99 protein-coding genes, 1 other RNA gene and 1 pseudogene (2 of these 101 only partly in view) are annotated in these 115,343 nt (G+C 58.5%); 53 read left to right on the forward strand and 48 right to left on the reverse strand.

Features of this window, described 5'->3' with window-relative positions:
- From ACYZTW_RS23205 to ACYZTW_RS23230, 6 genes are all read left to right on the forward strand, one after another.
- Window positions 1-151, forward strand: partial view of a phage antirepressor KilAC domain-containing protein gene (locus ACYZTW_RS23205; protein WP_462001970.1) — the 3' portion only. Its footprint begins 134 nt before the window's first position; the window shows 151 of its 285 coding nt (coding positions 135-285); the start codon falls outside the window, past its left edge; it ends in the stop codon at window positions 149-151.
- A 158-nt stretch (window positions 152-309) separates the two neighbouring features.
- Window positions 310-630, forward strand: a complete 321-nt coding sequence (locus tag ACYZTW_RS23210; RefSeq protein WP_462001971.1) for a pyocin activator PrtN family protein — start codon at window positions 310-312, stop codon at window positions 628-630.
- 1 nt (window position 631) lies between these two features.
- A complete protein-coding gene (locus tag ACYZTW_RS23215; protein WP_462001972.1) occupies window positions 632-829 on the forward strand; it encodes a hypothetical protein in 198 nt (65 codons plus the stop codon).
- 55 nt (window positions 830-884) lie between these two features.
- The gene (locus ACYZTW_RS23220; protein WP_462001973.1) at window positions 885-1,304 is read left to right on the forward strand and encodes a hypothetical protein; all 420 of its coding nucleotides are present in this window, start codon (window positions 885-887) and stop codon (window positions 1,302-1,304) included.
- A 173-nt stretch (window positions 1,305-1,477) separates the two neighbouring features.
- A complete protein-coding gene (locus ACYZTW_RS23225) occupies window positions 1,478-1,774 on the forward strand; it encodes a hypothetical protein (protein ID WP_462001974.1) in 297 nt (98 codons plus the stop codon).
- A complete protein-coding gene (locus tag ACYZTW_RS23230) occupies window positions 1,771-2,052 on the forward strand; it encodes a pyocin activator PrtN family protein (RefSeq protein ID WP_462001976.1) in 282 nt (93 codons plus the stop codon). The genes ACYZTW_RS23225 and ACYZTW_RS23230 overlap by 4 nt, the downstream gene beginning before the upstream one ends.
- Window positions 2,053-2,090: 38 nt before the next feature.
- Here the strand turns inward: ACYZTW_RS23230 and ACYZTW_RS23235 are convergent, their stop codons facing one another.
- The 4 genes from ACYZTW_RS23235 to ACYZTW_RS23250 form a co-directional block, all read right to left on the reverse strand.
- Complete coding sequence (locus ACYZTW_RS23235; protein WP_462001977.1) at window positions 2,091-3,335, reverse strand: PP_RS20740 family protein; 1,245 nt, start codon at window positions 3,333-3,335, stop codon at window positions 2,091-2,093.
- Window positions 3,332-5,311 (reverse strand): ATP-binding protein, encoded by a 1,980-nt coding sequence (locus ACYZTW_RS23240; protein ID WP_462001978.1) that lies wholly within the window; start codon window positions 5,309-5,311, stop codon window positions 3,332-3,334. The genes ACYZTW_RS23235 and ACYZTW_RS23240 overlap by 4 nt, the downstream gene beginning before the upstream one ends.
- Window positions 5,312-5,323: 12 nt before the next feature.
- Window positions 5,324-6,376, reverse strand: coding sequence for a DNA cytosine methyltransferase (locus ACYZTW_RS23245; protein ID WP_462001979.1), 1,053 nt, complete (start codon window positions 6,374-6,376; stop codon window positions 5,324-5,326).
- Between the two features lie 86 nt (window positions 6,377-6,462).
- Complete coding sequence (locus ACYZTW_RS23250) at window positions 6,463-7,557, reverse strand: site-specific integrase (RefSeq protein WP_462001980.1); 1,095 nt, start codon at window positions 7,555-7,557, stop codon at window positions 6,463-6,465.
- A 102-nt stretch (window positions 7,558-7,659) separates the two neighbouring features.
- Between ACYZTW_RS23250 and dusA the strand changes: the two genes are divergently transcribed.
- Together dusA and tal are read left to right on the forward strand one after the other, a co-directional pair.
- Entirely contained in the window at window positions 7,660-8,679 is a 1,020-nt protein-coding gene (gene dusA / locus ACYZTW_RS23255) for a tRNA dihydrouridine(20/20a) synthase DusA (protein WP_462001981.1), read from the forward strand.
- A gap of 178 nt (window positions 8,680-8,857) precedes the next feature.
- Entirely contained in the window at window positions 8,858-9,784 is a 927-nt protein-coding gene (gene tal / locus ACYZTW_RS23260; RefSeq protein WP_348125981.1) for a transaldolase, read from the forward strand.
- Window positions 9,785-10,001: 217 nt separating this feature from the next.
- Here tal and rssC read toward each other — a convergent pair whose 3' ends face one another.
- The 3 genes from rssC to ACYZTW_RS23275 all read right to left on the reverse strand — a co-directional run bounded on the left by rssC (window position 10,002) and on the right by ACYZTW_RS23275 (window position 12,707).
- Window positions 10,002-10,484 carry an anti-sigma factor antagonist RssC gene (gene rssC, locus ACYZTW_RS23265; RefSeq protein ID WP_007935262.1) on the reverse strand — a complete coding sequence of 161 codons (483 nt, stop codon included), beginning with the start codon at window positions 10,482-10,484 and terminating at the stop codon, window positions 10,002-10,004.
- Complete coding sequence (gene rssB, locus ACYZTW_RS23270; RefSeq protein ID WP_010456296.1) at window positions 10,484-11,665, reverse strand: two-component system response regulator RssB; 1,182 nt, start codon at window positions 11,663-11,665, stop codon at window positions 10,484-10,486. The genes rssC and rssB overlap by 1 nt, the downstream gene beginning before the upstream one ends.
- A gap of 352 nt (window positions 11,666-12,017) precedes the next feature.
- Window positions 12,018-12,707 (reverse strand): MlaA family lipoprotein, encoded by a 690-nt coding sequence (locus ACYZTW_RS23275; RefSeq protein ID WP_462001982.1) that lies wholly within the window; start codon window positions 12,705-12,707, stop codon window positions 12,018-12,020.
- Window positions 12,708-12,898: 191 nt separating this feature from the next.
- Between ACYZTW_RS23275 and ACYZTW_RS23280 the strand changes: the two genes are divergently transcribed.
- The gene (locus ACYZTW_RS23280; protein WP_462001983.1) at window positions 12,899-13,519 is read left to right on the forward strand and encodes an HAD family phosphatase; all 621 of its coding nucleotides are present in this window, start codon (window positions 12,899-12,901) and stop codon (window positions 13,517-13,519) included.
- 110 nt (window positions 13,520-13,629) lie between these two features.
- A complete protein-coding gene (locus ACYZTW_RS23285) occupies window positions 13,630-13,893 on the forward strand; it encodes a DUF4404 family protein (protein WP_462001984.1) in 264 nt (87 codons plus the stop codon).
- Window positions 13,894-14,064: 171 nt separating this feature from the next.
- Here ACYZTW_RS23285 and queF read toward each other — a convergent pair whose 3' ends face one another.
- Together queF and copI are read right to left on the reverse strand one after the other, a co-directional pair.
- Window positions 14,065-14,895 carry an NADPH-dependent 7-cyano-7-deazaguanine reductase QueF gene (queF, locus tag ACYZTW_RS23290; RefSeq protein ID WP_462001985.1) on the reverse strand — a complete coding sequence of 277 codons (831 nt, stop codon included), beginning with the start codon at window positions 14,893-14,895 and terminating at the stop codon, window positions 14,065-14,067.
- Window positions 14,896-14,956: 61 nt separating this feature from the next.
- Complete coding sequence (copI, locus tag ACYZTW_RS23295) at window positions 14,957-15,478, reverse strand: copper-resistant cuproprotein CopI (RefSeq protein WP_462001986.1); 522 nt, start codon at window positions 15,476-15,478, stop codon at window positions 14,957-14,959.
- A gap of 155 nt (window positions 15,479-15,633) precedes the next feature.
- On the opposite strand from copI, the gene ACYZTW_RS23300 reads away from it, so the two are divergent.
- Together ACYZTW_RS23300 and ACYZTW_RS23305 are read left to right on the forward strand one after the other, a co-directional pair.
- Complete coding sequence (locus ACYZTW_RS23300; protein ID WP_008151374.1) at window positions 15,634-16,314, forward strand: heavy metal response regulator transcription factor; 681 nt, start codon at window positions 15,634-15,636, stop codon at window positions 16,312-16,314.
- Window positions 16,314-17,663, forward strand: a complete 1,350-nt coding sequence (locus ACYZTW_RS23305; protein WP_462001987.1) for a heavy metal sensor histidine kinase — start codon at window positions 16,314-16,316, stop codon at window positions 17,661-17,663. The genes ACYZTW_RS23300 and ACYZTW_RS23305 overlap by 1 nt, the downstream gene beginning before the upstream one ends.
- A gap of 125 nt (window positions 17,664-17,788) precedes the next feature.
- Here the strand turns inward: ACYZTW_RS23305 and ACYZTW_RS23310 are convergent, their stop codons facing one another.
- The 3 genes from ACYZTW_RS23310 to ACYZTW_RS23320 form a co-directional block, all read right to left on the reverse strand.
- Window positions 17,789-19,033, reverse strand: coding sequence for a lipoprotein-releasing ABC transporter permease subunit (locus tag ACYZTW_RS23310; protein WP_462001988.1), 1,245 nt, complete (start codon window positions 19,031-19,033; stop codon window positions 17,789-17,791).
- A 66-nt stretch (window positions 19,034-19,099) separates the two neighbouring features.
- Window positions 19,100-19,783, reverse strand: a complete 684-nt coding sequence (gene lolD / locus ACYZTW_RS23315) for a lipoprotein-releasing ABC transporter ATP-binding protein LolD (protein ID WP_462001989.1) — start codon at window positions 19,781-19,783, stop codon at window positions 19,100-19,102.
- Window positions 19,784-19,790: 7 nt separating this feature from the next.
- The gene (locus ACYZTW_RS23320; RefSeq protein ID WP_008151382.1) at window positions 19,791-21,041 is read right to left on the reverse strand and encodes a lipoprotein-releasing ABC transporter permease subunit; all 1,251 of its coding nucleotides are present in this window, start codon (window positions 21,039-21,041) and stop codon (window positions 19,791-19,793) included.
- A gap of 94 nt (window positions 21,042-21,135) precedes the next feature.
- On the opposite strand from ACYZTW_RS23320, the gene ACYZTW_RS23325 reads away from it, so the two are divergent.
- Entirely contained in the window at window positions 21,136-21,717 is a 582-nt protein-coding gene (locus tag ACYZTW_RS23325) for a PilZ domain-containing protein (RefSeq protein WP_462001990.1), read from the forward strand.
- A 14-nt stretch (window positions 21,718-21,731) separates the two neighbouring features.
- Entirely contained in the window at window positions 21,732-22,454 is a 723-nt protein-coding gene (locus tag ACYZTW_RS23330; protein WP_056744312.1) for a glycerophosphodiester phosphodiesterase, read from the forward strand.
- 42 nt (window positions 22,455-22,496) lie between these two features.
- Here ACYZTW_RS23330 and sthA read toward each other — a convergent pair whose 3' ends face one another.
- Window positions 22,497-23,891, reverse strand: coding sequence for a Si-specific NAD(P)(+) transhydrogenase (sthA, locus tag ACYZTW_RS23335; RefSeq protein ID WP_462001991.1), 1,395 nt, complete (start codon window positions 23,889-23,891; stop codon window positions 22,497-22,499).
- A 207-nt stretch (window positions 23,892-24,098) separates the two neighbouring features.
- Window positions 24,099-25,085 carry an FAD:protein FMN transferase gene (locus ACYZTW_RS23340; protein WP_462001992.1) on the reverse strand — a complete coding sequence of 329 codons (987 nt, stop codon included), beginning with the start codon at window positions 25,083-25,085 and terminating at the stop codon, window positions 24,099-24,101.
- A gap of 268 nt (window positions 25,086-25,353) precedes the next feature.
- Between ACYZTW_RS23340 and tcuC the strand changes: the two genes are divergently transcribed.
- Window positions 25,354-26,652, forward strand: a complete 1,299-nt coding sequence (tcuC, locus tag ACYZTW_RS23345) for a tricarballylate/proton symporter TcuC (protein WP_462001993.1) — start codon at window positions 25,354-25,356, stop codon at window positions 26,650-26,652.
- A gap of 177 nt (window positions 26,653-26,829) precedes the next feature.
- On the opposite strand, the gene ACYZTW_RS23350 is transcribed toward tcuC, so the two are convergent.
- Window positions 26,830-28,293 (reverse strand): glyceraldehyde-3-phosphate dehydrogenase, encoded by a 1,464-nt coding sequence (locus ACYZTW_RS23350; protein WP_033061910.1) that lies wholly within the window; start codon window positions 28,291-28,293, stop codon window positions 26,830-26,832.
- Window positions 28,294-28,655: 362 nt separating this feature from the next.
- On the opposite strand from ACYZTW_RS23350, the gene mfd reads away from it, so the two are divergent.
- The 3 genes from mfd to ACYZTW_RS23365 are packed head-to-tail and all read left to right on the forward strand — an operon-like array spanning window position 28,656 to window position 35,399.
- Window positions 28,656-32,105: a transcription-repair coupling factor gene (gene mfd, locus ACYZTW_RS23355; protein ID WP_462001994.1), complete on the forward strand. Its 3,450-nt coding sequence runs from the start codon at window positions 28,656-28,658 to the stop codon at window positions 32,103-32,105.
- A gap of 10 nt (window positions 32,106-32,115) precedes the next feature.
- A complete protein-coding gene (locus tag ACYZTW_RS23360; RefSeq protein ID WP_462001996.1) occupies window positions 32,116-32,694 on the forward strand; it encodes a CsiV family protein in 579 nt (192 codons plus the stop codon).
- An 11-nt stretch (window positions 32,695-32,705) separates the two neighbouring features.
- Window positions 32,706-35,399: a DEAD/DEAH box helicase gene (locus ACYZTW_RS23365; protein WP_462001998.1), complete on the forward strand. Its 2,694-nt coding sequence runs from the start codon at window positions 32,706-32,708 to the stop codon at window positions 35,397-35,399.
- 126 nt (window positions 35,400-35,525) lie between these two features.
- Here the strand turns inward: ACYZTW_RS23365 and ACYZTW_RS23370 are convergent, their stop codons facing one another.
- The 4 genes from ACYZTW_RS23370 to ACYZTW_RS23385 all read right to left on the reverse strand — a co-directional run bounded on the left by ACYZTW_RS23370 (window position 35,526) and on the right by ACYZTW_RS23385 (window position 41,504).
- Complete coding sequence (locus ACYZTW_RS23370) at window positions 35,526-38,831, reverse strand: DEAD/DEAH box helicase (protein WP_462001999.1); 3,306 nt, start codon at window positions 38,829-38,831, stop codon at window positions 35,526-35,528.
- Between the two features lie 46 nt (window positions 38,832-38,877).
- Window positions 38,878-39,615 carry an S-methyl-5'-thioinosine phosphorylase gene (locus ACYZTW_RS23375; protein ID WP_462002000.1) on the reverse strand — a complete coding sequence of 246 codons (738 nt, stop codon included), beginning with the start codon at window positions 39,613-39,615 and terminating at the stop codon, window positions 38,878-38,880.
- 12 nt (window positions 39,616-39,627) lie between these two features.
- On the reverse strand, window positions 39,628-40,626 hold the full coding sequence (nagZ, locus tag ACYZTW_RS23380) for a beta-N-acetylhexosaminidase (protein WP_462005827.1): 999 nt from the start codon (window positions 40,624-40,626) through the stop codon (window positions 39,628-39,630).
- 170 nt (window positions 40,627-40,796) lie between these two features.
- The gene (locus ACYZTW_RS23385) at window positions 40,797-41,504 is read right to left on the reverse strand and encodes a TetR/AcrR family transcriptional regulator (RefSeq protein ID WP_033061916.1); all 708 of its coding nucleotides are present in this window, start codon (window positions 41,502-41,504) and stop codon (window positions 40,797-40,799) included.
- A 229-nt stretch (window positions 41,505-41,733) separates the two neighbouring features.
- Between ACYZTW_RS23385 and lexA the strand changes: the two genes are divergently transcribed.
- Together lexA and sulA are read left to right on the forward strand one after the other, a co-directional pair.
- Window positions 41,734-42,342 carry a transcriptional repressor LexA gene (gene lexA, locus ACYZTW_RS23390; RefSeq protein ID WP_007933171.1) on the forward strand — a complete coding sequence of 203 codons (609 nt, stop codon included), beginning with the start codon at window positions 41,734-41,736 and terminating at the stop codon, window positions 42,340-42,342.
- Window positions 42,343-42,352: 10 nt separating this feature from the next.
- Window positions 42,353-42,826, forward strand: coding sequence for an SOS-induced cell division inhibitor SulA (gene sulA, locus ACYZTW_RS23395; protein ID WP_008151409.1), 474 nt, complete (start codon window positions 42,353-42,355; stop codon window positions 42,824-42,826).
- A gap of 94 nt (window positions 42,827-42,920) precedes the next feature.
- On the opposite strand, the gene ACYZTW_RS23400 is transcribed toward sulA, so the two are convergent.
- The 9 genes from ACYZTW_RS23400 to ACYZTW_RS23440 all read right to left on the reverse strand — a co-directional run bounded on the left by ACYZTW_RS23400 (window position 42,921) and on the right by ACYZTW_RS23440 (window position 53,030).
- Window positions 42,921-43,154 (reverse strand): hypothetical protein, encoded by a 234-nt coding sequence (locus ACYZTW_RS23400; protein WP_140893639.1) that lies wholly within the window; start codon window positions 43,152-43,154, stop codon window positions 42,921-42,923.
- Between the two features lie 146 nt (window positions 43,155-43,300).
- Window positions 43,301-43,858 (reverse strand): LemA family protein, encoded by a 558-nt coding sequence (locus ACYZTW_RS23405; RefSeq protein WP_462002001.1) that lies wholly within the window; start codon window positions 43,856-43,858, stop codon window positions 43,301-43,303.
- 3 nt (window positions 43,859-43,861) lie between these two features.
- Entirely contained in the window at window positions 43,862-44,896 is a 1,035-nt protein-coding gene (locus ACYZTW_RS23410; RefSeq protein ID WP_462002002.1) for a hypothetical protein, read from the reverse strand.
- 52 nt (window positions 44,897-44,948) lie between these two features.
- Window positions 44,949-45,473 carry a DUF6586 family protein gene (locus tag ACYZTW_RS23415; protein WP_462002004.1) on the reverse strand — a complete coding sequence of 175 codons (525 nt, stop codon included), beginning with the start codon at window positions 45,471-45,473 and terminating at the stop codon, window positions 44,949-44,951.
- Between the two features lie 141 nt (window positions 45,474-45,614).
- Window positions 45,615-48,248 carry a type I DNA topoisomerase gene (gene topA / locus ACYZTW_RS23420; protein WP_462002005.1) on the reverse strand — a complete coding sequence of 878 codons (2,634 nt, stop codon included), beginning with the start codon at window positions 48,246-48,248 and terminating at the stop codon, window positions 45,615-45,617.
- A 114-nt stretch (window positions 48,249-48,362) separates the two neighbouring features.
- On the reverse strand, window positions 48,363-48,599 hold the full coding sequence (locus ACYZTW_RS23425) for a DUF1653 domain-containing protein (protein ID WP_046047845.1): 237 nt from the start codon (window positions 48,597-48,599) through the stop codon (window positions 48,363-48,365).
- A gap of 99 nt (window positions 48,600-48,698) precedes the next feature.
- Window positions 48,699-49,874 (reverse strand): acetyl-CoA C-acyltransferase FadA, encoded by a 1,176-nt coding sequence (gene fadA, locus ACYZTW_RS23430; RefSeq protein WP_010456360.1) that lies wholly within the window; start codon window positions 49,872-49,874, stop codon window positions 48,699-48,701.
- 30 nt (window positions 49,875-49,904) lie between these two features.
- Window positions 49,905-52,052 (reverse strand): fatty acid oxidation complex subunit alpha FadB, encoded by a 2,148-nt coding sequence (gene fadB, locus ACYZTW_RS23435; protein ID WP_462002006.1) that lies wholly within the window; start codon window positions 52,050-52,052, stop codon window positions 49,905-49,907.
- A 540-nt stretch (window positions 52,053-52,592) separates the two neighbouring features.
- Window positions 52,593-53,030 (reverse strand): hypothetical protein, encoded by a 438-nt coding sequence (locus tag ACYZTW_RS23440; RefSeq protein WP_033061927.1) that lies wholly within the window; start codon window positions 53,028-53,030, stop codon window positions 52,593-52,595.
- Between the two features lie 104 nt (window positions 53,031-53,134).
- On the opposite strand from ACYZTW_RS23440, the gene ACYZTW_RS23445 reads away from it, so the two are divergent.
- On the forward strand, window positions 53,135-53,572 hold the full coding sequence (locus ACYZTW_RS23445) for a universal stress protein (RefSeq protein ID WP_008151425.1): 438 nt from the start codon (window positions 53,135-53,137) through the stop codon (window positions 53,570-53,572).
- A 204-nt stretch (window positions 53,573-53,776) separates the two neighbouring features.
- Here ACYZTW_RS23445 and ACYZTW_RS23450 read toward each other — a convergent pair whose 3' ends face one another.
- Entirely contained in the window at window positions 53,777-55,696 is a 1,920-nt protein-coding gene (locus ACYZTW_RS23450) for an ATP-binding cassette domain-containing protein (RefSeq protein ID WP_462002007.1), read from the reverse strand.
- 213 nt (window positions 55,697-55,909) lie between these two features.
- Here ACYZTW_RS23450 and ACYZTW_RS23455 point away from each other — a divergent pair, with 213 nt between their 5' ends.
- Window positions 55,910-57,838 (forward strand): transglycosylase SLT domain-containing protein, encoded by a 1,929-nt coding sequence (locus ACYZTW_RS23455; protein WP_462002008.1) that lies wholly within the window; start codon window positions 55,910-55,912, stop codon window positions 57,836-57,838.
- A gap of 70 nt (window positions 57,839-57,908) precedes the next feature.
- On the opposite strand, the gene ACYZTW_RS23460 is transcribed toward ACYZTW_RS23455, so the two are convergent.
- Window positions 57,909-58,979 carry a Fic family protein gene (locus tag ACYZTW_RS23460; protein ID WP_462005828.1) on the reverse strand — a complete coding sequence of 357 codons (1,071 nt, stop codon included), beginning with the start codon at window positions 58,977-58,979 and terminating at the stop codon, window positions 57,909-57,911.
- Between the two features lie 68 nt (window positions 58,980-59,047).
- Window positions 59,048-60,823, reverse strand: a complete 1,776-nt coding sequence (locus tag ACYZTW_RS23465; protein ID WP_462002009.1) for an ABC transporter transmembrane domain-containing protein — start codon at window positions 60,821-60,823, stop codon at window positions 59,048-59,050.
- Between the two features lie 260 nt (window positions 60,824-61,083).
- Between ACYZTW_RS23465 and ACYZTW_RS23470 the strand changes: the two genes are divergently transcribed.
- Entirely contained in the window at window positions 61,084-61,263 is a 180-nt protein-coding gene (locus ACYZTW_RS23470) for a PA1571 family protein (RefSeq protein WP_129442898.1), read from the forward strand.
- Window positions 61,264-61,450: 187 nt separating this feature from the next.
- Here the strand turns inward: ACYZTW_RS23470 and pdxB are convergent, their stop codons facing one another.
- Window positions 61,451-62,593 carry a 4-phosphoerythronate dehydrogenase PdxB gene (pdxB, locus tag ACYZTW_RS23475; RefSeq protein WP_462002010.1) on the reverse strand — a complete coding sequence of 381 codons (1,143 nt, stop codon included), beginning with the start codon at window positions 62,591-62,593 and terminating at the stop codon, window positions 61,451-61,453.
- Between the two features lie 330 nt (window positions 62,594-62,923).
- On the opposite strand from pdxB, the gene ACYZTW_RS23480 reads away from it, so the two are divergent.
- A complete protein-coding gene (locus ACYZTW_RS23480; RefSeq protein ID WP_462002011.1) occupies window positions 62,924-64,333 on the forward strand; it encodes an MATE family efflux transporter in 1,410 nt (469 codons plus the stop codon).
- On the opposite strand, the gene tusA is transcribed toward ACYZTW_RS23480, so the two are convergent.
- Window positions 64,330-64,581 carry a sulfurtransferase TusA gene (tusA, locus tag ACYZTW_RS23485; protein ID WP_462002012.1) on the reverse strand — a complete coding sequence of 84 codons (252 nt, stop codon included), beginning with the start codon at window positions 64,579-64,581 and terminating at the stop codon, window positions 64,330-64,332. The genes ACYZTW_RS23480 and tusA overlap by 4 nt on opposite strands.
- Before the next feature lie 203 nt (window positions 64,582-64,784).
- On the reverse strand, window positions 64,785-65,858 hold the full coding sequence (gene rlmM / locus ACYZTW_RS23490) for a 23S rRNA (cytidine(2498)-2'-O)-methyltransferase RlmM (RefSeq protein WP_129442892.1): 1,074 nt from the start codon (window positions 65,856-65,858) through the stop codon (window positions 64,785-64,787).
- 487 nt (window positions 65,859-66,345) lie between these two features.
- Between rlmM and acnA the strand changes: the two genes are divergently transcribed.
- The 3 genes from acnA to ACYZTW_RS23505 all read left to right on the forward strand — a co-directional run bounded on the left by acnA (window position 66,346) and on the right by ACYZTW_RS23505 (window position 71,745).
- Window positions 66,346-69,087, forward strand: a complete 2,742-nt coding sequence (gene acnA / locus ACYZTW_RS23495) for an aconitate hydratase AcnA (protein WP_462002013.1) — start codon at window positions 66,346-66,348, stop codon at window positions 69,085-69,087.
- A gap of 197 nt (window positions 69,088-69,284) precedes the next feature.
- Complete coding sequence (locus tag ACYZTW_RS23500) at window positions 69,285-70,076, forward strand: CPBP family glutamic-type intramembrane protease (RefSeq protein WP_462002014.1); 792 nt, start codon at window positions 69,285-69,287, stop codon at window positions 70,074-70,076.
- Between the two features lie 103 nt (window positions 70,077-70,179).
- Window positions 70,180-71,745, forward strand: coding sequence for a methyl-accepting chemotaxis protein (locus ACYZTW_RS23505; protein WP_462002015.1), 1,566 nt, complete (start codon window positions 70,180-70,182; stop codon window positions 71,743-71,745).
- 196 nt (window positions 71,746-71,941) lie between these two features.
- On the opposite strand, the pseudogene ACYZTW_RS23510 reads toward ACYZTW_RS23505, so the two are convergent.
- Window positions 71,942-72,057: pseudogene (locus ACYZTW_RS23510) on the reverse strand (alpha/beta family hydrolase); the annotation flags it as partial.
- A gap of 139 nt (window positions 72,058-72,196) precedes the next feature.
- Here ACYZTW_RS23510 and ACYZTW_RS23515 point away from each other — a divergent pair.
- Entirely contained in the window at window positions 72,197-72,655 is a 459-nt protein-coding gene (locus tag ACYZTW_RS23515; RefSeq protein ID WP_462002016.1) for a hypothetical protein, read from the forward strand.
- A gap of 62 nt (window positions 72,656-72,717) precedes the next feature.
- Here the strand turns inward: ACYZTW_RS23515 and ACYZTW_RS23520 are convergent, their stop codons facing one another.
- Window positions 72,718-73,407 carry an alpha/beta family hydrolase gene (locus ACYZTW_RS23520; RefSeq protein WP_462002017.1) on the reverse strand — a complete coding sequence of 230 codons (690 nt, stop codon included), beginning with the start codon at window positions 73,405-73,407 and terminating at the stop codon, window positions 72,718-72,720.
- A 96-nt stretch (window positions 73,408-73,503) separates the two neighbouring features.
- Here ACYZTW_RS23520 and ccoN (ACYZTW_RS23525) point away from each other — a divergent pair, with 96 nt between their 5' ends.
- The 18 genes from ccoN (ACYZTW_RS23525) to ACYZTW_RS23610 all read left to right on the forward strand — a co-directional run bounded on the left by ccoN (ACYZTW_RS23525) (window position 73,504) and on the right by ACYZTW_RS23610 (window position 90,026).
- Window positions 73,504-74,928, forward strand: a complete 1,425-nt coding sequence (gene ccoN, locus ACYZTW_RS23525) for a cytochrome-c oxidase, cbb3-type subunit I (RefSeq protein ID WP_462002018.1) — start codon at window positions 73,504-73,506, stop codon at window positions 74,926-74,928.
- A 10-nt stretch (window positions 74,929-74,938) separates the two neighbouring features.
- Window positions 74,939-75,547, forward strand: a complete 609-nt coding sequence (ccoO, locus tag ACYZTW_RS23530) for a cytochrome-c oxidase, cbb3-type subunit II (protein ID WP_008157297.1) — start codon at window positions 74,939-74,941, stop codon at window positions 75,545-75,547.
- A gap of 21 nt (window positions 75,548-75,568) precedes the next feature.
- Window positions 75,569-75,775, forward strand: coding sequence for a cbb3-type cytochrome oxidase subunit 3 (locus ACYZTW_RS23535; protein ID WP_462005829.1), 207 nt, complete (start codon window positions 75,569-75,571; stop codon window positions 75,773-75,775).
- On the forward strand, window positions 75,772-76,725 hold the full coding sequence (gene ccoP, locus ACYZTW_RS23540; RefSeq protein WP_462002019.1) for a cytochrome-c oxidase, cbb3-type subunit III: 954 nt from the start codon (window positions 75,772-75,774) through the stop codon (window positions 76,723-76,725). The genes ACYZTW_RS23535 and ccoP (ACYZTW_RS23540) overlap by 4 nt, the downstream gene beginning before the upstream one ends.
- A 483-nt stretch (window positions 76,726-77,208) precedes the next feature.
- Window positions 77,209-78,651, forward strand: coding sequence for a cytochrome-c oxidase, cbb3-type subunit I (ccoN, locus tag ACYZTW_RS23545; protein WP_056744267.1), 1,443 nt, complete (start codon window positions 77,209-77,211; stop codon window positions 78,649-78,651).
- Complete coding sequence (gene ccoO / locus ACYZTW_RS23550; protein WP_054593209.1) at window positions 78,651-79,259, forward strand: cytochrome-c oxidase, cbb3-type subunit II; 609 nt, start codon at window positions 78,651-78,653, stop codon at window positions 79,257-79,259. Before ccoN (ACYZTW_RS23545) ends, ccoO (ACYZTW_RS23550) begins: the two co-directional genes overlap by 1 nt.
- A gap of 5 nt (window positions 79,260-79,264) precedes the next feature.
- Complete coding sequence (locus tag ACYZTW_RS23555; protein ID WP_003175465.1) at window positions 79,265-79,450, forward strand: CcoQ/FixQ family Cbb3-type cytochrome c oxidase assembly chaperone; 186 nt, start codon at window positions 79,265-79,267, stop codon at window positions 79,448-79,450.
- The gene (gene ccoP, locus ACYZTW_RS23560) at window positions 79,447-80,430 is read left to right on the forward strand and encodes a cytochrome-c oxidase, cbb3-type subunit III (protein WP_462002020.1); all 984 of its coding nucleotides are present in this window, start codon (window positions 79,447-79,449) and stop codon (window positions 80,428-80,430) included. Before ACYZTW_RS23555 ends, ccoP (ACYZTW_RS23560) begins: the two co-directional genes overlap by 4 nt.
- A 185-nt stretch (window positions 80,431-80,615) precedes the next feature.
- Window positions 80,616-80,870: a type II toxin-antitoxin system Phd/YefM family antitoxin gene (locus tag ACYZTW_RS23565; RefSeq protein ID WP_033055887.1), complete on the forward strand. Its 255-nt coding sequence runs from the start codon at window positions 80,616-80,618 to the stop codon at window positions 80,868-80,870.
- Entirely contained in the window at window positions 80,870-81,280 is a 411-nt protein-coding gene (locus ACYZTW_RS23570; RefSeq protein WP_462002021.1) for a PIN domain-containing protein, read from the forward strand. Before ACYZTW_RS23565 ends, ACYZTW_RS23570 begins: the two co-directional genes overlap by 1 nt.
- A 205-nt stretch (window positions 81,281-81,485) precedes the next feature.
- Window positions 81,486-82,901, forward strand: a complete 1,416-nt coding sequence (gene ccoG / locus ACYZTW_RS23575) for a cytochrome c oxidase accessory protein CcoG (RefSeq protein ID WP_462005830.1) — start codon at window positions 81,486-81,488, stop codon at window positions 82,899-82,901.
- An 11-nt stretch (window positions 82,902-82,912) separates the two neighbouring features.
- Entirely contained in the window at window positions 82,913-83,452 is a 540-nt protein-coding gene (locus tag ACYZTW_RS23580; protein ID WP_462002022.1) for a FixH family protein, read from the forward strand.
- Window positions 83,453-83,592: 140 nt separating this feature from the next.
- Window positions 83,593-86,043: a heavy metal translocating P-type ATPase gene (locus ACYZTW_RS23585; RefSeq protein ID WP_462002023.1), complete on the forward strand. Its 2,451-nt coding sequence runs from the start codon at window positions 83,593-83,595 to the stop codon at window positions 86,041-86,043.
- A gap of 22 nt (window positions 86,044-86,065) precedes the next feature.
- Window positions 86,066-86,284 carry a cbb3-type cytochrome oxidase assembly protein CcoS gene (gene ccoS, locus ACYZTW_RS23590; protein WP_007905420.1) on the forward strand — a complete coding sequence of 73 codons (219 nt, stop codon included), beginning with the start codon at window positions 86,066-86,068 and terminating at the stop codon, window positions 86,282-86,284.
- The gene (locus ACYZTW_RS23595; protein WP_008146819.1) at window positions 86,277-86,960 is read left to right on the forward strand and encodes a sulfite exporter TauE/SafE family protein; all 684 of its coding nucleotides are present in this window, start codon (window positions 86,277-86,279) and stop codon (window positions 86,958-86,960) included. Before ccoS ends, ACYZTW_RS23595 begins: the two co-directional genes overlap by 8 nt.
- Window positions 86,961-87,152: 192 nt before the next feature.
- Window positions 87,153-88,535 carry an oxygen-independent coproporphyrinogen III oxidase gene (hemN, locus tag ACYZTW_RS23600; protein WP_462005831.1) on the forward strand — a complete coding sequence of 461 codons (1,383 nt, stop codon included), beginning with the start codon at window positions 87,153-87,155 and terminating at the stop codon, window positions 88,533-88,535.
- Between the two features lie 128 nt (window positions 88,536-88,663).
- Window positions 88,664-89,398 carry a fumarate/nitrate reduction transcriptional regulator Fnr gene (gene fnr, locus ACYZTW_RS23605; RefSeq protein ID WP_462002024.1) on the forward strand — a complete coding sequence of 245 codons (735 nt, stop codon included), beginning with the start codon at window positions 88,664-88,666 and terminating at the stop codon, window positions 89,396-89,398.
- A 79-nt stretch (window positions 89,399-89,477) separates the two neighbouring features.
- Window positions 89,478-90,026, forward strand: a complete 549-nt coding sequence (locus ACYZTW_RS23610; RefSeq protein ID WP_462002025.1) for an adenine phosphoribosyltransferase — start codon at window positions 89,478-89,480, stop codon at window positions 90,024-90,026.
- A gap of 137 nt (window positions 90,027-90,163) precedes the next feature.
- On the opposite strand, the gene ACYZTW_RS23615 is transcribed toward ACYZTW_RS23610, so the two are convergent.
- The 5 genes from ACYZTW_RS23615 to dnaX form a co-directional block, all read right to left on the reverse strand.
- Window positions 90,164-91,312 carry an acyl-CoA dehydrogenase family protein gene (locus ACYZTW_RS23615; RefSeq protein ID WP_462002026.1) on the reverse strand — a complete coding sequence of 383 codons (1,149 nt, stop codon included), beginning with the start codon at window positions 91,310-91,312 and terminating at the stop codon, window positions 90,164-90,166.
- Between the two features lie 183 nt (window positions 91,313-91,495).
- On the reverse strand, window positions 91,496-92,098 hold the full coding sequence (recR, locus tag ACYZTW_RS23620; RefSeq protein WP_033055661.1) for a recombination mediator RecR: 603 nt from the start codon (window positions 92,096-92,098) through the stop codon (window positions 91,496-91,498).
- A gap of 65 nt (window positions 92,099-92,163) precedes the next feature.
- Complete coding sequence (locus ACYZTW_RS23625; protein ID WP_462002027.1) at window positions 92,164-93,198, reverse strand: NADP-dependent oxidoreductase; 1,035 nt, start codon at window positions 93,196-93,198, stop codon at window positions 92,164-92,166.
- A gap of 179 nt (window positions 93,199-93,377) precedes the next feature.
- Complete coding sequence (locus tag ACYZTW_RS23630) at window positions 93,378-93,716, reverse strand: YbaB/EbfC family nucleoid-associated protein (RefSeq protein ID WP_008028561.1); 339 nt, start codon at window positions 93,714-93,716, stop codon at window positions 93,378-93,380.
- A gap of 67 nt (window positions 93,717-93,783) precedes the next feature.
- On the reverse strand, window positions 93,784-95,880 hold the full coding sequence (gene dnaX / locus ACYZTW_RS23635; protein WP_462002028.1) for a DNA polymerase III subunit gamma/tau: 2,097 nt from the start codon (window positions 95,878-95,880) through the stop codon (window positions 93,784-93,786).
- A 143-nt stretch (window positions 95,881-96,023) separates the two neighbouring features.
- Between dnaX and ACYZTW_RS23640 the strand changes: the two genes are divergently transcribed.
- A complete protein-coding gene (locus tag ACYZTW_RS23640) occupies window positions 96,024-96,773 on the forward strand; it encodes a substrate-binding periplasmic protein (protein WP_462002029.1) in 750 nt (249 codons plus the stop codon).
- Between the two features lie 143 nt (window positions 96,774-96,916).
- Here ACYZTW_RS23640 and ACYZTW_RS23645 read toward each other — a convergent pair whose 3' ends face one another.
- Window positions 96,917-98,617, reverse strand: coding sequence for a putative bifunctional diguanylate cyclase/phosphodiesterase (locus ACYZTW_RS23645; RefSeq protein WP_462002030.1), 1,701 nt, complete (start codon window positions 98,615-98,617; stop codon window positions 96,917-96,919).
- A gap of 283 nt (window positions 98,618-98,900) precedes the next feature.
- Between ACYZTW_RS23645 and ACYZTW_RS23650 the strand changes: the two genes are divergently transcribed.
- Together ACYZTW_RS23650 and ACYZTW_RS23655 are read left to right on the forward strand one after the other, a co-directional pair.
- A complete protein-coding gene (locus ACYZTW_RS23650) occupies window positions 98,901-99,215 on the forward strand; it encodes a helix-turn-helix domain-containing protein (protein ID WP_462002031.1) in 315 nt (104 codons plus the stop codon).
- 160 nt (window positions 99,216-99,375) lie between these two features.
- The gene (locus tag ACYZTW_RS23655) at window positions 99,376-100,281 is read left to right on the forward strand and encodes a DUF2167 domain-containing protein (protein WP_462002032.1); all 906 of its coding nucleotides are present in this window, start codon (window positions 99,376-99,378) and stop codon (window positions 100,279-100,281) included.
- 185 nt (window positions 100,282-100,466) lie between these two features.
- Here ACYZTW_RS23655 and ffs read toward each other — a convergent pair.
- The 6 genes from ffs to ACYZTW_RS23685 all read right to left on the reverse strand — a co-directional run bounded on the left by ffs (window position 100,467) and on the right by ACYZTW_RS23685 (window position 110,015).
- Window positions 100,467-100,563, reverse strand: an RNA gene (gene ffs, locus ACYZTW_RS23660) — signal recognition particle sRNA small type.
- A gap of 308 nt (window positions 100,564-100,871) precedes the next feature.
- The gene (locus tag ACYZTW_RS23665) at window positions 100,872-102,038 is read right to left on the reverse strand and encodes a zinc-binding metallopeptidase family protein (RefSeq protein WP_462002033.1); all 1,167 of its coding nucleotides are present in this window, start codon (window positions 102,036-102,038) and stop codon (window positions 100,872-100,874) included.
- A gap of 199 nt (window positions 102,039-102,237) precedes the next feature.
- Complete coding sequence (gene ligA, locus ACYZTW_RS23670; protein ID WP_462002034.1) at window positions 102,238-104,595, reverse strand: NAD-dependent DNA ligase LigA; 2,358 nt, start codon at window positions 104,593-104,595, stop codon at window positions 102,238-102,240.
- A gap of 156 nt (window positions 104,596-104,751) precedes the next feature.
- The gene (gene zipA / locus ACYZTW_RS23675; protein WP_111450622.1) at window positions 104,752-105,606 is read right to left on the reverse strand and encodes a cell division protein ZipA; all 855 of its coding nucleotides are present in this window, start codon (window positions 105,604-105,606) and stop codon (window positions 104,752-104,754) included.
- A 258-nt stretch (window positions 105,607-105,864) separates the two neighbouring features.
- A complete protein-coding gene (gene smc, locus ACYZTW_RS23680; protein ID WP_462002035.1) occupies window positions 105,865-109,353 on the reverse strand; it encodes a chromosome segregation protein SMC in 3,489 nt (1,162 codons plus the stop codon).
- Window positions 109,354-109,355: 2 nt separating this feature from the next.
- Complete coding sequence (locus ACYZTW_RS23685; RefSeq protein ID WP_462002036.1) at window positions 109,356-110,015, reverse strand: GntR family transcriptional regulator; 660 nt, start codon at window positions 110,013-110,015, stop codon at window positions 109,356-109,358.
- Window positions 110,016-110,281: 266 nt separating this feature from the next.
- Between ACYZTW_RS23685 and xdhA the strand changes: the two genes are divergently transcribed.
- The 4 genes from xdhA to guaD form a co-directional block, all read left to right on the forward strand.
- The gene (xdhA, locus tag ACYZTW_RS23690) at window positions 110,282-111,736 is read left to right on the forward strand and encodes a xanthine dehydrogenase small subunit (RefSeq protein WP_462002037.1); all 1,455 of its coding nucleotides are present in this window, start codon (window positions 110,282-110,284) and stop codon (window positions 111,734-111,736) included.
- On the forward strand, window positions 111,729-114,128 hold the full coding sequence (gene xdhB, locus ACYZTW_RS23695; protein WP_462002038.1) for a xanthine dehydrogenase molybdopterin binding subunit: 2,400 nt from the start codon (window positions 111,729-111,731) through the stop codon (window positions 114,126-114,128). Before xdhA ends, xdhB begins: the two co-directional genes overlap by 8 nt.
- A 117-nt stretch (window positions 114,129-114,245) precedes the next feature.
- Window positions 114,246-115,091 (forward strand): xanthine dehydrogenase accessory protein XdhC, encoded by an 846-nt coding sequence (xdhC, locus tag ACYZTW_RS23700; protein WP_462002039.1) that lies wholly within the window; start codon window positions 114,246-114,248, stop codon window positions 115,089-115,091.
- Between the two features lie 42 nt (window positions 115,092-115,133).
- On the forward strand, window positions 115,134-115,343 hold the beginning of the coding sequence (gene guaD / locus ACYZTW_RS23705) for a guanine deaminase (RefSeq protein ID WP_462002040.1). It continues 1,095 nt past the right edge of the window; 210 of the gene's 1,305 nt are visible here — the first part of the coding sequence; the start codon lies at window positions 115,134-115,136; the stop codon falls past the right edge of the window.

Genomic DNA, 115,343 nt, shown 5'->3' on the forward strand with positions numbered 1-115,343 from the left:
GGGAGTCAAAAACGGTAACTGGTATCACGAGAAGCTCGGCATGCAATACAGCCAGTCAACCCGGGTGAAGCAAGCCGGCATTCGTTGGCTCGCCGAGCAACTGGGACTAAACCTACCAGAAATCCCGGTAGACATCCGTGACGTGGCCTAGGGAGTACGCCCGCCAGATCGTCGCCATGCACACACGCGAGGAGCGCAATGCTGCGCTCCTTGAAGTGCCTGAGCATCTGCGGGAGTTAACCAAACGTCACTGCCTGAACGCCTGGAATCATCCATCACGACTTAAAAGCAAGGAGGCCGAGCAACCCCATGAATAACGCCAACCAAACACCACTACGACTACTTCCTGCACCAGATAGCTCCACCGTCGAGATGCTGCACCACCTCTTCGGCGACGTGCTCATCCCTCTCGAAAAGCTGCGCGTGCACTACTTCAAGAACCTCAACGAAAAGACCTTCACGGAGGCGATCAACAGCGGGCGGATTCAACTCCCGGTGACCACTATCGACGAAAGCGTTAAGGCATTGAGGTATGCCCATATCAGGCACGTTGCCGCGTTGATCGACATCAGCGCCTACAAGGCAGACGAAGACATGCCGCGACCGTCAACCGATAAAACGGAGGCGTGACATGTCACTTCTCAACAAATGCAGGCATTGCCGAACGTCCCTATCGGCCGAGGAAACACCCGACCGCCTTTGCGGTGAGTGCTGCTTTTTTGCAGTCGATTACCGGCGTTACGACGCATTGCGCGATGAAGGCCACATGCAGTACCAGGCCAAGCTGATGTGCGGACTGGCGGACCCACCCGATCCAGACGACGAATAACAACCACCTAACGGCTGCCACCACCAGCCAAGCGAAAATACTAGGAGCACACCACATGACCGCAATTCAAATCTGCGCACTGATCGTTCTGATCATACTTTTCGGCCTTACTTATTGGGCTGGTTATCGCGGCGGCCTTATCGATGGCCGCCTCGACGGAATCGACGAAGGCAAAGACATTCAGCAGTCTGATCACTCGGAGGCGATCCAAAACCTGGAGCTCTCGCTGGACCAGGCACGCGTTCAGCACAAGCAACTTTACTCCCACTACGAGCGTGCAGTAGCCGCCTCGAAACTGGGAGAACCAGCACGCCTAATACTGCTGGAAATTGCGGAAAAACTGAGAATCGCGGCCGAGACATTCAGCGCATTCCGTACAGGTAAGAAACTCGAACGCGACACCCTTGCACTACGCGACCAGGCACTGGCCATGGCAGGTCTCCTGGAGCCAGAAGCCCAGGAGCACGCAGCATGAATCACCTTATCCCAATGTTGCGCCTACCCCCTCGATCCGACCATTTGGGATTGCCTGTTCGGCATCGAACCTACGGCCGAAACAATCCGTCCATGGTCCGCCACCGAAGCACGGCTCACGTTTCACCAGCGCCTGATAGACCAACTCGCTATCGAACACCGGAGGAACGCGGCATGAAGATGGACCTGCATACCACCCGAACATCGACCGCTTTGCTCCGCACTGCCAACGGTGTCGACACGCTAGAAACAAACAGTCTCTGCTGCACAGCAGCAGGCATTATTGCCTTTCTCAGCGCCACTGCCGAGGCACTTATACCCCACGAAAAGCTGCGCGAGGCAACCACACCTGATGCAACGCTAATCGCTCAGAATAGCCCGCCCGCGCAGCCTGTTGTGGGGTATGCGCAGCTCTGCGAGTCAAAACGCTGGGTAAAGATATCGATGAATGAAAGCCAGGAGGTGGCATGAACACGCTATTTTTACTCATGGCGCAATACAACGGCAGAGCGATCATTCCCCTCAGCCAAGTTTGTGGTGACTACATGGGGTTGACCGTTGAGAAGCTAAAAAGCAAATGCCTTTCAGGGGAGATCGATCTTCCCATTGTAAGATTAGGTGCCGTCAGCCAAAAGGCAGCTCTCGGAGTTCATTTAGCAGATTTAGCTGATTACATAGATAAACAACGAGCGAAAGCGTCTGCAGAACACGAAAAATTAATGGGTAGAAAAACGATTGTACCAAGTTGACGACATGGGGGAGAGCATCTCTCCCCCATGAAAACCAATCAAGCAATCCCGCGACTAGCTAACCAGCTTTTCACTTTACCATGATCATCTCGAGCCCAATCAACGTAAGATGCAATGTCATATCTAGCCGACTTCATTAAACTCGTAGATGAATGAAGCATTTCTTCGAAAACATCGTCATCAGCCATATGCACGTCAACATTTATTAACTTCGAAACGGATTCGACAATGGTTAATCTGGCTCGGCTAACAGCAGCAGCGACATCCTCTGCATTTAGATTTGCCCCGGCCCCAGCCAATCCAAACGCGTCTACGGCTTTATTGGGAATATGTTTGCACCAGAAACCAAAAGACATCATATCGCAAGCATCACCTTCCCGCTGAACCACGTTGTAGCCGAAAAGCTGTAGCATTTTTGACTTATGGGCAGGTGGCCGCCCCGCTAATGCGCTCAAGACCCACTTACCGATTCCAGCGCTCACCAGATTATTATAAGAAGGGGCGTCAACTTTATTGACGTCTATACGTCGTTCAACGAGCACTTCCTTTCCAAATATCTCAAGCTCGTTACATTTATTATAAACAGCCTCATCCAAATCAAAAATCTGTTCTAAAGCCTCAACAAATTTTCTAAATGCCCCCTCATGAACCATATCTTGATTTGTTCGGGTGGTGACAAAAAATAGCCAATCTTCAGTTCGATTATCTGCTTGGTGCCTTAGCAGCTTAAAAAGGGCATCATAGTAATTGCTTTGCTTTTCCTGCGGTGGCGACTCAAGCATACTACGACACAAATCGATGTTTATAACATCATAACTAGAAGCTCGCTTAATGATATGTTCCTGTGCAATTGATTTATCTACACACAAACGTTCCAATTGATCTTCATAAACGTCAGACGACGGATCTATGTATTGCAATCCATGAAGCTCATTGATGGAAATCAATTGATCCATGGTAGCTTCTTTATCACCCGCGGTAATCTCATTCAAACCAATAAATTTCAGCCGAACTTCTTTAGCAGCACAAACAGTATAAAGCGAACGCACATCGAGTAAATCTGACCCAGGAAGACTTAAGTATTGAAGCGACCTACCCTTCTCCTTCAACCGAAGGTGATCAATCAAATTTGCTGCGGCAGTATTCCATTGTTTATTTCGAATATATTGCTTTCTAGGTTTATGCCAGGGCCAAAATTTTGTCTTGAGGGAAACCGAGCCATGGGCAACATCATCATAACCAAGACCTACATCCAAATCGTCTCCGCTATCCATGCTCATCATTTCTTGATATCCATAAGGAAAATTTTACCAATAGCACCTATGAGACGCTCGACCTCGACAGGACTCAAACTAGATAAAAGCCCGTAAGACTCTAGGATCTCAGCAACTGCTACAAGTTTATTTTCATGTAGCCCCAAGCGTGCCTTTTCAGTGGAGGTAGCACCTCGAGTGCTCGAAAGAACCGTCTCTCTATTAATAGAGATCGTTCCAGGTTCATCCAAGAGCGAAGGCTGATCGCCTTTCAAAGCAGAATAGAAGCGCACGGATCGGTTTTCAGTAAAATCAACCACCACTGAGTTAATATTTGATTTAACTTGCTCTATCTTTAACTTGTTTTGCAAAGTAGCAGTATCTTTGCTCAGCGCCTTGTGCTTGCTCATAAATTGGCGCAGAGCGTTATGCATCCACCGTTTCAGATATTGAAAGTGCGGATGTGCAATATTAAACGATTCCCTATCGATATTTAGTGCCGAGTCCAGTCCTTTGATTGCAAACACCTCACCAGACAATTGCCTCAATCGAGTTTGCTCTGAAATCTGGTAATCCAAAAAAGCGGAATCAAACAATGTACCATTAGCACCATTGATTCGAATCAAGCAGCCATTATGCTCAAGAGGAACCACCTTACTGTTCCAGAGCATATAATATTCAAACTCAAGCTCACCACCTCGATATGTTTCAGGCACGCTACTTAACGAAGGGCTAGCTCTACCAACGAACATTAATTGCCCTCTGGCCCTATCAGCTTCGCCTGCGATGGATATTGGCCGGCGCAGTTCAACCCCATCAATAGTAACCGAGAACGGAAGTTTACTTTCTTCATGCCTAGCCATTAATCCGAGCTTAGACTCTAGCGTCTCTTCACCTTGAAGTTCGACTTTCTCCGCGGCACTACCTCTACCCCCATTGCTTATCAAGTAAATCTCCACATTATCGGAGGCAGATACTTCATAGGGGTGTTTTTCGATATACTGAATAGGCACTGACAAACTGATTGACCATATCATTCTTAGATATGAATCAAGGGAGTTTAATAACTTAACATTTCCACGCTTCGAGTCCGCGACAAGCGAGCTCACCTGCGTAACTAATTTTCGAAATTTATCTACAGGTTCATCTGAAGGGAGCCACGGCAACTTTGACGTAGTGATCAAGACGTCTGGATTGTTTGGATCAATCTCACCAATATGAAAATCTGGCTCTCTAGGGAGATCCTTAAGCTCGTCCTCTAAATCAAACTCAACCTCTTCAACATCCCCACCTACAGCTTCCCGCTCAAACTGAATTGCATTCCACAATAGCTTCGACTGCAAGCTTTCTTGTACAAATGGCCGAACATTCAATAGTGTAATTTCTGTACCCGACGAGTCCAGATCTTCAGCAGGGACATATGTTATCTCTGCCTTCCCTGTAACATAATTATCTTCATCCGTCTCAGCTACAATATCGGCCTGCGGGCGTAACAAAATATCGCAGACCAGACGCTTATTATCCCCTTTAACCTTCGAGACGATAACAATATGATGAGTAATCTGTGAAACCGAAAAAAGCCCAATACCAAGCTTCCCGATCAATCGGCGCTTCATGGGACTGAGATTTCTATCCAGTTCACTAGTTACGTCATGATATTTGCCATCCTTGCTGCGCTTTAAACTGCCGCCGATATTGCAAATAATATGAGCTAGTGTATTTTCATCCAATCCATGCCCATTATCTCTAACAACGATTTTCGAGAAGCGAGGCGCATCGGTAAAAACCCGCACCTCAGTAGCATCGGCGTCATAGGAGTTTGCTATTAATTCACGAAGCGCCGAAGCTGGCTCCCTGTAGATCCCATCCGTTATTCGTGCAAATACACGCTGGTTGGTTTTCAACGTCGCCTGCACAGGAGCATCATAAAACTTCGACGCGGCTAACTGACGGCGCAATATTATTTCTTCATCAGAGAGTCCAACTTCACTGCTAATGTCATCCATAACCAGCTCACCTTATATAACTTGTGCCATTATCGATTCTGCTATCCTCTCCGCGACCGGAGGCGGCACAGCATTCGAAACTTGCTTGACCTGCTGACTCATATTCCCTTCAAGTACATATTTAAAAGGAAATCCTTGTAACTGCAAAGCTTCGTAGATACTCAAACGTCGCTTACCATTCGGATGAACATGTATTTCACGATTTCCATATGCTACCGTCCTACTCGGCTTCATCCAATCCAATTGAATAAATGAACGGCCACCGACAGGCATCACTCCCGTTTCAAAGCGCTTTGATTTTGGTCGGGAGGTCCAATGATTTTGATGAAATGGAATCGATTCTGCGACTAAATTGCTCGATAGATAAACGGGATCGGGCAAATCGCTAATGACATCACCGACGACCTTCTCTTTCAAAGGCGACGGCGCTGGAAATACAAACTCACCGACACCAGAGCTCTTACACACACCAACTATAAACAAACGTCGACGGGCTTGGGCAACCTGATAATTGCTGGCGTTCAGCTCTCGCTCATAAATATTAAAGTTTTGCGAAAGTTCTTTTCGCAACCCTTCTAGGAAACTTTTATTCTTCTGAGCCCGGATTTCTGGTACGTTCTCAAACACGAAAAACTTCAAACCAAATTTATGATAAAAAGAATTCACGATAGCTGCATACTTGAGCGCTAATTGATTTCGTGGATCTTCTGCGTGACGCCCTGTGTTGCCGCGAGAAAACCCCTGGCAAGGAGGTCCGCCAATGATTCCAGCAATTTCTGGATTTTCACCACACGTCTCAACGATAGAATCACACAACTGCTCTACAGTTGTGTCCAAGAGATCAACAACGCGCCCTAAATCCCCTGGATGATTTCTGTTGTATGTTTTTATTGCCGCGGCGTCATAATCTGCGGCGTAGCAAACTTCAAAACCAGCATTGGTAAACCCGAGATCAAGCCCACCCGCACCGCAAAATAAACTAACAACTTTATGTGAATCAGATGAGAGGCCGTTGCCTTCAGTCTTATTTTTTACTATAGCCATATTAGCGACTGAAGCTTCCATTAAAAAAACCTGCTCAAAAATTACAGCCTTATACCACATTCAACAGAGGCGCTCAATCCACTATATTGAGACCCATGCACCTAAAATCATGATTGAATTGTTGCTTTAAGCCACACCCAACCTTTGTAAATATCTCCCCGGCCGCGCAAATGCGTGTACCTCCGGAGCGAGTTCCAATCTCTGTGCCCCGACACGCTCGACACCCTCGGAATATCCCAATCCATCTCGAACAGCCGACTCACCCCTTCATGCCGCAGGTCATGAAAATGCAGGTCTTCAATCCCCAGCATCGGGCAGGCACGCGTAAAGGACGCCGACACCGACCTGGCGTTGTAGGGAAAGATTTCCTTCTCCGTTTTGGGCATGGACTGCAGAATTGCCCAGGCCTCATCCGGCAGATGGCACCACACGTTGTTGCCGATCTTCTGCCCGGGGTTTTTCATGTCCCGCACCAGGACGGCCTGCCGTGCGCAATCAAGATCATCCCAGCGAATCCGCGTGATCTCCTCCTGCCGACGCGTCGAGAAGACCGCGAAGGCGATCATCTTTGGCATGTTGATCTGGCTCTTTCGACGCGCCTGCATCTCGAAAAAGTGCTTCATCAGCTTGTCCAACTCATCCAGCGTTGGCCGACGGTTGCGCTCTTTGCTCTTACTGACCATGCCCAGTTTGCGCAACACCCTGCGTGCGTCGGACATGGCCAGCGGGTCGACTTCATAACCCCAGGCCGGCCGCGCCACGGACAGCACCGCGCCCAGGTGCGAAAGATCGTTGCCCACCGTCTGCGCCTGGACGCCACCGCCCTCCTTGCTCATCCGCCATTGCGCGAACTCCACCAGCTTCTGACTACTCAGTGCCGCGTCATCGAGCTCACCCAACCAGGTCTCCTTGATCGCATTCAGCGTGGCGCTCTTGGTCTTACCCAGCGGCCGGATCTTCTCGTACTCCTCCAGGTACTGCTCGATCATCTTCTTGATCGTCACCCCTTTGCGGTTTGCGCGCTCGATGGCACCCGGTTCGGCCAGCTCCGTCTCGCGACGCTTGATCCAGGCTTGGGCGACCTGCTTGCGGTCGAAGGTTTGGCTTTCCTGATAAACTGTCTTCCCGTCCCGATTGATCCGTATCTGAGCCGTGTAGGCCGTCGAGTTGTCCTTGCGCTTACGTGATGTGATCGTGCCCATTTCCAGTTGCTACATTGCCGAGTCAGCTTGCTACATTGTAGCAACCGACTTCGAAAAACAAGGAAAAATGGGTAAAAACCGCTGTATAAAAGACCAGTACCAATGAATTTCGAAAAACCTGAATCGCCCGTAATCACTAGCCCTACCCGTACTGAGCCCTCCCGCCGCTTCAGCGTGGCCCCGATGATGGATTGGACAGATCGCCACTGCCGTTTTTTCCTGCGCCTACTCTCCAAGCACGCGCTCCTCTACACAGAAATGGTCACCACCGGCGCGCTGCTCAACGGCGATCACGACCGCTTCCTGCGTCACAACGAGGCCGAACACCCACTCGCCCTGCAACTCGGCGGCAGTGTCCCGCTGGACCTGGCGATGTGCGCGCGCATGGCGCAGGAGCACGGTTACGACGAGGTGAATCTGAATGTCGGCTGCCCGAGTGATCGGGTGCAGAACAATATGATCGGTGCGTGCCTGATGGGGCATCCGCAGTTGGTGGCTGATTGTGTGAAGGCGATGCGTGATGCGGTGTCGATTCCGGTGACGGTGAAGCATCGGATCGGGATTAATGGGCGGGACAGTTACGAGGAGTTGTGTGATTTCGTCGGCACGGTTCGGGATGCCGGGTGCACGAGTTTTACGGTGCATGCGCGGATTGCGATTCTGGAGGGGTTGTCGCCGAAGGAGAACCGCGACATTCCGCCCCTGCGCTATGACGTGGCGGCGCAGTTGAAGACGGATTTTCCGGAGCTGGAGATTATTCTCAACGGCGGGATCAAGACGCTTGAAGCCTGTCATGAGCATTTGCAGACGTTCGACGGCGTGATGTTGGGTCGTGAGGCCTATCACAACCCTTATGTGATGGCTGAGGTGGATCAGCAACTGTTCGGCAGCACGGCGCCGGTGATCAGCCGCGCGGAGGCGCTGGCGCAGTTGCGGCCTTATATAGCGGCGCATATTGATGCGGGCGGCTCGATGCACCACATCACTCGGCATGTGCTGGGGCTGGGTACCGGGTTTCCGGGGGCGCGGAAGTTTCGGCAGTTGTTGTCGGTGGATATTCACAAGGCTAAAGAGCCTTTGGTGTTGCTGGATCAGGCGGCGGAGTTGCTTGAGGGGCGTTAACGGTCGCTTGGGTTGAACCTGTGGTCTGATTTGGCATCGTATTTATCGATACCGCGCCCCGCCTTTCAAACAGCTGTTTTCCGGTTGTTGCCGCTGAGGCCCTCGATACGTACACACACCCTTGAGTGGCTGACAGCGCTCGGGTAATGTCATTAGACCCATAGGACAGAGCACGCCCATGACTTCCAAGCTGGAACAACTCAAACAAATGACCACCGTGGTTGCCGACACCGGCGACTTCGAAGCTATCGCTCGCGTTAAACCCGTGGACGCTACCACCAACCCTTCCCTGCTGCTCAAAGCGGCGGCCATTCCCGGTTATGCCGAGTTGCTGAACGCATGCGTCAGCGACTGCAAAGGCGATGTGGGCCTGGCCAGTGACCGTTTTGGCGTTGCGGTAGGGCAAGAAATTCTGAAAGTGATCCCTGGCCGTATTTCCACCGAAGTGGATGCGCGCCTGTCGTTCGACACTGACGCCGTATTGAAGCGTGCGCACCGTCTGATCGAGCTGTACGACAAGGCCGGCATTGGCCGCGACCGCGTGCTGATCAAGATCGCTTCCACCTGGGAAGGCATCCGCGCTGCCGAAATTCTGGAAAAAGAAGGCATTCAGTGCAACCTGACACTGCTGTTCTCCTTCGCTCAAGCTGCGGCTTGTGCTGACGCAGGCGTATTCCTGATTTCGCCGTTCGTGGGCCGCATCTACGACTGGTACAAGAAAGCCAACGGCAACGACTACACCGGCGCGGATGATCCGGGCGTGCAGTCGGTGACGCGCATCTACAACTACTACAAAGCCAATGACTACAAGACTGTGGTCATGGGCGCGAGCTTCCGCAATCTGAATCAGATCGAGCAACTGGCGGGTTGTGACCGCCTGACCATCAGCCCGGATCTGATCGATAAGCTGGCGGCGGATACTGGAAAGCTGGAGCGAAAATTGGCGCCGGGTCATGCCGGTGAAGCTCGTTTGAGCCTGAATGAAGCGCAGTTCCGTTGGTTGTCCAACGAGGACGCGATGGCGACCGAGAAACTGGCTGAAGGTATTCGTCAGTTCGCTCGCGACCAGGAAAAGCTTGAGGCGTTGCTGCAAGCCAAGCTCTGATCTAGTTCAAGGCAATGCAAAAAGGGCGAACCTTAATGGGTTCGCCCTTTTTTATGCGTGGGTGGCGGGGACTGAGTTGGCTTCGCACTGGGTGATTTGGCGGCCGTTAGGACGCCATCGCGAGCAAGCTCAGCTCCTACGAGGGATTTGTGTTGAATCAGTGTGGGAGCCGGGCTTGCCCGCGATGGGGCCAGACCGATCCACACTCATTAGAAGATCAATGACGCTCGAGGGCGTTCACCAGATCATGAAACGCTTCACGATTGGAATCGTTGAGGCCCATGAGGATCTTGTGCGCTTCGAGCACTTTGATCCGCACCACTTCTTCGGACTGATCCTGGTCTGGCAGGTCGGTCAGGCACTCAGGGCACGGGATCGGGCGGTCAACGATGTTGAACACTTGCTCGAAGCCCATGGACTGCAGCAAACGGGTGATGTCTTCGTGGGTGGTGACGACGGTCGGCAGCAAGCCGACCTTTTGCCGCGACAGTATTGACAGCTTGGCCAAAAGGCCAAGGGTGGTGCTGTCGATGCTGCGGGTTTCGGTCAGGTCGATCACGATCGCATTGAAGTTCAACGCCGTGAAGATCCGCTCAATAGTCGCATCCAACGCCGAACACAGGGTCAGGCGAACTTCACCGACGAACTTCAGGACGAAGGTGCCATCCTGCTCGGCGAACTGGATTCTACCGGTACTCATTAAAGATTCCTGCTCAACACCAACAAGGCGATATCATCCGGCATCTCCCCTAGCGTGGCCAATCCAAAAACCTGCCGCAGACCATCCAGGCTGCCGCCCGCTGCCTTGACCCGTTGGGGCAAAGCCGCTTCTTTCTCTTTGAGTGTAGGTTCTGGCAAAAGGTCCAGAATGCCATCGGACATCAGCGTCAGGCTGAACGTCGGCGGCAGCTCCAGTACGTGATCTTCGTAGGTGGCTTCATTGAAGAGGCCCACCGGCAGACCACGCCCTTCCAGATAACGAACACTGTCTGGCGTGTACAACACAGGCAACGGCAAATGACCACCGATGCTATAGGTCAACAAACCTGTCTCCTCGTCGATGACTCCACCGACCATTGTGACGTGTTTACCCAGCTTACAACTGATCAGGCCTCGGTTGATATGACCAAGGACCTCTGAAGGCTTGAATTCCGGCAATGTACCGCTGCGCTTGGATTCGAACAGCAAGCGCGTGGTCATGAACTTCAGCAACACGGTAACGAAGGCTGAAGAGGCGCCATGACCGGAAACGTCCGCCAGGTAGAAGGCTACCCGACGCTCATCGACCCGAAAGTAGTCAACGAAATCACCCGACAGGTACAGCGACGGGATGATCTGGTGAGCAAACTGGAACTCGTCGATGGTCCAGGGGCTGACCGGCAGCATGTTCATCTGCACCTGGCGACCGGCGTTCTGGTCTTCCTGGAGCAGGTTCAGGCTGGCGGCGAGCTCGCGGTTGGCCTTTTCCAGCTTCTCGCGGTAGCGCTGGTTTTCCAGCAGCAGGCGCGCACGATCCAGGGCCCGGCGCACAGAGTGCTCGAGCACAGCCAGATCTTCGAGAGGCTTGATCAGGTAGTCCGCCGCGCCCAGGCGCAGGGCCTCGACCGCGTCGTTCATCACGCCGGCGCCCGAAACCACAATCACCGGGGTTTGTGGCGACAGCTCGGTGACCTGGCGAATGAGTTCGAGTCCGCCCATCTGCGGCATGCGCAGATCGCAGATGACCAAGTCGGGCTTGTCTTGCTCGAATACCTGAAGACCTTGCTGGCCATTGCTGGCCTGCAAGACGCTGAAACCACTGTCTTCCAAATAGGCGGCGAGGCTCGCGCGCACTACTTCGTCATCATCGATTATCAGCAGCGTGGCACTGGTTTTTGGCATGTGGGCAAACGGCGCCAGAATTAGGTTGGCGTAGCAGGCAGGGGCTTTGTCCCGGCTCTCACTACTGGATTCGCTTTCTAGCCTCTCTACTGCACTGTTTTCGAGCGTTTGCCCTACACACAGGTACACCAGAGGTGCCCTTCTAAGGCGCAGACGGTACTCCCATCCGCGGGGCGTTTCAAGCTCACGCCGATGGTCGCTTGACGTCTTTCCATTTCAAATCACCGGGAGTTATAAGAACAGGCAAAACCGTAACGTAATGGAAGGTTAAAACCCATGAGTCAAACCGGCCCCGGAAGCCAAACGAAAGAAGGCGGCCAACCGGCCGCCTTCATCGTTTTACTGGTCGAGATCAAAAATCATCTTCGACCTGGCCGTCTTTGACTTTGAATTCGCGGTTCTGCAAGTACGCATTGCGGATGAAGATGTACTTGTCGCCGGTGATCAGCTTCTCGCTCGACAGCAGATTGGCGCGGGTGTCGATGATGTTCAGGCCGAAGATCGAGTTACGCACGGGCACGTCGTTGATGTACGGGTACGGGCCGGTGTAGCCGTCGACATACTTGGAAGGCGCGTCACGCAGCGTGCTTGGCCCCAACAACGGCAACATCACGTAAGGACCGCTGCCTACACCCCAGTAGCCGAGGGTCTGACCGAAGTCTTCGTCATTGCGTTGCAGGCCCATCTTGGTGCCCACATCGAAGAAGCCCAGCAGGCCGAAAGTGGTGTTGAAGATCAAACGTGCGGTGTCGACGCCAGCAGCGGCCGGTTTGGCCTGCAAGATATCGTTGGCAAGGTTGGTGACATCGCCGACGTTGCGGAACATGTTGTGGATGCCGTCTTCAAGGAACTGCGGCGTCACGAACTGATAGCCCTGGGCCAAAGGCTTCAGCGCATAGGTGTCGAGCACATCGTTGAACTTGTAGATCGGGCGGTTGATGCTTTCCCAAGGGTCGTCTTCCGAGGCTGCCTGGGCAACGAACGGAACCAGCAATACGCTGGTAAACACACAAAACTGAGCTAGATGATTGCTCCAGCGCATAGAAAAACTCCTTGGATTGTACTGGCGCGGGCGCTTGGCCCAAGCGTTAAGCGGGCTAGTATAAGACGGAAAAGCCGCTTTAGGCAGCACCGTGCAAGGCAGCCTGCGGATCATTCGTGATCGATTCACATCAGTGTCACTCAACTGTCACCGTTGCACCCTAGCCTCGAGGCTATTTCAGGGACGTTGATATGCCGCACGCCGAAACCTTGCCCCACATTGCGCCCAGTCTGACCGCAGTACTGTTCGGCCTCAGTGGTTGCCTGGTGGATTTCGGTGCCCGCACCCGCACGCAGGACAGCCACTCTGCCGTGCATACCGAGGCCACGCCCGGTGCATTGGATAGCTTGCGCAGCTTGCAACATCAGCAGATTCCCTGCGCCTGGCTCGATGAACTCCCCCCTGCCCTCAGCCATTCCCTGGCCGCTGCATTGCCTTCATGGATCAAACCCTCGCAACACCTCGAAACAAACAATCCATGGCCGGCACCGCACGCCTGCTGGCAAGCCTTGATGACGTTGAATGTTCAACGACTGGAGGGTTGCGTGCTGGTCAGCGGCGAACCGCGATTGCTGCAAGCGGGGCTCAATGCCGGATTGTGGACAATCGGGCTGGCGTCCTGCGGCTCACTCTGCGGCCTGGCGCCCAACGAATGGCAGGCGCTGACTCAGCAGGAGCGGGAATTCAAACGCGGCAAGGCAACGGTGCAACTGTTCGGTCTGGGTGTGCATTCGGTGATCGATCACCTCGGTGAACTCGACACCTGCCTGGCCGACATCAGCCTGCGCCGGCTCAAGGGCGAAAAGCCCTGATCGAGATCATGCAGGTTGCCCGCGAGTGGATTAATCTAAAGGTCAAGCCATAGACCTTTGGCGTGCTGCTGCGGTCTATGCCAGTGCCTATCGATAAAAGGAAGAACGCCATGCCTGCCCGCGAACTGCAACAACAACTCAATACTCTGCGCGAGCAATTGGAACAGAATCCACCGCTGACCGAAACCGAGCGCGAAGACCTGCACGCGCTGATGCAACAGATCGAACTGGAACTTGAGCTTGAAACCAAAACCCAGGACTCCAGCCTCTCCGACAATGTGAACCTGGCCGTCGAGCGCTTCGAAATCGAACACCCAACCCTGGCCGGCACCTTGCGCAACATCGTGCAAGCGCTGGCCAATATGGGGATCTGAACCCGCCGAATACCAAAAAGCCCCGCTAGTGATAGCGGGGCTTTTTCATATCCGGGATTTGCAATGCAATCCCTTGTGGGAGCGAGCCTGCTCGCGAATGCGGGGTGTCAGTCACCATTGATGTGAATGTGCTGACCTCTTCGCGAGCAGGCTCGCTCCCACAGTGGTTCTTTATTGGCGGACCAGCCGGTGGTTCGGTAGCTGCACCTCTTCGGTACTGCGATACGGGTTGATGTCCAACCCACCGCGCCGCACATACCGCGCATACACCGTCAATTTCTCCGGTTTCAACAACCGTTGCAGGTCGAGGAAGATCCGCTCCACGCACTGTTCGTGGAAGTCGGAGTGCTGACGGAAGCTCACGATGTATTCCAGCAAACTCGCGTGATCCAGCGCCGCGCCACGGTATTCCACCGCCACGCTACCCCAGTCCGGCTGACTGGTGACCGGGCAGTTGGATTTGAGCAAATGACTGTGCACGCTCTCCTCCACGATGCGCGATTCATCACAACGCAGCAGTTCCGGACGCGGATGCTCATAATTGCTGACGCTGATGTCCAGATCATCAATGCACACGCCCGGCAACGCCACGACGCCTTCGGCCTCGACGTCCTTCAGGCTGCGAATCCGCACGCCAACCGATTTACCGGCAGCGGCCGACAGGTCTTTCGCCAACGTCGCTTCGAGGCTCGCGGTGTCGGCAAACGGTGTCTGGTTCAGGGAGTTCAAGTACAGCTTGAACGACTTCGATTCGATGATATTCGGCGAATCCGCCGGGATAGTGAACTCGCCAATCGCCACCACTGGCTTGCCGGACGGCAACAGCCACGACAGCTCGAAGCAATTCCAGAAATCCACGCCCTTGTATGGCAGGGTTTCAGCCGTCAGGCCCAGCTCGGCCCATTTCGCGGTGCGCGGGATCGGGAACAGCAACGACGGCGTGTAGGTGGCGATGTATTCGCTGGATTTGCCCAGCGGCGAGTGTTCGGCTGCGGGATGCATGGCGGAAACCTGACTGAATAATCAGCGGATTCTACCAGCCTTTGCTCCCGCCTTTGAGTGCTTACTGACTGACAGTCAACTTGCCGACCATGCCGGCCTGGTAATGACCGGGGATATTGCAGGCAAATTCCAGGTTGGTGGCCTTGGTGAAGGTCCAGGTCAGCTCGGCGGTTTTGCCCGGCTCGACGAGCACGCTATTGGGGTCGTCGTGTTTCATTGCATGCTCCATACCGGCCATGGCGCCGTGGTCCATATCCTTCATGCCTGTAGGCGTGAGCATGCCGCTCTGCTGCATCTTCATCATTTCCTGCTGATGCTTGGCATGCATTGCCGCGTCACCGAGGTTGAATTCGTGCAACAACTGCCCTTTATTCACCAACACAAAACGAACCGTCTCACCGGCCTTGATATCAATCGCTTTCGGTGTGAACGACATGTCGCCCATGACGACTTCAACGCTGCGAGTCGCCTTTGCCGCCGGGGCAGGCTGTCCGAAGTCGTAGGTATGCGCCGGGGCAGCCCAGGCCGGCGAGCTCAGCGCCAGCAAACACGCGACGCGCACCAGTGATTTGCGCAAAAACATAGTCGTACTCCAACAAGATAAGGTTCAGCCTGTGGAAAACTCTAAACTGCTGCGACTGCCCGCAACCTGACAGCCAGATTACAACTTTGTCAGGTTGACCTGTATTAACGCTGCCCACGGTATAAAGCGTTCGTTCCATTTGCCCCGAGTCGCCCATGAAACTGCTGATCGTCGAAGACCAACCGAAAACTGGCCATTACTTGCGCCAGGGCCTGACCGAGGCCGGCTTCAATACTGAACTGGTGGCGGACGGCAGCACCGGCCAGCAACTGGCACTGACCGGCGATTACGCCCTGTTGATTCTCGATGTGATGCTGCCCGGTCGCGATGGCTGGCAGATTTTGCAAGCGGTGCGCGGTGCCGGCCTCGACACGCCGGTACTGTTTCTGACAGCGCGAGACGCAGTGGAGGACAGGGTCCACGGCCTCGAACTGGGCGCCGACGACTACCTGGTAAAGCCTTTCGCCTTCTCCGAACTGTTGGCCCGGGTCCGCAGCCTGTTGCGCCGTGGTAACGCCACACCTCAGGAAACCAGCCTGCAACTGGCGGACTTGCGTCTGGACCTGATCCGCCGCCGGGTCGAACGCAGCGGTCAGCGCATCGACCTGACAGCCAAGGAATTCGCCCTGCTGGAAATGCTCCTGCGCAGGCAAGGCGAAGTCCTACCCAAGTCGTTGATCGCTTCCCAGGTCTGGGACATGAACTTCGACAGCGACACCAACGTCATCGAAGTGGCGATCCGTCGTTTGCGCCTGAAGATCGACGATGAATTCCCGAACAAGTTGATTCACACCGTGCGTGGCATGGGTTACGTCCTTGAAGAGCGCCCCGCCTGATGCGTCGACTTTCGTTAAGCAGCCGCCTGGCGCTGCTGTTTGCGGCGTGCACCGCCGTGGTGTCGCTGTTTGCCGGGGTGTTGTTCAGCCGGGCCAGTGAAGCGCATTTCATTGAACTCGATCAGCAGTTGCTGGACGGCAAGTTGATTGGTTTGCGTCGGGCACTTCATGACATTCAGTCGAGTGAAAGCGAAATCAAACTGGCCGATGAATTGAGCCGACAGGCTGATCTGTCGCTGCGGATCACCGGCAGCGATGGCAAGCGCTGGTATGACAGTTCAACGCGCCTGCCCCAGGAGCTGCCTACCCAGGCGGGTTTGTCCACGGTGAGCGACGACGGCGCCGACTACCGCGTCCTCAACGCTCCGTTGTACCTCGACAAACCCGACTCGCCGCAGTTGACCTTGCTGCTGGACATCACCCATCACCAGCACTTTCTGCAACGCATGCAGCACCTGATCTGGCTGACAGTCGGTTTATCAGCACTGGCTACTGCCCTGCTCGGTGCCTGGGTCGCGCGCAGTGGGTTGCGTCCGTTGCGGCGCATGAGTGCGGTTGCCAGCGGCGTTTCAGCGCAATCGCTCAATGCACGCCTGCCCGAAGAAAACATGCCGCCAGAACTCGCGGAAATGGCCCACAACTTCAACGCCATGCTCGGACGCCTCGACGACTCTTTTCAGCGGCTCTCGGCCTTCTCCGCCGACATCGCCCATGAATTGCGCACACCGTTGTCGAACTTGCTGACCCACACCCAGGTCACCCTCACCCGCCCACGCCCCATCGAGGATTACCGCGAAGCACTGCACAGCAATCTCGAAGAACTGCAATGGATGGCGCAACTGGTCAACGACATGTTGTACCTGGCCAAGGCTGACCACGGGTTGTTGATGCCCAAGCGCGAACCGCTGGAGCTGGCGGAAGAAGCAGATCTGCTGCTGGAGTTTTTTGCACCGTTGGCGGAGGACGCTCAGGTCAGGTTGAGTCGTGAAGGCAGTGCGCACATGGAGGGCGATCGCAGCATGTTGCGACGGGCGCTTTCCAATTTGCTGGACAATGCGTTGCGGTTTACGCCGGTCGAAGGCGAAGTTCGGGTGCGGATTGTTGATCAGCCCAAGGGGTTGAGCCTGACGGTCGAGAACAGCGGCGACGGAATTGACGGGGCGTTGCTGCCACGTTTATTTGATCGCTTCTACCGGGCTGACCCGGCACGCCAGGAAGGCAGTAGTGAACATGCGGGGCTGGGAATGGCGATCACTCAATCGATCATCCGCGCCCATGGCGGGCAGATTCGTTGCGAATCGGATAACGGGTGGACGCGGTTTGTGATTGAGTTGCCGAAGGGAGATTGAGGCCAGCAGGTCTGGCCCCTTCGCGAGCAGGCTCGCTCCCACATCAGATCTGAGTCGTTCACAAATGTGTGATTCAACTCGGTCACTTGTGGGAGCGAGCCTGCTCGCGAAGGCGGTGTAACGGCTTACGAATACCTCAACGCAGTAGCCGGCTCGATCTTCGCCGCACGCCATGCCGGGTAAACGGTGGCGAGGAAGCTCAGAATGAACCCGGCGGAGCAGATCAACAGCACATCCGCCCCCTGCAGTTCGGACGGCAAGTTACTGACGAAGTACACGTCTGAACTGAAGATGTGCTGCCCACTGACCCGCTCCATCCAGCCCACCAGCTCACTGACGTTCAGCGCCGCAATGACGCCGAGCACACCACCAATCAACGTACCGACAACCCCGATCACGGTGCCCTGCACCATGAAGATCGCCATGATCTGCCGCGGCGTGGCGCCGATGGTGCGCAGGATCGCGATGTCGGCGCCCTTGTCGTTCACCACCATGATCAGGGTTGCGATGATGTTGAACGCCGCCACGGCGACGATCATCAACAACAGCAGACCGATCATGGTTTTTTCCATCTTCATCGCACTGAACAGACTGCCCTGTGTGTGAGTCCAGTCATCAGCCTTGTAAGCGGTGCCCAGCCCGCCAGCAATATCGCTGGAAACCTTCGGCGCAGCGTACAAATCCTTCACCGCCAAGCGCACGCTCTGTACCTGATTCGGCGCCCAGTGCTGCATCTGCGCAGCATCGGCTACGTGGATCAGCGCCATGGAGCCATCCAGTTCGGCGCCGACCTTGAACACGCCGACCACGTTCAACCGCTGCATACGCGGGGTGATGCCGCCCGGTGCAGTGCTGACTTCCGGTACGATCAGGGTGATCTTGTCGCCGACGTTCAAGCGGAAGCGACGTGCCGTGATCTCGCCGATCACCACACCAAACTCACCCGGCTTCAAGGCATCGAGACGCCCCTGAACGATGTGCTGGGCAACGATCGACACCTTGCCTTCCAGCGCCGGATCGACGCCGCTGACCTGGATCGGTTGCATCGTCCCCTTGTAGGACAGCATGCCTTCCATCTCGGTGAACGGCACGGCGGCTGTCACTTCAGGATTCTTCATGGCCGCAGCGGCGACGGGCTGCCAATCGTCGATCGGATTGACGCCGACGATAGTCGCGTGAGGCACCATGCCGAGGATGCGCGAGCTCATTTCACGCTGGAAGCCGTTCATGACCGATAGCACCACAATCATCGCCAGCACGCCCAGGGCGAGGCCGATCATCGAGGTCATCGAGATGAAGGAAACAAAGCGATTGCGGCGCTTGGCGCGGGTATAGCGCGTGCCGATAAAGATCGATAACGGTCTGAACATTCGCTGGGGCACCGTATAAAAATAAAAGACCCGACGTACTTTTCAGTCACGCCGGGTTTCGGCCAATCAGATGGGTGTCAGGTAACCTTCCTGCAAATGCAGGACGCGATCCATCTGGCGAGCCAGGTTCATGTCGTGAGTCACCACCAGGAACGCCGTACGCATCGAGGTGCTGAGTTCCAGCATCAAATCCTGAATACCCTGGGCGGTGTGGGAATCGAGGTTGCCGGTCGGCTCGTCGAGCATCACCAGGCCTGGCGTGTTCACCAGGGCGCGGGCAATGGCGACACGCTGACGTTCACCACCGGACAATTCCGCCGGTTTGTGTTCCAAACGATGGCCCAGTCCTACCCGCTCCAGCAACGCCGTCGCACGCTGACGTGCTTCCGGAATCGCAGTTTTACCGATCAGCAACGGCATGCAGACGTTTTCCAGCGCGGTGAACTCAGGCAGCAAGTGGTGGAACTGGTAAACGAAACCCAGCGACCGATTGCGCAGCAAACCGCGAGCCTTTTCGTTCAGCGCCGACAGCTCTTCACCGGCCAGCCAGACGCTGCCCTTGGTCGGTGTATCGAGGCCGCCCAGCAGGTTGAGCAAGGTACTTTTGCCCGAACCCGAGGTGCCGACAATCGCCACGCGCTCACCCGGATGCAGTTCCAGTTGCAGACCGGCCAGAACTTCTACCGATTCCGGGCCTTCCTCGTAGGACTTGCCCAGGTTGCGGCAGCTCAAGATTGCTTTATCACTCATGCCCAACTCACTCATAACGTAGCGCCTCCGCAGGCTGGGTGCGCGCGGCACGCCAGGCTGGATACAGGGTGGCGAGGAAACTCAGGACCAACGCGGCGGCGCAGACCATCAACACATCCTGGCTCTGCACTTGCGACGGCAGGTAATCGATGAAGTACACGTCGGCGTTCAGGAACTTGTGCCCGATCAAGCCTTCGAGAGCCGAGATCGCGGCGCTGACGTTCAACGCGGCGAAGATCCCGACCACGGCGCCGATCAGCGTACCGACCACACCAATGACGGTGCCCTGCACCATGAAGATCGCCATGATCGAACCCGGCGTGGCGCCAAGGGTGCGCAGAATCGCGATGTCGCCCTTCTTGTCGTTCACCACCATCACCAGCGTGGAAATAATGTTGAACGCAGCCACGGCGACGATCAGCAGCAACAGCAAACCGATCATGGCTTTTTCCATGCGGATCGCTTGATACAGATTGCCGTGGGTGCGCGTCCAGTCGCGGGCATAGAAATGGTCTTCGCCGAGCTGCTGGGCGATGGTCCACGCGACGCGTGGCGCCTGGAACAGGTCATCGAACTTCAGGCGAATGCCCTGGACCTGATCCGGTTTCCAGCGATGCAGCTTGGCCAGATCCTGAAGATTGGTGATGCCCAAATAGCCATCCAGCTCGCCGGCGCCGACATGGAAGATGCCGACCACCGTGAAGCGTTTCATGCGCGGGAACATCCCGGCCGGGGTCACGGTGACTTCCGGCGCCACAAAGGTCAGCTTGTCACCGATCGCCGCGCCAAGCTTGGCCGCCGCCTTGTCACCGATGACGATGCCGAAACTGCCAGGCGCCAGGTCGTCGAGTTTGCCCTGCTGCATGAAGTTATCAATGATCGAGACCTGCCGTTCCAGCGCAGGGTCGATGGCATTGAGCAGCACTTTGGAGACCTTGCCGTTGTTGGTCAGCAAACCCTGCATCTGGGTAAACGGCGCCACGGCCGTCACCTGCGGGTTCTGCTTGACCTTGGCGGCCAGGCTTTGCCAGTCGCTGATCGGTTCACCGGACTCGATGGTCGCGTGGGGCACCATGCCCAGAACGCGGGTGCGCATCTCATGATCGAAGCCGTTCATGACCGACAGCACCACGATCATCACGACCACGCCAAGGGCGAGTCCGATCATCGAGGTCAGGGAAATGAATGACACAAAATGATTGCGACGCTTTGCACGGGTATAACGCGTGCCAATAAATACGAAGAGAGGTCTGAACATGTCGGGGCTTGTTCGGAGGGAAAAGGAACGTCCTTGTGGCGGGGGTCGATAACCAGCTTTACACTCAGACCACCGCCGCTACCATGGGTTCGCCATGTCGACATTAGATGAAGAAGATCGCCGCGAATACTACCGTATCGAGGACACGATCGCACTGGAAATTCGGCCCCTGTCCGCTCTCGAAGCCGCAGGCCAGGAAGTGTTGCAGGATGCTTCCCCTCTGTTCAACTTGCTCAGCGAACTGCACCTGAGCGAATTCGAGTCCCAGCACCTGTTGCGCCAGATCAGTGAGCGCGACCGCAACCTCGCCGCGTTCCTGAAATCCCAGAATAAACGCATCGATTTGCTCAGCCAGGTGATCGCAATCACCGTACTCGGGCAGATCGGCGAGCCGCAGCCGGTGATCATTTCCGAAGGCGGGATCGAATTTCAGCATCCGACGCCCATTGCCGAGGGCACACACCTGTCGGTCAAACTGGTGTTGATGCCGCAAGCCCTCGGACTCTTGTTGCGGGCTCGCGTCACGCATTGCGATCGCAAAGGCGACGGCTACGACGTCGGCACCGAGTTCGAATACCCGACCGATGCCCAACGCCAATTGCTGGCCCGCTACATTTTGCAGAAGCAGGCCCAGGAACGACGCCTGGCCCGCGAACAAAACGAATCAGGCATTTAATTTAAGGAAGAACCGTGACTCTCATCTACGGCCATCGCGGCGCCAAGGGCGAAGCACCGGAAAATACGCTGACCAGCTTCCAGCAATGCCTCAAGCACGGCGTGCGCCGTTGCGAACTGGACCTGCACCTGTCCATGGACGGCGAGTTGATGGTCATCCACGACCCGACGCTCAAGCGCACCACCGACCGTCGCGGCAAAGTCGTCGAGCACACGGCGGCCGAGCTGGTGACCTACGATGCACGCACTGGCGGCCCGGGCTGGATCAAGCCCTGCCCGATTCCAACACTGGAAGAACTGTTCGAGAAATGTGATTTCGAGCACTGGCAACTGGAAGTCAAAAGCGCTTCGCGCACTCGCGCGGCAACCACCGTGCTGGCGATTCGCGAAATGGCTCAGCGTTTCGGCCTGCTCGACAAGGTCACGATCACCTCGAGTTCGCGGGAAGTATTGAAAGCTGCGCTGGACTTCGTGCCAGATGTGTCCCGCGGACTGGTGGCCGAGTACGCCTGGCTCGACCCGTTGAAGGTCGCGCAAAGCTATGGCTGTGAGATTCTGGCGCTGAACTGGACCCTGTGTACGCCGGAACGCCTGCAGAAGGCGCAGCGTCAGGGGCTGCATGTGTCGGTATGGACAGTCAACGAGCCCGCGCTAATGCGCAGACTCGCCGACTTCGGCGTTGACAGCCTGATTACAGACTTTCCCGGTTTGGCCAGCGCCACGCTCGAGAATTGCTGAAATCGGTCTCCCCGGCCGGCTCAGGCCACCGGCCGGAGCCACTCAAAAAAGCCGGTTGAGGCCATCGTACGCCGCTACCCGATAGGCTTCGGCCATGGTCGGGTAGTTGAACGTCGTGTTGACGAAATACCTCAGCGTGTTCAGTTCGCCCGGCTGGTTCATGATCGCCTGACCAATGTGAACGATCTCCGACGCCTGATAACCGAAGCAGTGAACGCCCAGCACTTCCAGGGTTTCGCGGTGGAACAGAATCTTCAGCATTCCCTGAGGCTCGCCGGCGATCTGTGCACGCGCCATGCCCTTGAAGAACGCCTTGCCGACTTCGTACGGCACCTTGGCCTGAGTCAGCTCCTGCTCGTTCTTGCCGATCGAGCTGATCTCCGGAATGGTGTAGATGCCGGTCGGCACGTCGTTGACGAAGCGCCAGCTATTGTTGTCAACGATGCTGCCAGCGGCCGAACGACCCTGGTCGTGAGCAGCACTGGCCAGGCTCGGCCAGCCGATCACGTCACCGGCGCCGTAGATGTTCGGCTTGCAGGTACGGTAGGCCTCGTCGACTTCGATCTGGCCACGGCTGTTGACCTTCACGCCGACGTTTTCCAGACCCAGTTGATCGGTGTTGCCGGTACGACCGTTGCACCAGAGCAAGGCGTCGGCCTTGATCTTCTTGCCGGACTTGAGGTGCAGGATCACGCCGTTGTCCACGCCTTCGACGCGGTCGTAGTCTTCGTTGTGGCGGACCGTGATGTTGTTGTTGCTGAAGTGATAGCTCAGGGCCTGGGAAATTTCCGAGTCGAGGAAGCTCAGCAACTGACCGCGGTTATCCACCAGCTCAACCAATACACCCAGACCGCTGAAGATCGACGCGTACTCGCAACCGATCACGCCTGCGCCGTAAACGATGAGTTTGCGCGGGGTGTGGCCGAGGCTGAGGATGGTGTCGCTATCGTAGATACGCGGGTGGTGGAAATCGATGTCCGCCGGACGATACGGGCGCGAACCGGTGGCGATGATGATGTGCTTGGCCACCAGCTTTTCGACCACGCCGTTGGCGCAGACCACTTCAATGGTTTGCTCGTCGGCGAAACTGCCGGTGCCGAAGAACACGTCGACGCGGTTACGGGCGTAGTAGCCGGTGCGCGACGCGACTTGTTTGGAGATGACTTTTTCAGCGCTTTTCAGCACGTCCGGGAACGAGAACCAACGCGGCTCACCAATGGCCCGGAACATCGGGTTGGTGTTGAACTGCATGATCTGCCGGACCGAGTGACGCAGTGCCTTGGACGGGATGGTGCCCAGGTGGGTGCAGTTGCCGCCGACCTGGCGACGGCTATCGACCATCGCCACCTTGCGCCCTGCTTTGGCGGCGTTCATTGCCGCGCCTTCTCCCGCCGGGCCGGAACCCAGCACCACCACGTCGTAGTTGTAGACAGCCATGCGTACTCCTCAGAACAGGCCGCGGCGCCCTCGGCACCGGCGGCTAAATCACGCCGATCTGCGGCGTGAAGGAACAATTTGGGGCCAGTACAGAACCCGGACACAGTCTATATAAGCGTCAACGCCGCGCACATTAACCCTTGGTCGCGTCGTAGGCTAGTTTTGCCTGCACTACAACGCCAGTCTTTGCTGCTTGAATCGCCGTGATCACTCGGTTTTTCCGCCGCTCAGGCGTTCAAAAGCCTGCGTGGTTCGTGTGACGAATCCTGTATCGGCACGAATCACAAAAAATGCACCGATATCATGCGTTTCGGCATAGTCCCAACCCCTCTCGGGACCCAGAATCAGCAACAGCGTCGATAAGCCATCGGCCATCAACGCTGAAGGATGAATCACCGTGACTGACGTCAGGGTGTGTGAGACCGGCGCCCCGGTGCGGGCATCGAAGGTGTGGGAGTAACGCCGACCGTCCTGCTCGAAATAGTTGCGGTAGTCACCGGAAGTGGACACGCCATAGCCATCGACAGCGATGATGTGCTCGGCCACTTGCTGGTCGTCGCGGGGTTCTTCCAGGGCGACGCGCCACGGCGAGCCGTCGAGTTTTTTGCCGGCAGCCTTGAGTTCGCCGGTGGCTTCGGCGAGGTAGTTGTGGATGCCCATTGCTTCGAGTTTTGCGGCAATCGTATCGACCGCGTAACCGGCGGCGATGCTGTTGAAGTCGACCTCGACCGCGGCGTCCTTGCACAGCTGATCGCCGTCGATACGCAGGTGCTGGTAACCGACTCGCTGCCTGACTTCGGCCAGTGCTTGGGCGGCGGGGACTTTCTCATGACGAGCCTGCGGGCCGAAGCCCCAGAGGTTGAGCAGCGGCTCCACCGTCAGGTCGAAGGAACCTTCGCTTTGTTCCGACAGACGCTCACCGACACGCACCAGTTTGAGGATCGGCGCGGGCATTTTCTGACAGCGGTGGGCGGGTAGATCGTTGAAGCGCTCGATGTCCGAGTCGCTGCGGTAAGTCGACATTTGTTGATCGACTTCAGCAAGGATCTTTTCTACTTCGGCCTGCACCGCTTTCGGCCCGGGCGTGGAGGAATGCCTTACGTATTGAATGGAATAACGACTGCCCATGGTCGGGCCGTCGAAGCGTTCCAGACTGTCGCCGTTGCCACAACCGGACAAAACGCCGGCCAGCACCACAAGTCCACTCCACCGTCCAGTTAACAAATCTTCATCTCCCCTCAAAACCGCGCCCGCCATTATGGGCCTCAGAGCGCATGGGAGCGAGGTCTGCCAGTGCCCGCCAGTAAGACGCAAAACCTGTGGGAGCGAGACCGGCTTGCCGGCGATAGCGGTGTGCCAGCCAACATCAATGCTGATTGACCCCACGCCATTGCCGGCAAGCCGGTCTCGCTCCCACAGGTGCAGCGTTTCAAGCAAGATTTACCAGCGTGAGTACCTACAAATGTCTTCCAATACGAGCAAAGGCAAAGCGATTTTTCGCGTTGTCAGCGGCAACTTTCTCGAGATGTTCGACTTTATGGTCTACGGCTTTTACGCCACGGCCATTGCCAAAACCTTCTTCCCTGCCGATAGCGCTTTCGCCTCCCTGATGTTATCGCTGGCCACCTTTGGGGCCGGCTTCCTGATGCGCCCATTGGGGGCGATTTTCCTCGGTGCCTATATCGACCGTCATGGTCGACGCAAAGGGCTGATCATCACCCTCGCGATGATGGCTGCCGGCACGGTCCTGATTGCCTGCGTGCCGGGTTACGCCACGTTGGGCGTTGCAGCGCCGCTGATCGTGCTGTTCGGCCGTTTGCTGCAAGGCTTCTCGGCCGGTGTGGAATTGGGCGGTGTGTCGGTGTACCTCGCCGAGATTTCCACACCGGGTCGCAAAGGTTTTTTCGTCAGTTGGCAATCCGCCAGTCAGCAAGCGGCGGTCGTATTCGCCGGCCTGCTCGGCGTGGGTTTGAACCACTGGCTCAGCCCGGAACAAATGGGCGACTGGGGCTGGCGCGTGCCGTTCCTGATCGGGTGCATGATCGTGCCGGTGATCTTCGTGATCCGCCGTTCGCTGGAAGAAACCCCGGAATTCCAGGCGCGTAAACACCGCCCTACCCTGCGGGACGTCGTCCGCTCGATCAGTCAGAACTTTGGCATCGTCATCGCCGGCATGGCGTTGGTGGTAATGACCACGGTGTCGTTCTATCTGATCACCGCTTACACCCCGACCTTCGGCAAAGCCGAACTGCATTTGTCGGACCTGGACGCGTTGCTGGTGACGGTGTGCATTGGTCTGTCGAACTTCTTCTGGCTACCGGTCATGGGTTCTGTGTCCGACAGGATCGGACGCAAACCCTTGCTGCTGGCGGCGACGATTCTGGCGATCCTCACCGCCTACCCTGCCCTGTCATGGCTGGTAGCAAACCCGAGCTTCAGCCACTTGCTGATCGTCGAGTTGTGGCTGTCGTTCCTGTATGGCTCGTACAACGGCGCCATGGTCGTGGCGCTGACCGAGATCATGCCGGTGGAAGTTCGTACGACCGGGTTCTCTTTGGCCTACAGCCTGGCGACTGCGACCTTTGGCGGGTTTACACCGGCGGCGTGTACGTACCTGATCCACGTGCTGGATAACAAGGCTGCGCCAGGGATATGGCTCAGTGGTGCGGCGGTGTTAGGGTTGATTGCGACGCTGGTGTTGTTCCGTGGTAATCGTCATGAATTGCGGACGGTGCAGGCTGCTGTGGTCGGCGGCGCCTGACAGATCGCTTTCGCGAGCAGGCTCGCTCCCACATTGGATGCGTGTACGCCACAGATCTAATGTGGGAGCGAGCCTGCTCGCGAAGAGGCCGGCAAAAACAACACATATCCAACTGACAAACCGCACAAACAAAAACGCCCCGACCAAAGTCGGGGCGTTTTTATGTGTAGCTAACGCTTAGCGCGGGAATGCAGGCGGGTTTACACCGGCCATGTCTTCCATCACGCGAACCACCTGGCAGCTGTAACCGAATTCGTTGTCGTACCAAACGTACAGAACAACGCGGTTGTCTTGGCTGATGGTTGCTTCAGCGTCCACTACGCCTGCGTGGCGCGAGCCAACGAAGTCGGTGGACACCACTTCCTGCGAATTGACGTAATCGATTTGCTTATGCAGATCGGAGTGCAACGCCATGTAGCGCAAGTACTCGTTCATCTCTTCACGGGTGGCAGCTTTCTCAAGGTTCAGGTTGAGAATGGCCATCGACACGTTAGGCGTCGGAACGCGGATCGCGTTACCGGTCAGCTTGCCGGCCAGCTCAGGCAGCGCCTTGGCAGCAGCGGTGGCAGCACCGGTCTCGGTGATTACCATGTTCAACGCGGCGCTACGGCCACGGCGATCGCCTTTGTGGAAGTTGTCGATCAGGTTCTGGTCGTTGGTGTACGAGTGAACCGTTTCAACGTGACCGTTGATGATGCCGAACTTGTCGTTGACGGCTTTGAGTACCGGCACGATGGCGTTGGTGGTGCAGGAAGCCGCGGAAACGATCTTGTCATCCGCGGTGATTTCACCGTGGTTGATACCGTGAACGATGTTCTTCAGCTTGCCTTTGCCAGGCGCGGTCAGAACAACGCGATCGATACCCGGGCAAGCCAGGTGCTGGCCCAGACCGTCGGCGTCACGCCATACACCGGTGTTGTCCACCAGCAGCGCGTCTTTGATGCCGTACTGGGTGTAGTCCACTTCAGTCGGGTTTTTCGCGTAGATAACCTGGATCAGGTTGCCGTTGGCGGTGATGGTGTTGTTGGCTTCATCAATGGTGATGGTGCCATTGAACGAACCGTGTACCGAATCGCGGCGCAGCAGGCTGGCGCGTTTGACCAGATCGTTTTCGGCGCCCTTGCGGACAACGATGGCGCGCAGACGCAGGCCGTCGCCACCACCGGTTTTCTCGATCAGGATGCGCGCCAGCAGACGGCCGATACGACCGAAGCCGTACAGAACAACGTCGGTGCCTTTGCGGGCGGAAACATTTTGCTGACCAACGACGTCAGCCAGTTCTTCACGGACGAACTGCTCGGCAGTGCGGCCATTGCCTTCAGCCTTGAACTTGACTGCAAGCTTGCCCAGGTCTACCGAGGCAGCGCCGAGCTTGAGCTCGCTCATTGCCTTGAGCAGCGGGAATGTTTCGTGGACGGACAATTCGCTGTCATCGGACTGGCGATGGCGAGCAAAGCGGTGAGCTTTGAGAATCGCGATGACAGACTGGTTGATCAGACTGCGGCCATAGATCGAGCTCACCACGTTGTTATTGCGGTAGAGCTGACCGATAAGCGGAATCATCGCTTCTGCGAGTGCTTCACGGTCGATCCATTCACCAAGACACTGGTCGGGCTTCTGAGTCACGGGAACCTTCCACATGTAGGGGCAGAAAAAAGGGGCTACATTATGCCGCCGAGTGCCTCCCGTAGCAATGCGCGCCTGTCGCGCGGTCAGTAACAAAATCCTCTTCAAAAAAACCACGCACCGCTAAAGCCCAATAAAACCGGGGCCTGCAGCTCAGTCATTTTTTTGGAGACACCGCTGTCTTGTCCGTAACCCTCCGTAACACTCGGCCGTTTTGCCACTACATATTCAGTCATTTTTACTGAAAAACGGGCCGATTTTGTCTTTACCACTACATTTCGCCCAACCTGCGTAATAGACACATCTGCAACTGACAGGCGGCACCCGGGGCCGTTACAATTACCGACTTTGTCGCAACGCTTGGAGCTCAACCTTCCGTGCCCGTTCTGCGTCTACCGCTTCTCCCTGCCGCGGCAGGTAAACAGCACTGGGGCAACCTGCCCGGTGCCGCCCTGAGCCTGGCTATCGCCGAGGCCGCCAGCGCTGCCAAGCGCTTTACCCTGCTACTGACCGCCGACAGCCAAAGTGCCGAACGGCTGGAACAGGAGCTGAGTTTCTTCGCCCCGGATTTGCCGGTGCTGCATTTCCCGGACTGGGAAACCCTGCCCTACGATCTGTTTTCGCCGCACCAGGACATTATTTCCCAGCGAATCTCCGCGCTGTATCGATTGCCGGAGCTGAGTCACGGCGTTCTGGTGGTGCCGATCACCACAGCCCTGCATCGCCTGGCACCGACCAAATTCCTGCTCGGCAGCAGTCTGGTGCTGGACATCGGCCAGAAGCTCGATGTCGAGCAAATGCGCACCCGGCTTGAGGCCAGCGGCTATCGTTACGTCGATACGGTGTATGAGCACGGCGAATTTACCGTCCGCGGCTCGCTGATTGATCTGTTCCCGATGGGCAGCAAACTGCCTTTCCGCATCGACCTGTTCGACGACGAAATCGAGACCCTTCGTACATTCGATCCGGAAAACCAGCGCTCCATCGACAAAGTGGAAACGGTTCGCCTCCTGCCAGCGAGAGAGTTTCCGCTGCAAAAGGATGCGGTCACCCGCTTCAAGGCGCGCTTCCGTGAGCGTTTCGATGTCGACTTCCGTCGCTGCCCGATCTTCCAGGACTTGAGCAGCGGGATTACACCAGCCGGTATCGAGTACTACCTGCCGCTGTTCTTCGACGAAACCTCCACGCTGTTCGATTACCTGCCGCAGGACACGCAAGTGTTTTCCCTGCCCGGCATCGAGCAGGCGGCGGAAAATTTCTGGAACGATGTGCGCAATCGCTATGAAGAGCGCCGCGTCGATCCATCCCGCCCTTTATTGCCGCCGGCCGAACTGTTCCTGCCGGTGGAAGATTGCTTCGCTCGCCTGAAAAACTGGCCGCGCGTGGTCGCCAGTCAACAGGACGTGGAAACCGGCGTTGGCCGCGAGCGCTTCCCCGCTCGGGAGCTGCCGAACCTGGCCATCGAAGCCAAAGCCACCCAACCGTTGGCGGCGCTGGCGGGCTTCCTCGACGAGTTTCCCGGTCGCGTGCTGTTTACCGCCGAGTCCGCGGGCCGTCGTGAAGTGCTATTGGAGTTGCTGGAACGCCTGAAGCTGCGACCGAAAACCGTCGACAGCTGGCCGGACTTCGTCGCGAGCAAGGAGCGCCTGGCGATCACCATCGCGCCGCTCGACGAAGGCCTGGTGCTTGACGACCCGGCCTTGGCCCTGGTTGCCGAAAGCCCGTTGTTCGGTCAGCGCGTGATGCAGCGCCGTCGCCGCGAGAAACGCGCCGACGCCAACAACGATGCCGTCATCAAGAACCTCACCGAGTTGCGCGAAGGCGCGCCGGTGGTGCACATCGACCACGGTGTCGGGCGTTACCTTGGGCTGACGATTCTGGAAATCGACAGTCAGGCCGCCGAATTCCTGACCCTCGAATACGCCGAAAACGCCAAGCTTTACGTGCCGGTGGCCAACCTGCATCTGATCGCCCGATACACCGGCAGCGACGACGCCCTGGCCCCGCTGCACCGTCTCGGCTCCGAGACCTGGCAGAAAGCCAAACGCAAAGCTGCCGAACAGGTGCGCGACGTGGCGGCCGAGTTGCTCGACATCTATGCCCGCCGCGCCGCTCGCGAAGGTTATGCGTTCGCCGACCCGAAAGCCGATTACGCGACCTTCAGCGCCGGCTTCCCGTTCGAAGAAACCCCGGACCAGCAAACCACCATCGAAGCAGTGCGCACCGACATGCTCGCGCCAAAGCCGATGGACCGTCTGGTCTGCGGCGACGTCGGTTTCGGCAAGACCGAAGTGGCGATGCGTGCAGCGTTCATCGCAGTACACGGCGGTCGTCAGGTGGCGATTCTGGTGCCGACCACCCTGCTCGCCCAGCAGCACTACAACAGCTTCCGCGACCGCTTCGCCGATTGGCCGGTGAGCGTGGAAGTGATGAGCCGATTCAAGTCGACCAAGGAAGTGAACGCTGCGGTCGCGGATCTGGCCGAAGGCAAGATCGACATCGTCATCGGCACGCACAAGCTGCTGCAGGACGACGTAAAAATCAAAAACCTGGGGCTGGTGATCATCGACGAAGAGCACCGTTTCGGTGTCCGTCAGAAAGAACAGCTCAAGGCCCTGCGCAGTGAAGTCGACATCCTCACCCTGACCGCCACGCCAATTCCGCGCACGCTGAACATGGCGGTGTCGGGCATGCGTGACCTGTCGATCATCGCCACGCCGCCGGCCCGTCGCTTGTCGGTACGGACGTTCGTCATGGAGCAGAACAAGAGCACGGTCAAAGAGGCCTTGCTCCGTGAGCTGTTGCGTGGCGGTCAGGTCTATTACCTGCACAACGACGTGAAGACCATCGAGAAATGCGCCGCCGACCTCGCCGAACTGGTGCCGGAAGCACGGATCGGCATCGGCCACGGGCAGATGCGCGAACGCGATCTCGAACAAGTGATGAGCGACTTCTACCACAAGCGCTTCAACGTGCTGATCGCCTCGACCATCATCGAGACCGGCATCGACGTGCCGAGCGCCAACACCATCATCATCGAGCGTGCCGACAAGTTCGGCCTGGCGCAGCTGCACCAGTTGCGCGGCCGGGTCGGTCGCAGTCACCACCAGGCTTACGCTTATTTGCTGACGCCGCCGCGTCAGCAAATCACGCCTGATGCAGAAAAACGCCTGGAAGCGATCGCCAATACACAGGACCTCGGCGCGGGCTTCGTGCTTGCCACCAACGACCTGGAAATCCGTGGCGCCGGCGAATTACTCGGCGACGGGCAGAGCGGGCAAATCCAGGCCGTCGGTTTCACGCTGTACATGGAGATGCTCGAGCGCGCGGTGAAGTCGATCCGCAAAGGCGAACAACCGAACCTCGATCAGCCGCTCGGCGGTGGTCCGGAAGTCAATCTGCGGGTACCGGCGTTGATTCCCGAAGACTACCTGCCGGACGTACATGCCCGACTGATTCTCTACAAACGCATCGCCTCGGCTACCGACGAGGAAGGCCTCAAGGACTTGCAGGTGGAGATGATCGATCGTTTCGGTCTGCTGCCGGAACCGACCAAGAACCTGATGCGCATTACCGCGCTGAAATTGCAGGCCGAGCTACTGGGCATCAAGAAAGTCGATGGCGGCCCGCAAGGTGGCCGAATCGAGTTCGCGGCGCAAACCCCGGTTGACCCGCTGACGCTGATCAAGCTGATCCAGAGCCAGCCCAAACGTTACAAATTCGAAGGCGCCACGATGTTTAAATTCCAGGTGCCGATGGAGCGCTCGGAAGAGCGCTTTAATACTGTAGAGGCGCTGTTTGAGCACCTCATTCCGAAAACTGCTTGAAGGACGCCGCATGCGCCTGTTTCGCTTACTGACCTTGTTGACAATGTTAATAACAGCACTGGTCACCCCTACGGCATTTGCCGATGATTTGTATCAGATTGAAATGATTCTGGTCCGTCAAAATGCCGTGCCCGCCATCGTCAGCCGCGCCGCACCGGAAGACTGGAATGCCGGCGCCCAGCCAATCAGCCCCGACAGCCTGCGCACGCCAAGCCTGAATGGCGAAGTGGAAAAACTCACCGCCAGCAATGAATACACGGTGTTGCTGCACAAGGCCTGGCAACAGAACCTTGGTGAAGAAGCCAGCAAAGTGGCGATCAGCGAAGGCAAAGAACAGTTCGGCCAGTTCCCGATCGAGGGCACGCTGAGCATGAAACTGGGACGTTTCACCGATGTGGATGCAGACTTCTGGGTCAACCAGATCGACGCCAACGGCATGGTCACCGCCAGCGAACGCATGAAACAGGAAAGCCACACCAAAAACGGCCAGCTGAACTTCCTCGACAACGGCCACTTGGGCATGTTGATCAAGATCACCTCGCTCACCGCCCCTGCGCCTCGGCCAGTCCCCGATGAAATTCCGGACTGATTGAAGTCCTTATGCCCCCGACCCTGAGCAAACCCCTGGCACCTTCCTGGGTCAGCCGATTCAAGGAACAGAGCCTGGAGCGTGGCCGTCGCTACGCTTTGGAGAACCGTGTCAGGATCGTCGAGGCTGGCGACGCCACGATCATTGCCGCCTGCGAGGGCTCTGGCGGTAACGTTTACCGTCAGACCATTCGCCTGCGCGAGTCAGCCAAAGCCACCTTGCTGATGATTGACGCCACCTGCACCTGCCCGGTCCACAGCAACTGCAAGCACTGCGCGGCAGTGCTGCTGAAAGTGCAGGAAACTTTGGCCTACCCCGCTGCGGCGCAAGACGCCGAGCTGCTGGAAAAACTTCAGGCCGTACTGGAAAACCGTAGCCCGAAAGCGCCGCCTCAGGTGCTGGTGGATAACGTGCAACCGGTGCCGCGCCTGTGGCTGGCGAGCATTGAATTCAGCGCCTTCGAACCGCGCAACGGCAAGATGCAGCGTTATATTCAGCATCGCGCGGCGTTGTCTTTCAGCTATCTGGATGAATACGTTTCCGGGCAGAAGAACGCTGACATCCTGATTCGTCAGGAGACGCAAACGTTACGGATAAAACGCCACCCGGAAGTCGAACAGACCTACAGGGAGCAGCTACGAATCCTCGGCTTCAAGGTCGCCACCCGACAAAGCAAGGCCTTGCCGGAAAGTGCGGGCGAGCTTTTCGAGATGGTCAACGACAGCGCCTGGCTGACCTTCACCCTCAATGAATTGCCGAAGCTGCGTACCCAAGGCTGGGAGTTGCAGATCGACGAAGACTTCGGTTTCGACCTGACTGCCGTGGACGATTGGTACGCCACCGTCGAACAAGCGCCGGAGCGCGACTGGTTCGATCTGGAACTGGGAATCATCGTCAACGGCGAGCGGCTGAGTCTGCTGCCGATCCTGCTGAACCTGATGCGCTCTCACACCGAGATCCTCAACCCGGAGCGACTGGCCCGACGTCGCGACGACGAGTTGATCCTGGTGAACATTCCCAATCGCCCGAACTCCGAGTACGGCCCGCTGCAAGTCGCCCTGCCCTTCGGCCGCTTGAAACCGGTACTGGCGACCCTCGGCGAGTTTTACCTGCAAGGGCCTGGTGAAACCACGCTACGCCTTAGCAAGGCCGATGCCACGCGATTGAATCCGCTGGAAGACCTGCCGTTGCTCTGGGAGGGTGGCGAACAAATTCGCACCTTTGCCCAGCGACTGCGGGACATCAAGGACTTCACCGCGACCGCACCGGAAGGCTTGAACGCGACCTTGCGCCCCTATCAGCTGGAAGGCTTGAGCTGGATGCAGTCGTTGCGGCAACTGGAAGTCGGCGGGATCCTCGCGGACGACATGGGTCTGGGCAAAACCCTACAGACCCTGGCGCACATTCTCAGCGAAAAGAACGCCGGACGCCTCGATCGGCCGTGCATGGTGGTGATGCCCACCAGCCTGATCCCCAACTGGCTGGATGAAGCGGCGCACTTCACACCGCAACTCAACGTGCTGGCGCTGTACGGTGCCAGTCGCAAAAAGCATTTCGACACGCTGGCCGATTACGACCTGATCCTGACCACCTATGCGTTGCTGCCCAAGGACGTCGAACGTCTGGCCGCGCAGCCATTGCACGTGTTGGTTCTGGATGAGGCGCAGTACATCAAGAACCCCAACAGCAAGGCCGCCCACGCTGCCCGCGAATTGAAGGCTCGTCAGCGTCTGTGCCTGAGCGGCACGCCGCTGGAAAACCACCTGGGTGAGCTGTGGTCGCTGTTTCACTTCCTGCTGCCAGGCTGGCTGGGTGACGTGAAAAGCTTCAACCGCGATTACCGCGTGCCGATCGAAAAGCGCGCCAGCGAAGTAAGACTTCAGCACCTCAACGGTCGGATCAAACCGTTCCTGCTGCGTCGAACCAAGGAACAGGTGGCGACCGAGTTGCCGCCGAAAACCGAAATCATCCATTGGGTCGAGCTCAACGAAGCCCAGCGCGACGTGTACGAAACCATGCGCCTGGCGATGGACAAGAAAGTCCGCGACGAGATCACCCGCAAGGGCGTGGCGCGCAGCCAAATCATCATTCTTGAGGCGCTGCTGAAGCTGCGTCAGGTGTGCTGCGATTTGCGCCTGGTCAACGATGCCACCCTGCCCACTCGCGGCAGCACCTCAGGCAAGCTCGACAGCCTGATGGAAATGCTTGAAGAATTGTTCGATGAAGGTCGGCGGATCCTGCTGTTCTCGCAATTCACTTCAATGCTGTCGTTGATTGAAGATGAGCTGAAAAAGCGCGGAGTCGATTATGCGCTGTTGACCGGACAGACCCGCGACCGGCGCACTCCGGTAAAAGACTTCCAGAGCGGCAAGCGTCAGATCTTTCTGATCAGCCTGAAGGCGGGTGGCGTCGGGCTGAACCTGACCGAAGCCGACACGGTGATTCACTACGATCCATGGTGGAATCCGGCGACGGAAAATCAGGCGACTGACCGGGCGTATCGCATTGGTCAGGAGAAACCGGTGTTCGTCTACAAGATGATTGCCAGGGGCACGGTGGAAGAGAAGATTCAGCATCTGCAGAAGGAAAAATCCGACTTGGCGGCGGGCGTGCTGGATGGGCGCAAGACTGGGGACTGGAAGTTGCAGAGTGATGATATTGAAGCGTTGTTTGCGCCGCTGCCGGACAAGTTGGAAAAGTGCTGAGATCTACGCCGCTTGGCAGATTGCCATCTGCGGGCAAGCCACGCTCCCACAGGGTTAACATCAATCCTGTGGGAGCGTGGCTTGCCCGCGATGGGGCCACCTCGTATTGACTGAAGAAATCAGCTATCAGGACCTGGGATCAGGCAACGGCGCAAACAGCGCTTCAATGTCACTCTGATCAAGCTTCCATCCCCCGGTCCTTCCGCCTTCAAGTACCGCTCCGGCCAGCGCTGCCTTCTCCTGTTGCAGTGCCTGTATTTTCTCCTCCACCGTGCCCCGGGCAATCATCTTGTAAACGAATACCGGTTTGTCCTGACCGATCCTGTAAGCACGATCGGTGGCCTGATTTTCAACAGCAGGGTTCCACCACGGATCGAAGTGAATCACAGTGTCGGCCGCTGTCAGATTAAGCCCCGTGCCACCCGCCTTTAGACTGATCAGGAACAACGGCACCTTGCCGCTCTGGAAGTCTTTGACTGGCGTGCGCCGATCAGTCGTTTCGCCAGTCAATAACGCATAGCCAACACCACGATGCAGCAATTCTTCCTCAATCAAGGCAAGCATCGAAGTGAACTGCGAAAACAGCAAAATCTTGCGTCCTTCACTGAGTAACTCCTCCAGCATCTCCATCAAGCCAATCAACTTGCCGCTGCCCGCACGCAGTGCTTTCGCCGTCAGGGACATTTTGACCAGCCTCAGATCGCAGCACACCTGACGCAACTTGAGCAAGGCGTCGAGGATGATGATCTGGCTACGCGCAACGCCGCTGCGGGCAATTTCGTCACGCACCTTCTTGTCCATCGCTACGCGCACGGTTTCATAAACATCCCGCTGCCCATCGCTGAGTTCGATCCAATGCACGATTTCGGTTTTTGGCGGCAACTCGGTGGCGACCTGTTCTTTCTTGCGGCGTAGCAGAAAGGGCTTTATCCGGGCTGTCAGGTGCTGCATCCGCTCGCTGTTGCCGTGTTTCTCGATCGGGGTGCGGTAGTCGCGATTGAAGGTTTTACTGTCGCCAAGCCAGCCGGGCAACAGGAAGTGAAACAGTGACCATAGCTCGCCGAGGTGATTTTCCAACGGCGTGCCGGACAGGCACAAACGCTGCCGGGCCTCCAGATCACGGGCCGCCTGAGCGGCCTTGCTGAGCGGATTTTTGATGTTCTGTGCTTCATCGAGAATCAGCACACTCCAGACCTGCGGCTGCAAAACCTCAAGATCACGCGGCAACAACGCATACGTGGTCAGCACCAGATCGTATTCGGCAAGGTTGATGAAGTCCTTTTGCCGAGTGGCGCCATGAAGCGCCAAGACTTTCAGCTGCGGGGTGAAGTGTGCCGCTTCGTCGAGCCAATTGGGAATGAGGCTGGTCGGCATCACCGCGAGTGCCGGAAGATCGAGTCGACCTGCCTGCTTTTCCACTAGCAAATGAGCCAGGGCTTGCAGGGTCTTGCCCAGGCCCATGTCGTCGCCAAGGATACCGCCGACCTCAAGCTCACGAAGGGTTTGCATCCAGTTCAGACCTTCATGCTGATAAGGCCGCAGTGTGGCGTTGAGGCCTTCCGGAACAGCAACGTTCTTATGAGTCGAGTCACGCAAGCGTTTCGCGAAACTGCGCAAGCGCTCGCCGCCCTGCCAGACCAGCGGCAGCCCCTCCAACTCACTCAATCGCGCTGCATCAGGGGCGCTCAAGCGTAACGAGGCACTGCTGCTCACACCCAAATACAACTCGCCGAGCGTTGCCATTAATGGCTTGATCCGCCCCAGGGACAGCGCAACTTTTATGCCTGGCTTGGCCCCCAACTGCCCACTGCCGAGATCGATCAGCACGTGATCGTCATCATCACGCGAGGCCAGTTCTGCCGGCCTTAACAGTTGCGGTTGTCTGCGCAACAATTGCAGCAGGATGGGCAGCAAACTGTGGCGCTCGCCATTGACCACGATACCCAACTGCAAATCGAACCACTCGCGTCCCGGAGATTCCTCGACATCGGCATACCATTCATCTATAGGCTGCAAATTGAAATGAAAGCCCTCGTTGATACGGATCTGCCAAGTTGCCTCTCTGAGCGCCGGGACCCCGGACTGCACAAAAGCCAGCCAAGCCGAGTCGTCCGGCAAATCGAACATTTCGCCTGCACTATCAGGTAATGCATCACTTTTACGAGTAACCTTTTTGAAGCCTTGTTTTTGCAAGGCCTGGCGCAAGGCTTTTTCAATCACGGGTTTACGTTGAATGCGCTGGGTTTCGGTGCCGGACAGTATCAGTACTTCTGAAGATTTTTTATCCGCCGCCATGTGGCCGTTGTAGGTAAACGCCAACGCAGCGCGGTGCTCAGGTTCGTACTTCCAGTTCCTGTAACGGTTGGTGCTTGCAAGTGTCAGGAAGGCTTGGGGTTCGACGTCATCGACGACCCGCTCGGTCAATGCATTCGGTGGTGGCACGACTCGAGTCACAGCACTCATCCGATGGCTGAACTGCATCGCCTGGCGTGCGGGAATGTCAGGGGCCAATGACAAATGGCAGGCCAGCTTTTCGTCTAGCTCGCTTAGCAGCGGCCCAACCTCCATCCGTTCGCGATCCAGGTAGTACAAAGGCTCCAGCGCCAGAATCGTTTCTTCTGGCGCTTCGTCACTACGCCATTGAGGACGGAAGCTGCCGCTGGCTTGCTCGGTCCAGGCAAACTGCGCAGACCTGCTCTTTCCAGGTACCAGCGGCTGCAATCGTTCGAAGTCGAGATACAGGCGTGAAGTTTTCAATGCCAATTGAAGAACTTCGGCACCACTGCTGCCTTGCAGGGGATATCCGCTGTAAAACGAATGATGGGAGTGGACGGCGACCAGCAATCTTGCGATTCGCAGATCAAGCTCCGACAGATAACCAGGCTCTCGCATCAGTGCGTCTGACGGCGAGTACACAGATTTGATGTCCTGCAAGCGGCCATCCTTGAGCTGACGAGCCTTGTAAATTTCCAGCAACCACTTGCCTGTAGTGGGCGTTGCTTTGAGTTTGTAGACCCAGCACGCGCCGGTGCTCTGCGCAGTCCCATCGCTATCCGGAACGTCGCGAGGAATATCATTGAGCCATCGCTCCAAGTCGCGATTCAGTTGGACCGAGGCCGTGCTTTTGAACGAGTCCACGGGGAGTTCTTGCAGGTTGTAAAGCACGGTTGCGCAGTGTTTGCAATTGATCAGCACTGGACACGAACAGGAACAAACCAGTTCAAACTCACCATTAGAGCCCTCAATGAGCTCAATGGATTGTTCGTAGATATTTCCTTGGGAACCTTTGCAAATTGCGACAACGAGAGCGTCCTCGATTTCGCGGATTTGTACCCGGCTTTCTACAGCGTATCTGCGAGCCTTATCCAAAGCACGATGACTGAACTCCTCCGCCCACGGCAGCTCATGAAGTTGCTCAATAATTGCCAGCATAAAATCAACGCTTCTGAAAGTGACTGTAGTTCGCAGGTATCAAGACTCAGCCTTTGAGCACCCGAGCCAACGTCGACTTCACCTTGCCCATTCCGTCATGCAGCGCTTGCTCGATCTCGGCCATGGTGATCACCGCCGTCGACTTGCCCGCCGCCGGGTTTACTACCAGCGCCAGACAGGCGTAATCCAGTTCCAGCTCGCGAGCCAATGCCGCCTCCGGCATCCCGGTCATACCGACGATGTCGCATCCGTCGCGCTCCAGTCTCGCGATTTCAGCGACGGTTTCCAGCCGTGGTCCCTGAGTGCAGGCGTACACGCCATGGCTGCTGTAGCCGACACCTTCGGCCGCCAGCGCCGCGATCAATTGCTGACGCAGTGGCTCGCTGTAGGGATAGCTGAAGTCGATGTGTGTGACCTGTTCCAGATCATCGGCGAAATAGGTGTGTTCGCGACCGCTGGTGTAGTCGATCAGCTGATGCGGCACGCAGAAATGTCCGGTACCCATCGCGGAATGAATCCCACCCACGGCGTTGACCGCAAGAATTGCTTCCGCCCCTGCCTGCTTCAGCGCCCAGAGGTTGGCGCGGTAGTTCACCTGATGCGGCGGAAAACGGTGAGGATGACCGTGGCGCGCAAGGAACAGCACTTCCTTGCCGGCGTACTCGCCAATCTGCACTTCAGCCGAAGGCACACCGTAAGGGGTGTCCACCGCCAATGACTGACGAATACTCAGGCCTTCGAGTTGAGTCAGGCCGGTGCCACCGATAATCGCGTAAACCGTCATAACGAAAAGTCCTTAATCAATCAGTTGAGCTTCTTTGAGCGCGCCGACGGCTGTCAGCCAGCGCGGGTTCTGACGGTATTCAGTGTTGGCATACGACTGGCCGCGCATCCGCGCAATGCGTTCGGACGGTTTGACCTTCAGACGCTGGGCGGCGCTCAGGGCCAATTCAGCGGCCGCGCGATCGTTGCACACCAAGCCCATGTCGCAACCGGCCGTCAGCGCCGCTTCGATACGGCTGGCAGCATCGCCGACCACGTGGGCGCCGGCCATGGACAGGTCATCGCTGAAGATCACGCCGTCGAATTGCAGCTCGCCACGCAGGATGTCCTGCAACCAGCGGCGGGAGAAGCCCGCGGGTTGGGAATCAACTTGCGGATAGATAACGTGGGCCGGCATGACCGCAGCTAATTGCTTGCTCAGTCGGGCGAACGGCACCAGGTCATTAGCGCGGATTTCGTCGAGGCTGCGCTCATCAGTAGGGATCGCGACGTGGGAATCGGCCTCGGCCCAACCGTGACCGGGAAAGTGCTTGCCGGTGGCGGCCATACCGGCGCTGTTCATGCCGCGAATGAAGGCACCCGCCAGCAACGCTGCACGCTCGGGATCACCTTCAAATGAACGGGTGCCGACCACGGCGCTGCGCTGGAAGTCGAGGTCCAGCACCGGAGCGAAGCTCAGATCGAGGCCGACGGCCAGCACTTCAGTCGCCATGATCCAGCCGCACTGCTCGGCCAGGTATTCGGCATTCGGGTTGTCAGCGATGGCGCGCATGGCTGGCAGACGTACGAAGCCCTGACGCAAACGCTGAACCCGGCCGCCCTCCTGGTCGACTGCCAGCAGCAGATCGGGGCGAATGGCGCGGATGGCGGAGCACAACTCGCGCACCTGGCGCGGGTGTTCGATATTGCGGGCGAAAATAATCAGGCCACCCACTTCGGGTTGGCGCAACAATTGGCGATCTTCAGCCGTCAGCCAGGTACCGGCGACGTCCACCATCAACGAGCCTTGCAGGCCAGCAGTCATAGAGATTCCTTGATAACGATAAACCCGGCTCGCACGAATTCGCCGCCATGGGCTGTGCCCGGCAGGTCGGCGATACAAATGGGGAGCGGGTTCAGAACGAGAGTCGGCATGGGCGGCTAGCTTAGCGGATGTCAGCTGCCGCGCCCACCCGTGCGCGGTTAAACCTTGGCGGCAACCGGGGTTGATTTGCTGCGCGGACGCAACTGCGCAGTGGCCATGGCCGCGTCGGTCACACCGGTTTCGGCCCGCATGCCCGCTGCCAGGAACGGCACCATCAGACGCATGACTTGCTCAATGGAGGTGTTGACGCCAAAGTCGGTCTCGGCAATTGCGCGCAAGGCCTTGATGCCGGACATGCTGAACGCGGCGGCGCCGAGCATGAAGTGCACGCGCCAGAACAGCTCAATCGGTGGAATACGCGGTGCAGCTTCATTGACCAACATCATGTAACGGCGGAACACCTTGCCGTACATGTCTTCCAGATAACGTCGCAAGTGCCCTTGGCTCTGACTGAAAGCCAGACCCAGCAAACGCATGAAAATCGACAGATCGTTGCCGCTGCGTGGTTGCACCACCAAGGCTTGCTCGACGAGGATTTCCAGCAGCTCTTCAAGCGTCGGCTTGTTCTCCGGTTTGGCCTGACGCCGCTCCAGCTCTTTATCAAGACTTAAGCAGAACGGCCCTAGAAAGCGCGAGAAAACTGCCTGGATCAGCGCCTTCTTTGAGCCGAAGTGATAGTTCACCGCCGCCAGATTGACTCCAGCCTTGCTGGTGATCAGACGCAATGAGGTTTCAGCGAAACCTTTTTCCGCGAACAATTGCTCGGCAGCATCAAGAATGCGTTCAACGGTTTCCGACTGGGCCATGGCTACTCCGCCTGACAAACACTTGTTTGAAACATACGTTTCAGCCTGTGCATTGTCAAGCCTGTCGGTTCGTTTTGAGAATGGTCAGTCAGCTATTTAACCATACAACTCCCACGCGTGAATCAGCAGGCTTATCGACCGCTTGGCGGCCGGCCAAAAAAGGGGCATTGCCAAGACCGTTTCACTGTATATAATCCCAGTCACTGTATAAAAAGACAGAGCGATCAATATGCTAAAGCTGACGCCACGCCAAGCAGAGATTCTGGCCTTCATCAAACGCTGCCTCGAAGACAACGGCTACCCGCCAACCCGTGCGGAAATCGCTCAGGAACTGGGTTTCAAGTCGCCCAATGCGGCGGAAGAACACCTCAAGGCGCTGGCACGCAAGGGTGCGATCGAGATGACGCCTGGCGCGTCCCGTGGCATTCGCATCCCCGGCTTCGAAGCCAAGGCCGACGAGTCCACCCTGCCGATCATTGGCCGAGTGGCTGCCGGTGCTCCGATCCTCGCCCAGCAGCACATCGAAGAGTCCTGCAACATCAACCCGTCGTTCTTCCATCCTCGCGCCGACTATCTACTGCGGGTTCATGGCATGAGCATGAAGGACGTGGGTATTTTCGACGGTGACCTGCTGGCAGTGCACACCACCCGCGAAGCCCGCAACGGACAGATCGTAGTCGCGCGGATCGGCGACGAAGTGACCGTCAAGCGCTTCAAGCGCGATGGCAGCAAAGTCTGGTTGATTGCCGAAAACCCTGAATTCGCCCCTATCGAAGTGAACCTGAAAGATCAGGAGCTGGTGATCGAAGGCTTGAGTGTCGGCGTCATTCGCCGCTAAAGGAGGCTTTATGCAGTTCCCACACACATCACAGCAAGCCCAACTGCCGTTGTTCGAGGCTTTCATGGTGCAGCCATTGGCGCCGATCCTGAAAGACGTGGTCGAGTCACCTTGGAGCGCCGAGCCCGAAGTCTTCAGTGAGCTGTCGCTGCGCGGTGCAGCCGGGAACTGCCTGAACCTTCTTGCACCGATTCTCAGGGAACTGAGTCAGGACCAGGACGCGCGCTGGCTAACGCTGATCGCGCCGCCCGCCAGCCTGACCCAGGCCTGGTTGCGGGACGCCGGCCTTAACCGCGAACGCATCCTGCTGCTGCAACCGCGCGGCACTCAGAGCGCTCAGCAGTTGACCTGCGAGGCCTTGCGCCTGGGCCGTAGTCACACGGTAGTCAGTTGGCTCAACCCATTGAGCACAACTTCACGGCAACAGTTGATCAGCGCCGCCCGGATCGGGGACGCACAAAGTCTGAATATTCGATTGGGTTAACTGACAAACAATGCGCGCATTGAACAGCGCGGGGCTTCTCCAAGGATAGAGAAGCCGACCTGTAGCGATATCAGCAAAAAACCGACGGGCGGGGTCAATGAAGAACCCGAGACCCCTCATCCGTATTGAATTCGCCTTCAACCAAGCGTCCGGCCATCTGAACGCCGACGCTCAACATCGCCTTGGCGACTTCCACGTGCTGGCCCTGCAGGAACGCTTTGGCATCCTCGGAGAAATCCAAAGTAACCAGAGAACCCTCGTCCTCAGCCCTGCGCAGCTCAATACGGCCGTCTGGTAACTCGACAATTTCTAGAAAGGACGTTGGCATAAAGGTTTGTTCTCCACGAAAGGCGGGGATTATATAGGCATCGGCCAGGCTTCGCTCGGGATCTTGAGGAACGGTAATCAGCCAGCCGTAACAAAAAATCTTTTTGCGGACATTCCAGACCAACCGAGCCTGTCGTGCTCCACCCGTCAAAAATTCGGCTTGTACTCCAAAGCTGCGGATGCCTGGGAGTCAGAAAATGGAATAATTACCGACTTTTTGTTGAGGCAGCCATTAACAAGGGAGTTAGGGAACATCTGGATCGAGTTATTGAACACCTCTACCGCGCCATTGAAGATGGTAATGGCCGCACCGACGTTTTCTTGCTGCTCAGTGATTTCCCGCATGAAGTTGTTAACCAACTCATTCGCCTTGAGCTCTGGATAAGCTTCAAATGCCACGGTCAATCCCGCCAGCAATTCCCGTGTCCCCTTTTGCACCGGCTGTAGAGCGTCCCCGTTCGCCTGCTGTGGCAGTCTGCCGATGGCCGAGCGCAGACCCGTGATCTTTTCCAGCAGCGCACTTTCGTACTCCTTGAAACCCGCAACCTGCTGCTCAAGCAAATCGAGCACCCTGGTTTTCTGCCGCTCATAAACCAGGACATCGGCCCAGGCGCGCTGAGCGCGGTTATGTCGCCCAATGATTCGGTTGTAACAGGTCAAGAAGGTAATCCCGACTATCACCGCGATAATCAATAACAACCCCATCGTCTAATACTCCATGTTTTTTAAAGGTTTCGGGGAAAGCGCGAAGTTATCGTCATGCAATTCGGCCAGTCGATGGACCCACGACAGTAATAGGTCCAGACGAGGCAAGCGAATACCCGCCTCGACAAGCTGCTCAAAGGCCTGCAGATTTTTAAGCCCCTCCGTTGCGCTTGGCGCAAGCAATCCAGCATCGCTGAAACTCAGGCACAGCCGCCCATGTTCCGAGAACTCCAGATTGACGTCGCTCAATTGCTGAGGGAGTTGCAGTAGGTGCAGCACCGTCGCGGGCTTCGCAAAAACGGCACAGGCAATCTGGGTAATGCCTGTCAGGTGAAACGCGCTATTGAATTCGCTGGATGCTGTATCCAGAGTCTCCTCAAGATCCACTCCCCAATGCCTGTCGCCGCGCACGACCACATTCTCGACCCATGGAAAATCCAGCACCAGGCTGTGCCGGGCAAACTCGCGGTCTATCGTTTTGGTTTCAACCTTGGTACCGCCCGCCCCGTCTGGCACGGTGGTCTTGTAACTTTCGCGATCAACATACTGCAAGTGCTGGTAAGTGAAGGGCAACTCATGAACCGCGCCAAGGTAGGTACCTTGAACCGTTTTCAGAATCTGTCGGCTGTAGGAGCCTCGATGGAAGTCCTTGAACTCCTTGCCCAAACTCTCCAGCACTTGCACATCCGGGTTGAACGATTCCCTTAACCCATGGGTAAGCAATGAAGATTTATGGGTGATTTTCTTGGAGAGTGCGTCGATCACACCGGACCTGTGATCCATCACTAGCCAGCCACCCAATAGAAAAGCGATGCCCAGCACGATAAAAGGTACAAAAAGAAGGGTGGCGGCGATCAATCCCAAACCGATATTACGAAATAACCTGGGCGTGGCGTTATCGAACTCCAGCGGCCCACCAAAAGCCCTGAGCTGCTTTATCACCTCGAGCAAGTCTGCGGTACTTGTCGCCGCTTCGACACCGGCGTCCGACTGTTCAAATAACTGACGCAGTTTTTTGTTGTGCAAAATGGAAGACATGCTTCATCCCTGAAGAGACCAATGTAACCCGGTGTTCGATGCGATTATGTGCTCAGCACTCGTTAAGGCCTTCGCGAAACCGAATCGCCAGCCCCTTGAGGTTCTGACGCCAGCTCTCCAGCTCTTCCCGGCTCAGCTCTTGTGGAGCCTCTTCTTCATCCAGGTTAACGGCCAGGATCAGCGGTTGAGTCACGTCACCCTTAGGCTTGTGCGGCGCCCGTGGCGGCTGAAACAGTGCAGCATGGGCCGCCAGCAGTTTGGCCAGCCAGGTTTCCGAATTGTTGGCCAACTCGACCATCTCCGCCATTTCAGGAATGGCGATGGCATCCAGCACTTCGCGAGTCAGCAGTAACTCGGCCCGAGGCGCATTAGCCTGAGGCAAGCGATAGAAACCAGCGATTTCATGGCACAGCCCCAGCAACGCACCGTACAGGTGAAACAAGGCCGACTCGCGTCCAGCCTGGATCAGCGCCAGGGAGTTCATCGCCCGCCCCTCTTCGGCTCTGGCGAGCGCTTCCAGCGACAGCCCGGCGAAATAAATCTTCTGGTTGGTACGGGTATAGAGTTCGTGGGCCATGACGGCAGCCTCCACAACAAAATAATTGCTTCACGCAGGTCAGACAGTGTCGGGGATCACCCGAGTTCACCGCAAGCACAAAACAAAAAAGCCGCATGAAAACCAGAAGGTTGTCATGCGACCTTTTCAGTACAGCACCTGTTAAGCCTTAGCGGTCTTCGCCGGGCGCTTGTCTTCAACCGTCCACTTGCCGCCGTCGTAGTACGCCTTCCAGCCAGTCGGCTTACCGTCAACTTCAGTCTGTACGTACTGCTCTTTGGTTTTACGGCTGTAACGGATCACAGCAGGCAAGCCGTCCGGATCTTTCTTCGGCGCTTCGCAGAGGAAGTGGTACTTCGGATCGATCTCATCCTTGTGCGGCACAATTTCCATGACCAGCGGAGCACGCGTCTCGCGGTTTTTCGGAAATTGGCTGGCAGCGAGGAACAGGCCGGAAGCACCGTCGCGCAGGATATAGGTGTCGTTGACCTTTTCGCATTTCAGCTCAGGCATCTTCACCGGATCCATCTTCGGCGGCGCTGCATCACCGCTTTTCAGCAGTTTGCGGGTGTTCTTGCACGTCGCATTGGTGCAACCGAAGAACTTGCCGAAACGGCCGGTCTTGAGCTGCATCTCGCTGCCGCACTTGTCGCATTCCAGGCTCGGACCTTCGTAGCCTTTGATGCGATAAGTGCCCTCTTCGATTTCGTAGCCAGCGCAATCCGGGTTATTACCGCAGATGTGCAGCTTGCGCTTCTCATCCAAAAGGTAAGCGTCCATCGCCGTACTGCAGATCGGGCAGCGGTGCTTGCCACGCAGCACCAGCGATTCCGATTCACCCTCGTCGTCCGCCGCAATTTCGTCGCCCGGCACCAGGTTGACCGTGGCCTTGCAGCGCTCTTTCGGCGGCAGGCTGTAGCCCGAGCAACCAAGGAACACGCCAGTCGATGCGGTACGAATCTGCATCGGACGACCGCACAACACGCACGGAATGTCAGTCATCACCGGCTGGTTGGCGCGCATGCCGCCTTCGGCGCTTTCGGCCACTTCGAGTTTTTTCTTGAAGTCGCCGTAGAACTCGTCGAGTACGTTCTTCCAGTCGCGTTCACCCTGGGCCACGTCATCGAGGTTCTCTTCCATGCCGGCGGTGAAGCCATAGTCCATGAGATTGGAGAAGCTCTCGGCCAGACGTTCGGTAACGATGTCGCCCATCTTTTCCGAATAGAAACGACGGTTGTGCAGCGCCACGTAGCCGCGGTCCTGGATGGTCGAAATGATCGCCGCGTAGGTCGAAGGACGACCGATGCCGCGTTTTTCCATTTCTTTAACCAGGCTCGCTTCCGAGTAACGCGCAGGCGGCTTGGTGAAGTGCTGGGTCGGATCAAGCTTGATCAGCTTCATCGCGTCGCCCTGGGCCATGTCCGGCAACACGTCGTCATCACCAGGCTTGGCGATTTGCGGCATGACGCGGGTGTAACCGTCGAACTTCAGGATGCGGCCCTTGGCGCGCAGCTCGAAATCGCCAGCACCGACGGTGACCGTGGTCGACAGGTATTGGGCCGGCAGCATCTGGCAAGCGAGGAACTGGCGCCAGATCAGCTCGTAGAGCCGCTCTGCATCACGCTCCATGCCCGACAGCTTGCTTGGCTCGGTGTTGGCGTCGGAGGGACGAATCGCTTCGTGAGCCTCTTGTGCGCCTTCCTTGCTGCTGTAGACGTTCGGGGTTTCCGGCAGGTACTTCTTGCCGAATTCGCCTTCAATATAAGTGCGCGCCATCGTCACGGCATCGGCCGAGAGGTTGGTGGAGTCGGTACGCATGTAAGTGATGTAGCCGGCTTCGTACAGACGCTGGGCCATCATCATGGTTTTCTTCACGCCGAAGCCCAGGCGGTTACTCGCGGCCTGTTGCAGGGTTGACGTGATGAACGGTGCCGACGGCTTGCTGCTGGTCGGTTTGTCTTCGCGCTTGACGATGCTGTAGCTGGAAGCCTTGAGCTTATCCAGCGCGGCCATGGCCTGAGCTTCGTTAAGCGGCTTGAAGGCTTCGCCTTTCTCGCGAGCGACGTCAAAGCGCACGGTTGCGCCCTTGGCGGTGCCAAGGTCGGCGTGAACTTCCCAGTACTCTTCCGGGTTGAATGCGCGGATTTCACGTTCACGCTCAACGACCAGCTTCACGGCAACCGACTGCACACGACCGGCGGACAGGCCACGAGCGACCTTGGCCCACAGCAGTGGCGAAACCATATAACCCACCACGCGGTCGAGGAAACGACGCGCCTGCTGGGCATTTACACGATCGATGTCCAGCTCGCCCGGCTTGGAGAAGGCTTCCTGAATCGCCTTCTTGGTGATTTCGTTGAACACCACGCGCTTGTAGCGGCTGTCATCACCACCGATGGCTTCGCGCAGGTGCCAGGCAATGGCTTCCCCCTCGCGATCCAAGTCGGTTGCGAGATAGATGGTGTCAGCATCTTTGGCGAGCCGGCGCAGCTCTTCGATGACCTTTTCCTTGCCCGGGAGGATCTCGTACTTGGCTTTCCAGCCATGATCGGGATCGACACCCATGCGCGAGACCAGCTGCTTGCGCGCTTTCTCTTTCGGCGTGAGCACCGGACCTTCACCCGCGGCAGCCTTGCCGCGCTTGGCGGCTGGCTCTTTGCTGGCGCTAGCCGAACCGCTGGTGGGCAGGTCTCGGATATGGCCGATACTCGACTTCACCACGTATTGGTTACCCAGATACTTGTTGATGGTCTTGGCCTTAGCCGGGGATTCCACAATGACCAGCGATTTGCCCATGGATCAGAAAATTCCTGAATTCTAGAAGTGAAAGGCGGTTGGCGCCTGACGCGGCACCGCTATATATAGTGGCTACAAGGTGAGGTCAAGCGCAGGGTCTTGCGCGCCCTCAGCTTATGGCTTGGAAAAAAGGCTCGGTTCGGCTTGCACCAAAGCAAAGCGTGGCACCTGTTCACCGTCAACCTCGACCGACTCCAGGAACATGCTCAGGGGACGCACCCAAAAGCCGTAATCGCCATACAGGGCTTGGTAGAAGACCACTTCTTCTTCGGTTTCCGAATGCCGCGCAATACTGAATACGCGGTACTGCGGACCTTTGTAATGTTGGTAGAGCCCAGGTTGTATCGGCATGCTTTGGCCCTCACTCAAATCTTTTCAAAATAAAAACAAAAATAAATTCAGAAAAACAAAAACCGGGGCACTTGGCCCCGGCTTCCTTCGACGAAACGCTTAAACGCGTTCGAAGACGGTGGAGATGCCTTGGCCGAGACCAATGCACATGGTGGCTACCCCGAAGGTGCCGCCATTTTGCTTCATCACGTTCAGCAGAGTGCCGGAGATACGAGCACCGGAGCAACCGAATGGGTGACCCAGGGCGATCGCACCGCCGTGCAGGTTAACCTTCTCGTTCATCTTGTCGAGTACTTTCAAATCTTTCAGCACTGGCAAGGCCTGTGCGGCGAAAGCTTCGTTGAGCTCGAAGAAGTCGATATCGTTGATGCCAAGACCCGCGCGCTTCAGTGCTTTTTGTGTGGCTGGTACTGGACCATAGCCCATGATTGCCGGGTCCACACCTGCCACCGCCATCGAACGAATCACCGCCAAAGGCTGAATGCCCAGGTCCTGTGCACGCTGCGCCGACATCACGATCATGCACGAAGCACCGTCGGTGATTTGCGACGAAGTACCGGCTGTCACGGTTCCGCCCTTAGGGTTGAAAGCAGGCTTGAGAGCCGCCAGGCTTTCCAGGGTGGTTTCCGGACGAATGGTTTCGTCGTAGTCGAACAGTTTCAGGAAACCGTTCTCGTCGTAGCCCTGCATCGGGATGATTTCGTCTTTGAACTTGCCTTCCAGTGTCGCCTTATGAGCGAGCTGGTGGGAGCGCACGCCGAAAGCGTCCTGTTGTTCGCGAGTGATGCCGTGCATTTTGCCCAGCATTTCAGCGGTCAAACCCATCATGCCCGAGGCTTTCGCCGCGTATAGAGACATGTGCGGGTTCGGATCGACACCGTGCATCATGCTCACATGGCCCATGTGCTCGACGCCGCCCACCACGAATACGTCACCGTTGCCGGTCATGATCGCTTGCGCGGCAGTGTGCAGAGCGCTCATCGACGAACCACACAGACGGCTGACGGTCTGGCCGGCAGCGGTGTGCGGAATCTGAGTCATCAGGGACGCCATGCGGGCGATGTTCCAGCCCTGCTCCAGGGTCTGGTTCACACAGCCCCAGATCACGTCTTCGACTTCGTTCGGGTCGACCTTGACGTTGCGTTCCAGCAATTTGCTGATCAAGTGCGCCGACATGTCTTCGGCGCGGGTGTTGCGGTGCATGCCGCCCTTGGAGCGGCCCATCGGAGTACGACCGAAGTCGACAATCACGACGTCTCTAGGATTCAAGCTCATATAATTTCACTCTCGCTCTAGTGTGGGCGCTTAACCGAAGAAGCTCTGGCCGTTTTTGGCCATTTCACGCAGCTTCGCGGTCGGGTGGTACAGCGCGCCCAAATCAGCGTACTGGTCAGCCAGGGCAACGAACTCTGCAACACCGATCGAATCGATGTAGCGCAGCGCACCGCCACGGAATGGAGGGAAACCGATACCGTAGACCAGACCCATGTCGGCTTCGGCAGCGGTTTCGACAATGCCGTCTTCCAGGCAACGCACGGTTTCCAGGCACAGCGGGATCATCATCCAGTTGATGATGTCTTCGTCTGTGACTTCGCGCTGTTCAAAGACGATCGGCTTGAGCACTTCCAGTACCGACGGATCGGCGACTTTCTTCTGCTTGCCGCGCTTGTCGGTCTCGTAGGCGTAGAAGCCCTTGCCGTTCTTCTGGCCCAGGCGCTTGGCTTCGTAGAGCACGTCGACGGCCGAACGGCGGTCGTCTTTCATGCGGTCAGGGAAGCCTTCAGCCATCACGTCACGACCATGGTGTCCGGTGTCGATACCGACCACGTCCATCAGGTACGCCGGGCCCATTGGCCAGCCGAATTTTTCCATGATCTTGTCGATACGGACGAAGTCCACACCGGCGCTGACCAGCTTGGCGAAACCGCCGAAGTACGGGAACAGTACGCGGTTGACCAGGAAGCCCGGGCAGTCGTTGACGACGATCGGGTTCTTGCCCATTTTCTTGGCGTAGGCAACGGTGGTGGCAACCGCCAGCTCGCTGGACTTCTCACCACGGATCACTTCTACCAGCGGCATCATGTGCACCGGGTTGAAGAAGTGCATGCCGACGAAGTTTTCCGGACGCTTGAGGGCTTTGGCCAGCAAGGTGATGGAAATGGTCGAGGTGTTGGACGCGAGGATGGTGTCCTCTTTGACCTTATCTTCCACTTCAGCCAGAACGGCTTGCTTGACCTTAGGGTTCTCGACGACTGCTTCAACCACCAGATCCACGTGACCGAAATCACCGTAGGACAGGGTCGGACGAATGCCGTTGAGCACTTCAGCCATTTTCGCCGGGGTCATGCGACCTTTATCAACGCGGCTCACCAGCAGCTTGGCGGCTTCAGCCAGACCTTGCTCGATACCGTGCTCGTTTATGTCTTTCATCAGGATCGGCGTCCCTTTGGAAGCCGACTGATAAGCGATACCGCCACCCATGATGCCGGCGCCCAGTACAGCGGCCTGCTTCACGTCTTTGGCGATTTCGTCGTAGGCCTTGGCCTTTTTCTTCAGCTCCTGATCGTTCAGGAACAAACCGATCAAGCTCTGCGCGGCAGAGGTCTTGGCCAGTTTGACGAAACCGGCGGCTTCGACTTCCAGTGCCTTGTCGCGACCGAAATTCGCCGCTTTCTGGATGGTCTTGATCGCTTCAACCGGCGCCGGGTAGTTCGGGCCCGCTTGACCGGCCACGAAACCTTTGGCGGTTTCGAACGACATCATTTGTTCGATGGCGTTGAGCTTGAGCTTTTCGAGCTTCGGCTGACGCTTGGCCTTGTAGTCGAACTCGCCGGAGATGGCGCGCTTGATCAGCTCCAGGGCCGCTTCCTGCAGTTTCTCGGGAGCAACCACTGCGTCGACTGCGCCGACTTTCAGCGCGTCGTCAGGACGGTTTTCCTTGCCGGCGGCAATCCACTCGATGGCGTTGTCGGCACCGATGATGCGCGGCAGGCGCACGGTACCGCCGAAGCCCGGGTAGATGCCCAGTTTGACTTCTGGCAGACCGATCTTGGCCTTGGTGGACATGACACGGTAGTCCGCCGCCAGGCACATTTCCAGACCGCCACCCAGGGCGATGCCGTTGATCGCGGCGACAGTCGGGACGTTGAGGTCTTCGAAATCGCTGAAAATCTTGTTGGCTTCCAGGTTGCCAGCAACAAGCTCTGCATCAGGCAGCTTGAAGCTCTCGACAAATTCGGTGATGTCGGCGCCGACGATGAACACGTCCTTGCCACTGCTGACGATCACACCCTTGATCGAAGCATCTGCCTTGATGGTGTCTACGGCCTGACGCAGTTCGTTCAGGGTTAGACGGTTGAACTTGTTGACGGACTCACCCTTGAGGTCGAATTTCAATTCGACGATGCCACTTTCAAGAGCCTTAACCGTGATGGCTTTACCTTCGTAAATCATCAACTGATCTCCACGATATGGAAGCTGAACAGTACACGTCGGACGCAGGCGAATGGTTCGGCAGGGACGTTTAACGTCAATGCTACGCCCATCCACCCGGCACACCCGCCAACGCGATAGTCGGGATTCTGTAGGAGCGGTCTGTAATACAAACGCTCAATTCATACGCCCGTTTGATTTGGGTGCGTCACCTTCACGGAATTTCCGACAATTGTCAATCGCCCAAAATACGGGTTGAAACGCGACTTTCCGGTCATTTCCGTAACACGAAGACCTGCAACACGCGGCTGCATGTGAGGTCATTCATAGGATCAATAGTTAGAAAAGTCGCCCTAATTCGCTGCAGCCTTTGTTTAACAAGCTACGCTGGCGGGACCTTAAGGAAAAAACATGAACGCTTTTGGCGAATGCCCAGCGTAAGATCAGCCCCACACCGAATTACCGGCCTGCCTGGCCAACCCCAGCCCGATGATGATGTCGGGCTTTTTATTGCCTGTCTGCCAGACGTTTCGCGCCATTGCGGCGCGAAATTTCCGCGATTTATGCCAGCGCCTTCAGCACCGCGTCAATATCCTGCAACACCGTCGCTTCGCCCTTCTCGCCCCAATACAACGTGATCATCTGCTTGTCTGCTTCGACCTTGTAAACGTTGTCTGGCAACTTTTCGAAATGAATCAGCAACGCCGGTTCCTCGCAGACCTCCTGCCACTGATTGACCCACACACCCGGTGCTTTTTGCCAGTAGCTCCAGCACGCCGGCCGATTGCCACGCCGCGGTCGATGGTACTGGGCGCAAGGGCTCGGTGGCTCCTGGCTCAGCCAGTGCGGCCACTCCTGAGGCGCCAGTTGCATCGCCAATCCGATGCGTCGCGCCTCCATGCGCAGGGCCATGCGGCCGCTCTGGTGGCGCGACGGCCGCAACCATGCCAGCGGACTCAGCACCACCAACATGATTGACACCACTATCCAGACCGTCATATCTGTACTCCCGATTCTTGATGAGTGCATTGAGTCACTTTGAAAACAATGCGCTTGAAACCAGCCATACTTACCAATATTGCAATCCTCAGGAGGAGCACCTCATGCCCTACAACCACATTCTGGTCGCTGTAGATCTAACCGAAGAGTGCGATCCTGTAATCCACCGCGCTCGCGAACTGTCGGTGAGCAACGGGGCGAAGCTGTCCCTGGTGCACATTGTCGAGCCGATGGCCATGGCCTTTGGCGGCGACGTGCCCATGGACCTGTCACAACTGCAACAACAGCAGTTCGATCAGGCCAAGGAACGCCTGGACCGACTGATCGTGAAGTATCCGGAACTCTCCAAGGAATACAGCCATCTGACCTACGGCCAGCCCCGCCAGGAGATCCACCACCTGGCCAAAGAACAAACCTGCGACCTGATCGTGGTGGGCAGCCATGGCCGACACGGCCTGGCATTGCTGCTGGGTTCGACTGCCAATGACGTGCTGCATGGTGCGCCCTGTGATGTGCTCGCGGTGCGCCTGATCAAAAGCTGACAACACCTTCCATTGTGGGAGTGAGCCTGCTCCGGGCGGCGTTCCGACGAATGCAGTGTGACAGTCGACAAGTTCGTTGAATGTTGAACCGCTTTCGCGAGCAGGCTCGCTCCCACAGGGGCCTTGCTGTAACCCCAGATCGCAATTCATACGAAAAGCCCGGCGCTCATCACTGAACGCCGGGCTTTTTTATAGCAGGATCAATCAGGCATCCAGCTCGGCCCAGCGCTCGACCATCACGTCGAGTTCAGCCTGCAACTGCTCCAACTGAGCAATCACTGCGGCAGTCTCGGCAGCAGGACGCTGATAGAAACCGGCATCGGCCATTTGCGCCTCAACGGTAGCGATCTGCTTTTCCATGGCTTCGATCTGACCCGGCAACATTTCCAACTCACGCTGCAACTTGTAGCTGAGCTTCTTCTTCGCCACCGGCGCTTCGACTGCAGCAGCGACTGGCGCAGCTTCGGCCGTCACGACCGCGGAGGTCAGGTCGGCTTTGCCGGACTTGCTCTCGGTCACACCCAGCAAGCGCGGCGAGCCGCCCTGGCGCAGCCAGTCCTGATAACCACCGACGTATTCGCGAACCTTGCCTTCACCTTCGAAGACCAGGGTGCTGGTGACCACGTTGTCGAGGAATGCCCGGTCGTGGCTGACCATCAGCACGGTACCGTTGAAGGTCAGCAAGACCTCTTCCAGCAACTCGAGGGTTTCGACGTCGAGGTCGTTGGTCGGCTCATCGAGGACCAGCAGGTTCGCCGGTTTGCTGAACAGTTTCGCCAGCAACAGACGCGCACGCTCACCACCCGACAGCGCCTTGACCGGCGTGCGGGCACGCTGCGGGCTGAACAGGAAGTCGCCGAGGTAGCTCAGCACGTGGCGGCTCTGACCATCGATATCGATGAAGTCGCGACCTTCCGCAACGTTGTCGATTACGGTCTTTTCCAGGTCCAACTGATGGCGCAACTGGTCGAAGTAGGCTACGTCGATACGCGTCCCCTCTTCCACTGTGCCACTGGTCGGTTGCAGACCGCTGAGCATCAGCTTCAGCAGCGTGGTCTTGCCGGTACCGTTGGCGCCCAGCAGACCAATACGGTCGCCGCGCGCCAGGACCATCGAGAAATCCTTGATCAGGAACGGGCCGCCCGGGTGAGCAAAGCTCACGTTCTCGAGGACCATGACCTGCTTACCGGACTTGTCAGCGGTATCCAGCTGAATGTTGGCCTTGCCGGTACGCTCACGACGCTCGCTACGCTCGACGCGCAGGGCTTTCAATGCGCGGACACGGCCTTCGTTACGGGTGCGGCGAGCCTTGATACCCTGACGGATCCAGACTTCTTCCTGGGCCAGTTTTTTGTCGAACAGCGCGTTGGCGGTTTCTTCGGCGGCCAGCGAGGCTTCTTTGTGCACGAGGAAACTGGCGTAGTCGCCGTTCCAGTCGATCAGGCCACCGCGATCCAGTTCGAGAATGCGGGTCGCGAGGTTCTGCAGGAATGAACGGTCGTGCGTGATGAACAGCACGGCGCCCTGAAAATCCTTCAGCGCTTCTTCGAGCCAGGCAATTGCACCGATGTCCAGGTGGTTGGTCGGTTCGTCGAGCAGCAGCAGATCAGGTTCGGAAACCAGAGCCTGAGCCAGCAGGACGCGACGACGCCATCCGCCGGACAATTCGGCGAGGGTCTTGTCGGCCGGCAACTGCAGACGGCTCAACGTGCTATCGACCAATTGCTGCAAACGCCAGCCGTCACGGGCTTCGAGGTCGTGCTGGACGTGCATCAGTTTGTCCAGGTCGGCGTCGGTGACGATGTTCTGGCTGAGGTGGTGATACTGCGCGAGCAGCTCGCCGACACCGTCCAGGCCTTCGGCCACCACGTCGAACACGGTCCGCTCGTCGGCTACCGGCAATTCTTGCGGCAATTCGCCAATCTTGAGGCCAGGTGCGCGCCAAACGGAGCCGTCATCAGGCTTCTGGTCGCCCTTGACGAGCTTCATCATGCTGGACTTGCCAGTGCCATTGCGGCCGATGATGCACACCCGCTCACCACGGGCGATCTGCCAGGACACCTTGTCCAACAACGGCATAGCGCCGAAAGCAAGGGACACATCGCTGAATTTGAGCAGGGTCATGAGCTTCTCCAAAAACCGGGCGCGCATTCTACCTGACTTGAGGCTTCAGAAGGCCGGCAATTTCACCTTGGCGACACTCTGCATGACAAATGTTGCGAACTGATGCTGACAGGCCGGCAAAGCTTTCGCCCGCTGCTGGCAAAAGGCTAAGCTACAGACAATTCAGTGCAGGCCATCCCTGCACTTGTCATGATTTCTCTGCCCGGACGTCTCATGCGCAGTCGCCTTTTCAGTCTTTTATCCTGTTTTCTTCTTTCTGCCACTGCCGTTCAAACCGCCCAGGCGGTGGACCTGTCCACCCAGCGCCAGTATTACGATGAAGCCAAACGTGCCCTCGCCAAGGGGGATACCGGTCCTTATTTCCGTTACAGCCAGGCCCTCAGCGATTACCCGCTGGAGCCGTACCTGGCGTATGACGAACTGACCGCTCGCCTTAAAACCGCGAGCAATGCCGAAATCGAGAAATTCCTCGCCGAGCACGGTGACCTGCCCCAGGCCAACTGGATGAAGTTGCGCTGGCTGCGTTGGCTGGCCGAACGCGGTGACTGGGCGACCTTCGTCAAGTACTACGACCCCAAGCTCAATTTCACCGAACTGGACTGCCTGAACGCGCAGTATCAGCTCGGGCATAACCAGAAAGCCGAAGGTTACGCCAACGCCAATAAACTCTGGCTGACCGGCAAATCCCAACCCGCCGCGTGCGATGCGCTATTCGGGCAATGGGCTGCCGAAGGCCAGTTGACCGAGCAGAAACGCTGGGAGCGCACCAAACTTGCCGCCCAGGTACGTAACTATCCGCTGGCCAACAGCCTGGTCAACGACCTGACCACCCTCGCCCCTCGCGGCCGTTTGCTGGTGGATGTGGCGCAGAAACCCGAGTTGCTCAACCAGCCGTCGCGCTTCACCCCGGCCGATGAACCGATGTCTGACATCGTCAGCCTCGGCCTGCGCCGCTTGGCCAAGCAAGACCCGGACAAGGCCATGGAGCTGCTCGACGGTTACGCCAGCAGCATGCACTTCTCCCGTGATGAGAAAGTGGCCATCGCCCGTGAAATCGGCTTGACCCTCGCCCGCCGCTTCGACCCTCGCGCGCTGGATGTGATGACCAAGTACGACCCGGAACTGCGTGACAACACGGTTTCCGAATGGCGCTTGCGTCTGCTGCTGCGCCTGGCCCGCTGGGACGATGCCTATCAGTTGACTCGCCGCCTGCCGCCCGATCTGGCGACCACCAATCGCTGGCGCTATTGGCAGGCACGCAGCCTGGAACTGGCGCAGCCGCAGAACCCGGAAGCGCAGACGCTTTATAAGGGCCTCGCCCGCGAGCGTGATTTCTACGGTTTCCTTGCCGCTGATCGCTCGCAGTTACCCTATTCGCTGGTCAACAAACCACTGGTGCTGAGCCAGGCGCTGATCAACAAGGTGCGCAACACGCCGGGCGTGCGTCGCGCACTGGAGTTTCACGCTCGCGGGCAAATCGTCGACGGTCGCCGTGAGTGGTACCACGTCAGCCGTCACTTCAGCCGGGACGAAATGGTTGCCCAGGCGAAACTGGCCTACGACCTGAAATGGTATTTCCCGGCAATCCGCACCATCAGTCAGGCGCAGTACTGGGACGACCTGGACATTCGTTTCCCGATGGCTCACCGCGAAACAATGGTGCGTGAAGCCAAGGTTCGTGGCCTGCATTCGAGCTGGGTGTTCGCTATCACCCGTCAGGAAAGTGCTTTCATGGACGATGCCCGTTCCGGCGTCGGCGCCAGCGGCCTGATGCAACTCATGCCCGGCACCGCCAAGGAAACCGCGCGCAAGTTCAGCATCCCGCTGGCCTCGCCGCAGCAAGTGCTCGACCCGGACAAGAACATCCAGCTCGGCGCCGCTTACCTGAGCCAGGTCCACAGCCAGTTCAACGGCAACCGCGTCCTCGCTTCCGCCGCCTACAACGCCGGTCCGGGCCGCGTGCGCCAGTGGCTGCGCGGTGCGGATCACCTGAGCTTCGACGTGTGGGTGGAAAGCATCCCATTCGACGAAACCCGCCAGTACGTGCAAAACGTGCTGTCATACTCGGTGATCTACGGCCAGAAGCTCAACTCACCGCAGCCGCTGGTGGATTGGCATGAGCGCTACTTTGACGATCAATGAGCCTGCTTTGAAGCACTGACAAAAATGCCCGCATCGAATGATGCGGGCATTTTTTTGGCTGCTCAAATCCCTAGTCAGGCCCGGACCGTGCCGCAGCCGGTTTGCCAAGTTCGGTCAGACGATATCGCTGAGCCGGGCTGCGGGGCGAATCAGGGTCAGTCATTTCAATCAGACCGGCAGCCAATGCGGGCTTGAGATAGTTAGCCCGGAAGGTCGCCTTGTGAGCCAAACCGACCTCTGCCATCAACTCATTGACCTTTAGTGGGGCGCCGCCACGCAGAGCACCAAGCAGTCTTGCTACTTGGTCGGTTACTTGGTCGGTTACTTGGTCGGTTACTTGGTCGGTTACTTGGTCGGTTACTTGGTCGGTTACTGGTTCGCTACGGGCTGCTTCTTCAAGCGCAAGACTCAACGCTTGTAGCATGAACTCGACAAAAGGCGTCGATTCAGCCAACTGATCGGCCGCCGACAATGCCGCGTAATAAGCGTCCTGCTGCTCTCGAATCACGACTTCAACCGGCAGATAAGCCAACACCGGGCGCCATTGACTAAGTATCAAAGTTTGCCAAAGACGACCCATGCGCCCATTGCCGTCCGCGAAAGGATGGATGAACTCGAATTCGTAGTGGAAAACGCAACTGATGATCAGCGGGTGCCAATCAGAAACGCCAAGCCAGTCCAGCAAGTCTTCAACCAGGTGAACAACACGACTCGGCGGCGGTGCCATATGGACCAATTTGTCGCCCCGGTAAATGCCCACACCGGCTCGGCGAAATTGCCCGCAGTCGTCAATCAATCCCCCCATCAGTAACTCATGGGCTCGAAGCAAGTCGACTCGATTGCTCGGCTGCCACTCCGGCATGACCTCATAAGCCGCAAAAGCGTTGCGTACTTCCTGAATTTCTCGCGGCAGACCAAGCACCCGCTGCCCTGCCAGAACAGCGGTTACCTGCTCAATGCTGAGCGTGTTGTTCTCGATAGCCAAAGAAGCCTGAATAGTACGAATCCGATTACCGCGACGCAGTTGAGGCGTCTGCCGACGATCATCCACAGCCGAAAGCTGACCGATCTGTTCACTGATCTCGGCGACCAACGCCAGCATTCTGATGGTCAGGGTCAACGCTGGTTGATAACGGCTCATATCCTTTACCAGGCTCGCAACTGAGGCCGCCATAATGCCCGAACCCGGCAGCATTCAGCAGCTCTCATTCACGCGGCTTCATGCCCATCGTTAAACTGCAACGCCGCCAACCGCGCATACAGCGCATTGCTCGCAATCAACTCCTGATGCGTCCCCACCGCCACCAGTTTCCCCTGGTCCATCACCGCGATCCGGTCAGCGTTTTTCACCGTGGCCAGTCGGTGGGCGATGACCAGCGTGGTGCGGTTTTTCATCAGGCTCGGCAGGGCTTGCTGAATCAGGTGTTCGCTCTGGGCGTCGAGGGCGCTGGTCGCTTCGTCCAGCAGCAGGATCGGCGCGTCCACCAGCAGCGCCCGGGCGATGGCCAGGCGTTGGCGTTGGCCGCCGGATAAACCGAGGCCACCGTCGCCAAGGTGGGTCTGGTAGCCGTTGGGCATTTGTTCGATAAAGTCATGGGCGTAAGCGATTTTCGCTGCTTCCTGAACCTGGGCCAGGGTTGCCGTCGGATTGCCATAGCGGATGTTCTCTTCGATGCTGCCAAAGAACAGCGCCGGTGATTGCGAGACCAGGGCGAAGCAGCGGCGCAAGTCCAACGGATCGAGTTGAGTCAGCGGCACACCATCGAGCAGGATGCGTCCTTCGGCCGGGTCGTAAAAGCGCAGCAGCAAATCATAAACCGTCGACTTGCCGGCACCGGACGGCCCGACCAATGCGACTGTTTCGCCAGCATTGATCGTCAGATTCAAACCATCGACCGCATAGCTTTCGGGACGCGACGGGTAGGAAAAACGCACATCCTGCAGCACCAGATTGCCCTTAACCCGCTCGGGCAAAGTCACCAGGCCAGTGGTCGGTGGCCGGATGATGTTTTCCGAGCGCAGCAACTCGGTTATCCGCTCGGCGGCGCCGGCGGCACGCTGCAGTTCGCCGATCACTTCGCTCAATGTGCCGAATGCGCTGCCGACGATCAGGCTGTAAAACACAAACGCCGCCAGCTCGCCCGCGGAAATTCGCCCGGCGATGACATCCATTCCGCCGACCCAGAGCATCACCCCGACGGCTCCAAGCACCAGTACGATCACCAGGGTAATCAGCCAGGCCCGCTGAAAGATCCGCTTGCGAGCGGTGTTGAAGGCCTCCTCCACCGTTGCGGCAAAGCGCTGCTCGTCCTCGACCTGATGGTTGTAGGCCTGCACGGTTTTGATCTGGCCCAGGGTTTCGGAAACATAGCTACCGATATCGGCAATCCGGTCCTGGCTCAGGCGCGACAGGCTACGCACACGACGGCCGAAGATCAGGATCGGCGCGATCACCAACGGCAACGCGACCACCACGATGCTGGTGAGTTTGGGGTTGGTGATAAACAGCAGGACGATCCCGCCGATCACCATCAACAGATTGCGCAAAAACAGCGACAGCGAAGAGCCGATCACCGATTGCAGCAGCGTGGTGTCAGCGGTTAACCGCGACTGGATCTCGGAGCTGCGGTTGTCTTCGTAGAATCCTGGGTGCAGGTAAATCAGATGGTTGAACACCTGACGACGGATGTCCGCGACAACGCGCTCACCGATCCATGAGACCAGGTAGAAACGCGCAAAGGTGCCAATCGCCAGCCCGACCACCAGCAACATAAACAGGCCGATGGACTGGTTGAGCAAATGCGGCGACTGGGTCATGAAACCCTGATCCACCAGCAGGCGAATCCCCTGCCCCATGGACAAGGTGATGCCCGCCGTGACGATCAATGCAAGCAAGGCACCGACGGCCGGCCAGCGATACGGCGCAATGAAACGCAGGGCCAGGCGCATGGCGCGCCGTTGACGGGAAGAGAGGATGGAGATCATTCGATGGCGCAACCAGTAGGGTTTGACGCGATCAAGCCTACACCGCTCAATGCGATTGAACGCTGTAAATCATAATGAGTCAGGTTAATTATGACCGCAAAGCCTAGCACCTAGACGGTATTGGTCTAAAGTCCGGGTGGCAACGTCGCGGTATTTCTGGTGGACTGTTGGCGCCGCCTTGGGAAGATCGCAGGGAGCTGTCACAGTCCGGTCACCTGGTGGTTCTACAGTAAGCACACAACCTGATGAGGAGACAGGCCATGTCCTTGCAAAACAGCAGCGATGACAAGATTGAAGTGATCCGCACACAGCCAGACCAGTCTCTGGGTTGCTCAATTATCGATAAGGATGGGCGCGAAGTACCGATCACTGAAGGCATGATCCAAGACGCTTGCCGCGAACTCGAAAAGCGATTGGTCAAGCCTGCCGAACAAAAGTGATGTAGCCACCGTCTTCTTGACCCGGCCCCTGATGGCCGGGTTTTTTATGGGTGATTATCCAGAAATTGCAGTGCGGCCATTCGCGAGCAGGCTCGCTCCCACAGTGATCCCCAGCGGATATAGCGTCTGTATACGACTGAGATTAAATGTGGGAGCGAGCCTGCTCGCGAAGGGGCCAGCTCGATCCTCAGACAGCCGAAGCCCCCAACGCCGCCACAATCTTCTGCAACTCAGGAGAATCCCCCTCAATCCGCACCTTCAACCCGTCAATCTCACGCCGCAACGGATAATGCTTGCGCAGTGAATCAAACGCCCCACGCTGCTCGTTCACATTGCCGACAAGGCTGCGACGGAAATCCGCATCATCACGGCGCGGGTCGTACACGCCACGGCATAACATGGCCAGCGACCAGGCGGGATCGCTGCCAGCGTTCAAGGTCACTTGCGACAACCAGGGTGCGGGCAGCAAATCGCCCAAGCTGATCTGGGCCGCTTGCCCGAGAAAATCGCAATACGCCTGATAAATCTGCGCGGTGCCACGCTGTCTGCCGTCGAGGCTGTAACCGGCAATGTGCGGCGTCGCCAGCACGCAGAGTTCGGCCAACGCCACATCGACCTCAGGCTCACCTTCCCAGACGTCCAGCACCGCTTGCAGGTCTTCACGTTGCAGCAGCACCTGACGCAGGGCGGCGTTGTCGACCACCGGGCCACGACTGGCGTTGATCAGCCAGGTGCCGGACTTGAGCTGGTTCAAACGGTTTTTATCGAACAGATGCCAGGTCGACTGGGCGCCGTGTTTCTTCAACGGCGTGTGCAGACTGATGACATCGCACTGTTCGATGATCTGTTCGAGGCTGACGTAATCGCCGCCTTCAGCCGCTTGCCTTGGCGGATCGCAGACCAGCACCTTCCAGCCCAGACCTTGTAGAACCTTGATCAAGCGGCCACCCACTTCACCGGCACCGACGATGCCGTAGGTGCGTTGAGTCAGGTCGGCGCCTTCGATTTCGGCCAGGGTCAGCAGACTGCCGAGCACGTAGTCAACCACGCCCCGGGCGTTGCAGCCGGGCGCGCTGGACCAGGTGATACCGGCCTGCTGAAAATAATCCAGATCCAGGTGATCCGTGCCGATGGTGCAAGTGCCGACAAAGCGTACCTTGCTGCCGTCGAGCAATGCGCGGTTAACGTTGGTCACCGAGCGCACCAGCAGCACATCGGCCTGTTCGACGGTGGCGCGATCAATCGAACGTCCCGAAACCCGGCGGATTTCACCGAAACCTTCGAAGAAGGCATCGAGCAACGGAATATTTTCGTCGGCAACAATCAGCATGGCAGGCTCCTTTGGCGGATCGGCAGTGTAGGCGGAGATGACCATTGTGGGCCAGCAAGCATTGCGCAACCTTGTAGCAGCTGGCGAAGCCTGCGTTCGGCTGCGTAGCAGTCGTGAAATCGGGTTATGCGGTGATTCAGGAATACCGCATGTTCAGGTCTTGCGACTGCTGCGCAGCCGAACGCAGGCTTCGCCAGCTGCTACAGGGGCTGCGGCGCCATAGGGAATCGAAAACCGATTACAAATCCGCAACACAGGACTTTTCCTGACCACTGCGTCAGGGCGTAGAATGCGCCGCCTTGCGCATCAACATCTTTGGACGTTTCGCCCTTGAATTCCGTGACTGACCGCCTCGCCGCTACTTCCCTCACCCGCCCGGCCCGGGTTCGCCTGGAGCTGAAAAATCTGCTCAGCCTGGCCTTGCCGATCATGATCGCGCAACTGGCGACCACCGCGATGGGCTTCGTCGATGCGGTAATGGCAGGCCGGGTCGGGCCACGGGATCTGGCGGCGGTGGCGCTGGGCAACTCGATCTGGGTGCCGGTGTTTCTGTTGATGACCGGCACTCTGCTGGCCACTACCCCGAAAGTCGCCCAGCGTTTCGGCGCCGGCAGCCACAGCGAGATTGGCCCGATTGTGCGCCAGGCACTGTGGCTGGCGCTGGTGGTGGGGTTGATGGCGACTGGCATGTTGTTCAGCGCTGAACCGATTTTGCACATCATGAAGGTCGACCCCGAATTGATCGGCCCGTGCATGCAATACCTGCATGGCATCGCCAGCGGTTTGCCCGCCGTCGCGTTCTACCATGTGCTGCGCTGCTTCAGTGACGGCCTGGGGCGCACGCGTCCGGCCATGGTGTTGGGCCTGTGCGGACTGGCGCTGAACATTCCGCTGAACTACGTCTTCATCTATGGCCACTTCGGTGTGCCGGCCATGGGCGGTGTCGGTTGCGGCTGGGCCACGGCGATCGTGATGTGGGTGATGGCGCTGGGCATGGCCGGGTGGGAACGCTGGGCGCCGGCGTATCAGTCGAGTCAGCTGTTCAGCCGTTTCGACTGGCCGCAGTGGTCGGTGATCAAACGCCTGCTGGGCATCGGCCTGCCGATCGGCATCGCGGTGTTCGCCGAATCGAGCATCTTCGCGGTCATTGCGCTGCTGATTGGCAGCCTCGGCGCGACGGTGGTGGCCGGGCACCAGATCGCGCTGAACTTCAGCTCGTTGGTGTTCATGATCCCCTACTCCCTGGGCATGGCCGTGACCGTGCGGGTTGGCCAGGCGCTCGGCCGTCAGGAGCCGCGTGAAGCACGCTTCGCCGCCGGTGTCGGCATGGGCACGGCGCTGGCTTATGCGTGCATCTCCGCGAGCATGATGCTGTTGCTGCGTGAACACATCGCAACGATCTACACGGCCGACCCAACGGTGATTCATGTCGCGGCGATGCTGATTGTGTATTCGGCGCTGTTCCAGTTTTCCGATGCGATCCAGGTGACAGCTGCCGGCGCGTTGCGCGGCTATCAGGACACTCGGGTGACGATGATCCTGACGCTGTTCGCTTACTGGGGGATTGGTTTGCCGGTGGGTTACGCACTGGGCCTGACCGACTGGTTCGGCACGCCGAGCGGCCCAAGCGGGTTGTGGCAGGGTTTGATTGTGGGCTTGAGTTGCGCGGCGCTGATGCTGTCGATCCGCCTGACGCGCAGTGCACGCAAGCGGATCCGCATCAGTCATTCGGCGGGTTAAGCGAGTTTCTTGCGGATCCAGTAGAGGTAGGTGCCTGCCTCTTCGTGCTGCGCCACCAGTTCGTGGTCAAGAAACACGCAGAACTTGGGAATGTCGCGACGGGTCGACGGGTCGGTGGCGATCACCTTCAGCAGGCCACCGGGCACCAGGTCACGGATGTGCTGGTGCAGCATCATCACCGGTTCCGGGCAGTTGAGGCCGGTGGCGTCGAGGGTGCCGTCAACCGGCGTATCAAGTATTTCACTCATGATTCACTCCTGAAACTTGCCGGTATTGTCGCGCATTGCCGGGTATGTGGCGAGGGAGCTTGCTCCCGCTGGGTCGCGAAGCGGCCCCAATTCTAGCCATACGGTCTATCAGAAAGATCTCGGTGGCCGGTTTTAGGGCCGCTGCGCAGCCCAGCGGGAGCAAGCTCCCTCGCCACACAAGCCCGCACATTAATTCGGGTAAATCAGCGGGACTTGGGTTTCTTCACGTCGAGTCGGCGCAAATGGCAGGTCACCTCTTCACGGTCGTGGTACAGCTGCTTGCAGCCGATTTCGACCCGAATGCCGCGCTCCTTGAACCCGTCGGCGATGCGTTCCAGCAAACGCTTCACTTCGGCGTAACGCTGTTTCATCGGCAGCTTGAGGTTGACCACCGCTTCGCGGCAATGCCCCTCGCCAATCCATTCTTCCAGCATCGCGGCGTTGCGCGCCGGTTTCTCGACGATGTCGCAGACCATCCAGTCCACCGGTTGCTTGGGTTTGAAGGTGAAACCGTCAGCCATCAAGTGTTGCACCAGACCGGTGTCCATCAGGCTTTCAGCCATCGGGCCGTTGTCGATCGCGGTCACCAGCATGCCGCGGTTGACCAGTTGCCAGGTCCAGCCGCCGGGTGCGGCGCCGAGGTCGACGCCGGTCATGTCGCTGTGCAGGCGCTCATCCCACTGATCGCGCGGGATGAAATGGTGCCAGGCTTCTTCCAGCTTCAGGGTCGAACGGCTCGGCGCTTCACGCGGAAACTTCAAGCGCGGAATGCCCATCGGCCACATCGCCGAGTTGTTCGACTCGGCCAGCCCCATGAACACTTCGCGGCCACTTTTGAAGGTCAGCAGCAGGCGCGGTTTGTGGGCATCTTCAACCAGTTTGCCAGCCGCCATCAGCGCCTTGCGCAGGTGGCCTTCGAACTTCTTGCAGAAGTTCGACAGTTCCTTGCCATCGTTGGTGTCGACCATTTCCAGCCACAGGCTGCCGCACAGCGGGAAGTCCGCCATGTGCGCGAGGATCACGCTGATGCGGTCGGTTTCCGGCAGATCGATGAAAATCCCGCGAGCCCACTGGCGCGGGAAGATCAGATCGGCGAAACGCTGGCCACGCATCAGGCGCTCGGCGCCATCTTCTTCGGTGCAGATGAATTCAGCGCAGGCGCTGGCGGTCTTGGCCTTGGCATAACCGGCCACGTTCAGCCGCGCGGCGTGTTCGGAAATCTCGGAACAGACTTCGCTTTCGAAGCCCGGCCGGCAATGCATAAAGAGGGTGTTCATTCTTACTCCTGGGCAGATGGCGAGAAATTCAACCACTGCGCGATGCCCAGACTTGCGTTGAAGCAAAGCCTGTCACGAAAACCGGCGCATGATAGCCGAGTTCGGAACCCAGGGTCTGTTGACGTTTGCTGACGAACCGCGTTGCGATGCCAACGTGTGCGAGGCAAGGCGCGGGATGCCGTCAATGGTTGTTCCCTTGGCAAATCCCGCAACGCAGCCTCGCACACGTTGGCGCGCAACCCGAAGGGACGCGACCCATTTGGCGCTGGGCGGCGTTGCTCGGAACTTATTTGGAACAACCAAACTACGTTCCTCGCGCCTTGCCCAGCGCCAAATGGGTCGGCGTCGCGGTCGTCAGCAAACGTCAACAGACCCTGGACTTGGCCATAGAGTCCAGTTATTAGCCTTAAGTACCAAACAGGACTAGGTTTAAACCTCTGTTCGTTCCCTCAGTCCGTAGCCGTGCGGACCCTAAGGAGTCATTTCAATGCCGTCCCTCGATAGCCTGAAAACCCTTAAAACCTTACAAATCGACGACAAGACCTATCACTATTTCAGCTTGCCGGAGGCTGCCAAAAGCCTGGGCGATCTCGATAAGCTGCCGATGTCGTTGAAAGTGCTGCTGGAAAACCTGCTGCGCTGGGAAGATGAAAAAACCGTCACCGGCGCCGACCTCAAGGCGATTGCCGCCTGGCTCAAGGAGCGTCGCTCCGACCGCGAAATTCAGTACCGTCCCGCGCGGGTATTAATGCAGGACTTTACTGGCGTACCTGCCGTGGTCGACCTCGCCGCCATGCGTGCCGCGATGGCCAAGGCCGGCGGCGACCCGCAGCGAATCAATCCGCTCTCCCCCGTGGATTTGGTGATCGATCACTCGGTGATGGTCGACAAATTCGCCAGCAGCAGCGCCTTCGAACAGAACGTCGACATTGAAATGCAGCGCAACGGTGAACGTTATGCGTTCCTGCGCTGGGGCCAAAGCGCCTTCGACAACTTCAGCGTGGTACCGCCGGGCACCGGCATCTGTCACCAGGTGAATCTGGAATACCTGGGCCGCACAGTCTGGACCAAGGACGAGGACGGCCGCACGTATGCCTTCCCGGATACCCTGGTCGGCACCGACTCCCACACCACCATGATCAACGGCCTCGGCGTGCTCGGCTGGGGCGTCGGCGGGATCGAAGCGGAAGCGGCGATGCTTGGCCAACCGGTGTCGATGCTGATCCCGGAAGTGATCGGCTTCAAACTCACCGGCAAGCTCAAGGAAGGCATCACCGCCACCGACCTGGTGCTGACCGTCACCCAGATGCTGCGCAAGAAAGGCGTGGTCGGCAAATTCGTCGAGTTCTACGGCGACGGCCTCGCCGACCTGCCGCTGGCCGACCGCGCGACCATCGCCAACATGGCCCCGGAGTACGGCGCCACCTGCGGCTTCTTCCCGGTGGATGACATCACCCTGGAATACCTGCGTTTATCCGGTCGCACCAGCGAGACCGTGAAACTGGTCGAGGCCTACAACAAAGCCCAGGGCCTGTGGCGCCTGCCGGGCCAGGAACCGGCGTTCACCGACACTCTGGCGCTGGACATGGGCAGCGTCGAAGCCAGCCTGGCCGGGCCGAAACGCCCCCAGGACCGGGTATCGCTGCCGAATGTCGCGCAAGCGTTCAGTGACTTCGTCGACCTGCATTTCAAACCCACCAGCAAGGAAGTCGGTCGCCTCGAAAGTGAAGGCGGCGGTGGCGTTGCGGTGGGCAATGCCGATCTGGCCGGTGAAGCCGACTACGAATACGACGGCCAGACCTATCGATTGAAAAACGGTGCGGTGGTGATCGCCGCGATCACCTCCTGCACCAACACCTCCAACCCGAGTGTGATGATGGCCGCCGGCCTGGTGGCGAAGAAAGCCGTGGAGAAAGGCCTCAAGCGCAAACCGTGGGTCAAGAGCTCGCTGGCCCCAGGCTCGAAAGTGGTCACCGACTACTACAAGGCTGCCGGCCTGACCCAGTACCTTGATGAACTGGGTTTTGCCTTGGTCGGCTACGGCTGCACCACGTGCATAGGCAACTCCGGGCCATTGGCGGAGCCGATCGAAAAAGCCATTCAGGCCGCCGACCTGACCGTCGCCTCGGTGTTGTCGGGCAACCGCAACTTCGAAGGCCGCGTGCATCCGCTGGTGAAAACCAACTGGCTGGCCTCGCCGCCGCTGGTCGTCGCCTATGCGCTGGCCGGCACGGTGCGCATCGACATCAGCAGCGAGCCTTTGGGTACCGACAAAGAGGGCAATCTGGTTTATCTGCGGGACATCTGGCCGAGTACCAAAGAGATCGCCGACGCGGTGAATCAGGTCAACACCGCGATGTTCCACAAGGAATACGCCGAAGTGTTTGCCGGCGATGAGCAATGGCAGGCAATCGAAGTGCCTCAAGCAGCGACCTATGTCTGGCAGGATGATTCGACGTACATCCAGCATCCACCGTTCTTCGATGACATCGGCGGGCCGCCGCCGGTGGTCAAGGACGTCGCCGGTGCCAGAGTCCTCGCGCTGCTGGGTGATTCGGTGACCACCGACCACATCTCTCCGGCCGGCAACATCAAGGCCGACAGCCCCGCAGGCCACTACCTGCGCGAGAAAGGCGTAGAACCACGGGACTTCAACTCCTACGGCTCGCGTCGCGGCAACCACCAAGTGATGATGCGCGGCACCTTCGCCAACATCCGCATTCGCAACGAGATGCTCGGCGGCGAAGAAGGCGGCAATACGATTTACATTCCCACCGGGGAGAGGATGCCGATCTACGATGCGGCGATGCGTTATCAAGCGTCGGGCACGCCGCTGGTGGTGATTGCCGGGCAAGAATACGGCACCGGATCGAGTCGTGACTGGGCAGCCAAGGGTACTAATCTGCTGGGGGTCAAAGCGGTCATTGCGGAAAGTTTCGAACGGATTCACCGCTCCAACCTGGTGGGCATGGGCGTATTGCCGTTGCAGTTCAAGCTGGATCAAAACCGCAAGAGCATGAACCTGACCGGCAAAGAAACCCTGGATATTCTGGGTTTGACCGGCGTCGAGCTGACACCGCGGATGAACCTGACGCTGGTGATCACCCGTGAAGACGGCAGCCACGAGAAAGTCGAGGTGTTGTGCCGGATCGATACCCTTAATGAGGTGGAGTACTTCAAATCGGGGGGGATTTTGCATTACGTGTTGCGACAGTTGATTGCGTCGTAACCGGCTGCTGATACAAACACCGCCTTCGGGCGGTGTTTTTGTTTGGCCCTTGTGGGAGCGAGCTTGCTCCGGGCGGCGTTCCGACGATGAGGCCATATCATTCAACATTGATGTCGACTGTTAGTATGCTATCGCGAGCAAGCTCGCTCCCACATGGACAGAGTCGCCCTGCACATTTTTGGACACAAGGACTTCACATGCTTGCTCTGCCATGGAACTACCTGGCCCTCCTCTCCCTCGGCTATGGTCTGGCACTGATCTACGGCCAACTCGGCTGGCTGGCCGTAATCTCCGTCGCATTGTTGCTGTTCACAGGTTTCGCCGTCCGCCAACAAAAGGTTCAAGCCGGCCGCTACCTCGGTCATGGGGTGTTCTTCGTCCTGGTCCTGGCGCTGGCGATGCACTGGCTTCCCGGTTTCTACAATGGTCGTGGTCTCGCCCCTCAGCAATTCACCGACGATGCCGTGCCGTTTTTCATGTACCTGAATCAGGACAAACCCCTGATCGGATTCTGGCTTTTGCTGGTCTGCCCGTGGATTGTCGGTCGACGTTCGCTGCGCCTTTCCATCTATGCCACCGCGCTGGGGCTGACGTTGAGTGCCGTGCTGGCCTTGGGTGGCGCGCTGGTGCTGGGCCTGATCAGCTGGGCACCGAAGTGGCCGGATCAAGCCTGGCTGTGGCTGGTTAACAATCTGCTGCTGGTGACGCTGGTGGAGGAAGCGCTGTTTCGCGGCTACATCCAGGGCGGTCTGAGCCGCTGCTTCAAAAACCTGCCCTACGGTGAAAACCTCGCCCTGCTCCTCGCCTCGCTGCTGTTCGGCCTGGTGCATGTGGGCGCCGGCTGGCAATGGGTGTTGCTGGCGAGTCTGGCGGGTGTCGGCTATGGTCTGGCCTACCGTTTTGGTGGCTTGGGTGCGGCCATCGCCACCCATTTCGGCCTGAACCTGCTGCACTTCGGGCTGTTCACCTATCCGATGCTCGCCGGCTGACGCAAGGGTCGTTTTGCGACGCGCCACTGATTACTGAAAAATAATCTCAATAAATGGCTGACGATGCCGACAACCCGTCAAAGCCTTGCGGATTGAAAAAGCCATGCGTAACAACCAGCCCATTACACAACGCGAACGGACCTTCCCGACTCAGCAACGGTTGATTTCCACCACCGATGCCAAGGGCGTGATCACCTATTGCAACGACGCTTTCGTCGAGATCAGTGGGTATTCTCGTGAAGAGCTGATCCGTGCGCCGCATAACCTGGTCCGTCACCCTGACGTCCCGGCCGCGGTATTCGCGCACATGTGGGGCACATTGAAACAAGGCTTGCCATGGATGGGCATTGTCAAGAATCGCTGCAAGACCGGTGATCACTATTGGGTTAACGCCTATGTCACACCGGTTTTCGAAGGCAATCAGGTGATCGGTTACGAATCGGTTCGGGTCAAACCCACCGCCGAGCAGATCCGCCGTGCCGAAGCGCTCTACCAACGCATCAACCAGGGCAAGTCGGCGATTCCTTCGACGGACAAATGGTTGCCGGTACTGCAGGACTGGCTGCCGTTCATTCTAGTCAGCCAGCTGAGCTTCATGATCGGTGCGTCGCTCAATTCCCAATGGGGTTTTGCGTTGGCCGCCGGTCTCTCGGTGCCATTGGGTTTGCTGGGGTTGAGCTGGCAACAGCGCGGCCTCAAGCGTCTGCTGCACCTGGCCGGGCAGACGACCTCCGACCCGCTGATCGCGCAGATGTACACCGACAGTCGCGGCGCCCAGGCGCGCCTGGAAATGTCTATCCTCAGCCAGGAAGCCCGCCTGAAAACCTGCCTGACCCGTCTGCAGGACACCGCCGAGCACCTGAGCGACCAAGCCAAACAGTCCGACACCCTGGCGCATAACAGCTCCAACGGTCTGGAACGCCAACGCGTCGAAACCGAGCAAGTGGCCACCGCCGTCAATCAGATGGCCGCCACCACTCAGGAAGTCGCCAGCCACGTGCAGCGCACAGCCGATGTGACTCAGGAAGCCAATCGCCTGACCGGTCGCGGCCGCGACATCGCCGGGGAAACCCGCGAAGCCATCCAGCGCCTGTCGGTGGTGGTCGGTGAAACCGGTCTGACCGTGACCCAACTGGCCAAGGACAGCGACGAAATCGGTGGTGTGGTCGATGTGATCAAAGGCATCGCCGACCAGACCAACCTGCTGGCGTTGAACGCTGCTATTGAAGCGGCCCGTGCCGGCGAGATGGGTCGTGGTTTTGCGGTAGTGGCCGACGAAGTTCGCCAACTGGCACAACGCACCAGCGAATCCACCGGGCAGATCCACGCCCTGATCGCCAAGCTCCAGCAAACCGCCAGCACGGCGGTGCAAACCATGGAGGCTGGCCATCGCCAGGCCGAAGAAGGTGTGGCGCGGGTTCTGGAAGCGGATCAGGCACTGGTGGGGATCAGCGAAGCGGTGGCCAACATCACCGACATGACCACTCAGATCGCTGCGGCGACTGAAGAGCAAAGTGCAGTGGCTGAAGAAATCAGCCGCAACATCAGCAACATCTCGCACCTGGCGGATCAGACGTCGGAACAGGCGCAACACTCGGCGTTGTTGAGTGAAGAACTGACCAAGACCGCGAATACTCAGTATTCATTGGTGGAGCGGTTTAACCGCTGATCGTCGCTGAAAAGACAAAAACCCGGACGGTGAAAGCTTCCGGGTTTTTTATTGCCAGTTTGAAAGTGATGTTGCCTGACAGATTGCTATCGCGGGCAAGCCTTGCTCCTACAGGTCATGCGTCGATCATCCGGACACCGATATCCAGTAGGAGCAAGGCTTGCCCGCGAAGAGGCCCCGACACGCACCGCACATCTCACTGCAGGAATTCGGCAACCTTGCCCGCCGCAACCGCCAAATGCTGCTCATGGGTAAACCCGGACGCCTTCAACGACTTCAAATCATGATCCCCGCCATCAGCCAGAACACTTTGCGTACTCCCTCTCAAACAAGCACAACTTCACGGGAGTGTCCAGCTGTCATTTATGACAGTTACGCTTTGATTTCTTTCGCCTTATATTCCTTAGGCAAACAGCGTTTATTGATCAAACTCTAAAAAGGGATATTTAAAATGGAAAATGAACGTAGACAAGCAAGCATAAAAAAAATCCGCCCGATTGAAACAAATCAAATATTTAAGTGGCGATTTAACGCCGAAGCTCAATTCGTCGAAGCTACTCAAGCATATGTATATCTCTGGGAGTCCATTTCCGGAAAACTTTTCTGGGTATGGGAAGGATGGACAGGCTCTCATGAAAATAGCGACATATTTTTTTACGATTTCACCATCCCTTATGTCAATGACGATCCAATAGACCGTAGTTATGAAATGGGCAAGGATGAGCTGACTTTTGATCATGCTTATTCAAAACCACAAGGTCAGTTAGGAAGTGCCAGAGCGCACTCGGCAATTGTCCACATCAAACTCAATCCAAAAACCGGGATCAGCGAAGGAAAGTTTAATGCCGAGTTCTTAGGGATTCATCAATCACCACAAGGCAAGTTCTACGTGAAACGAGAAAACCCTTGATATCGCCCGATCACGAGCTACAAGGCCATGCTCTCCTCGGGGCTGGCCTTCCAATATCAAAGTCATGAGTTCAAAGAGCACAAAAATTTCTTCATCTTTTCCGCGGTTGTCGTCAGGTGTCCTTCATGAGTAAACCCGGAAGCCTTCAACGGCTTCAAATCATGATCCCCCACTGCCAGCCAAAACACCTCGATACTCGGCGCCAACGTGTAAGCCTCGACAGCCTCGCGATTCCCCAGCGCATCCCGTTCGCCCTGCACAATCAACGTCCGCGTCTTCAGCGCCGCCAAATGCTCGACCCGAGGCTTCTCCGGCTTACCCACCGCATAAAACGGATAACCCAGACACACTAGCGCATCCGCCTCCAGCTCATCCGCCAAAAGACTGGCCATCCGCCCGCCCATGGACTTGCCGCCAATGGCCAGGTGCCCAGTGACATGGCGTCGCACCTCCGCATACACCTCGCGCCAGCACTCCAGCAGTTTCGGTGCCGGATTCGGTGGACGCTTGCCCCCGTCAACACGCCGTTGCGCCATGTAGGGAAACTCGAAGCGCACCACGTTGACCCCTTGATCGGCGAGGCGCGCAGCCATGTCGGTCATCCAGCCGCTGTCCATCGGCGCACCGGCACCATGGGCGAGGATCAGCGTTGCCGATGCAGGTCCTGAGGCGGCATTCCACAACCATCCATGATCCCGTACACACCGTGCCCATTGATCCCCGTCAATACTGGCCTTGTGCTCTTTGTCCATGCTTGCCTCGCTTTTAGTCTGCCTATAACTCCAGGCGAAAGGAGCGTTTGCCTTGCGCGAACGCCTTCACTTCGGCTGAACCGTGGATGGGGAACCATGAACACTTCTATCAGTACCGCCTACAACTACAAGGTGGTCCGCCAATTCGCCATTATGACGGTGGTGTGGGGCATCGTCGGCATGGGGCTCGGGGTTTTTCTCGCGGCTCAATTGGTCTGGCCTGAACTCAACTTCAATCTGCCGTGGACCAGCTTCGGGCGTCTGCGCCCGTTGCACACCAACGCAGTGATCTTCGCCTTCGGCGGTTGCGCCCTGTTCGCCAGTTCGTTCTATTCGGTGCAACGCACCTGCCAGACTCAATTGTTCGCACCGAAAATCGCCGCGTTCTGCTTCTGGGGCTGGCAAGTGGTGATCCTGCTGGCGGCTATCAGCCTGCCGCTGGGTTACACGAGTTCCAAGGAATACGCCGAGCTGGAATGGCCGATCGACATCCTGATCACCATCGTCTGGGTCGCCTACGCCGTGGTGTTCTTCGGCACACTGGCCAAGCGCAAGACCAAGCACATCTACGTCGGCAACTGGTTCTTCGGTGCGTTCATCATCACCGTGGCGATTCTGCACATCGTCAACAACCTTGAATTGCCGGTGAGTTTCACCAAGTCCTACTCGGTGTACGCCGGTGCGACCGATGCCATGGTTCAGTGGTGGTACGGGCACAACGCCGTAGGCTTTTTCCTCACCGCCGGTTTCCTCGGGATGATGTACTACTTCGTGCCGAAACAGGCCGAGCGTCCGGTGTACTCCTATCGGTTGTCGATCGTGCACTTCTGGGCGTTGATCACCCTGTACATCTGGGCCGGCCCGCACCACTTGCACTACACCGCGCTGCCGGACTGGGCGCAGTCGCTGGGCATGGTGATGTCGCTGATCCTGCTGGCACCGAGCTGGGGCGGGATGATCAACGGCATGATGACGCTCTCGGGCGCCTGGCATAAGTTGCGCAGCGACCCGATCCTGCGCTTCCTCGTCGTGTCGCTCGCGTTCTACGGCATGTCGACCTTCGGAGGGCCGATGATGGCCATCAAAACGGTCAACGCCCTCTCCCACTACACCGACTGGACCATCGGCCACGTTCACGCCGGCGCCCTCGGTTGGGTAGCGATGATCTCCATCGGCGCGCTGTACCACATGATCCCGAAAATCTTCGGCCGCACGCAGATGCACAGCATCGGCCTGATCAACGCCCACTTCTGGCTCGCCACCATCGGCACTGTGCTGTACATCGCGTCCATGTGGGTCAACGGCATCGCCCAAGGCCTCATGTGGCGCGCGATCAATGACGACGGCACGCTGACCTACTCCTTCGTCGAAACCCTGGTGGCCAGCCACCCAGGCTTCGTCGTGCGGCTGGTGGGCGGCGCGATCTTCTTCAGCGGCATGTTGCTGATGGCCTACAACACCTGGCGCACCGTGCGGGCCTCGCAGCCTGCCGAAGTCGCTGCTGCCGCGCAGATCGCCTGAGGAGGCCGCCATGAAACACGAAACAATCGAGAAAAACGTCGGCCTGCTGATGTTGCTGATGGTGCTGGCCGTGAGCATTGGCGGTCTGACTCAAATCGTCCCGCTGTTCTTCCAGGACGTGACCAATAAACCGGTGGAAGGCATGAAGCCCTACACCGCGCTGCAACTGGAAGGTCGCGACATCTACATCCGCGAAGGCTGCGTCGGCTGCCATTCGCAGATGATCCGGCCGTTTCGCGCCGAGACGGAACGCTACGGCCACTACTCGGTGGCCGGTGAAAGCGTCTGGGATCATCCGTTCCTGTGGGGTTCGAAACGTACCGGTCCGGACCTGGCCCGGGTCGGCGGTCGCTACTCCGAAGACTGGCACCGCGCGCATTTGTACAACCCGCGCAACGTGGTGCCGGAATCGAAAATGCCCGGCTATCCGTGGCTCGTGGCCAATCAACTGGACAGCAGCCACACCGAAACCAAGATCAAGGCGATGCGCACCCTCGGCGTGCCGTACACCGACGACGACATCGCCGGCTCAGTCGCCTCGCTCAAGGGCAAGACCGAAATGGACGCCCTGGTTGCTTACCTGCAAGTGCTCGGCACATCCATCAAGAGCAAGAGGTGAGTCATGGCCATGTTCTTTGGAATAAGTATCGAAATGAGCAGTGGAATGATCCGCGGCCTGGGCACGGTCGTGGTGTTCGTGGCCTTCGTCGGCCTGTCGCTGTGGGTGTTCAACGGCAAGCGCAATCCGGAATTCGCCGAAGCGCGCCTGCTGCCGTTCGCCGATGAGCCACAAGCCGATAACGCCAACACCCAAGAACCAGCAACAACAAGGAGTACCCGGCCATGACCACCTTCTGGAGTACGTGGATCTGCGTACTGACCATCGGCAGCCTGATCGGCCTGACCTGGCTGCTGATCGGCACCCGCAAGGGCGAAACCAAGGGCAGCGTCGACCAGACCATGGGCCACAGCTTCGACGGCATCGAGGAGTACGACAATCCGCTGCCGCAGTGGTGGTTCATGCTGTTCGCCGGCACGCTGGTGTTTGCCGTGGGCTATCTAGTGCTTTACCCCGGTCTGGGCAACTGGAAAGGCATCCTGCCGGGTTACGAGGACGGTTGGACCGGCGTCCACGAGTGGGAAAAGGAGATGAACAAGGCCGATGCCAAGTTCGGACCGATCTTCGCCAAATTCGCCGCCATGCCCGTGGAAGAAGTGGCCCAGGACCCGCTAGCGTTGAAAATGGGCGGTCGCCTGTTTGCCTCCAATTGCGCGGTCTGCCACGGCTCGGATGCCAAGGGCGCCTTTGGCTTTCCGAACCTGGCGGACACCAGCTGGCGCTGGGGCGGCAACGCCGACACCGTCAAAACCACCATCATGGGCGGTCGTATGGCGGCGATGCCGGCCTGGGGTGAAATCCTTGGTGATGCCGGCGTGAAGAACGTCGCGGCTTATGTACGTCATGAACTGGCCGGCCTGCCGTTGACTGCCGAAAGCGGCGCCGACCTGCACGCCGGACAGCAACTGTTCAGCACCACCTGCGTAGCCTGTCATGGGGCAAACGGCCAGGGCACTGAAGCCATGGGCGCGCCGAATCTGACGCAACCGGCCGGTTTCATCTACGGTACAAGCCTGGCGCAACTGCAACAGACCATTCGTCATGGCCGTCAGGGCCATATGCCGGCGCAGAACGAACTGCTCGGCAACGACAAGGTGCAATTGCTGGCCGCTTACGTTTACAGCTTGTCTTACGGTCTGAGCACCGAGCGTTTGCAGGCTGAAGACAAACACGAATAAATCTCGACCGCTCTGCTGCCGCATTCTCCCGGATGCGGCAGTTCCCTGCCCCTTTGCGACCAAGTGTCGCACCCCTCCGTTGGTCCTCCTTTCGGTTCACCAGATTCGGGTCTAAGCTTCCCCCGATGCGGACTGGCATGAGCCGGTTCCAGGTCGACCCAACCCGATGTGTTCGACGAATCTGCTCGATGACAGGCCGCAAAGGCTGGTAGATACCGGCTGTCGTGCCAATTGCCATCTGTCACCCGATCATTGTGTTTGAACACACCCCGTTACATCCGACCTGACCCCCTCACCATTTTCGTCTGCTGCGACATTTTGCCCTTGGGCAATTTTGTCCTTACGCGGCGCATGGAAAGGCCGCAGAATCAGCTTTTGAAAGCATTGACCCAGGTCATGGCGCGTTGCAATGACCCCCCGCTTTCTCCATACTTGCGGCCGATTTTTACTCCTAATAAAACACCCAAACCGTGGAACCTTAGAATGAGCACAGCAATCAGTCCGACTGCTTATAACTATAAGGTAGTCCGCCAGTTCGCCATCATGACGGTGGTCTGGGGGATCCTTGGCATGGGGCTTGGTGTCTTCATCGCCTCACAGCTTGTATGGCCGGAATTGAACTTCGGTCTGCCGTGGACGACTTTTGGACGCTTACGCCCGTTGCACACCAACCTGGTGATTTTCGCCTTCGGTGGTTGTGCTCTGTTTGCCACTTCTTATTACGTCGTGCAGCGAACCTGCCAAACGCGACTGATTTCCGACAGCCTCGCCGCCTTCACCTTCTGGGGTTGGCAAGCGGTGATCGTCGGCGCGATCATTACCTTGCCGCTGGGTTACACCACCACCAAGGAATACGCGGAACTGGAATGGCCCCTGGCTATTCTGCTGGCCATCGTCTGGGTTACTTACGGTCTGGTGTTCTTCGGCACCATCACCAAGCGCAAAACCAAGCATATCTATGTGGGTAACTGGTTCTACGGTGCCTTCATCGTTGTGACCGCGATGCTGCACATCGTCAACCACGCCTCCCTGCCGGTCAGCTTCTTCAAGTCCTACTCGGCCTACGCCGGTGCGACTGACGCGATGATCCAGTGGTGGTACGGCCACAACGCGGTGGGTTTCTTCCTGACCACTGGCTTCCTGGGGATGATGTACTACTTCGTTCCGAAGCAGGCCGAGCGTCCGATCTACTCCTATCGCCTGTCGATCGTGCACTTCTGGGCGCTGATCACCCTGTACATCTGGGCCGGTCCACACCACCTGCACTACACCGCACTGCCGGACTGGGCTCAGTCGCTGGGCATGGCGATGTCGATCATCCTGCTGGCACCAAGCTGGGGCGGCATGATCAACGGCATGATGACCCTGTCGGGCGCCTGGCATAAGCTGCGCACCGACCCGATCCTGCGCTTCCTCGTTGTGTCGCTGGCGTTCTACGGCATGTCGACCTTCGAAGGCCCGATGATGGCCATCAAGACCGTCAACTCGCTGTCTCACTACACAGACTGGACCATCGGCCACGTACACGCCGGTGCCTTGGGCTGGGTGGCGATGATCTCGATCGGCGCCATCTACCACATGATCCCGAAACTGTTCGGTCGTGTGCAGATGCACAGCATCGGCCTGATCAACACGCACTTCTGGCTCGCGACCATCGGTACCGTTCTGTACATCGCTTCGATGTGGGTCAACGGCATCACCCAGGGTCTGATGTGGCGTGCAATCAACGACGACGGCACCCTCACCTACTCGTTCGTTGAAGCGCTGCAAGCCAGCCATCCTGGTTTCATCGTTCGCGCCCTGGGCGGTGCGTTCTTCGCCAGCGGCATGCTGTTCATGGCCTACAACGTATGGCGTACCGTACGTGCCTCGAACCCGGCTGAAGCCAAAGCTGCTGAACAGATTGCTGTAGTTGGAGCTCACTGATGAAGCATGAAGCAGTCGAGAAGAATATTGGCCTGCTGGCCTTCTTCATGGTTATCGCCGTCAGCATCGGCGGCCTGACCCAGATCGTTCCGCTGTTTTTCCAGGACGTCACCAACAAGCCGGTCGAAGGCATGAAGCCGCGCCCGGCGCTGGAGCTGGAAGGCCGTGACATTTTCATCGCCAACGGTTGTGTTGGCTGCCATTCGCAGATGATCCGTCCGTTCCGTGCTGAAACCGAACGTTACGGCCACTACTCGGTCGCCGGTGAAAGCGTCTGGGACCACCCGTTCCTGTGGGGTTCCAAGCGTACCGGTCCGGACCTGGCCCGTGTTGGCGGTCGTTATTCCGATGACTGGCAGCGTGCGCACTTGTACAACCCGCGCAACGTCGTGCCTGAGTCGAAAATGCCGGCCTACCCGTTCCTCGTGGAAAACAAGCTCGACGGCAAAGACACCGCCAAGAAAATGGAAGTCTTGCGCACGCTCGGCGTCCCTTACACCGACGAAGACATCGCCGGCGCCAAGGATGCTGTGAAGGGCAAAACCGAAATGGACGCGCTGGTGGCCTATCTGCAAGGCCTGGGCACCATCATCAAAAGCAAACGGTGATTTAGATGGATATCGGGATGATTCGTGGCCTGGGCACCGTTGTTGTGATGGTGGCCTTCATCGGTCTGGCGTTGTGGGTATTCAGCCCCAAGCGCAAGTCGGAGTTTGAAGACGCGACCTTGCTGCCTTTCGCGGATGATCCCGAAGCCATCAAGCACGTCGAGCAAGCTTCTAGGAGTAACAAAGAATGACTACGTTCTGGAGTCTGTACGTCACAGTCCTCAGTCTCGGCACGATCTTCGCCCTGACCTGGCTGCTGCTGTCCACCCGCAGGGGCCAGCGCAGCGAAGCCACCGAAGAAACGGTTGGCCACTCCTTCGACGGGATCGAGGAGTACGACAACCCACTGCCGAAATGGTGGTTCATGCTGTTCGTGGGCACCATCATCTTCGCGCTGGGCTACCTGGTGCTGTACCCGGGCCTGGGTAACTGGAAAGGCCTGCTGCCGGGTTACAACTACCTCGATAACGACAAGCAGACCGCGTTCGCCAACGGCCAGAGCGGCTGGACCGGCGTTCACGAGTGGGAAAAGGAAATGGCCAAGTCGGACGCCAAGTTCGGCCCGATCTTCGCCAAGTTCGCTTCCATGCCTATCGAAGAAGTCGCCAAGGACCCGCAAGCCCTGAAGATGGGTGGCCGCCTGTTCGCCTCCAACTGCTCGGTCTGCCACGGTTCCGATGCCAAAGGCGCGTATGGCTTCCCTAACCTGACCGACGCCGACTGGCGCTGGGGCGGCGAAGCGGAAACCATCAAGACCACCATCATGGGCGGCCGTCACGCGGTCATGCCGGCGTGGGCTGAAGTGATCGGCGAGCAAGGCGTTGCGAACGTTGCCGCGTTCGTACTGACCAACCTCGATGGCCGCAAGTTGCCGGAAGGCACCAAGGCTGACCCGGTTGCCGGCCAGAAGCTGTTCGCCGCCAACTGCGCGGTGTGCCACGGCCCAGAAGGCAAAGGCACGCCAGCGATGGGCGCGCCTAACCTGACCCACCCGGCAGCGTTCATCTACGGTTCGAGCTTCGCTCAACTGCAGCAGACCATCCGTTACGGCCGTCAGGGCCAGATGCCTACGCAAGAACAGCTGCAAGGCAACGACAAGGTTCACCTGCTGGCCGCTTACGTCTACAGCCTCTCTCACGGTGAGAAAGCGCCCGTGGCGGACACCCAGTAAGGCAAACGCTTGATGCAATAAAAAACGGCCCCGCCAATGTGAATTGGCGGGGCCGTTTTGGTTTCGGACGCTGATGGCCTGCGCTGTAGCGACCAACGGTAGCCCACTGCGCGCCCTCCGAGATTGCGCGCCAACCTGCCGAGTAGTAACGTTTCTACAAAGTACTTTCAGGGGGGACATCCACGATGGCCATCACCACCATTTCCAGCCGTGAATTCAATCAGGACACAAGTAGTGCCAAAAAAGCCACGCGTCAGGGCCCGGTTATCATCACCGACCGTGGCAAGCCGGCTCACGTACTGCTAAGCATTGAGGACTACCAAAAACTAACCGGCATCAACGCCAGCATTGTCGACCTGTTAGTGATGCCAGAAGCGGCAGACATCGAGTTCGAAACCGAGCGTGCCGTGATCATTCATCGACCCGTGGACCTGTCCTGATGTTTCTACTCGACACCAACGTGATTTCTGAACTGCGCAAACCCCAGGCTGATGCAAACGTCGTCGCCTGGGCCAAAAGTGTCATCGCCCCACGCATGTTTATTTCGGCCATTACCCTGAAGGAACTGGAGACAGGGGTTCTTCGAATGGAGCGTCGTGATCCCGCTCAGGGGAAGGTATTACGAACCTGGCTGAAGCGACACGTCATACCGGCCTTCGACGCCAGAATCTTGCCGGTCGATGCCGCCGTGGCGCTACGGTGCGCCAGTTTGCATGTTCCGGACCGTGCCAACGAAGGCGACGCCCTGATCGCAGCGACAGCGCTGGTTCATGGCCTCACAGTCGTCACCCGCAACATCAGCGATTTTCAATCCAGCGGCGTTGCACTGATCAATCCGTGGGGCGAATGAGTTCGTCGCCCTCAAAAACCGTCCATAATTCACGTGTCAATTGATTCAAGTCATTACACCGTCAGATGATTTCCACCAACGTGACCAAAGGTCGCACCCTTGACCTAGAGCTACAGGCGTATCATTGCGCCACTGCAACACCTCTTTTTGACCACGGTCGGCACGTACTGACCGAGGCATTTTTCCACTGCCGTGGGATGCAATGATGAGCAATCAGATTCCGGTAAACGACGTCACACCGCCTGCCAAGAACGCGAACAACAGCGTCGACCTCTACGCCTCTCGGGAAAAAATCTACACCCGCGCCTTCACCGGCCTGTTCCGCAACCTGCGGATGATGGGCGGTGCCGGGCTGTTTCTGTTGTATTTCGGTACGGTCTGGCTGAGTTGGGGTGGCCATCAGGCCGTCTGGTGGAACCTGCCAGAACGCAAATTCTTCATCTTTGGCGCAACCTTCTGGCCTCAGGACTTCATCCTGCTCTCGGGGATCTTGATCGTCAGCGCCTTCGGCCTGTTCTTCATTACCGTGTACGCCGGGCGGGTCTGGTGCGGCTATACCTGCCCACAGAGCGTCTGGACCTGGATTTTCATGTGGTGCGAGAAGGTCACCGAAGGCGACCGCAACCAGCGCATCAAGCTCGACAAAGCGCCCATGAGCGCCAACAAATTCCTGCGCAAACTCAGCAAACACTCGATGTGGTTGTTGATCGGCTTCGTGACCGGCATGACCTTCGTCGGTTATTTCTCGCCGATCCGCGAGCTGACCATCGACTTCTTCACCGGTGAAGCCGACGGCTGGTCGTATTTCTGGGTCGGTTTCTTCACCCTCGCCACCTACGGCAATGCCGGCTGGTTGCGCGAGCAGGTGTGCATTTACATGTGTCCGTACGCACGCTTTCAGAGCGTGATGTTCGACAAAGACACCCTGATCGTTTCCTACGACCCACGCCGTGGTGAAAGCCGCGGCCCGCGCAAGAAAGGCGTCGACTACAAGGCCATGGGCCTGGGCGACTGCATCGACTGCACCATGTGCGTCCAGGTCTGCCCGACCGGTATCGACATCCGCGACGGCCTGCAAGTCGAATGCATCGGCTGTGCGGCCTGCATCGATGCCTGCGACAGCATCATGGACAAGATGGATTACCCGCGCGGCCTGATCAGCTACACCACCGAGCACAACCTGTCCGGGCAAAAAACCAATAAACTGCGCCCGCGCCTGATTGGCTATGCCACGGTGCTGCTGGCGATGATCGCTTTGCTGATGACCGCGTTCTTCATGCGTTCGCTGGTCGGTTTCGACGTCAGCAAAGACCGCGTGCTGTACCGCGAGAACGCCGAAGGCCGGATCGAAAACGTCTACAGCCTGAAGATCATGAACAAGGATCAGCGCGACCACACCTACGTGCTCGAAGCTGCTGGCCTGCCGGACCTCAAGCTGCAAGGCAAGCGCGAGATCAAGGTCGCCGCCGGGGAGATTTTCAGCCAGCCGGTCGAACTGTCCAGCGCACCGGAAAAACTGCCATCGAGCACCAACGAGGTGAAATTCATCCTCAAGGATGCCGATGACGACAGCGTCCACATTGAAGCCAAGAGCCGGTTCATCGGCCCACAAGTTCGTTGAGAGAAGTGATCATGCCCGCAGCAAATGCCGCAAGCCCCTGGTACAAGCACCTTTGGCCGTGGATCATCATCGCCATCCTGGCGTGTTCCGTGACCCTGACCTTGTCCATGGTGACGATCGCGGTGAAGAACCCGGACAACCTGGTCAACGACAACTATTACGAGGCCGGCAAAGGCATCAACCGCTCCCTCGACCGTGAGCTGCTGGCGCAGACCCTGCTGCTGCGCGCCAGCGTTCATCTGGACGACGTGACCGGCGAAGTCGACCTGCGCCTGAGTGGCAACAGCCAGCCCAAAACCGTTGAGCTGAACCTGATCTCGCCGACCCAGCCGGAGAAGGATCGCAAGATCACCCTGGCGCGCAGCGAAACCGAACAGGGCCGCTACATTGGCCAGTTGAGTGACAAGGTTGATGGTCGTCGCTTTGTAGAGCTGCTGGGTGTACAGGATGACAAGACCTGGCGCATGTTCGAAGAAGAACAGGTTAGCCATGACAAGGATTTGCTGCTGGGTGATGAGCCGCTGCAGGGCGCGGAAGACCTGAAAAAATAAAGTCGCGCTTCGCGCATCGCGAGCAGGCTCGCTCCCACAGTGGATCTGCGGTGTACATGAATTTTGTGCACGACATCGATCAAATGTGGGAGCGAGCCTGCTCGCGATGAGGCCCTCCCGGACGATATAGATTCCAGCTCATGAGTACTCCAACCCCCTGCTACCACTGCGCCCTGCCCGTCCCGGCCGGCAGCCGCTTCACCGCTGTCGTCCTCGGTGAAACCCGCGAGTTCTGCTGCCCGGGTTGCCAGGCCGTGGCCGAAGCCATCGTGGCCGGCGGACTGGAAACCTATTACCAGCATCGCAGCGAGTCATCGGCCAACCCCGAAGCCTTGCCGGTGCAGTTGGTGGACGAACTGGCGCTATACGACCGCGCCGACGTGCAAGCCCCCTTCATCCGCCACGAAGGCGGACTCGCCGAAACCACCCTGTTGATGGAAGGCATCAGTTGCGCCGCCTGCGGCTGGCTGATTGAGAAACATCTGCGTGGCTTGCCGGCGGTGGCCGAAGCACGCCTGAACCTGTCCAACCATCGCCTGCACGTACGATGGGCCGATGCGCAACTGCCGCTGAGCCAGGTACTCAGCGAATTGCGCCACATCGGTTACGCCGCCCACCCCTATCAGGCCGACCGCGCCAGTGAACAACTGGCCAGCGAAAACCGTCTGGCCCTGCGTCAACTCGGCGTGGCCGGGCTGCTGTGGTTCCAGGCGATGATGGCGACCATGGCCACCTGGCCGGAGTTCAACATCGACCTCAGTCCCGAGCTGCACACCATCCTGCGTTGGGTCGCGCTGTTTCTCACCACCCCGATCGTGTTCTACAGCTGTGCGCCCTTCTTCAAAGGCGCCATGCGCGACTTGCGCACCCGCCACCTGACCATGGACGTTTCGGTGTCGCTGGCGATTGGCAGCGCCTATATCGCCGGGATCTGGACCTCGATCACCGGCGTCGGTGAACTGTATTTCGATGCGGTCGGCATGTTCGCGCTGTTCCTGCTGGCCGGGCGTTATCTGGAACGTCGCGCCCGCGAACGCACCGCCGCCGCCACCGCACAACTCGTCAATCTATTGCCCGCCTCGTGCCTGCGCCTGAGTGTCGACGGGCAGAGCGAGCGGATCCTGCTCAGCGAACTGCGCGTGGGCGATCAAGTGCTGGTGCACCCCGGCGCGATCCTCCCGGCTGACGGCAAGATCCTCGACGGCCGGTCGAGCATCGACGAATCCCTGCTCACCGGCGAATACCTGCCGCAGCCGCGCACGCCGGGCGATGCCGTCACCGCCGGCACCCTGAACGTCGAAGGCGCATTGACCGTGGAAGTCCTGGCGCTGGGTCAAGACACCCGACTGTCCGCCATCGTCCGCCTGCTGGACCGTGCTCAGGCCGAGAAGCCGCGACTGGCGGAAATGGCCGACCGCGCCGCGCAATGGTTCCTGCTGCTGTCGCTGATTGCCGCTGCCGTTATCGGCCTGATCTGGTGGGAACTGGATTCCTCGCGAGCCTTCTGGATTGTGTTGGCGATGCTCGTTGCGACGTGCCCGTGCGCCTTGTCCCTGGCCACACCGACCGCCCTCACCGCCGCCACCGGCACGCTTCACAAACTCGGTTTGCTGCTGACTCGCGGCCATGTACTGGAAGGCCTGAACCAGATCGACACGGTGATTTTCGACAAAACCGGCACGTTGACGGAAGGTCGCCTGGCCTTACGTTCGATTCGCCCGCTCGACGCACTCACCAGCGATCAATGCCTGAGTCTGGCCGCCGCCTTGGAAAACCGCTCTGAACATCCAATCGCCCGCGCGTTTGGCCGGGCACCGCTGGCCGCCGAAGATGTCCACAGCACGCCGGGGCTAGGCCTTGAAGGGTTGGTCGGTGAGCAACGCCTGCGCATCGGCCAACCGGGTTTTGTCTGCGAACTCAGTGGCGCCAGTGTTCCATCGATGCCGGATGAAGCCGGCCAATGGTTGCTGCTCGGTAACCGCCAGGGACCGCTGGCGTGGTTCGTCCTCGACGACCGCTTGCGTGCCGACGCCCCCGCCCTGCTCGCAGCCTGCAAGGCTCGCGGCTGGCGCACATTGCTGCTGTCCGGCGACAGCTCGCCAATGGTCGCCAGTGTCGCCGCGGAACTGGGTATCGACGAAGCCCGAGGCGGCTTGCGTCCGGACGATAAATTGCAGGTCCTGCAACAGCTGCACAAGGAAGGCCGCAAGGTGTTAATGCTCGGTGACGGGGTCAACGACGTGCCAGTGCTGGCCGCCGCCGACATCAGCGTGGCCATGGGTTCGGCCACCGATCTGGCGAAAACCAGTGCCGACGCGGTATTGCTGTCGAACCGCCTCGATGCATTGGTACAAGCCTTCAGCCTGGCTCGGCGCACCCGTCGGGTAATCATCGAGAACCTACTGTGGGCCGGGCTGTACAATGGCCTCATGTTACCGTTCGCCGCCCTCGGCTGGATCACTCCGGTATGGGCCGCGGTCGGCATGTCCATCAGTTCGTTGACCGTGGTGCTGAACGCCCTGCGCCTGACCCGCATGCCAAACACGCCTGCGGTCAGCGCCACGCCAGAAACCCGCCCGCTGCCGGCCTGAGCCGCGCGGGCATGGAGTCCAGATGCCAGCTCTCTACGTGATGATCCCGGCCGCGCTGCTGATCGTGGCCATCGCTATTTACATCTTCTTCTGGGCAGTCGACAGCGGTCAGTACGACGACCTCGACGGCCCGGCCCACAGCATCCTGTTTGACGACCAGGACCCGAACCACAAGGCCGCGGTCGACGAGGCCAGCGGCCATCCGGCCAAACCGGACGACAAGGCGCCGCCCCATGCTTGAGTTGGCGCCACTGTTGGTGTCTGCGGTGATTCTCGGCCTGCTCGGTGGCGGGCATTGCCTGGGCATGTGCGGCGGCTTGATGGGCGCGTTGACCCTGGCGATTCCCAAGGAACAACGCAGCCGACGCTTTCGACTGCTGCTGGCCTACAACCTGGGGCGAATTCTCAGCTATGCAACGGCTGGCCTGCTGATCGGTCTGGCCGGGTGGGCGGTGGCCAACAGCCCGGCGGCGATGTTCATGCGCGTCATCGCCGGATTACTGTTGGTCGCCATGGGCCTGTACCTCGCCGGTTGGTGGAGCGGCCTGACCCGCATCGAAAGCCTCGGTCGCGGCCTGTGGCGGCACATCCAGCCGGTTGCCAATAAACTGCTGCCGGTATCGAACGTACCCCGCGCGTTGCTGCTGGGCGCGCTCTGGGGCTGGCTGCCATGCGGGTTGGTTTACAGCACCTTGCTGTGGTCGGCGAGTCAGGGCAATGCGCTGGACAGTGCGCTTTTGATGCTCGCGTTCGGGCTCGGCACCTGGCCGGTGTTGCTCGCCACGGGGTTGGCGGCTGAGCGGGTCACGGCGTTGTTGCGCAAACGTAGCGTGCGGATGACGGGTGGATTACTGGTGATCCTGTTCGGCATCTGGACCTTGCCGGGGCCGCATCAGCATTGGCTCATGGGGCATTAGATCGGCGGCGCGCCCATCGCGAGCAGGCTCGCTCCCACATTGAAATGCATTCCCCTGTGGGAGCGAGCCTGCTCGCGAAGAGGTCCTCACCAACGACACAAATCCTGACCTTTGATGCAAATCAAGATGCCCCTCCGCGCCGCGCCCTAGACTCGCTGACACTGCCAGCCTATCCGGGGGAATGCCCGCATGTTGCTCGACGCCATTCGTTGGGACACCGATCTGATCCGCCGTTACGACCTGGCGGGACCGCGCTACACCTCCTACCCGACCGCGGTGCAATTCGACGGTCAGGTCGGCACGTTCGACCTGTTCCACGCCCTGCGCGACAGCCGTAAAGCCCTGCGCCCGTTATCGCTGTATGTGCACGTGCCGTTCTGCGCGAACATTTGCTACTACTGCGCCTGCAATAAAGTCATCACCAAGGACCGCGGCCGGGCCCAGCCCTATTTGCAGCGTCTGGAGCAGGAAATCCAGTTGATCGCCTGCCACCTCGACCCCGAGCAGAAAGTCGAGCAACTGCATTTCGGCGGCGGCACCCCGACCTTTCTCAGTCACGATGAACTGCGCCAGTTGATGGCCCAGTTGCGCAAAAGCTTCAACTTGCTGGACGACGATTCCGGCGACTACGGCATCGAAATCGACCCTCGCGAAGCCGACTGGGCGACCATGGGCCTGCTCCGTGAACTGGGCTTCAACCGGGTCAGTATCGGCCTGCAAGACCTCGATCCGGCGGTACAACGGGCAGTCAATCGCCTGCAAAGCCTGGAAGAAACCCGCGCGGTGATCGACGCCGCACGCACGCTGCAGTTTCGCTCGATCAACATTGACCTGATCTATGGTTTGCCGAGACAAACACCGGAAAGTTTCGCCCGCACCGTCGATGAAGTCATCAACCTGCAACCGGACCGCCTCTCGGTGTTCAACTACGCACACCTGCCGGAACGCTTCATGCCGCAACGGCGAATCAACAGCGACGAGCTACCGACACCGGCGCAAAAACTGGAAATGCTCCAGGGCACCATCGAGCAGTTGACCAAGGCCGGTTACCGCTACATCGGCATGGACCACTTCGCGCTGCCCGACGATGAACTGGCGATTGCTCAGGAAGAATCGACCCTGCAACGCAACTTCCAGGGCTACACCACACACGGGCATTGCGACTTGATTGGCCTGGGCGTGTCGGCCATCAGTCAGATCGGCGACCTGTACTGCCAAAACAGCAGCGACCTGAATCAGTACCAGAACGCCCTGGCCGGCGCGCAGCTCGCCACCAGCCGTGGGCTGCTGTGCAACGCCGATGACCGCCTGCGACGCGCGGTCATCCAGCAACTGATCTGCACTTTCAGCCTGGAATTCACCCAGATCGAACACGCCTTCAACATCGACTTTCAGGGCTACTTCGGCGAACTTTGGCCACAGTTGCAGGGAATGGCCGACGACGGACTGATCGAACTTGATAACGAACGGATCACCGTACTGCCCGCCGGACGATTGCTGGTGCGTTCGGTGTGCATGGTGTTCGACGCGTACCTGGAACAGCACAATCGCCAGCGGTTTTCACGGGTGATCTAGCCATCACCTCACTGGCCGGTCTACGAAACGCTGATTTACGCCCCTGCGACAAAATCGCCGCGTGCCTGAATATCCTCCCGTGAGTTACCCTTACGGCTTATGTGTGTTTTCCCACAAGGATTGAAGAAATGTCCGAGCCAGTAAAGCTGCGCGCTCATAGTCAGGCCCATTGCAAGGATTGCAGCCTGACCCCCCTCTGCTTGCCACTTTCTTTGAATCTGGAAGACATGGATGCGCTGGACGAAATCGTTAAACGTGGCCGCCCGCTGAAAAAGGGCGAATTCCTGTTCCGCCAGGGCGACACCTTCGATTCCGTTTATGCAGTACGCTCGGGCGCCCTGAAGACCTTCAGCCTGAGCGATGGCGGCGAAGAACAACTCACCGGTTTCCACCTGCCGAGCGAACTGGTCGGCCTGTCGGGCATGGACACCGAAAAACACCCGGTCTCGGCGCAAGCCATGGAAACCACATCAGTGTGTGAAATCCCTTTCGAACGCCTCGACGAACTGGCACTGCAATTGCCGCAACTGCGCCGTCAGTTGATGCGCGTGATGAGTCGCGAGATTCGCGACGATCAGCAAATGATGTTGCTGCTGTCGAAGAAAACCGCCGACGAGCGCATCGCCACGTTCCTGGTCAACCTGTCGGCCCGTTTCCGCGCCCGGGGTTTCTCGGCCAACCAGTTCCGCCTGAGCATGTCGCGCAACGAAATCGGCAATTACCTGGGCCTTGCGGTGGAAACCGTGTCCCGGGTGTTCACGCGCTTCCAGCAAAACGAACTGATCGCCGCTGAAGGCAAGGAAATCCATATCCTCGACCCGATCCAGCTCTGCGCCCTGGCCGGCGGTTCGCTAGAGGGCTGATTTCGGCGATGGCGGCTGAGCGAAACGGTTCAGCCACCGTTATACTGCGTCGTTTGCAGCCTGCCAGGATTCTTCGACTATGGCCTTCGACGCCTTCGACATCAAATCCCTCATCCGCCCTGTGATCGACTTTCCCAAGCCGGGCGTGATCTTTCGCGACATTACCCCATTGTTCCAGTCGCCCACGGCCCTGCGCCTGGTGATGGACAGTTTTGCCCATCGTTATGTCGAGGCCGACTTCACCCACATCGGTGCGATGGACGCGCGTGGTTTTCTGATCGGTTCGATCCTGGCCTATCAGCTGAACAAGCCGCTGGTGCTGTTCCGCAAGCAAGGCAAACTGCCGGCCGACGTGCTGGCCGAGGGTTATGCGACCGAATACGGCGAAGCCTTCCTCGAAGTCCATGCCGACAGCCTGTGCGAGGGCGATTCGGTGGTGATGTTCGATGACCTGATCGCCACGGGCGGTACGCTGATTGCGGCGGCGAACCTGATTCGGCGCATGGGCGCGCGGGTTCATGAAGCAGCGGCGATCATTGATTTGCCGGAGTTGGGCGGGTCGCAGCGGCTGGAAGATATGGGGATTCCGACGTTTTGCCTGACGCAGTTTGCGTTGAGCGATAAGTAAAAGGCGGCGTCTACACCGACGCCTTCGCGAGCAGGCTCGCTCCCACAGGTTTTTTGTGATCGCCGCAAATCCCCTGTGGGAGCGAGCCTGCTCCGGGCGGCGTTCCGACGAAAGCGTCAGCCGCAACACCGCAAAACTCAAAGCCCGATCTGCTTGCTGATGATCTCGTTCATCACTTCTCGTGTCCCCCCACCGATCGACAAGATCCGGTTATCCCGATACAGCCGCTCCACCAAGCTCTCGCGCATGTAGCCAAGGCCACCAAGAATCTGCACAGCATCCGTGGTAATCCGATCAGCCGTGTCAGTCGCAAAATTCTTGGCCATGGAAATCTCCTTGATCACACTCTGCCCCGCCGCCATTTTCGCCGCCTGGCGGTAGGTGAATTCCCGTGACACCTCCAGCGCCGTCGCCATTTCGGCAAGGCGATGCTTGAGTACCTGAAACTTGCCGATGGGTTTGCCAAAGGCTTCGCGCTGACGCGCCCATTTCAGGCTCTCCTCCAGCGCCAACTGCGCGGTCATGTTGGCCATCAGCGCCAAGGCCAGACGCTCGCTCTGGAAGTTGCCCATGATGCAGGCGAAGCCCATGTTCTCGGCGCCAATCAGATTTCCTACCGGCACCCGGCAGTCGTCGAAGAACAACTCGGCCGTGTCCGACGCCCACCAGCCCATTTTCTTCAACTGACGACCGACGGTGAAACCGGGCGTGCCCTTTTCGATTAGCAGCAGACTGATGCCGCCGAAACCCGGTTCGCCAGTGCGCACCGCAACGGTGTAGAAATCCGCGCGGACGCCACTGGTGATAAAGGTTTTGCTGCCGCTGACCCGGTAAAAGTCGCCGTCGCGCACGGCGCGGGTTTGCAGGTTGGCGACGTCAGAGCCACCACTGGGCTCGGTCACAGCCAAGGCGCTGATCTTCTCGCCGGCGAGCACCGGCGGTACAACGCGATCGCGGACTTCAGGCCTGGCCCACTTGAGGATCGGCGGCAGGCCGATGTCCAGCGAGCCAAGCCCCGCCACCAGACCGCCGGAGCCACAGCGCATCAGCTCTTCGCTGGCGGCGACCTTGGCGAACAGATCACCTTCGTGACTGCCGCCCAGGGCTTCGGGATAACCGATCCCCAGAATCCCCGCCGCGCCAGCCTTGAGGTAGAGCTCACGGGGAAAGCTTTCGGCTTCTTCCCACTGGTCGATGTCCGGCAAGATCTCGCGCTCGACGAAGCGTCTGACGCTGTCGCGGACCAATTGGTGGCTGGGGTCGAAGTATTCCTGAAAGGCAGGCATCGGCGAACTCCACTGAAGGTTCAGCGAAGTTAACCGAGCGCTTGCTTGGTTTTCAACAAGATTGTGTGAATCAGATAAACCTAGGCGCACCCTTCGCGAGCAGGCTCGCTCCCACAGGGGTTTTGTGAACACCACAAATCCAATGTGGGAGCGAGCCTGCTCGCGAAGGCGTCAGCTGTAGCACTACAAAGCGATCGGCTTACGCCCGGCAAACGAATGCGCCAGCGTCCCGCCATCCACCAATTCCAGCTCGCCGCCCAACGGCACACCGTGGGCGATGCGTGAGGCGATCAGGCCTTTGTTGCTGAGCAACTGGGCAATGTAATGCGCTGTGGCTTCACCTTCCACGGTCGGGTTGGTCGCGAGAATGACCTCAGTGAATGTGCCCGCCTCTTCGATCCGCGCCAGCAATTGCGGAATACCGATGGCTTCCGGCCCCAGTCCGTCGAGTGGCGACAGATGGCCCTTGAGCACAAAGTAGCGACCACGGAAACCGGTCTGTTCCACCGCATAGACGTCCATCGGCCCTTCCACCACGCAGAGCAAGGTGTCGTCGCGACGGGTATCGGCGCATTGCGGGCAGAGGTCGTCTTCGGTCAGCGTGCGGCACAACCGGCAATGGCCCACCCCTTCCATGGCCTGGCTCAGTGCCAACGCCAAGCGAGAGCCGCCGCTGCGATCACGCTCGAGCAGCTGCAACGCCATGCGTTGGGCAGTTTTCTGACCCACACCTGGCAAAATTCGCAGGGCGTCGATCAGTTGGCGAATCAAAGGGCTGAAGCTCATGGGGAAAAGTCCGACAAAACAACGAGACGCGGTTTATACCCGCGCCTCTGTTTAGCGTCAATTACTCAGTCCTGGGCGACCCGTACAACCAGTTTGCCGAAGTTGCGTCCTTCCAGCAGACCGATGAACGCTTCGGGTGCCTGCTCCAGGCCATCGACCACGTCTTCGCGGAACTTCACCTTGCCGTCGCGCACCCACGGCGCCATGGCGCTGACGAATTCCGGCTGGCGATCGCCATAGTCGTCGAACACGATGAAGCCCTGGACTCGCACACGTTTGGTCAGCAGCGTGCGCTGCAATTGTGGCAGGCGATCCGGGCCGGTCGGTGCTTCGTGAGCGTTGTAGGACGCGATCAGACCGCAGAGTGGAATTCGCGCCTTGGGCTTGAGCAACGGCAGCACGGCATCGAACACCTTGCCACCGACGTTTTCGAAATAGATGTCGATGCCCTCGGGGCACCCCTTGGCCAATTCATCGGCGAAGTTCGGGCTCTTGTGGTCAATACACGCATCGAAACCCAACTCCTCGACCACATAACGGCACTTGTCCGCGCCACCCGCCACGCCGACCACTCGCAAGCCCTTGATCTTCGCCACCTGACCGACCACCGACCCCACGGCCCCGGACGCAGCCGCAACCACCAGGGTTTCGCCGGCCTTGGGCTGGCCGATGTCCATCAGGCCCATATACGCGGTCATTCCGGGCATGCCCAACACGCCCAACGCCATTGACGGGCTCGGCAGCCCGGACGGCACCGGAATGATGTTGCGCCCGTCGCTGAGGCTGTGGCTCTGCCAACCGGTGGAACCGACCACCACATCACCTTCCTGAAACTTCGGGTTCAGCGAGCGCTCGACCCGGCTCACAGCGCCACCGGTCATCACCTCGCCGATTTCCACCGGTGCGGCGTAGGACGGCGCGTCGCTCATGCGTCCGCGCATGTAGGGATCGAGTGACAGGTAAAGGGTCTTGAGCAGCACCTGACCGTCGGCCAGGTCCGGCAGCGCAACGCGCTCCAGGCGGAAATTCTCCGGCGTCGGCGCGCCTACCGGGCGGGACGCCAGGACGATACGTTGGTTGAGGGTCAATGCTTGTGGCATGCGAGCTTCTCCTTTGATCGATGAATTCGGCGGTATAGGGAGCAGACCGTTGTGGTGGTATGGCGTTCGATGTTTTCGCCTTTCATTGTGGCGAGGGATTAACAAAACCCGGCAGAAACAAAAATGCCAGGCGCGATGCCTGGCATTTTTTTGTAGCCCATCCGAAGCGCTTTAGCGAATCAGAATGGCAGTTTCATACCCGGAGGCAGTTGCATGCCAGCGGTCATGCCGGACATTTTGTCCTGGCTGTTGGCTTCGATCTTGCGCACGGCATCGTTGACGGCGGCGGCGAACACGGCCTCCAGCATCTCTTTGTCGTCTTCGCTCAAGCCTTCGACCAGGCTTGGATCGATGGTCACGCGCTTGACGTCATGACGACCGGTCATCACCACAGTGACCATATCGCCACCGGCTTTACCGGTGACTTCGGCGTTGGCCAGCTCTTCCTGCATCTTGGCCATTTTTTCCTGCATCTGCTGTGCCTGCTTCATCAGGCCGGCCATGCCACCTTTCATCATGGGAATCACCTCAAAAGTACTTGGATAAAAACAGCGCCCGGCCCTTTCGGCCGACCACCTTCAGTTATTAGCCCTGAGTGACCAGGGTCTCGACAGGTTCAATAGTATCGTTACGGACCACCGCACCGAACTGCTGCATCATTTGCTGGATGAACGGATCACCGTGGATCGACTCTTCGGCCTCGCGCTGACGGTTCGCACGGCGACGGGACGCGGCCTGGGCCGGGGTTTCCTGCTCGGGCTTGATCAGCTCCATGCTCAGGGTCAGCGTACGCCCGTGAAACTGGTTCAACGCATCGTTCAAGCGACGCTGTTGAGTCGCGTTGAACAACGCGCTGTGGGCCGGGTCCAGGTGCATCAGCCAGTAGTCACCCTCGACGGCGATCAGCGTGCAGTTGGCGGCGATGCTGCCGGTCATGCCGGAGATCGGCAATTTCGGGAACAGCTCCAGCCATTGCAGCGCCAGCCCGGTGGCCGGCATGGCGGCCGGTTCAGGCTCGGCTTGCGGCGTTGGCTCGGCGGTGTGTTCGCTGGCCAGTTCATCGAGGTAGCTGTAGGCCGACTCGATGTCTGGCTCGATGTAGTCCTCGTCCAGCGGCGGCTCGTCATCCGGCTCCATACCCGGCGTGGCGACATCAACGTCGGCTACCGACGGCTCCGGAATCGGCGCAGCGGCCCACTCCGGTGCGTCCGGCACCGCGCTGTCGGGGGGCGGCAATGGCATCGGCGCCAATTCGGGCTGTTCGCTGGCAGTTTCCAGCACCGGCTCGACAGCGGGTTGCTGAACGACTTCGGGTTCTATCGGGTCATTCCAGGGTAGATCGACGACGGCTTCGACCACTACTGCCTCAACGACAGGCTCGGGCACGACGACGGGCGCAACTGGCTCAGGCTCGGGCGCTTGCACGGGAGCAACCACCGCCGCAACTGGCGCAGGCGCAACGGTTGCCACTGCCGGTGTAACTGCCGCAGCGACTACCGGCGCAACAACGGGCGCGGCAGCCACTGAATTTGCGGAATCAACCGTGGCCTGGCTGATCCCCACTGTCTTTAGCGGTTGCCTCGGAGCGTCCGCGGTGTCCGCCGGGCGGAACGCGAGCATCCGCAGCAACACCATTTCGAAGCCACCGCGCGGGTCCGGTGCCAGCGGCAAGTCGCGGCGCCCGATCAGGCCCATCTGGTAATAGAACTGCACGTCTTCGGCCGGCAAGGCCTGAGCCAGTGCCAGCACCCGATCACGGTCGCCATGACCGTTGTCGACGCCTTCAGGCAGGGCCTGGGCGATGGCGACACGGTGCAGCACGTTGAGAATTTCCGAGAGCACGCCGTTCCAGTCCGGGCCTTGTTCGGCCAGATGACGGACGGCTTCGAGCAAGGCCTTGGCGTCGCCTTCGATCAGCGCGTGCAGAACGTCGTAGACCTGACCGTGATCGAGCGTGCCGAGCATCGCCCGCACGTCGGCAGCCATGACTTTGCCTTCACCGAAGGCGATGGCCTGGTCGGTCAGGCTCATGGCGTCGCGCATCGAACCGTCGGCAGCACGGCCCAGCAGCCACAGTGCGTCGTCTTCGAATGGCACGTTCTCGACACCCAGCACGTGGGTCAAATGCTCGACCACGCGCTCCGGCGTCATGTTCTTCAGAGAGAACTGCAGACACCGCGAAAGAATGGTTGCAGGAAGTTTCTGCGGATCGGTCGTCGCCAGGATGAACTTGACGTAGGGCGGCGGCTCTTCAAGGGTTTTCAACAGCGCATTGAAGGAATGGCTGGAGAGCATGTGCACTTCGTCGATCAGGTAGACCTTGAAGCGCCCACGGCTCGGCGCGTACTGCACGTTATCGAGCAGTTCGCGGGTGTCTTCGACCTTGGTCCGGCTCGCGGCGTCGATCTCGATCAGGTCGACGAAGCGGCCCTCATCGATCTCCCGGCACACCGAACACTCGCCGCAAGGTGTTGAAGTGATACCTGTTTCACAGTTCAGGCATTTGGCGATGATCCGCGCGATGGTGGTCTTGCCGACCCCGCGGGTACCGGTAAACAGATAGGCGTGGTGCAGCCGCTGGCTGTCCAAGGCATTGATCAGAGCCTTGAGCACATGGGTCTGGCCGACCATTTCGCGGAACGAGCGCGGACGCCATTTACGTGCAAGAACCTGATAACTCATCGAAAACCGTCGCAACGAAGGAACAGAAGCGGCTAATGCTAGCGGAGCAAGGCCAAAATTGCATCCGGTGCGCTCGTCTAATCTGGCTAAGATGGTGTTTGGGGGCTTTTATCGGCTCGGGTTTTATCGGCACCGGAGCGTTTATGCGGCTGGCCTTGGGGGCACTGCTGTTGATCAGCCTGAATGTCGCTGGCGCCGAGCCGCCGCTGCGCTTCGTAGTGCCCGACAGTTGGGCGATGCCGATGGTGCAACTGGACCGCGGCCACCCGACCCAAGGCATCCTGCACGATGTGATGGTCAGCCTCGCGACCCAGGTCGGGGTGCCAGCCGAATTTCACGTGCTGCCTCGCACGCGAGTGCAAAACGCCATGGAGCACGGCGAAGTCGATATCCGCTGCTATGCGGCGCAGTCCTGGCAGCCGAATCAGTCCGGGGATTACATCTGGAGCATTCCACTTTGGTTTCAGCGCGACATGCTGATCAGCCGGCCAGATCCGCTGACCTCAGTGACGCCTGCGGACTTGCCGCGACAATCCATCGGCACGGTACTCGGCTACAGCTACCCGACCCTGCAACCGCTGTTCGACGCCGACCGACTGCATCGCGAAGATGCGCGCAATCAGGAGCAGGTGCTGGAAAAACTCCTGGCCGGACGCTATCACTACGCCGTGAGCAATCAATGGACGCTGGACTGGTTCAATCAGCGCCTGCTGCCTGGCCGGCAACTGCAAGGCGTGGCGGTGCTGCAGGAGCAGAGTGTCGGTTGTTATGTGCGCAACGATCCCAAGGTGCCCGTGCAGCGCATTTTGCGCACCTTGGTGCGAATGAAAATGTCTGGGGAAATTGATGACATTATCCGGCTCTATATAGGTTCCGAGCCAGGCACACCCTAAGCGATTCCTCTGATCGGCACGAGACCATTGTGGGAGCGAGCCTGCTCTCGATAGCGGTATGTCAGTCCCCATCAATGTTAAATGTCAGACCGCTATCGCGAGCAGGCTCGCTCCCACATGGGTTCGCTGTTGATCACAAAACTTCAGCCTACCTGATCCAGCGCCTGCCATTGCGCCGGTGCGACAAAGCCTTCAACCCAACCCGGCACTTCTGCGGGCGGCATCGGCCGGGCAATGAAATAGCCTTGAGCAACTTCGCAGCCCAACCGCAGCAGCAATTCACCGTGCTCGATACTTTCCAGCCCTTCGGCGATCACCTGCCGACCAAACGCCCGAGCCAGGCCAATGACCGCCATGGTCAGGGCCAGATCATCACGATCATTAACGATGTCGCGCACGAACGACTTGTCGATCTTGATGGTTTGGGTTTGCAAACGCTTGAGGTAGCTCAGGGACGAATAACCGGTGCCGAAGTCTCCCAGTGAAAACTGCACCCCCAGCGCCTGACAAGCCTGTAAACAGGCGCTGACATGCTGAATATTCTCGATCGCCACCGACTCGACAATTTCCAGATCGAGCATCTGCGGAGCCACCTGGGCATGCCGGGCTAGCACGTGTTTGAGCCGGTCGACGAAATCCGCGCGCTGAAAATGTCGTGCCGCAATATTAATGCTGACTGGCCAGCCCTGCCCCGCTTGCTGCCAATGATGCAACTGCGACAGGACCTGATCCATCACCCATTCACCTATATCGACGATCAGGTCCGTTTCTTCCACCAGCGGCAAAAACTCCCGGGCCGGCACCATGCCGTGTTGCGGATGTTCCCAGCGCAACAACGCCTCGAAGCCGACAACCTCACCATGACGCATGTTCACCTTGGGCTGGAAATGCACGCGCAACTCACCGACAGCCAGCGCCTGGCGCACTCGCTCGACCGTCTGGTGAGTGGCCTTGACCTCCTGATCCCGGGACACGTCGAATAAATGAAAGCGATTGCGACCGCGTTGTTTCGCCACGTACATGGCCTGATCGGCATGACGTAACAGGGTTTCGGCATCTTCATTGTCGTCGGGGAACAAGGTGACGCCGATACTGGCAAACACATTGATGCCCTTGCCATGCAGCGAGTACGGCGCCGAAATAGCGCCGAGCACCCGGTTCAACGCCGCACGCAGTTCCGGCAGATCACGCACGTATCGCAACACCAGCACAAACTCGTCACCGGCCAACCGCGCCACCACATCTTCGCCGCGCACTATGGTGCGCAAACGCTTGGCCACCTCGACCAACAGCAGATCGCCACTGGCATGCCCGTAGCCATCGTTGACCGCTTTGAAGCCGTCGAGGTCGAGCATGCACACCGCCAGCGGGATGTTTTCGTGCCGGGAGAACTCCAGCGCCTGATCCAGCAAATCCGAGAGGAACGCGCGATTCGGCAGCCCGGTCAGCACGTCATGCCCCACCCGCCATTGCAGTGAATGCAGCAATTGGTGTTTTTCGCTGATGTCGAAACGAATCGAAAGATAACGGTCAACTCGTCCGGTAGCGTTATCGAGCACCGGCACCACGGTGCTGTCGACCCAATACAGGCTGCCATCCTTGGCGCGATTACAAATCTCGCCTTTCCAGACGTTGCCCAAGGCGATGGTGCGCCACATAGCCGCGAAAAAATCGGCGGAGTGCAGACCGGAGTTGAGAAGACGATGGTTCTGCCCGAGCAGTTCTTCGCGGCTATAGCCGGATACGGCACAGAACTGATCGTTGACGTGGGTGATCCGGCCGCTCAGATCTGTCTCGGAAAAAATCGCGGCGGCATCCACGGCCCTGCGGTATTTCTCATCCATGAGTCAGGCTCACTGTGGCTAGCGGTGGTACCGCTCGACCAGTGCGGGATGCCCGGTAGAGATGTTTTTATAGGTAATGCACAGCAACACGATATCACTCCATGAACAGCGTTTGATGGCCTCCTGACAGCAGAGATCAACTAACCTTAAAGACCCCAAATACCCTATTTGTGCGGCTATTCTACGAAACGCATCACATTTTGCAAAGAAAGGTGATGAATCATGCGGTTGCCTAATGCAAAAATCTATCGTTAAGTTCTTGATTCTAAATGGGAATTAAGCGATGCGAATTTCAAGTTTGGGTGCGGCCATTCGGCGCTACCGCAAGGTCGCTGGGCTTACTCAGGCTGAACTCGGCGAAAAAACCGGTTTTGACCCCAAAACCATCAGCCGCTTCGAAACCGGCACCTACACCCCCAGCGTGGAAGCCTTGTTCCTGCTTGCCGATGTGTTGGGCGTGAAGCTGAAAGCCTTTTTCGCAGATTTAGGCGATGAAGATGAACAGCGGGCGTATCTGTTCGGTGTCATACATAAAGCCACCCCGAAGGATCTGGGAAAGCTGATTGCAGCGGTTGACCAGGCCTTGTCCAAGCCTTAGTGCCACAAATAAAAAAGGCAGATGTTTGTCGAATCGACACATCTGCCTTTTGCTCATTCAGGCGCCTGAAAACCGCCCCACCGGGCATTGAAGGTCGTGCATCGATAGTGGCCATCCGATACTCTTCGCATGAAATTAATTCAAAATGTAAGGGAATACGATGAAACACCTCCGCCCGATCCTCATGGCAGCGCTGCTGTGCGCACTTCACGCCCCCGTGCAAGCGGCCAGCAACCCTCCTCCGGCGCCCGCTGAAGTTGCCCAAGCGCAGCAAACGCCCGAACAATTTCTCGCCACCCTGAAGCCGCAGCACGGCACCATCACCCTGCCCTCCGGCATTGCAACGCTGAAGCTCAATAAAGAGTTTTATTACCTGGACCCGAATGACACTGAACGCCTGCTGACCGAGGGCTGGGGCAACCCACCCGGCCACAAGACCCTGGGCATGATCATTCCAAACGCCGTGAACCCACTGACCGCCAGCGGCTGGGGCGTGATTGTCAGCTATAAGGACGACGGGCATATTTCCGACGAAGATGCGGCAAAAATCGACTATGCCGACCTGCTCAAACAAATGCAGGAAGAGGATGAAGAAGACAATAAGGAGCGGCAGAAGCAGGGCTATGCCGGCCTGCACCTGCTGGGCTGGGCCGAGCAACCGCACTACGACGAATCCAGCCACAAAATGTACTGGGCCCGGGAACTGAAAGCCGACGACGCCGAGGACAGCACGCTGAATTACAGCATTCGGGTGCTGGGCCGCAAAGGTGTCCTGGAATTGAACGCTGTCGCCTCAATGGCAGACATGCCGATCATCAAGCAGGAATTACCCAAAGTCATCGCCTTCACCAACTTCACTGAGGGCAACCTGTACACCGACTACAACCCCGGCACCGACAAACTGGCGTCTTATGGCCTGGCGGCACTGGTGGGTGGCGGTCTGGCTGCCAAGGCCGGGTTATTTGCCAAGATCGGCATTTTCCTGCTGGCAGCGAAGAAGTTCTTGATAGTGGGGCTGGTGGTGATTGCGGGCTTTGTGCGCAAGCTGTTCAGCCGCAAGGCTTAAGGTTCTGGTCCTTCCGTGCTGCCGGGTGACGCTGGCAGCGCAGGGTCCGCAGACAGCAGGCATGACAAACCCGCAACACGATGGCGCCGCAGACGAACAAAAATTAAGGTTTTTAAAACGAGATGTATCGGAGGGTGTTGCGCGCTCAGGCCCTCGACTCTGAGGACATGGCGTTATGGAGGCAACCCCACCAGCCACACCCCGGCACACAATGTTCCCGCTGTGGCTGCTTCCTTCCGGATCTGACCAGGTTCACGGGTAATCGTTGCGGGGGGACCGATGGGGTCACCATAACGACGCCCGCCTGACGGCGAGCCGCGCCATTGTACCTATCTGAGACGAAGTTACAACCGTTCGATCCAGATTAAAAATATGAATCAGGTCAAGGACATGCACAGGGCGCGAAACACCAGCGTCCGTAGCAGCTGTCGAGCCTGCGAGGCTGCGTTCGGCTGCGAAGCAGTCGTCGATCCGAAACTCGTGAAATTTACCTGAAAAACCGCGCTGCCTGATTTTACGACTGCTTCGCAGCCGAACGCAGCCTCGCAGGCTCGACAGCTGCTACAAGTAAATACAGCGTTAAGTAGACTCTACAAGTCTTGCAACACCTCATCCGCCCGGCCGCCTTCCTGCTGGATCACCAAGTGGATGAAGTGCAGCTTGGCAATCACTGTCGGCGGCAGGACGAACGGATAGAAATCCGGCTGCCCCATGCTGCGTGACAGTTCATTCAGCATGCCGGCCAGTTCGATCCACGCATTGACGAACGACAGGAACGCCGCGCCACCGGGATGCTGTGGATCGTAGAGGGTGCTTGGGGGGAACGGCTGATAGTCGAAGTCCATCTCCCTGGCACTCATTCCGAACCCCAACGCCGTATCCACCGCGTCCATCATGTGCAGGTAGTGAGCCCAGGTTTCAGCCCAATCCTCCCACGGATGCATGGTCGCGTAGGCGCTGACGTAATGTTGCTGCCAGTCGAGCGGCGCGCCTTGCTGGTAATGCCGTTCGAGGGCGTCGGTGTAGCTGGCGCGCTCGTCGCCGAACAGGCCGCGGAACGGTTCCAGCCAATGGCTGTTGGCGATCAGACGGTCCCAGTAATAATGCCCGACTTCATGACGAAAATGCCCGAGCAACGTGCGGTAAGGTTCGTGCATCTGCACCCGAATCTGCTCGCGATGGGCGTCGTCGGCTTCTTTGATATCGAGGGTGATCAGACCGTTAGAGTGACCGGTGGTCGGCGGCTTGCCTTCGAGGTCGACACCAATGAAATCGAAGGCCAGGCCAGCCTCTTCGTCCACGGCTTTGGGAATCACCTGCAAACCAAGACTGATCAACTGCGCGACCAGACGCCGCTTGGCCGTTTCGACCTTGCGCCAGCGTTCGTGGTTTTCGGCAATCGACAGGTCGGGGATGGTGTGGTTCAGGCTACAAGCGATGCATAACGCATCGTGGTCATTGGCGGGCAACAGCCAGTTGCACGCGGCCGGGGAATCGAGGTTGGCACAGCGGCGCAAGACACCTGCTTCGGGATCGGCGTCGAGCAACCAGGTATCAGCCTGCAAGCCGGGCTGCAGCGACGATAGGCGACTCTGCTCCGGTTGATAACCCAACACTGCCGAACACGCCAGGCACTGGCTGTTGCGAAAAAACAGCGACTGCCCGCAGCGGCACTGCCAGACCTTGCTGTTGCGCGAGCTTTCGCCCATGAAGGGCGCGGCGATGCGTGTACTGAGCTGTTCGAAGAAGCGGTACATGGCGATCTCTCCCTGGGGCCTGCCAAGACTAGATCATCCTTGCGTGCAGATCGTTCCCGCGCCGCGATGAAGCAAGCCTAGCGCGGTCAATGTGGGAGCGAGCCTGCTCGCGATAGCGGTGGACCAGTCACCATCCATGCCGACTGCAACGGCCTCATCGCGAGCAGGCTCGCTCCCACAAGTTTTGAATTGCCAAGTCTTAATCCAGCTTGCCGTGCTCACGCAATGTTTTGATAAGCCCCTCTTCATCGAGAACCTTCAATCCCAGCTCATTAGCCTTCGCCAACTTCGAGCCGGCACCCGGCCCAGCCACCACGCAATGGGTCTTGGCCGATACCGAGCCCGCCACCTTGGCACCGAGGCTTTCAAGTTTGTCCTTGGCGATGTCGCGGCTCATCAACTCCAGCGAACCGGTCAGCACCCAGGTCTGCCCGGCCAGCGGCAAGCCTTCAACGACTTTCTTCTCGCTCTGCCAGTGCATGCCAAAATCGCGCAGCTGTTTCTCGGCGGCTTCTGCCACTTGACGATTTTGCGCAACCGCAAAGAACTCCCGAACCGAAGTGGCCTGTTTCTCCGGCAGCGCCTGACGCATGTCCAGCCAGTCGGCGCTGAAAACGCCTTCAAGCGATCCAAACTTGTCGGCCAGTTTCTGCGCCCCACCCGGCCCCACCGAAGGTATGTGCAACTTGTCGAGGAAACCACCCAACGTGGTGCTGGCAGCAAACTCGGCGCCCAACTCGCCCTGATCCTGAATCTGCATACCGTGCTTGAGCAAATCCTTGATCACCTGCTGGTTATGCGCATCTTCGAAGAAACTGTGAATCTCGTGAGCCACTTCCAGGCCAACGTCCGGCAAGTACGTGAGCACTTGCGGCAACGCCTGCTGAACCCGCTCCAGCGAACCGAGAGAACGCGCCAGCACTTTGGCTGTCTCTTCGCCGACATCAGGAATCCCGAGGGCGTAGATGAAGCGCGCCAGGCTCGGCTGCTTGCTGTCTTCGATGGCGCCGAGCAGGTTCTTGCTCGACAGTTCGGCAAAGCCTTCCAGATCGACGATTTGCTCGAACGTCAGGGCGTACAGATCGGCCGGCGAATTAACCAGACCTTCATCCACTAACTGCTCGACGCTTTTCTCGCCCAGGCCTTCGATGTCCATGGCGCGACGGGAGACGAAGTGAATGATTGCCTGCTTGAGTTGCGCACCGCAGGCCAGTCGACCGACACAGCGATAGACCGCGCCTTCGCTGACGGTCTCGCGACCTTTGCTGCGCTTGACCAGTTGCGTGCGCTCGACATGCGAGCCGCAGACCGGGCACTTCTCGGGAATCTGTACGGGCCGTGCATTGTCCGGCCGGCGCTCGGTGACCACTTGCACCACCTGCGGAATCACATCGCCAGCGCGTCGAATGATCACGGTGTCGCCGATCATCAGGCCCAGACGTGCCACTTCGTCCATGTTGTGCAGCGTCGCATTGGCCACGGTGACCCCGGCAACCTTGACCGGTTTCAAGCGCGCCACGGGCGTCACGGCACCGGTACGACCGACCTGGAATTCCACGTCGAGCAATTCAGTGAGTTCTTCCATGGCCGGGAATTTATGCGCGATCGCCCAGCGCGGTTCGCGAGCGCGGAAGCCGAGCTCACGTTGAGAGGCAATGCTGTTGACCTTGAACACCACGCCGTCGATTTCATACGGCAGCGCATTGCGGCGCTCACCGATGTCGCGGTAGTAATCCAGACACTCATCGATGCCGTAGGCCAGTTTCAATTCGCGACTGATCGGCATGCCCCACAGCTGCAGCTGCTTCAGATTGCCGATGTGCGTGTCGGCAATATCCGCCGAAATCTGACCGATGCCGTAGCAGCAGAACTCCAGTGGACGGTTGGCGGTGATCTTCGAATCGAGCTGGCGCAAGCTGCCGGCCGCCGCGTTGCGCGGATTGGCGAAGGTCTTGCCGCCGACTTCCAGCTGCGTGGCGTTGAGGCGTTCGAAACCGGCCTTGGACATGAACACTTCGCCGCGCACTTCCAGGGTCGCCGGCCAGCCGGTGCCTTGCAGCTTGAGCGGGATGTTGCGCACGGTACGGACGTTGACGCTGATGTCTTCGCCGGTCGTGCCGTCGCCGCGAGTTGCGCCGCGCACCAGCACGCCGTCCTGATACAGCAAGCTGACCGCCAGGCCATCGAGTTTGGGTTCGCAGCTGTATTCCACCGCCGCACCGCCGCCAAACAAATCGCCAGCCGGCAAGTCGAGACCTTCAGTTACCCGGCGATCGAACTCGCGCATGTCGGTTTCTTCGAAGGCGTTGCCGAGGCTGAGCATCGGCACTTCGTGACGCACCTGAGTGAACGCCGACAGCGCCGCACTGCCGACACGCTGGGTTGGCGAGTCGCTGGTGATCAGTTCGGGATGGGCCGCTTCGAGGGCCTTGAGTTCGTGGAACAACCGATCGTATTCGGCGTCCGGAATGCTCGGCTCGTCCAGCACGTGGTAGCGATAGTTGTGCTGATCCAGCTCAGCGCGCAGCTCTAGAATGCGGTTTTTGGCGGCGGTCATGGGTGTTCTCTCATAAAGCAAAAGAGCAGCCGAGGCTGCTCTATCTCATATCATCAGGATCAAGAGATCGCAGCCTCGTTTCACTCGACAGCTCCTACAGAAAATCGTGACCCCTGTAGGAGCTGTCGAGTGAAACGAGGCTGCGATCTTTTGACCTTAGCGCTTCTGGGTCAGGGCGCGACGTTCGAATTCAACGATGCGCTGACGGTAATGCTCAATCGTCTGGGCAGTCAGCACGCTGCGCTGGTCGTCTTTCAGTTCGCCGTTCAGCTCCTGGGACAGTTTGCGCGCCGCGGCCACCATCACGTCGAAGGCTTGCTTCGGATGACGCGGGCCTGGCAGACCGAGGAAGAAGCTCACTGCCGGTGTGCTGAAGTGGTCGATGTCGTCCAGATCGAAGACGCCCGGCTTGACCGCATTGGCCATCGAGAACAGGACCTCGCCATTGCCAGCCATGCTTTCGTGGCGATGGAAGATGTCCATCTCGCCGAAACGCAACCCGCTTTCCAGAATGTTCTGCAACAGTGCCGGGCCTTTGAAGCCGGCGGCGTCGCGGCAGATCACGCTGATCACCAGCACCTCTTCGGCTTGCGGTTGTTCCTTGTCGCTGGCCGAACTCGAAGCCTTGGTGTCATCCGGGAAATCGTCGTCACGGCTGCTGAAGCTCGGGCCGCCGTCCAGATCCAGGCTGAGGTTCATGTCGCCCTGGGATGGCTCGCCGTGACCACGCTTGCCACGCTTGGAACCCGACTCGCGCGGTTCACGGGCAGGCATGCTCACCGACGGCAGATCGTGCTCGTCCAGTTGCGGCTCTTTATGCGTATCCAACACGCGAGGCGGGCCCAACAGCTCGGCGCTGGTGTCCTCGTCCGGCAGGTTGGACAAACTTCGGTCGAGACGGAATTTCAGTTTCCCCTTGCCGCCGCGCATGCGACGCCAGCCATCGAAAAGAATACCGGCAATGACAATAATGCCGATGACGATCAGCCACTCGCGCAGACCGATTTCCATGTAATCCCGTGCCTCTATAAAAAATGCTGAAAAATAAGAGGTTTACAACTCGTAAACCGCTTTAAAACGTGGCGCCAACTCTATGTTCTGACAGGCGTTTTGCCCACGTATACGAAAAATTGACATTAAACTAGCACGACCAAAGGCAACTTTACACCGTCTGTCACAGTGGCTTGCGCGAATATGTCGATTGGCCAGCAAGTCGAGACAGGTAAAAAAGTCCTACAGACCAAAAATACTTGCCCTACAAGCGCCAACTCAGGCATCCACCATCGCCATCGCCTCCTCGACATCCACTGCTACCAGACGCGAGCAACCCGGTTCGTGCATCGTCACCCCCATCAGTTGCTCGGCCATTTCCATGGCGATCTTGTTGTGGGTGATATAGATGAACTGCACCGTCTGCGACATCTCTTTGACCAGCCGTGCGTAGCGTCCAACGTTAGCGTCATCCAATGGCGCGTCAACTTCATCGAGCATGCAGAACGGCGCCGGATTCAACTTGAAGATGGCAAAAACCAGAGCCAACGCAGTCAGGGCTTTTTCGCCACCAGAGAGCAAATGGATGGTGCTGTTCTTCTTTCCTGGCGGCTGCGCCATGATCGTTACCCCTGTATCGAGTAGATCTTCGCCCGTCAGTTCCAAATACGCGCGGCCTCCACCGAAAACTTTTGGGAAAAGGGCCTGTAAACCACCATTGATCTGATCAAAGGTATCTTTGAAGCGGTTTCGGGTTTCCTTGTCGATCTTGCGAATCACGTTTTCGAGCGTATCCAGCGCTTCGACCAGATCGTCGTTCTGCGCATCCAGATAACGTTTACGCTCGGATTGTTGCTGGTATTCGTCGATGGCCGCCAGGTTGATCGCACCGAGGCGCTGAATGCGCGCGGCAATGCGTTCGAGTTCTTCTTCGGCCTCCTTCTCGCTGGCTTCGGCCACCAGCGTGGCGAGCACGCCATGAAGGTCGTAACCGTCTTCCAGCAACTGATCTTCGAGCGTCTTGCGGCGCACGGTCAGGGCTTGCCATTCCATGCGCTGGGTTTCCATCTGGCCGCGAATCAACTGCGATTGCTGCTCGGCCTGGTTGCGACGTTTTTCCGCATCACGCAATTCACGGTCAGCGTCTTCCAGAGCGATCTGCGCAGTCTTGAGTTCTTCATCGACGGTCATGCGCTTGTCGAGCAACTCCTCCAGTTTGAGGCGCAATTCTTCCAGCGGCGCCTCGCCCTCCTCCAGGTTGAGACTCAGCTGTTCGCGCTTCTCGGTCAGGCGCTCGGACTGCATCTCCAGTCGCTCCAGCGCCTGACGCGTGGAATCGTGTTGCGCTTTGAGCGAGCCCAGACGCACCGCCAGTTGATGCGCGTGATCCTTGTGCTGCCGGGCCTCCTGACGCACGCGATCCAGTCGCTCGCGCAAGCTGTCGCGCTGAGCCAGCAGCAACTCGCGCTGCTCGGTGTCCAGCGCCATGCTGTCGAGGGCTTCCTGCAATTGCAGGCGCGCTTCGCCGATGTTTTCGTGTTCCAGAGCGCGTTGCTCAGCCAACTCGGTGAGCTCTTCGTCCAGACGTGTACGGCGCAAGGTCAGTTGTTCGGCCTTGGCTTTACCGGCGGACAATTGCGCTTTCAGTTCACCTTGCTGACGCGCTTCGTCTTGCAGCAGACGGCGCAAATGTTCGCGACCGTTCTCCTGTTGACGCTGTTGCGCCCGCAGGTTTTGTAATTGTGTTTCCAGGGTTTCGACCGTGGCTTCGCGCTCTTCGCGTTCAAGGCCCAGACGCTGGATTTCCTGGCCGCGGGCGAGCACACCGCTTTCCGCTTCGCTGGCCCGGCGCACACGCAGAAAGTGTCGACCGACCCAGAAACCATCGCGGCTGATCAGGCTCTGGCCGGCGGTCAATTGATTGCGCAGGGCCAACGCCTGTTCGAGGCTGTCGACCGGTTTAACCTGCCCCAACCATGGCGCCAGATCGATCTGCGCTTCAACTTTATCGAGCAAGCTGCCGGGCACGCGCACGCCATCAATGGCCGGGCTGAGCAGGCGCAAATCGCCTTGGGCAAAACCGGCCAGATCGAAATCGCCGAAGTCATCTACCAGCACCGCTTGCAGGTCGGCGCCGAGCACGGTTTCCACCGCCAGCTCCCAACCGGCTTCAACTTTCAAGCCTTCGGCCAAACGCGGACGGTCCGCCAAATGTTGTTCGCGCAGCCATTCGGCAGTGCCGGTGCCGGGATCGAGTGCGGCTTGCTGCAAGGCTTCCAGGGAAGCGAGGCGACCGTTCAGACGCTGTAAATCGCCCTGAGCCTGCTGCTGATTTTGCAGCGCCAATTGCAGTTCCTGACGCAGTTGCTCAAGGCGTTCGACTTGCGCTTCTTCACTGGCCTGCAAATCTTCGAGGGTTGCTTCACTCGCGGCCAGTTGCTCGCTGAGTTCCATGATCGCCGCGTCTTCCGGGTCTGCCGAGAGCAAGGCGCGCTCTTCGCCGAGACGCTTCTGGCGATCGGCCAGGCGCTCCATGCTGGTTTCCAGCTGCTGGATCCGCGACTGCTGAACTTCGGATTGGCGACGCGGCTCGGCGGCCGTCAGGTTGAAGGTGTCCCACTGCTCTTGCCAGGCGTGCATGGTGGTTTCGGATTCTTCCAGCGCGGCGGCAGCCTCTTCGGCGGCGGCGCTGGTGACTTCCTGCTCGGGGGTGAGCATGTCCAGCTCTTCGCCCAGGGTCAGCAGCAAGGTGCGGTCATGCCCCAAGTGAGACTCGGTTTCCAGACGCGCGCGCTCGGCTTCTTTCAGGTCGTCCTGCAATTGGCGCAAACGCTGTTGACCGTGCTGGATGCTCTGCTCGACCCGGGCAATGTCGCCGCCGACCGAATAGAAGCGCCCCTGCACCAGATTGAAGCGCTCGGACAGGTCGTGGTGCCCGTCACGGAAGCGTTCGATAGCCGCATCGGCATTGCGCTGCTCGGCCACCAACGCTTCAAAAGTGACTTCCTGAGTGCCGATGATCGCTTCGCGCTGGCCGACCTGTTCGTTCAACGCCTGCCAGCGCAGGGCCGACAGTTGGGCTTTGAGCTGACGCTCCTCGCCCTTGTATTCCTGATACTTCTTGGCGGCCTCGGCCTGACGGTGCAAGCGTTCAAGCTGACGCTCGAGTTCTTCGCGCAGGTCGGTCAGGCGGGCAAGGTTTTCGTGGGTGCGGCGGATGCGGTTTTCAGTCTCGCGCCGGCGCTCCTTGTACTTGGAGATGCCCGCCGCTTCTTCAATAAAGTTGCGCAGGTCTTCGGGCTTTGACTCGATCAGCTTGGAGATCATCCCCTGCTCGATAATCGAATAGCTGCGCGGGCCCAGGCCTGTACCCAGAAAGATGTCGGTGATATCGCGGCGGCGGCATTTGGTGCCGTTGAGGTAGTAGGTGGTCTGGCTGTCGCGGGTCACTTTGCGGCGAATGGAAATTTCCGCATAGGCAGCCCATTCGCCGAGCAGGGTGCCGTCGGAGTTATCGAACACCAGCTCGATGCTTGCCTGGCTCACCGGTTTACGGCTGGTAGAACCGTTGAAGATGACATCGGTCATCGACTCGCCGCGCAGGTTCTTGGCCGAGCTTTCGCCCATCACCCAGCGCACGGCGTCGATGATGTTCGACTTTCCGCAACCATTGGGCCCGACCACAGCCGCCATGTTACTGGGGAAGTTCACCGTGGTCGGGTCGACGAAGGATTTGAACCCCGCCAGCTTGATGCACTTTAGCCGCACGCTTAAGCGTCCGTCAGCGCGGAAACCACCAGATCGCAGCTGCGCTGGGCATACGCCGTCAGCACAATGCGGATCTGCGGAAAATCGCGGGCCAGCACGGCAGCGAGCAAGCGTTCGAACAACTCCAGGAACTCGCTCATCGACGCCTTGCGCTGTTCCAGGGCGAGGAAATACGCGCGGCTCATGGCCGGCTGCAGATTCTCGACGGTTTCCTGCAAGTACGGATTGTTGGCGAACGGATACGCGGCGCGCATCACACTGAAGCTGTCGTCGACGAAGGTGCGAATGTCCTGACGCTCGTAGCTGGCGGTCAGGCGCTGCTGGATTTGCACGAACGGCGCCATGTCGGCCTGGACTTGCCAGCCGCTGGCCACTGCATTGCCCAGCAGGATGTAAAGCTCGCTCATCAGCGTGCACAGGCTCTGGACCTTGTGGGCCGTGAGCTCAGTCACGTGGGCGCCGCGTCGCGGCAGGATCGCGATCAGGTGGCGACGCTCGAGGATCAGCAAGGCTTCACGGACCGAACCGCGGCTGACATTAAGTGCCAACGTGACCTTCTGTTCCTGGATGCGCTCCCCGGGCTTCATTTCGCCACGAATGATGCGTTCGGCGAGGTGGTGAGCAATTTGCTCGGCGAGGCTGTCCGGCGCCTTGAACGTCATGGTTGTCCTTCAAACTCTTCGATCTGCACAAGCGGCGCAGTGTAGCGCACATGAAGGGTCATGGCGGAGTGCCCACTCGGCGGTTTTTGGCACGATTCAAGCAAAAAGCAGCCTATCCCGTGAGGGTCAATAATAAAGGTACGCGTCGTTGATCGACAAAATGCTATTTCCTGACCTTTAAGTCAGAAAATCATTGACCGCAAAGTCAGACCTGATAAATTCGGTTCAAGTCGGTTAACAACAATAATGAGTCTGCGAGGCCTTCCGTGATCCAGTTTTTACTTAACCAGGAACTCCGTAGCGAGCACGCCCTGGACCCAAACCTGACCGTGCTCAATTATCTGCGCGACCATGTGGGCAAACCCGGCACCAAAGAAGGCTGCGCCAGCGGTGACTGCGGCGCCTGCACCGTGGTGGTCGGCGAGCTGCAAACGGATGACGATGGCCGCGAACACATTCGCTATCGCAGCCTCAACTCGTGCCTGACGTTTGTTTCGTCACTGCACGGCAAACAACTGATCAGCGTCGAAGACCTCAAGCACAAAGGCGAGTTGCACAGCGTGCAAAAAGCCATGGTCGAGTGCCACGGTTCGCAATGCGGTTTCTGCACACCGGGCTTCGTGATGTCGCTGTTTGCGCTGCAAAAGAACAGCGATCAACCGGATGCTCATAAAGCCCACGAAGCGCTGGCGGGCAACCTCTGCCGCTGCACGGGCTATCGGCCGATTCTGGCGGCTGCCGAACAATCCTGCTGCGGCAAGCAAACGGACCAGTTCGACGCCCGTGAAGCCGACACCATCGCTCGCCTGAAGGCCATCGCCCCTACCGATATCGGCGAACTCAACAGTGGAGACAAGCGCTGTCTGGTGCCGCTGACCGTGGCCGATCTGGCTGATCTCTACGACGCTTATCCACAAGCCCGCTTGCTGGCCGGCGGTACGGATCTGGCGCTGGAAGTCACGCAGTTCCACCGCACGCTGCCGGTGATGATTTACGTCGGCAATGTCGCCGAAATGAAGCGCGTCGAGCGTTTCGACGATCGCCTGGAAATCGGCGCCGCCACTGCCCTCTCCGATTGCTATGAAGCCTTGAAAGGCGAGTACCCGGACTTCGGCGAATTGCTGCAGCGCTTCGCTTCGTTGCAGATCCGCAACCAGGGCACCCTCGGCGGCAACATCGGCAACGCTTCACCCATCGGTGACTCACCTCCCCTGCTGATTGCGTTGGGTGCGCAGATCGTTTTGTGCAAAGGCGAAACCCGTCGCACCATGGCCCTGGAAGACTACTTCATCGATTACCGGGTTACCGCGCGCCAGGAAAGCGAGTTCATTGAAAAGATCATCGTGCCGCGTGCCAGTGCCGAACAACTGTTCCGCGCCTACAAAGTGTCGAAACGTCTGGACGATGACATTTCCGCGGTCTGCGCCGCGTTCAACCTGCGCATCGACAACGGCGTGATCGCCGACGCCCGCGTCGCCTTCGGCGGCATGGCTGCTACACCAAAACGTGCCAAGGCCTGCGAAGCTGTATTGCTCGGCGCCACCTGGAACAACGACACCGTCGAACGCGCCTGCGCTGCGTTGGCCGAAGATTTCACGCCGCTCTCGGACTTCCGCGCCAGCAAGGAATACCGACTGCTCAGCGCGCAAAACCTGCTGCGTAAATACTTCATCGAACTGCAAACACCGCACATCGAGACTCGGGTGACCGCTTATGTCTAATCATCACGCCGTAGAGAAGACCCAAGCCGAATTGGCTGAACTGTTCGCCAAGGACCTGACCACCGGTGTCGGCCGCAGCGTCAAGCACGACAGCGCCACCAAGCACGTGTCCGGTGAAGCGCAGTACATCGATGACCGGCTGGAGTTTCCGAACCAGTTGCATGTTTACGCACGCCTGTCGGACCGCGCCCACGCGAAAATCATCAGCATCGACACCCAGCCTTGCTACGCCTTTGAAGGCGTACGCATCGCTATCACCCACAAGGATGTGCCAGGCCTGAAAGACATCGGCCCATTGCTGCCGGGTGACCCGCTGCTGGCCATCGATGACGTGCAGTTCGTCGGTCAAGTGGTGCTCGCCGTCGCGGCAAAAGACCTGGAAACCGCGCGTAAAGCCGCCATGGCCGCGATCATCGAATACGAAGATCTCGAGCCCGTGCTGGACGTGGTCGAAGCCCTGCGCAAACGCCACTTCGTACTCGACAGCCACACCCATCAGCGCGGCGATTCGGCCAACGCGCTGGCGAATGCTGAGCATCGCATCCAGGGCACCCTGCATATCGGCGGTCAGGAACACTTCTACCTCGAAACCCAGATCTCTTCGGTGATGCCGACTGAAGATGGTGGGATGATCGTTTATTGCTCGACGCAGAACCCCACCGAAGTGCAGAAACTGGTGGCCGAAGTGCTCGATGTGTCGATGAACAAAATCGTCGTCGACATGCGCCGCATGGGGGGTGGTTTCGGCGGTAAAGAAACCCAGGCCGCCAGCCCTGCGTGCCTCTGCGCAGTCATCGCGCACCTCACCGGCCAGCCGACCAAAATGCGCCTGCCGCGTGTCGAAGACATGCTGATGACCGGCAAGCGTCACCCGTTCTACGTCGAATACGACGTGGGCTTCGACAGCACCGGCCGCCTGCACGGCATTGCGCTGGAACTGGCCGGTAACTGCGGCTGCTCACCGGACTTGTCGGCGTCGATTGTCGACCGTGCGATGTTCCACGCCGACAACTCGTACTACCTGGGCGATGCGACCATCAACGGTCACCGCTGCAAGACCAACACCGCGTCGAACACCGCTTACCGGGGCTTCGGCGGCCCGCAAGGGATGGTTGCTATTGAAGAAGTGATGGACGCGATTGCCCGCCATCTGGCCCTCGATCCGCTGGCCGTGCGCAAGGCAAACTATTACGGCAAGACCGAGCGCAACGTCACCCATTACTACCAGACCGTCGAGCACAACATGCTCGAGGAAATGACCGCCGAACTGGAAGAAAGCAGCCAGTACGCCGAGCGCCGCGAAGCGATTCGTCGCTACAACGCCAACAGTCCGATCCTGAAAAAAGGCCTGGCGTTGACCCCGGTGAAATTCGGTATTTCCTTCACTGCCAGCTTCCTCAACCAGGCCGGTGCGCTGATCCACGTCTACACCGATGGCAGCATCCACCTGAACCATGGTGGCACCGAAATGGGCCAAGGCCTGAACACCAAAGTCGCGCAGGTTGTGGCCGAAGTGTTCCAGGTGGAAATGGACCGCGTGCAGATCACCGCGACCAACACCGACAAGGTGCCGAACACCTCGCCGACTGCCGCGTCCAGTGGTGCCGACCTGAACGGTAAAGCCGCACAGAACGCGGCGCAAATCATCAAGAAACGTTTGGTCGAGTTTGCCGCGCGGCAGTACAAGGTCAGCGAAGAAGACGTGGAATTCCACAACGGTCACGTGCGGGTTCGCGATCATATCCTGACCTTTGAATCGCTGATCCAGCAGGCGTATTTCGCTCAGGTGTCGCTGTCGAGTACCGGGTTCTACAAGACCCCGAAAATCTACTACGACCGCAGTCAGGCTCGCGGTCGGCCGTTCTACTACTACGCGTTCGGTGCAGCGTGCGCCGAGGTGATCGTCGACACCTTGACCGGCGAGTACAAGATGCTGCGCACCGACATTCTGCATGACGTCGGCGACTCGCTGAACCCGGCCATCGACATCGGTCAGGTCGAGGGCGGTTTCATTCAGGGCATGGGGTGGCTGACCATGGAAGAACTGGTGTGGAACAACAAGGGCAAACTGATGACCAACGGCCCGGCCAGCTACAAGATCCCGGCGGTGGCGGACATGCCGCTGGACCTGCGGGTGAAGCTGGTGGAAAACCGCAAAAACCCGGAAGACACGGTGTTCCATTCCAAGGCCGTGGGTGAGCCGCCGTTCATGCTCGGCATCGCCGCGTGGTGTGCGATCAAGGATGCTGTGGCGAGCCTTGGCGACTACAAGCATCAACCGAAAATCGACGCACCGGCGACGCCGGAGCGGGTGTTGTGGGGGTGTGAGCAGATGCGGCAGTTGAAGGTGGCGAAGGCTGCCGAGGCAGAGCCGGAGTTGGCTTCGCTGTAAGACCGAGGCGCGGCCTTCGCGAGCAGGCTCGCTCCCACAAGGGAATGCATTCCAAATGTGGGAGCGAGCCTGCTCGCGAAGAGGCCCGAACAGACAACAGAGATGTCGAGGTGAAACATGTACAACTGGATCGACGCCCTCGCCGACCTGCAATCCCAGGGTGAACCCTGCGTGTTGGTCACCATCATCGAAGAGCTCGGCTCAACGCCGCGCAATGCCGGTTCGAAGATGGTCATCAGCGCCACCCAGACCTTCGACACCATCGGTGGCGGGCATCTGGAATACAAGGCCATGCAGATCGGCCGCGAGATGCTGGCCAGCGGCAAACAAGACACGCACTTGGAGCGCTTCAGCCTCGGCGCCAGCCTGGGTCAGTGCTGCGGCGGTGTGACGGTGTTGCTGTTCGAACCGATGGGCCAGGTCCAGGCGCAGATCGCCGTGTTCGGCGCCGGCCATGTCGGTCGGGCGCTGGTGCCGCTGCTCGCCAGCCTGCCTTGCCGGGTGCGCTGGATCGACTCGCGGGAAGCGGAATTCCCCGAACAAATCCCCCACGGCGTACGCAAAACCGTCGCCGAAGAACCGGTGGATGAAATCGATGACCTACCCGCCGGCAGCTACTGCATCGTCATGACCCACAACCACCAGCTCGACCTCGAACTCACCGCCGCGATCCTCAAACGCAACGACTTCGCCTACTTCGGCCTGATCGGTTCGAAGACCAAACGGGTGAAGTTCGAACACCGCTTGCGTGACCGTGGTTTCGACAGCGCCGTGCTGCAACGCATGCGCTGCCCGATGGGCATCGGCGAAGTCAAAGGCAAGTTGCCTGTGGAAATCGCCATCTCCATCGCCGGCGAAATCATCGCCACCTATAACGCCAATTTCGGCCAGCACACCGCCAGCGCCGGATCATCAATCGCCAAACTGCTGCCTGCTTCACGCCGCAGCCAAGCTTCGAATTAAAAAGCCTCGAACTGAAAAGCTCCGAACTAATTGAGAACCCCCATGCCTCTGACTCGCAAAGCCTACCGCGCCGCCATTCTGCACAGCATCGCTGATCCTGCCGAAGTCGGTATTGAAGCCTCTTATGAGTATTTCGAAGATGGCCTGCTGGTGGTTGATAACGGCCAGATCAGCGCCCTCGGCCATGCCAGCGACTTGCTACCGACCCTGCCGGCCGATATCGAGATCACCCATTATCAAGATGCGTTGATC

The organism is Pseudomonas sp. LB3P25, assembly GCF_054897985.1.

What these genes read in the sequence shown, in the direction of transcription:
- fadB (WP_462002006.1), bottom strand. Translation starts at nt 52,052, where the DNA reads ATGATTTACGAAGGTAAAGCCATCACGGTTAAGGCTCTTGAAAGTGGC.
- ACYZTW_RS23230 (WP_462001976.1), top strand. Translation starts at nt 1,771, where the DNA reads ATGAACACGCTATTTTTACTCATGGCGCAATACAACGGCAGAGCGATC.
- ccoN (WP_056744267.1), top strand. Translation starts at nt 77,209, where the DNA reads ATGAGCACAGCAATCAGTCCGACTGCTTATAACTATAAGGTAGTCCGC.
- xdhB (WP_462002038.1), top strand. Translation starts at nt 111,729, where the DNA reads ATGTCTAATCATCACGCCGTAGAGAAGACCCAAGCCGAATTGGCTGAA.
- ccoN (WP_462002018.1), top strand. Translation starts at nt 73,504, where the DNA reads ATGAACACTTCTATCAGTACCGCCTACAACTACAAGGTGGTCCGCCAA.
- ACYZTW_RS23500 (WP_462002014.1), top strand. Translation starts at nt 69,285, where the DNA reads ATGCTTGCTCTGCCATGGAACTACCTGGCCCTCCTCTCCCTCGGCTAT.
- ACYZTW_RS23360 (WP_462001996.1), top strand. Translation starts at nt 32,116, where the DNA reads ATGCGCCTGTTTCGCTTACTGACCTTGTTGACAATGTTAATAACAGCA.
- topA (WP_462002005.1), bottom strand. Translation starts at nt 48,248, where the DNA reads ATGGGCAAATCGCTGGTCATTGTGGAATCCCCGGCTAAGGCCAAGACC.
- ACYZTW_RS23645 (WP_462002030.1), bottom strand. Translation starts at nt 98,617, where the DNA reads ATGGATGAGAAATACCGCAGGGCCGTGGATGCCGCCGCGATTTTTTCC.
- ACYZTW_RS23570 (WP_462002021.1), top strand. Translation starts at nt 80,870, where the DNA reads ATGTTTCTACTCGACACCAACGTGATTTCTGAACTGCGCAAACCCCAG.
- ACYZTW_RS23685 (WP_462002036.1), bottom strand. Translation starts at nt 110,015, where the DNA reads ATGACGTTCAAGGCGCCGGACAGCCTCGCCGAGCAAATTGCTCACCAC.
- ACYZTW_RS23505 (WP_462002015.1), top strand. Translation starts at nt 70,180, where the DNA reads ATGCGTAACAACCAGCCCATTACACAACGCGAACGGACCTTCCCGACT.
- ACYZTW_RS23365 (WP_462001998.1), top strand. Translation starts at nt 32,706, where the DNA reads ATGCCCCCGACCCTGAGCAAACCCCTGGCACCTTCCTGGGTCAGCCGA.
- ACYZTW_RS23370 (WP_462001999.1), bottom strand. Translation starts at nt 38,831, where the DNA reads ATGCTGGCAATTATTGAGCAACTTCATGAGCTGCCGTGGGCGGAGGAG.
- ACYZTW_RS23400 (WP_140893639.1), bottom strand. Translation starts at nt 43,154, where the DNA reads ATGCCAACGTCCTTTCTAGAAATTGTCGAGTTACCAGACGGCCGTATT.
- ACYZTW_RS23655 (WP_462002032.1), top strand. Translation starts at nt 99,376, where the DNA reads ATGAAACACCTCCGCCCGATCCTCATGGCAGCGCTGCTGTGCGCACTT.
- ACYZTW_RS23650 (WP_462002031.1), top strand. Translation starts at nt 98,901, where the DNA reads ATGCGAATTTCAAGTTTGGGTGCGGCCATTCGGCGCTACCGCAAGGTC.
- ACYZTW_RS23305 (WP_462001987.1), top strand. Translation starts at nt 16,314, where the DNA reads ATGCGTCGACTTTCGTTAAGCAGCCGCCTGGCGCTGCTGTTTGCGGCG.
- ACYZTW_RS23325 (WP_462001990.1), top strand. Translation starts at nt 21,136, where the DNA reads ATGTCGACATTAGATGAAGAAGATCGCCGCGAATACTACCGTATCGAG.
- dnaX (WP_462002028.1), bottom strand. Translation starts at nt 95,880, where the DNA reads ATGAGTTATCAGGTTCTTGCACGTAAATGGCGTCCGCGCTCGTTCCGC.
- ACYZTW_RS23470 (WP_129442898.1), top strand. Translation starts at nt 61,084, where the DNA reads ATGTCCTTGCAAAACAGCAGCGATGACAAGATTGAAGTGATCCGCACA.
- ACYZTW_RS23445 (WP_008151425.1), top strand. Translation starts at nt 53,135, where the DNA reads ATGCCCTACAACCACATTCTGGTCGCTGTAGATCTAACCGAAGAGTGC.
- ACYZTW_RS23415 (WP_462002004.1), bottom strand. Translation starts at nt 45,473, where the DNA reads ATGGCCCACGAACTCTATACCCGTACCAACCAGAAGATTTATTTCGCC.
- ligA (WP_462002034.1), bottom strand. Translation starts at nt 104,595, where the DNA reads ATGACCGCCGCCAAAAACCGCATTCTAGAGCTGCGCGCTGAGCTGGAT.
- fnr (WP_462002024.1), top strand. Translation starts at nt 88,664, where the DNA reads ATGTCCGAGCCAGTAAAGCTGCGCGCTCATAGTCAGGCCCATTGCAAG.
- ccoG (WP_462005830.1), top strand. Translation starts at nt 81,486, where the DNA reads ATGAGCAATCAGATTCCGGTAAACGACGTCACACCGCCTGCCAAGAAC.
- ACYZTW_RS23450 (WP_462002007.1), bottom strand. Translation starts at nt 55,696, where the DNA reads ATGACCCTGCTCAAATTCAGCGATGTGTCCCTTGCTTTCGGCGCTATG.
- recR (WP_033055661.1), bottom strand. Translation starts at nt 92,098, where the DNA reads ATGAGCTTCAGCCCTTTGATTCGCCAACTGATCGACGCCCTGCGAATT.
- ACYZTW_RS23375 (WP_462002000.1), bottom strand. Translation starts at nt 39,615, where the DNA reads ATGACGGTTTACGCGATTATCGGTGGCACCGGCCTGACTCAACTCGAA.
- sulA (WP_008151409.1), top strand. Translation starts at nt 42,353, where the DNA reads ATGCAGTTCCCACACACATCACAGCAAGCCCAACTGCCGTTGTTCGAG.
- tusA (WP_462002012.1), bottom strand. Translation starts at nt 64,581, where the DNA reads ATGAGTGAAATACTTGATACGCCGGTTGACGGCACCCTCGACGCCACC.
- fadA (WP_010456360.1), bottom strand. Translation starts at nt 49,874, where the DNA reads ATGAGCTTGAATCCTAGAGACGTCGTGATTGTCGACTTCGGTCGTACT.
- ACYZTW_RS23210 (WP_462001971.1), top strand. Translation starts at nt 310, where the DNA reads ATGAATAACGCCAACCAAACACCACTACGACTACTTCCTGCACCAGAT.
- ccoO (WP_054593209.1), top strand. Translation starts at nt 78,651, where the DNA reads ATGAAGCATGAAGCAGTCGAGAAGAATATTGGCCTGCTGGCCTTCTTC.
- ACYZTW_RS23665 (WP_462002033.1), bottom strand. Translation starts at nt 102,038, where the DNA reads ATGTACCGCTTCTTCGAACAGCTCAGTACACGCATCGCCGCGCCCTTC.
- ACYZTW_RS23455 (WP_462002008.1), top strand. Translation starts at nt 55,910, where the DNA reads ATGCGCAGTCGCCTTTTCAGTCTTTTATCCTGTTTTCTTCTTTCTGCC.
- ACYZTW_RS23520 (WP_462002017.1), bottom strand. Translation starts at nt 73,407, where the DNA reads ATGGACAAAGAGCACAAGGCCAGTATTGACGGGGATCAATGGGCACGG.
- ccoS (WP_007905420.1), top strand. Translation starts at nt 86,066, where the DNA reads ATGCCAGCTCTCTACGTGATGATCCCGGCCGCGCTGCTGATCGTGGCC.
- ACYZTW_RS23280 (WP_462001983.1), top strand. Translation starts at nt 12,899, where the DNA reads ATGCCGCACGCCGAAACCTTGCCCCACATTGCGCCCAGTCTGACCGCA.
- ACYZTW_RS23460 (WP_462005828.1), bottom strand. Translation starts at nt 58,979, where the DNA reads ATGAGCCGTTATCAACCAGCGTTGACCCTGACCATCAGAATGCTGGCG.
- tcuC (WP_462001993.1), top strand. Translation starts at nt 25,354, where the DNA reads ATGTCTTCCAATACGAGCAAAGGCAAAGCGATTTTTCGCGTTGTCAGC.
- ACYZTW_RS23245 (WP_462001979.1), bottom strand. Translation starts at nt 6,376, where the DNA reads ATGGAAGCTTCAGTCGCTAATATGGCTATAGTAAAAAATAAGACTGAA.
- ACYZTW_RS23235 (WP_462001977.1), bottom strand. Translation starts at nt 3,335, where the DNA reads ATGATGAGCATGGATAGCGGAGACGATTTGGATGTAGGTCTTGGTTAT.
- queF (WP_462001985.1), bottom strand. Translation starts at nt 14,895, where the DNA reads ATGCATCCCGCAGCCGAACACTCGCCGCTGGGCAAATCCAGCGAATAC.
- ACYZTW_RS23630 (WP_008028561.1), bottom strand. Translation starts at nt 93,716, where the DNA reads ATGATGAAAGGTGGCATGGCCGGCCTGATGAAGCAGGCACAGCAGATG.
- xdhC (WP_462002039.1), top strand. Translation starts at nt 114,246, where the DNA reads ATGTACAACTGGATCGACGCCCTCGCCGACCTGCAATCCCAGGGTGAA.
- rssC (WP_007935262.1), bottom strand. Translation starts at nt 10,484, where the DNA reads ATGAGTACCGGTAGAATCCAGTTCGCCGAGCAGGATGGCACCTTCGTC.
- lolD (WP_462001989.1), bottom strand. Translation starts at nt 19,783, where the DNA reads ATGAGTGATAAAGCAATCTTGAGCTGCCGCAACCTGGGCAAGTCCTAC.
- copI (WP_462001986.1), bottom strand. Translation starts at nt 15,478, where the DNA reads ATGTTTTTGCGCAAATCACTGGTGCGCGTCGCGTGTTTGCTGGCGCTG.
- ccoP (WP_462002019.1), top strand. Translation starts at nt 75,772, where the DNA reads ATGACCACCTTCTGGAGTACGTGGATCTGCGTACTGACCATCGGCAGC.
- ACYZTW_RS23595 (WP_008146819.1), top strand. Translation starts at nt 86,277, where the DNA reads ATGCTTGAGTTGGCGCCACTGTTGGTGTCTGCGGTGATTCTCGGCCTG.
- dusA (WP_462001981.1), top strand. Translation starts at nt 7,660, where the DNA reads ATGAATTTCGAAAAACCTGAATCGCCCGTAATCACTAGCCCTACCCGT.
- ACYZTW_RS23405 (WP_462002001.1), bottom strand. Translation starts at nt 43,858, where the DNA reads ATGGGGTTGTTATTGATTATCGCGGTGATAGTCGGGATTACCTTCTTG.
- ACYZTW_RS23465 (WP_462002009.1), bottom strand. Translation starts at nt 60,823, where the DNA reads ATGATCTCCATCCTCTCTTCCCGTCAACGGCGCGCCATGCGCCTGGCC.
- ACYZTW_RS23225 (WP_462001974.1), top strand. Translation starts at nt 1,478, where the DNA reads ATGAAGATGGACCTGCATACCACCCGAACATCGACCGCTTTGCTCCGC.
- ACYZTW_RS23215 (WP_462001972.1), top strand. Translation starts at nt 632, where the DNA reads ATGTCACTTCTCAACAAATGCAGGCATTGCCGAACGTCCCTATCGGCC.
- ACYZTW_RS23580 (WP_462002022.1), top strand. Translation starts at nt 82,913, where the DNA reads ATGCCCGCAGCAAATGCCGCAAGCCCCTGGTACAAGCACCTTTGGCCG.
- rlmM (WP_129442892.1), bottom strand. Translation starts at nt 65,858, where the DNA reads ATGAACACCCTCTTTATGCATTGCCGGCCGGGCTTCGAAAGCGAAGTC.
- pdxB (WP_462002010.1), bottom strand. Translation starts at nt 62,593, where the DNA reads ATGCTGATTGTTGCCGACGAAAATATTCCGTTGCTCGATGCCTTCTTC.
- ACYZTW_RS23425 (WP_046047845.1), bottom strand. Translation starts at nt 48,599, where the DNA reads ATGCCGATACAACCTGGGCTCTACCAACATTACAAAGGTCCGCAGTAC.
- rssB (WP_010456296.1), bottom strand. Translation starts at nt 11,665, where the DNA reads ATGCCAAAAACCAGTGCCACGCTGCTGATAATCGATGATGACGAAGTA.
- ACYZTW_RS23320 (WP_008151382.1), bottom strand. Translation starts at nt 21,041, where the DNA reads ATGTTCAGACCTCTCTTCGTATTTATTGGCACGCGTTATACCCGTGCA.
- ACYZTW_RS23585 (WP_462002023.1), top strand. Translation starts at nt 83,593, where the DNA reads ATGAGTACTCCAACCCCCTGCTACCACTGCGCCCTGCCCGTCCCGGCC.
- ACYZTW_RS23250 (WP_462001980.1), bottom strand. Translation starts at nt 7,557, where the DNA reads ATGGGCACGATCACATCACGTAAGCGCAAGGACAACTCGACGGCCTAC.
- zipA (WP_111450622.1), bottom strand. Translation starts at nt 105,606, where the DNA reads ATGGAAATCGGTCTGCGCGAGTGGCTGATCGTCATCGGCATTATTGTC.
- ACYZTW_RS23615 (WP_462002026.1), bottom strand. Translation starts at nt 91,312, where the DNA reads ATGCCTGCCTTTCAGGAATACTTCGACCCCAGCCACCAATTGGTCCGC.
- ccoO (WP_008157297.1), top strand. Translation starts at nt 74,939, where the DNA reads ATGAAACACGAAACAATCGAGAAAAACGTCGGCCTGCTGATGTTGCTG.
- ACYZTW_RS23640 (WP_462002029.1), top strand. Translation starts at nt 96,024, where the DNA reads ATGCGGCTGGCCTTGGGGGCACTGCTGTTGATCAGCCTGAATGTCGCT.
- ACYZTW_RS23410 (WP_462002002.1), bottom strand. Translation starts at nt 44,896, where the DNA reads ATGTCTTCCATTTTGCACAACAAAAAACTGCGTCAGTTATTTGAACAG.
- ACYZTW_RS23350 (WP_033061910.1), bottom strand. Translation starts at nt 28,293, where the DNA reads ATGTGGAAGGTTCCCGTGACTCAGAAGCCCGACCAGTGTCTTGGTGAA.
- ACYZTW_RS23555 (WP_003175465.1), top strand. Translation starts at nt 79,265, where the DNA reads ATGGATATCGGGATGATTCGTGGCCTGGGCACCGTTGTTGTGATGGTG.
- tal (WP_348125981.1), top strand. Translation starts at nt 8,858, where the DNA reads ATGACTTCCAAGCTGGAACAACTCAAACAAATGACCACCGTGGTTGCC.
- acnA (WP_462002013.1), top strand. Translation starts at nt 66,346, where the DNA reads ATGCCGTCCCTCGATAGCCTGAAAACCCTTAAAACCTTACAAATCGAC.
- ACYZTW_RS23275 (WP_462001982.1), bottom strand. Translation starts at nt 12,707, where the DNA reads ATGCGCTGGAGCAATCATCTAGCTCAGTTTTGTGTGTTTACCAGCGTA.
- ACYZTW_RS23565 (WP_033055887.1), top strand. Translation starts at nt 80,616, where the DNA reads ATGGCCATCACCACCATTTCCAGCCGTGAATTCAATCAGGACACAAGT.
- ACYZTW_RS23440 (WP_033061927.1), bottom strand. Translation starts at nt 53,030, where the DNA reads ATGACGGTCTGGATAGTGGTGTCAATCATGTTGGTGGTGCTGAGTCCG.
- ACYZTW_RS23385 (WP_033061916.1), bottom strand. Translation starts at nt 41,504, where the DNA reads ATGGCCCAGTCGGAAACCGTTGAACGCATTCTTGATGCTGCCGAGCAA.
- ACYZTW_RS23515 (WP_462002016.1), top strand. Translation starts at nt 72,197, where the DNA reads ATGGAAAATGAACGTAGACAAGCAAGCATAAAAAAAATCCGCCCGATT.
- ACYZTW_RS23240 (WP_462001978.1), bottom strand. Translation starts at nt 5,311, where the DNA reads ATGGATGACATTAGCAGTGAAGTTGGACTCTCTGATGAAGAAATAATA.
- ACYZTW_RS23220 (WP_462001973.1), top strand. Translation starts at nt 885, where the DNA reads ATGACCGCAATTCAAATCTGCGCACTGATCGTTCTGATCATACTTTTC.
- ACYZTW_RS23310 (WP_462001988.1), bottom strand. Translation starts at nt 19,033, where the DNA reads ATGTTCAGACCGTTATCGATCTTTATCGGCACGCGCTATACCCGCGCC.
- ACYZTW_RS23285 (WP_462001984.1), top strand. Translation starts at nt 13,630, where the DNA reads ATGCCTGCCCGCGAACTGCAACAACAACTCAATACTCTGCGCGAGCAA.
- lexA (WP_007933171.1), top strand. Translation starts at nt 41,734, where the DNA reads ATGCTAAAGCTGACGCCACGCCAAGCAGAGATTCTGGCCTTCATCAAA.
- ACYZTW_RS23610 (WP_462002025.1), top strand. Translation starts at nt 89,478, where the DNA reads ATGGCCTTCGACGCCTTCGACATCAAATCCCTCATCCGCCCTGTGATC.
- sthA (WP_462001991.1), bottom strand. Translation starts at nt 23,891, where the DNA reads ATGGCTGTCTACAACTACGACGTGGTGGTGCTGGGTTCCGGCCCGGCG.
- ccoP (WP_462002020.1), top strand. Translation starts at nt 79,447, where the DNA reads ATGACTACGTTCTGGAGTCTGTACGTCACAGTCCTCAGTCTCGGCACG.
- ACYZTW_RS23300 (WP_008151374.1), top strand. Translation starts at nt 15,634, where the DNA reads ATGAAACTGCTGATCGTCGAAGACCAACCGAAAACTGGCCATTACTTG.
- ACYZTW_RS23625 (WP_462002027.1), bottom strand. Translation starts at nt 93,198, where the DNA reads ATGCCACAAGCATTGACCCTCAACCAACGTATCGTCCTGGCGTCCCGC.